This is a genomic window from Uliginosibacterium flavum (genome assembly GCF_040566545.1).
GTDB lineage: Bacteria > Pseudomonadota > Gammaproteobacteria > Burkholderiales > Rhodocyclaceae > Uliginosibacterium > Uliginosibacterium flavum.
Map to the genome: position 1 here is coordinate 115,343 of NZ_JBEWZI010000002.1, position 114,625 is coordinate 229,967.

Consider the following 114,625-nt stretch of genomic DNA (forward strand, 5'->3'; position numbering starts at 1 on the left):
GGCTTCCGCGACTATGCCCGCCTGCCCCCACCACAGCTTGCCCCCATCGATCTGAACGCGCTGCTGCGCGAGGTGCTGGTACTTTACGAAGGCGCAAGCATCCCCATTCTGGCCGAATTCGCCAGCACACTCCCTTTCATACACGCCGATGCCAGCCAGCTGCGTCAGGTTATCCACAACCTGCTGCAGAACGCACAAGACGCCGTCACAGAACAAGTGGCGGGGCACATCACTGTACTGACCCGTCTTGACGGCAAACGCGTCGAATTACTGGTGCGCGACAATGGCTGCGGTTTTCCCGCCGCCATCCTGGCCCGTGCCATGGAACCGTATGTCACGACCAAACCGCGCGGATCCGGGCTCGGCCTGGCAATCGTGCGAAAAATCATTGAGGACCACCGAGGCGAGATCAGTCTGAGCAACCGGGCAGAAGGCGGCGCCGAAGTAAAAGTACGACTGCGCCTCGCACAACAAGAAGCTGTGGTAAATTAGCAACACTCTGTTGCGGTGGGCCGGTATGGCAAAGATTCTGGTAGTGGATGACGAAATCGGGATTCGTGAATTACTGCGGGAAATCCTGTGCGACGAAGGCTATGACGTAGTCTTGGCTGAAAATGCCACCGCAGCGCGCGCGGCACGCCAAACAGCACGCCCGGATCTGGTGCTGCTGGACATCTGGATGCCGGACACCGATGGAGTAACCGTACTCAAGGAATGGGCTGCGTCAGGCTTGCTGACCATGCCGGTCATCATGATGTCTGGCCACGGTACCATCGACACAGCGGTTGAAGCGATCCGCTTCGGCGCATTGGACTTCCTCGAAAAACCGATTTCCCTGCAAAAATTGCTGGCGGCCGTCAAGCGCGGCCTGCAGCGCCAGCCAAACAAGACTCAAGCCCACCTCACGCTGGCCGCCTTTACGCGATCCAATCCTTTGCGTGAGTTGCGCAAGCGTCTGGATCAAATCAATCAAAAGTCCCGCATGCTGCTGCTGCGCGTTGGGCCCGGATCATTGGCGGAACTATGTGCCCGCAGCCTGCAGAACGCAGGCTGCCCATGGCTCGATCTGGGCACGCTGGCTCAGCCCATTGAAGTGCAAGCCCTCGAAGCCGCGCGCGGCGGGCAGGTTTTCATTGAAGATCTGGCGCAAATCAACCGGTCGCAGCAGAAGAATCTTGCTTTTGTCATCGACCGTCTCGACAAGTACGATCTGCACCTGCTCGCCGCCACCACCCAACAGGCCGACCAACTGCTGAAAGACGGTTGGGATCCTCAGCTGGTACGGCGCATGTTCGAGGTCGCATTGGTTCCCCCGTCTCTGCTCGAACTCAAGGAAGAAGTTCCGGAACTGGTTGCCCAGCTCCTGCAACACCTCACGGAAAGTGGCGAAGTCCCGGCGCGTACGCTGACAACCGGGGCACTCAACGCCCTGCGCAATAGCCCTTGGGGCGGCGGCTTTGGTGAATTAAGGTCTGCCGTCAAATCGCTTGCACTCGGCTCATTGGAAGAAGAAATAAGTGCCGAAGAAGTCGTGCGTTTCATATCTCGCGCCTCGACAGCCGCACTGGCTTTGCCGCTGGACTTACCGCTACGCGAGGCACGCGAAACCTTCGAACGACTTTACTTCGAATACCACCTGCAGCTGGAAGACGGCAACATTACCCGGCTTGCAGACAAAACAGGCCTCGAACGCACCCACCTGTACCGGAAGCTCAAGCAACTCGGCATTCAGGTGGGCCGTAGATCGGAAGCCTGAACACTGGGCAAGCCCCTGATCCATCACAGTTTTTACCGGCAGCGAGAGCAGCTTCGATATAATCACGCACTTGCAGCCCAACCCCGACCAAATCGTGAATCTTGCCAGCCCAACACCCGAAGACTTGTCCAACACAGTCCTGCGCCTGAAAAAGCGCTTGATGCGCGGCATTGGCCAAGCCATCGCGGACTACAACATGATCGAAGAAGGTGATGTCGTCATGGTGTGCTGCTCGGGCGGTAAAGACTCCTATGCCCTGCTGAACCTGCTGCGCGACATGCGCGAACGCGCGCCGATCGACTTCCGCATCATTGCGATCAATCTGGATCAGCGCCAACCAGGCTTCCCGGCCGAAGTGCTGCCGGCCTACTTCGAATCCATCGGCGTCGAATACCGCATTGTCACTGAAGACACTTATTCAATCGTCAAGGACAAGATCCCGGAGGGTAAAACTACTTGCGCCCTCTGCTCACGCCTGCGACGCGCCATCATCTATCGCACCGCGAGCGAACTGGGCGCGACCAAGATTGCCTTGGGGCATCATCGCGAAGACCTGATAGAAACCCTGTTCCTGAACATGTTCTTTGGCGGCAAACTCAAGGCAATGCCCCCAAAGCTGCTGTCTGATGATGGGCAGCACATGGTGATCCGACCACTGGCCTACTGCGCAGAAAAGGACATCGCCAAATATGCACGCGCGATGGATTTCCCGATCATCCCGTGCAACCTCTGCGGCTCGCAAGAAACCGCCCAGCGCAAACAAATCAAGGCCTTGCTGGGCGAATGGGAGCACAGCTTTCCGGGCCGAGTGGAGTCCATTGCCACTGCCCTTCAGAACGTAGTGCCCAGCCACCTCGCTGATGGCAAGCTGTTTGATTTCAAAGCCTTGACGCGCAATAGCCTTGTCAGCGAGGGCGATATCGCCTTTGACAGCCCGATCGTCAGCCTGCCACCCACGCCGACACCAGAATCCTTACCGATCCACTGGATAAAGAATGATGATTCTCTCGACGCAAATCCTTGGAGCCGCCTGAATAATGACGAGCACACCCATCACCACTGAAACCTGCGTCCTGATCGCCGAAATCACTGGCGATAATTCGCTGCTGGACAAAATCGGTGGAATAGAAACTCAGCACGCTGTTGAGCGTAGCCGAAAACGCGCCGAGCGCTCGATAGAGGCTTATCAAGGCTTTGCCGTGTCGGCTGATGGCCGCCGCCTGGTCGCGCATTTCCCGCGTGGAGAGAACGCGGTACTCGCAGCCTTCGACATGCGCGCACGCGTCAAACAATTACCGCCCGTTTCCGGGGTTGCCTTATCCGTACACGTGGTGATCCACGCCGGTACGGTCGAAACCGCTAGCAATCGTCCCGACGAAGCCGCTCTCTCCCTCGCCCAAAAGCTTGTCTCGGCCAGCCCTGCCAACCAGATCCTGATCAGCGGAGAGGGTTACACCAGACTGCCGGAGAGCATGCGCAAACAGCTGGTTGCTGAACCGCCCAGCTCAATCGCAGTGCCCGGCTACACCGAACGCGTATACGCATTCCCGCCGGGCGTTACTCCGACCGCGACCAGCAGCACGGCAGCTACGCCAGCTTCAATCGAGGCGTTCTCACCGACATCCACCTCGCTGAGCATCAATCAGAGCGTGCTGGACACCACCAATCACAGCGAATCTCCCGTATTCAGCCCCGCCGCCAACGCGCCGCAGCGTACTTCTTTGATGCTGCGCCACAACAAGAACAACCTTTCAGTATCTGATCACCACCCGGTGGTACTGGCTGGGCGCGAAGAAGGCAATGACTTGGTCATCGCGGACCGTCGTGCCTCACGGCACCATTCGCGCATAGAATGGCGTCACAACCATTTTGTGTTGATCGACACCAGCACGAACGGCACTTTCATGGTGGACGATGCGGGCAATGAGGTTGTGCTGCGTCGTGGAGAAGCAGACCTGCCGAACCGCGGACGGATCGGCTTTGGCTATTCGCCCACAGAAGTCGGAGCAGAGGTCGTATTTTTTGACATCGGCCAACGCTGAGCTCAGTGCACCAAAAAAAGCCCGCCTTCATTCGGCGGGCTTTTTTGTGACCTGTGAAAGTCAGCGGTCATAAGGGTCATCATTATCCAGAATGCTCCGCTGACGTACGACAAACTCCTGAGTTGAATCAATCCCGCGAAGCTGCAGGATCGTGTTGCGCACCGCAGCCTCAAGCAGAACCGCAAGGTTTCGCCCTGCCGCAACCGGCAGCACAACGCGGCGCACGGGGACCCCCAGCACGTCCTGCATATCGTCATCATCAAGCGGCAAACGCAAAGGCTCATCATGCCCACCCGTGCGACGCTGCAAATGTGCGATGAGTTTGAGCTTCATTTTTCGACGACACGCAGTTTCGCCAAAAATCGTACGGATATTCAGGATGCCCAGACCGCGCACCTCCAGAAAATCCTTGAGCATTTCAGGGCAACGCCCCTCCAGAATCCCTGAAGCAACGCGCGAGATTTCTACAACGTCATCCGCCACCAAGCCATGGCCGCGTGTAATCAGCTCCAGCGCCAACTCGGACTTACCCGCGCCCGAGTCGCCAGTCACCAGCACGCCAACCCCCAGAACATCCATGAACACGCCATGCAGCGAAACGCGCTCAGCCATCTTGCGTGACAGATAGACCCGCAGGACTTCAATCACGCGTGCGGATTCCAGCGGTGAGGCCATCACCGGCACTCCCGCTTCATCGCAGGCTCGACGGACAATTTCCGGCACGTCGCAATCATCAGCAACGATGACTCCGGGAGGAGAGCAGGCGAGGATGCCCAACAAATGCTGCTCAAGGTGTTCGCGGGTTTGTTGGCGTGCCCAAGCGAACTCTGCTTCGCCCATGATCTGCAAACGATTCGGGTGAATCAGGTTGAGGTGACCCACCATATCGGCTGGCCACACCCGATGATCAGAAACCGACAACCAAGAATCCAGACGCCCCGCAACATGACGCAATTGCAGCGCAGTGCGATTGGCCTCAAACAGCTGGGCTACGCTCGCTCGACGCATGGATGCTCCAGTCATCAAAAGCTGCCGCAACACTCATGGCATCCGGCGCGGCACAAAGGGTTTCGCGGAACGTCTTGTCGCTGAACATCTGCGCCAACTCTGCCAGTAAACGCAGATGCGTTTCATTGGCCTGTTCAGGCGCCAGCATGATGAAAAACAGATTGACCGGAGCCCCATCAGGCGCATCAAAATCGATGGGGTCACGCAGGCGCAGGAAAGCGCCTTGCGTCTCCTTGAGGCCTTTGACGCGCTGATGCGGAATCGCAATCCCCATGCCCAAGCCCGTCGAGCCAAGCTTTTCGCGCTGAGTCAGCGCATCGACCACTTTCCTGGCCGCCAGACCGCTATGCTGCTCAAACAGGGCCCCCACGCACTCAAACACCGCGGCACGGGAATTCAGCGCGATATCAACAACAATCCGCTGCGGATCAAGAATCTTGGAGATCAGGTTCATGCCAGGTTCGGTCTTACTTACAGAACAGCGGCGAGTCTCCTTTCGGAGCTCGCCGCTTGTCAGGTTGGAAATTGACAGTTCAGGACTTCATCCTGCAGTCGCGGCAGGCCCATTATAGGCCTCGCCCGCCCTGCTGCGTCCAGTCCGGCCGCAGCACAGCTGAACTGTGTTGCGCGCACGCTCAGTCCGCGCTTGCAATGCTCTGGCGCTTCACGGATTCATGACCGTGATCACCGGCTTTCTCCTTGTGCTTGAGTACCTGACGATCCAGTTTGTCAGCCATCGCATCGATCGCCGCATACAAGTCATCGTCTTCACACTCCACGTGGATATCCTTACCACGCACGTGCACTGTCACTTCAGCTTTCTGTTTGAGTTTTTGTACCGAGAGGATTACATGGGTTGCCGTCACATGATCAAAATGACGAATCACCCGATCAAGCTTGGTGCTGACATACTCGCGCAGGGCGGGGGTCACTTCAAGATGGTGCCCGGTGATATTGAGATTCATAAAACACTCCTCTCCTGTTAGATCGACTTGCGCTGACTGACCGGCGGAATATTGAGCAACTCCCGGTATTTCGCGATTGTCCGGCGTGCTACCACAATACCCTGCTGGCCCAACAATTCAGCAATCCGGGCATCAGACAAAGGCTTGCGCCCGTCCTCAGCCGCAACCAGCTGGCGAATCAGCGCGCGAATCGCCGTAGCTGAACATTCACCACCCGTATCGGTGGCAACGTGACTGCCAAAAAAATATTTCAGTTCAAAGACGCCACGGGCACTGGCCATATATTTCTGAGTCGTTACCCGCGACACCGTCGACTCGTGCAATTCCAGCTCTTCAGCGATCTCGCGCAAGGTAAGCGGACGCATCGCCACTTCGCCATGCTCGAAAAACTGTCGCTGCCGATCCACTATCGCCTGTGAAACCCGCAGGATCGTGTCAAACCGCTGCTGTACGTTCTTGATCAACCACTTCGCTTCCTGCAGGTGCGTCGACAGTGTGCTGCTTACGCCCCGGTTATGGTGAAGTATATCGGCATAGACCTTGTGAATCCTTAGCCTCGGCATTGCTTCCGAATTAAGATTTACCGTCCAGGCACCCCGATATTTCCGGACAACCACATCGGGAATCACATAACGCGTCTCGGGCGCGGCAAAACGAGCACCCGGCCGGGGATTGAGGCTGCAGATCAACTCCTGCGCGGAACGCAATGCATCGTCATTACAGGACAGTCGGCGCTTGAGCTTGGCGAAGTCACGTGCGGCCAGCAACTCCAGATTGCCATCAACGATGATCATGGACAAGCGCCGTGACTCGCTCTCCGGCAGGGTCTTCAATTGCAAAAGCAGACTTTCCTGCAGGTTGCGCGCCCCGATTCCTGCCGGATCAAGGCTTTGCACCTGATGCAGGGAAATCGTCAAATCTTCCAGCTCAACATCCCATTCAGGCGGAATCAGCGGAAGAAGCTCTTCAAGCTCCTGCAGCAACAGACCGTCATCATCCAGAGCCTCGATCACCAGCATGACCAAGGCGCGATCCCGATCCGTCATGGCCATCAAGGCAACCTGACCCAACAGATGATCCCGCAAGGACGTCGCTGCGGCCTGGAGATCCTGAAAATCGCCGTCTTCACCATCGCCACTTCCGTGCGAAGCCCCTTCACTGCGCCATTCGGCGGCCTCGCCGATGTCGTCATCCGACACACTGTCGTAGGCTTCGTTGATGCTATCGGGCATGTCGGCCACGCTCGCCGCTTCATACTCGTCCTCGCCCGAAGACACGCGCTCGCTGGAGTACTCCTCACCCGCAGTGGCCATACTGGCCTCTTGCGGCTCGGGCAGAGACGGACTTGCGCCCTCATCTTCCTCGCCCGCCTCGCGTTCCAGCATCGGGTTCTCCAGCAGCATGCGCTCGATTTCCTGATTGAGTTCGAGCGTGGACAGTTGTAGCAACTTGATGGATTGCTGCAACTGTGGCGTCAAGGCCAGTTGCTGGGAGAAGCGAAGCTGAAGCGAGGGTTTCATGCGGACAGTGATACCAGCCGGCCCATGCCGGCCTGATGAAAAACGTTATAAACGGAAATGTTCACCTAGATAAACTTGGCGTACCTGATCATTTTGCACAATCTCTTCCGGCGTACCACCCGCCAGCACTTCACCCGCATTGATGATGTAAGCGTGGTCGCAAATCCCCAGTGTTTCACGCACATTGTGGTCGGTAATCAACACCCCGATTCCACGTGCTTTCAGGTAGCTAATGATCTTCTGAATATCCAGCACTGCAATCGGGTCAACCCCTGCAAAAGGTTCATCGAGCAGAATCAAACGAGGGCGGGTTGCCAGCGCCCGGGCAATTTCCACCCGACGACGCTCGCCGCCGGAAAGAGACATTGCGGTCGCATCGCGCAGATGGGCAATGTTCAACTCATCCAGCAACTCATCGAGACGCTTCGCCTGCTCTGCTTTACCCAGCTTCTGCAGCTCAAGCACCGCCAGAATATTCTCGCTGACCGAGAGTTTGCGAAATACCGAGTTTTCCTGCGGCAGGTAAGACAAACCTTGATGAGCGCGCTTGTGGATCGGCCAGTGAGTCAGATCCGCACCATCCAGATGGATGCTGCCGCCATCGGCACGCACCAAGCCAACAATCATGTAAAAACACGTCGTCTTGCCCGCCCCGTTGGGGCCCAACAAGCCCACTACCTCACCACTGCCGACCTGGAAGGAAACATCGTGCACCACGGTACGCGACTTGTAGCGTTTCTTCAGGCTGGCTACCCTAAGCAGACTCATTAAATGGTTCTTTCAACATTGTCCGGATCACTTCAACCGTAAAACCACGCGATTGCATGAAGCGCGCTTGGCGCGCCCACTCGCTTTGATCCTTCGGCAACTCACCAAATTTTTTCGCCCACACCGCACGTGCGCGCGTCAGCTCATCCTCGACAAGACCTTCGCCCAACGCTGCTGCGGCAATTTCGTTACTCACGCCTCGATCAGCCAGTTCGCGCCGCAAACGTTCGACGCCCACGCGCCCGCCCTGAGTGCGCACCAAGCTTTCAGCAAAACGCACATCCGATTGCAGGCCGGTTTCGGCCATGCGATCCAGCACGGCTTCAACGTCCTGCCCTTCGACAGCCTTGGCTTTAAGCTTGCGCCGCAACTCCACGCGCGAATGTTCGCGCATGGAGAGCAGCCGCAAGGCCGTCGACTTGAGTGATGGAACCGGTTTCTTGCTCACAGACCTGAATTACTCCGCTTTCACCTGAATGGCAATCACGCCGACCGCCTCGCGGATCTTGTTTTCGATCTCGATGGCAATGGCCGGATTATTGCGCAGATATTCGCGCGCATTATCCTTACCCTGACCGATTTTTTCGCCCTTGTAGGCATACCAGGCGCCACTCTTCTCGATGAATTTGTGCTCGACACCCATATCGACCACTTCACCTTCGCGGGAAATACCTTCCCCGTACAGGATATCGAAGTGCGCCTCACGGAACGGCGGCGCCACCTTGTTCTTGACGACCTTGACCTTGGTCTCGGAGCCGATGACTTCATCACCCTTCTTGATCGTACCGGTACGACGGATATCCAGACGCACGGAAGCGTAGAACTTCAGCGCGTTGCCACCCGTCGTGGTTTCCGGGCTACCGAACATCACGCCGATTTTCATGCGGATCTGGTTGATGAAGATGACCAGCGTATTGGTGCGATTGATGTTGCCAGTCAGCTTGCGCAGCGCTTGACTCATCAAACGGGCTTGCAGGCCGGGCAACTGATCGCCCATCTCACCCTCGATTTCGGCACGCGGCGTCAGCGCGGCGACCGAATCAATCACGACCATGTCCACACCACCGGAGCGCACCAGCATGTCGGCAATTTCCAGCGCCTGCTCGCCCGTATCGGGCTGCGAAATCAGCAGATCTCCAACATTCACGCCGAGTTTCTGGGCATAGACGACGTCCAGCGCGTGCTCGGCATCGATGAACGCAGCCGTACCGCCCATTTTTTGCAGCTCGGCAATGACTTGCAGAGTCAGTGTGGTTTTACCCGAGGATTCCGGGCCGTAAATTTCAACCACACGGCCGCGCGGCAGACCGCCAATCCCCAGAGCGATATCCAGCCCCAACGAGCCGGTGGAGATGGCCTGAATGTCGGACACCACCTCGCCATCACCCAGACGCATGATGGAACCTTTGCCGAATTGCTTCTCGATTTGTGCCAGCGCAGCAGCAAGTGCTTTGGCTTTATTGTCGTCCATGTAATACCTCACTCAGTGGTCGGAAAGATTATGGCACAGAGCTTGCGAGGCAGTGCTGACTGCCGGGACTCAGGCCTTTCTTGGTACTGTATAAATATACACCAAAAGCTCTCGGGCGCAACACCGCTGTTTTCGGTAGCGAATTACAGTGTCTGATTTATGCAGCAGCGGGATGCCTGATCCTTCACATTTGTTGGTTAAGCTCGGTAAAGCCGCTTGGCTTGGCAAGACGCTTGAGTAATGATTCGCTTCCGTTGCTGCGACCCCTTGCACCCCTTTACCCATGGCGCCTTTGCGGATAACGCAGAGATGAGTTTGATGAGTCGTTATACCCTTGCCCTGCTGCTGTCCATTTGCGGCCTGCTAGCCGCGTGCCAGAACAAGGACACAGCGTCCGTCGGAGCCAGCGCTTCTGCGCCCACGAACGGCGAATCAAAGCTGGCCGCTGACGCCAAGGGCGCCGCCGCGCGCGGCAATCGGCCTCAGGTAGTGACCACTACGCTGAGCCGCATCGAAAACGTGCCCTTGCTACTGGAGGCCCAAGGCAATGTGCTGGCGCTGGATGAAGTCGATGTGCGCCCGCAGAAGAGCGGCATGATCACCCAGATCCACTTCAAGGAAGGCGACGAAGTCCGCCGTGGTCAGTTGCTGCTCTCGCTCGACGCGCGCGACGATGATGCCAATGTCAGCAAGGCCGCCGCCGGCTTGGCCAGTGCGGATGCCGCATACATGATCGCCCAGCGCGATCTGAAACGCGGCCAGGAACTGGCCGACAAGAACTTCATCGCCCCATCGGCGCTCGACACCACTCGCAGCAAGGCCGATACGGCGCTGGCCAATCAAGCCCAGGCGCGCGCGGCTCTGGAGCAGGCCAAGGTGACGCAGTCCTACACGCGCATCCACGCGCCTTTCGACGGTCGCGCCGGCGTCATCAATGTGCGCCCCGGCAGCCTCGTCACCTCCAATTCGACGTCCGTCGCACTGGTCAAGCTGACGCGCATGAACCCGATTGGCGTGACTTTTGCGCTGGCCGAACGCGATCTGCCGGCCTTGCTCGAATCCATGCGCAAAGGCCCGGTCAAGCTCAGCGCCAGCACCGCCGCACAGGACAAGCTGGCCGGCGAGGTCATCTTCATCGACAGCAATATCGACCGCACCTCCGGCAATGTGCTGGTCAAGGGCAAGCTCGATAACAGCGCGCGCAAAGTCTGGCCAGGCCAGTATGTCTCCATCAAGGTAGAAGCCGGCAGCATTGCGGATGCCGCCGTACTGCCCGCCCAGGCAGTGCTCAACGGGCCGAACGGACGTCTCGTCTACGTGATGCAGGAAGACGGCACGGTGCAGCCCAAGCCAGTTGAGCTACTGCGCATCGCTGGCGAAAAGGCCGTGCTCAAGGGCTTGCCAGCCGGCCTCAAGATCGTGCTGGAAGGTGGTCAGAATCTGCGCCCTGGCAGCAAGGTCAGCGAAGAAAAGAGTGGCGGCAACGGTGAAGGACGTAGCAAACGAGACGGCAAGCCGGCCTCCGAACAGGCTGCCCGCGAAGCCGCATCCAGTGGACCTGTACAGGCAGGCAGCCCGAAGACCAAGGCTGCAAGCGCCTCTACAGGCAAGCCTTCATCCACAAGCGTAGCGCTGCCTGAAGGCTTTACACCGCACGACCCCGAACGCTGGGCTGCCGCCACGGACGAGCAGAAACAGGAAATCATTGCCCGCTGGCGTGAGCGTCAGGCAGCCAAGGCCGCCGCGCAATGAAATTCACCGAGCAGAGTATCCACCGTCCGGTCGCCACCACCTTGCTATGGCTGGCAGTGATGATTGCCGGCGTCGCCGCCTGGTTCAATCTGCCGATTGCGGCCCTGCCCTCATTCAATCAGCCGATCATCGAGGTCAGTGCCAATCTGCCCGGCGCCAATCCGGAAACCATGGCCTCCTCGGTCGCCACCGTCCTGGAGCGGCAGTTCTCGACCATCGCCGGGCTCAAGATGATGACCTCGACGAGCCAGCTCGGCAGCACGCGCATTACGCTGGAGTTCATCCCCTCGCTCAACATCAATTCAGCCGCTGTCGATGTGCAGGCCGCGCTGCTGCGGGCGAACCGCCAACTGCCCAAGGACATGACCAACCCGCCGAGTTACCGCAAGGTCAACCCGGCCGATGATCCGGTGCTGTTCATCACCCTGGATTCGCCCTCACTGTCGCTGGACCAGCTCAACGATTTTGCCGACAACCTGATCTCACCCTCGCTGGCCACCCTCGAAGGCGTAGCGCAAGTCACCATCAACGGCCAGAAACGTTACGCGGTGCGCATCAGTGTTGATCCGGCCAAGCTCGCGGCACGCGATCTGTCGATTGGCGAACTGTCGACCGCGCTGGCAGCCGCCAACTCCAATACCCCGATGGGTTCGCTGGATGGCAAACGCCAGTCGCTGGTGATTACCGCCAACGACCAGTTGCAGAACGCGGCCGACTTCGCGCGCATGATCGTTGCCAACAAGAACGGACAGCCGGTGCGCCTGGCCGATGTGGCGGACGTGATCGACAGCGTGGAGAACGTCAAGAACGCGTCCTGGGTCAATGGCAAGCGCGGCCTCAATCTGCAGGTGCTGCGCCAGCCCAGCGCCAACACCGTGGCGGTCGTCGACGCCGTGCGTGCGGCCCTGCCCAAGCTGAAGGCACAGCTGCCCGCCTCGGTGGATATCAACATCCTCAACGACCGCTCCGTCTCGATCCGCGAATCTATCCACGACGTAAACCTCACCATGCTGCTGACCGTCGGACTGGTCATGCTGGTGATCCTGATGTTCCTGCGCCGCGTGTCGGCCACCCTGATTCCGTCAGTCTCGCTGCCAGCCTCCGTGCTGGGCACTTTCGGGCTGATGCTGTGGTTCGGCTACAGCCTCAACAACATCTCGCTGATGGGCCTGACGATTGCCGTCGGCCTGGTCGTCGATGATGCCATCGTGGTGCTGGAGAACATCGTCCGGCACATCGAAAATGGCGTCAAACCCTTCCCGGCCGCCGTGCGCGGCGTGCGCGAAGTCGGCTTCACGGTGATCTCGATTTCGGTCTCGCTGATTGCCGTCTTCATCCCGATTTTCTTCATGCCCGGCGTCATCGGCCTGATGTTCCACGAATTCGCCGTGGTCGTGACACTGTCCATTGCCGTGTCGGCCGTCGCCGCCCTGACCATCATCCCGATGCTGGCCGCCCGCTTCATCCACCATCATCCGGATGAAGCCGCCAACGCCCCCGCCTGGAGCCGTGCCTTCGAGCGTGGCTTTGACGCTGTGCTGAATGCCTACACCCGCAGTCTGGCGTGGACCCTCAAACGCCGCTGGCTGATGCTGGTGCTGACGCTGATCACCTGCATCGCCACCATCGCGCTGTACCAGATCATGCCCAAGGGCTTTTTCCCGGAAGAGGACATCAGCCAGGTCCGCGCCCCGATCACCGCCGCGCAAGACATTTCCTGGCCCGCAATGCGCGATCTGGTGCTGAAGGTCGATGACAAGATCCGCCAGAATCCGCACGTACTCGACGTGGTGTCCAACTCCGGCGGCAACAACCGCGCCTTCATCTTCATCACCCTCAAACCGCAGAAGGAACGCGGCAAGATGAAAGACGTGCTGGAAAGCCTGCGCCGCGACACCGCCGGCATCCCCGGAGCGCAGATTTCCTTCTCCGCCATCCAGAATCTGCGTATCGGCGGACGCAGCTCGAATGCCCGTTTCCAGTACACTCTGCAGGCCGTCGATTACGATCTGGTCGCCGGCTGGGCCGAGCAGATGCAACGCAAACTGCGCGAATCAGCATTGCTGAAAGACATCAACTCCGACGCCGAGCGGCGCGCCGTGCAGGCCAAGCTGATCATCGACCGCGATCAGGCCTTGTCGCTGGGCGTGGACATGCAGAGTCTGCGCAACGTGCTGAATGCCTCATTCGGCGAGCGCCAGGTCACCACCATCTACGCGCCGCAGGACAACTTTCCCGTCATCCTGCAATGGGCCGAAGCCTTCCGGGCCGACGAAGGCGGGCTGGAATTCCTGCGCGTGCGCTCGAAAACCGGCCAGCTCGTGCCCGTCACCGCCTTCGCCCGCATGGAGCGCGCGGCCGTGAACAACTCGGTCAACCATCAGGGCCAGATCGCTGCCGTGACGCTGTCCTTCAACCTAGCGCCCGACGTTACCCTGTCGCAGGCGATTGATGAGGTGCGCCGCATCAAGAACGACATGGCCATGCCTGCCAACGTCTTCGGCGCCTTCGCCGGCGACGCAGCGGTGTATCAGGAATCGCAGAACAGCCAGCTGTGGCTGATCCTGATCGCCATCGCGGTGATCTACGTGGTGCTCGGCGTGCTGTACGAAAGCTGGATTCACCCGATCACCATTCTGGCCGGCATCCCCTCCGCCGCCGTCGGTGCGCTGCTCTCGCTGCAGCTCGCCGGGCTGGAGCTGACCTTCATCGCCATGGTCGGCATCCTCCTGCTGATCGGCATCGTCAAGAAGAACGCCATCATGATGATCGACTTCGCGCTGGAGGCGCAGCGCAAGGAGCACATGTCGCCGCACGACGCGATTAGCGCCGCCAGCCGCCTGCGCTTCCGCCCGATCATGATGACCACCCTGGCCGCCATCATGGGCGCCCTGCCGATTGCTCTCGGCATCGGTGCCGGCGCCGAGCTGCGCCAGCCCATGGGCGTGGCGATTGTCGGCGGCCTGATCTTCTCGCAAATGATCACGCTCTACGTCACCCCGGCGCTGTATCTGTCGTTTGACTGGCTGCAGCACAAGCTGGGGCTGGTGAAGGGCGCGGCGAAACACTGATTCCGGGGCTTTGCGTAGGGTGGGTTCGGAGCGCAGCGACAACCCTCCTTCACGTATCGGCAAGACTCATGGTGGGTTGCTGCGCGAACCCACCCTACGCAAACCCGCCCCCAGCAAGCCTCTCCAGCCACCCTGCCTGAACAAGTCCGCCCCGCGCGGCGCTTCAGGCAGGCACTTCGTTCTGCCAAAGCGGCCCCGGCGTGGGACAATCCGCCCTCACTCATTCCCCCGCAGCACGCCCATGGCCATCCAGTGGTTCCCCGGACACATGACTTCCGCCCGCAAGAAGGCGACCGAAGCCATGGAAAACATCGACGTCGTGATCGAAGTCCTCGACGCGCGCCTGCCGCAGGCCAGCTGCAACCCGCTGATCACCGACATGCGCGTACATCGCCAGCGCCCCTGTCTGAAGATCCTGAACAAGGCCGATCTGGCCGACCCGGAAATCACCAAAGCCTGGCTGGCCTATTTCAACGCCCAGCCCGGCGTCAAGGCCGTGGCCCTGTCGTGCAAGAAGGCCGGCGACGTGGCGCGCGTGCCCGGCCTGTGCCGCGCACTGGTGCCGCACCGCGACGACAACGTCAAACCCGTGCGCATGATCGTCATGGGCATTCCCAACGTCGGCAAATCCACGTTGATGAACGCCCTGCTCGGCCGCAAGATCTGCGCCGTGGGCGATGAGCCGGCGGTGACCAAATCCCAGCTGCGCGCCGACATCGACCTGCGCCACAGCATCCTCGACACGCCCGGCATGATGTGGCCGAAGATCGCCTACGACAGCGACGGCTTCATGCTCGCCGCCAGCCACGCCATCGGCCGCAACGCCGTGATCGACGAAGAAGTCGCCACCTTCCTCGCCAACGTACTGCTGGCCCGCTACCCCAGTCAGGTTGCCGAACGCTACGGTTTCGACGTGAGCGGAATGGACGGCGTCGCCGTCATCGAAGCCGTCGCCAAGCGCCGCGCCATGCGTCTGAAGGGCGGCGCGCTGGATCTGGAAAAAGCCGCCATGGCCTTCCTGCAGGATTACCGCGACGGCAAGCTCGGCCGCGTCAGTCTGGAAACGCCCGAGTCGCGCGCTGCGATGCTGGCCGAACACGCCCGCCTGGCCGAGCTGCGCAAGCAGGAAGGGCCGAAGGCCGATGCACCGCTGCCGCCGGAGCCGGTGGAAGAGGAATAAGGACAGCATCCGGCGCAATGCGCTGCGCTTATTGACGCCCTGCGAACTGGCCGCAGCATGCGCGTTCCCACGCAGAGCGTGTCTTTCGACGCCCCCATCTTCGGAACAGGAATGACATGAATCCACAGACATTGTCCGAAGCGCCCCTGCACACGCGCAACATCATTTTGCGCGTGTTGCGTGCTCACAAACGCCTGTTTGCGTCGGCCCTGATTGCAAGCCTCACCTTATTCCTGCTGCCGTACGAAGCAGCGGCACATCTGGCCACGCGCTTGTTGGTGAGCTGGAATGCAGGGGTCTGGAGCTATCTCCTGCTAGCCGCAATCATGGTGGCACGCGCCACACCTGCACACATGCGCTGGCGCGCTCGCGTGGAAGACGAGGGGCGGCGAATGATCCTGGCGGGCGTGGTACTGGCAACCCTGGCTTGTCTGGTGGCGGTCTTCGTACAACTCACCCTTGCGCGGGATCTGCATGAGTTTCCCAAGTACGCTCACATCGCGCTGGCTGCACTGACAATGGCCAGCGCCTGGGCCTTCGTACACCTGATTTTTGCGCTGCATTACGCCCACGATTTCTACAGCGACCGCGGCCGGAAGGGAAACGGTGGCCTGCAGTTTCCAGGCACGGAAAAACCGGACTATCTCGACTTCATCTACTTCGCCACCGTGATCGGCACCTCCGGCCAGACCGCTGACATATCCTTCACATCGCCCCATCTGCGCCGCATCGGCCTGTGCCATTGCGTGCTGGCCTATGCCTTCAACACCACGATGCTGGCGCTTACCATCAACATTGCCTCGGGCCTGCTATAAGCACGCCTCATCTCCGCGCCACAGCCACCAGCAGCTCCGATTCGAACATCGCCACCGGCGAGATCACCGGCTCGGCCAGCGGCACTTGCTCGCCATAGCGCTCGCGCATCTTGGCGCGCACTGCGGCATCGTCCAGTTTGAAATCACGCAGCTGCTGCAGTTTGCCGATGCGAATATCCAGCGCACGTTCATACAGTTTCCACACCAGCTCCGAGCAATAGATGCGCGCATCCGACCACTCGAAAGTCAGGTCGTACGGCCGACCCGCAAAGCTCTTTGCCACCCGCGTCAGCTTCGCCTGCGCCGCCGCATCGGGCGCGGCCTTCAGGCGCTTCAACACGAAATGCCCGCCCTCGCCGCGTGCGATCCAGTTTGCCAATGGCGTGCAGCGCACCGTTTGCACCGCCTCCAACACACAAGGCTGACGGTCCTGCAGCAGGATCACGCCCATGTGGCTGTAAGGCGAGCCGGTCGCGCGCTGCACGGCCAGACTCTGCGCCGAGCGCGAAGTGTGGAAGATCAGATCGCCCGTCTGCACCGGCGGCAAACCGGACGCCTGCACGGCGGATGGCATGAAAAGAAGAAGCAGGAACAAGCGCATGAGCGGAATCGAACGAAACACAGGACAGGCGCCTACAATAAACGCAGATCACCTCCAGTGCTTTCACTTTTCCGACAGGATGCCCCATGAATGGCAATGACCGCTTCGTAGCCCTGTTCATCGACGCCGACAACGCCCCGGCCTCGCATGTCGATGTGATCCTCAACGAACTCGCCGGTTTCGGCACCGTCAGCATCCGCCGCGCCTACGGCAACTGGAAGAGCGAGCGCCTGGGCTCCTGGGAAAAACTGCTGCACGAATACGCCATTCAGCCGATCCAGCAGTTCGATCTGACCAAGGGCAAGAACGCTACCGACATCGCGCTGGTGATCGACGCGATGGATGCCTTGTACACGCGCAAGGTGGATGTCTTCGCGCTGGTCTCTTCGGACTCCGACTTCACCCCGCTGGCCACGCGCCTGCAGGCCGACGGCAAAACGGTGGTCGGTTTCGGCGAACGCAAGACACCGCTGCCGCTGGTGAATGCCTGCTCCAAATTCCTCTATCTCGACAACGAAGAGGCGCCGCAAGAGAGCGACAGCAGCACTGGCAGCAACATCGCCACGGTGAAGAAATGGGGCGCCAAGGAACTCAAGAGCGACACCAAACTCGTGACCCTGCTACGCAACGCCGTACAGGCCGCCGAAGCCGATGACGGCTGGTCACATCTGGGCCGCGTCGGCAGCCACATCGCCAACCAGGCCTCCTTCGATTCGCGCAATTACGGCTACAAGAAACTCGTCGACCTGTTCAAAGCCAGCGAGCTGTTCGAGCTGGAGCAGCGTGAGGACAAGGGCGTGTTTCTGCGCGACAAACGCAAGGCCAAGGGCATGTAAACGGGGCCACCTGAAGAGCCGCATGCAGCTTGCCTCTTCAGCACGGCATGCTGCACAGGCAATCCCCGAGCGGCTCTCGGACCGCCCTGAAATCAGCCCTGCGCCAGCGCCAGCACACCTTCCAGCGCCACGCGCGTCGCCGTCTCGCGCACCGCCGCACGATCCCCAGCGATGTGCTGTGTCACGCAACGCGCCGGATAGCCGCGCCGCTGCCAGCCAAAACACACACAGCCCACCGGCTTGTCGGGCGTGCCACCGCCGGGGCCGGCGATACCGGAAACCGCCACCGCGACATGCGCCACCGACTTCGCCAGAGCGCCCGCCAGCATCTCATGCACCGTCTGCTCGGACACAGCGCCGTGCGCGTGCAAAGTCAGCAGCGAAACGCCGAGCAGCTCGATCTTGGCCTCGTTCGAATAGGTGATGAAACCACGATCAAACCAGGCGCTCGACCCGGCGATTTCCGTGACGGCTGCGCTGACCAGTCCGCCGGTACAGGATTCGGCCGTGGCAAGTTGCCATTGCTGGGCCAGCAAAGCAGCGCCGACTTGTTCGGCAAGTTGATAAACATCAGGCGTCATTCTTGGCTCCTGCATAAACGGTTTCAATCTGCGGCCATACGATCTGCCAGATGCGCGGCAACACTTCGGCAATGAAACCGTTACGCGCCATGATCTGTTCGAGGCTCACGCCATTTTCACGCCACACTTTTCCGCCATGGGCAATATTGTGCAGCAGCGGCATCACCCGATCCAGCGCGTTGGCATAGCGTGCCTCGGGCGTCACGCAGGCAGTGAATTCTTCCCACAGCGCCCGCAAGCCATCGCCAGTGTGCACCGGCAATGTTGCGAGCAGATGCTGCAAACCCAGCGCTTCGGCAGCGGCCGCACCGTCACGCGCAGCGGCATAGGCAAAGGTGTCGCCACACTCGATCTCGGGCACGTCGTGCATCAGGAGCAGCAGCGCCGCGCGCTTCGCATCAACCGGGAACGCACATTCGCCCTCCAGCAGCAGCGCGCACAGGGCGCCATGCCAACTGTGCTCGGCACTGTTCTCGCGGCGGTCCAGACCGGCAGGACTGGTGCGGCGCTCAACGGTCTTGAGCCGATCCAGCGTAAGAACAAAATCAAGCAGGGCCTGTGTGCTCATGCCAGCACTTTCAGCGCAATCCACAAACACAGCAGCGTGTAACCCGCCGCCAGCACATCATCAAACATCACGCCCAGACCGTTCTTGAAGCGCCGGTCGGCCAGATAGATCGGCCAGGGCTTGAGGATGTCGAAGAAGCGAAACACGGCCACGCCGGCCAGTTGCCACAGGAAAGTCGCCGGAATCAGGGCCAGCACCAACCATACCGCGACGAATTCGTCCCAGACGATGCCGCCATGATCGACCTCGCCAAGAGCCGCCCCGGTCTTGCCTATGCAGGCAGCCCCGATGAAGAAGGCCGCCAGAAGCGCTGCTACGGGCACCCATACCGGAAACACAGGCGGGACAAGGCTCACCAGCAGGGCATACAAGCCCCAGGCCAAGAAGCTGCCGACCGTACCGGGCGCCTTGGGCGCGAGGCCGGAGCCGAAACCCAGCGAGATGAAATGGGCGGGGTGGGAGATGAGGAGTTTGAAGGTCGGGCGCATATTCGGAGGGATCAAGTAAGGCCTTGGTCAGTAAGGCTGTTCATTCAGGTGCGCAACATCAAACCCCGTCGTTCCCGCGAAGGCGGGAATCCAGCGACGTTCGCAAAGCCACTGGGTTCCCGCCTTCGCGGGAATGACGTGAAAGAGCTCGTAGCTCCTCAAACTAGCTGTATCAGACTTCAGTCCGGCGTTTTCGCCGCAACAAAATGATCAAACCCTCGCGCCGCCAAAGCCTCGCACACACCATCGCCGCGCTGCAACCACAGCCCGGATTTGTCGAGGATGCGGCCGATGCGGTGCAGCGGCAGTTCGAAGTGACGGCTGAGGGCTTCGACCTGTCCGCGCTTTTCGCGTGGCACGCAGAACAGTAATTCGTAGTCGTCGCCACCGCCGAGCAAGGCAGCTGTGGCACGCTCGGTAATTTTACAGGCAGCCAGCAGCGGCTCCAGCGGCAGGGCAGTTTCTTCGATGATGGCGCCGACTTGCGAGCGCTCCAGAATGTGGCTCAGATCGCCGAGCAAGCCATCAGAAACGTCGAGCATGGCGCTGGCGATGCCGCGCAGGCCGATGCCCAGCGCGACGCGCGGCAGTGGGCGGTGCAGGCGATCCAGACAGGATTCGGCCCAGCCGCCGACCAGTTGCAGCTGCCCCTGCAACTGCGCCAGACCCAGCGCGGCCATGCCGGGCCAGCCGGAGATCCAGAGGTCGTCGCCGTGGCGAGCGCCATCGCGGCGCACCGCTGACTCGAAGGGCACCTCGCCGAAAACGGTGGGACACAAATTCAAGGGGCCACGCGTGGTGTCGCCGCCGATCCAGTCGACGCAATAGCCCTCGCAACATTCGCGGAAGCCCCGCGCCAGGGCACTGACCCACTCCTCGTCGGCATGCGGCAAGGCCAGCGCAAGCGTGATCCAGCGCGGCTCGGCAGCCATCGCGGCCATGTCGGAGATATTCACCGCCGCGGCTTTCCAGCCGAGCAGGAAGGGGTCTGTGTCGGGCAGAAAATGCGTGCCGGCCACCAGCATGTCGGTCGACACCACCAGTTGCATGCCGGGACGCGCGCGCAACAGCGCAGCATCATCGCCCACACCCAAGTCAGTGTGACTGGTGGGGTAATGAAAGAAGCGGCGGATCAGGTCGAATTCGCCAGGCATGGCGAACTAAAGGATTGAGTGCTGAGTGCTGGGTGCTGAGTAAACATTTCTGCGGGCGTCGCCCGCACGGGCTTTTACTCAGTCCTCAGCTCTCAGCCCTCAGTCCTTCTTCCCCCGTTGTTTGGCCGCGTGTTCGACTTCGGCCGTGCGCAGCTTGGGCGCGAGCTTGTCGAGCACGCCGTTGATGTAGCGATGGCCGTCAGTGCCGCCGAAGGATTTGGCCAGCTCGATGGCTTCGTTGATGACGACGCGATACGGGGTTTCGATGCGGTGGGTCAACTCGTAGGTGCCGAGCAGCAGGATGGCGCGTTCGATCGGCGAGACTTCGGTCAGCGGACGGTCGATGCAGGCCGTGATGTCAATCTCCAGCGCATCGGCGTTGCCGGCGGCGCCGCGCAGCAACACCAGGGCCAGCGGCTTGTCGGCACGCGCCCATTCTTCGCTGGCTTGCTCCAGGTGTTGCTCGATCATGGGCAGCGAGTTGCCGCTCATGCGCCATTCGTACAGGCCTTGCATGGCAACTTCGCGCGCCAGACGACGCGGGGTTTTCTTGGGTTCTTCAACAGGAATGGCTACTTGGTTTTCTTCGCTCATGCGCGGATTGTCCTCAACAGGTTGGCCATTTCAATGGCGGCTTGGGCGCACTCGCGCCCCTTAATTTCCATACGCACTTCAGCTTGTTCGTCGGTATTGGTGGTCAGCACGCCATTGGCAATCGGGATGCCACTGTCGAGCTGAACGCTGGTGATGCCGGCAGCCATTTCGTTGGACACAATTTCAAAATGATAGGTATCGCCGCGGATCACCGCACCCAACGCCACCAAGCCATCGTAACGGCCGGTAGCTGCCAGTGCCTGCAGGGTCAGCGGCATTTCCAGCGCGCCGGGCACCTTGGTGATCAGAATGTTTTCCGCCGCCACACCACGCGCGAGCAGCTCGGTCACGCAACTGCCAAGCAGGCCTTCGCCGATGTTGGCGTTGAAACGGCCTGCCACAATGGCGACACGCAGGCCCTTACCATCGAGGCTCTGGGCGATTTCAGGAATATTTTCAAAACGGGACATGAGCTTTTCCGATTTATTTGTTCAGGGGTTCTTCGTAGCCGGTGACCTCAAGGCCAAAACCGGTCATGTTCGGGATGTGGCGAGCCTGGGCCATCACGCGCATCTTGCCGACACCCAGATCGCGCAGGATCTGCGCGCCGATGCCGAACAGGCGTGGGTCCCACTTGGCGGCAGGCTTTTGCACGTCAGGTTTGACGCCCAGCGCGGCGAGCATTTCATCGCTGGTCTCGGCGCGGCGTAGCAGGATCAACACGCCGTGGCCATGCGCGGCGATGCGCGCCAGTGCGTCATCGACGGTAAAGCTGTGGCGGCTGTTGCCGGCATCGAGAAAATCGAGCACCGAGATCGGCTCGTGCACGCGCACCAGGGTTTCCACGTCGGGCTTGATCTCGCCCTTGTACATGGCCAGATGCAGATCGCCGGAAGCGCCATCAGTGAACGCGGCCAAGTGAAATTCGCCGTGCGCCGTGGGCACGACTTTGTCGGCCACACGCTCGACCAGTTTTTCAACCGCCGAACGATAGTGGATCAGATCGCGGATCGCGCCGATCTTCAGGCCATGCTCTTTGGCAAACGGGATCAGGTCGGGCAGGCGCGCCATGCTGCCATCATCATTCATGATTTCGCAGATCACAGAGGCCGGCTCCAGACCGGCCAGCGCGGCCAGGTCGCAACCGGCTTCGGTATGACCCGCGCGCACCAGCACGCCGCCGGGCTTGGCCATGATCGGGAAGACATGGCCGGGCTGGACGATGTCGCTCGGCTTGGCATTGCGCGCCACGGCGGCCTGCACGGTGCGGGCGCGATCGGCGGCGGAAATGCCGGTGGTCACGCCTTCGGCAGCTTCAATCGACACGGTAAAGGCCGTGGAAAACTGGCTGCGATTGTCGCGTGCCATCTGGTTGATGCCGAGCTGGCGACAACGCTCCTCGGTCAGGGTCAGACAGACCAGGCCGCGTGCGAACTTCGCCATGAAGTTGATCGACTCTGGCGTGACGTGCTGTGCGGCGATGACGATATCGCCCTCGTTCTCGCGATCTTCATCGTCGATCAGGATCACCATGCGCCCGGCACGGATGTCTTCGATGATGTCGCGAACTGGGGAAAGAACGCTGCTGGGTGTTTGATTCATTTTCATGGTTCCGGCTGAGAGACACTCACGCCTGGGCGGAGTCGGGATTCGAGTTTTTCCATTCGAGCATGCGCTCGACGTAGCGCGCGATCAGATCAATCTCCAGATTGACCTGCGAGCCGGCCTTGAGGCGCTTGAGCGTGGTGACTTGCACCGTATGTGGAATCAGGTTGATTGAAAAATCGCGGTCCCGTACCCAGTTAACGGTCAGGCTGACACCATCGACGGTAATCGAACCCTTGCGTGCAATGTAGCCGGCAATTGCAGCAGGTGCGCGAATCACCAGCTCATGGCTTTCCGCCACCGGCTCGAACTTGAGCACTTCGCCCACACCATCAACGTGACCACTGACCAGATGACCACCCAGACGATCATTGAAACTCAGGGCTTTTTCCAGATTCAGCTCGCCCCCCGGCTGATCAAGGCCTACGGTGCAATTGAGCGATTCACGCGAGACGTCGTAGCGCAACACCGAGCCGAGCTTTTCGACGGCAGTCAGGCACACGCCGTTATGGGCGACCGAATCACCGATGGCAATATCCGCAATATCCCAGGCACCAACATCGACACTGAGACGCACGCCATCCTGCAGGGGATCACAAGCCACGATGCGGCCCACGGCCGCGACAATTCCAGAGAACATGGGAGAGGAATCCATTGATTTGTCTTGTAAAAGCGGATTTTACGCGATTCGCTACACGCCCGCCTGAGAAAGACTGTCGTCAGCCGATTGGAGTACCATCGCCTGCCCGGCCAAGCGCCTGCCCACACACAGAAAGAGACTAGCCATGGTGCCGCACCTGACCACTGCCCTCTCCGGCCCGCTGCTCGCACTTGAGCAGGGCCTGCTCGACAACGCGACCCGCATCGAACAATGGTTCCGCAGCCAGTGGATGGAACACACGCCACCCTTTTATGGCTCGGTCGATCTGCGCAATAGCGGCTTCAAACTGGCGCCGGTGGACATGAACCTGTTCCCGGGCGGTTTCAATAACCTGAATCGCGATTTTCTGCCGCTGTGTGTACAAGCGGCCCACGCCGCCGTCGAGCGCCTGTGCCCGAACGCCAGCAATCTGCTGCTGATCCCGGAAAACCACACGCGCAACCAGTTCTATCTGCAGAACGTGGCGCAGATCGCCAACATCCTCGGCCTGACCGGGTTGAATGTGCGCATCGGCTCGCTGCTGCCGGAAATCACCGCACCGACGCCGGTGGATCTGCCCGATGGCGGCCAGTTGATCCTCGAACCGCTGGTCCGTACGGGCAATCGTCTGGGTTTGGCAGGCTTTGATCCCTGTGCGATTCTGCTCAACAACGACCTCTCGGCCGGTGCCCCGCCCATTCTGCAGGGGCTGGACGAGCAATGGCTGCTGCCGCCGATTCATGCGGGCTGGGCCACACGGCGCAAATCCATTCACTTCGCGGCCTACGACAAGGTGGCCAAGGATTTCGCCCGCCTGCTGAACATCGACCCCTGGCTGATCAATCCGTATTTCGGCAGCTGCGGCGAGATCAATTTCCACGAACGCACCGGTGAGGACTGTCTGGCGATGCAGGTCGACGGCCTGCTGACCATGATTCGCCAGAAGTACGCCGAGTACGGCATCAAGGAAACGCCCTTCGTCGTGGTCAAGGCCGACGCCGGCACCTACGGCATGGGCGTGATGACAGTACGCGACGCCAGCGAGGTGATCGGTCTGAACCGCCGCCAGCGCAACAAGATGAGCGTAATCAAGGAAGGCCAGCAGGTCTCCGAAGTCATCATCCAGGAAGGTGTGCATACGCTGGAAACGGTGAATGGCGGCGTGGCGGAACCTGTCGTCTACATGATGGATCACTACGTGGTCGGCGGTTTCTACCGCGTGCACGGTGATCGTGGGCGCGACGAGAACCTCAACGCGCCAGGCATGCACTTCGAACCGCTGGCTTTCGAGACCTGCTGCAATGTGCCGGATTGCAAGCAGGCTCCGGACGCGCCGCCCAACCGTTTTTACGCCTACGGCGTGGTGGCGCGACTGGCGCTGGTCGCTGCGGCGCTGGAGCTGGAGCAGACGGCGCCAGCGGAATTATTGGCTGTCCCTGCCTGATCAACCCTGCTACCTGCTCCCCCAGCTCCTCTCCCTTAAAGGGTGAGGGGAGCATCGCGGATGGAACTGAAAGCTGTTCCATCGAAAAAGGATTTGCATGAAAATCGCCTTCATCATCGACCCGCTGGACAAGCTGAAAGCCTACAAGGACTCCAGCGTGGCCATGATGCGCTCAGCCCAGGCGCGCGGGCATCAGGTTTTCGCGATTGGCCGAGATGGGCTTCTGGTGCGGGATGGCGAGGTGCATGCCCTGGCAGCCGCGCTGGTCTTGGCTTCCGACGATGCCCACTGGTACAGCGCCGCTGCGCCTGCCTTGCAGCCACTCGCCTATTTTGACGCCGTGCTGATGCGTCAGGATCCGCCCTTCGACGCCGAGTACATCGCCGCCACCTGGATTCTGGAGCGCGCTGTCGCGCAGGGCGCCAAAGTCTTCAACAATCCGCGTGCGATCCGCGATCATTCCGAAAAGCTCTCACTCACCGAATTCCCGCAGTTCGCGCCAACCACGCTGGTCGCGCGGGATTCGACGAGCTTGCAGGCCTTCATCGACGAACTCGGTGATGTGATCCTCAAACCGCTGGATGGCATGGGCGGCAGCGGCATCTTTCGCGTGCGCGCAGACGATCCGAACCGCAACGCGATCCTTGAAGCCCTGACCGATCTGGGGCGCCGCAGCATCATGGCGCAACGCTATCTGCCGCAGATCAGCGAAGGCGACAAACGCGTGCTGCTGATCGCCGGTCAGGTGATGCCCTACAGCCTGGCGCGCATTCCGATGGCGGGCGAGACGCGCGGCAATCTGGCCGCCGGCGGCCGTGGCGTCGCCATGCCGTTGAGCGCACGCGAGCGCGAGATCGCCGAAGCGCTGGGGCCTATTCTGTGGGCACGCGGCCTGCTCATCGTCGGACTGGACATGATTGGCGGCCATCTCACCGAAATCAATGTCACCAGCCCGACCTGCATGGTAGAAATCGCCCAGCAAACCGGTTATGACATTGCCAGTCAGGTCATCCTTGCGCTGGAGTCCGTGTAGGCGCTTTGCCCCGCAGCAGTGTCAGCCAGCAACAGCTGCCCTTTCCTCCCTTACCGACCTACGGGCGCTTCATCAGTCGGCCTCTGTCAGCTCTTCATAATCAGGACATTGACAGCCACTTCTGCCGACTGAACTTCATGCGCACGCTGCACGTCCCGCCGCTGAGCCCACCGCCACTGCTGCCCACATTGCGCAAGACGCCGGCACGCCCGCCCCTCTCTCCTTTGAGCGAAGTTCGCAGCACGATCGAAGCCGACGGCTGGTTGGCGCGCAATCGCATCAGGATCGTCCTGAGCCTGCTTGTGTGCACGGCGGCGCTGAGTGCCGGCATTCACCTGATGACGCCACGTCTGGCCGAAACTCTGGCCAACGGCCTGCCGGGCAGCTGGGTGCGCGCCAGCTCCGAACAAGTCCTGAGTAATCTGGAAAGCAGCGTGCTGATGCCCTCACTGCGCCCGCTGGCGGAGCAAGACGCTCTGCGTGATCAGTTTGCTGCACTGAATGCAGCCCCTCAGGGCGCGCCGCCTTATCGACTGCTGTTCCGGCGCAACCAGAGCGCGGGCAACACCTTGCTGACCTTGCCCGGCGGCGAAATCATCGTCACCGACCAGCTTCTGGAGTCCGTGCCGGATCAATCCGAACGGCTGGCCTTGCTGTGCCACGAACTGGGGCATCTGTATCACCGCCACGCCTTGCACAATGCGATTGAACACAACCTGTACTGGCTGGCCTCCTCCGCCTTGATCGGCAGCAGCGAAAGCAGCGTGCGCGCACTGGCACGCGGTCTGAACCAGGCTGACTACACCCGCGAACACGTGCTTGAGGCGGATCGCTATGCCTTGTCCATGCTCGACAACAATGGCATATCCACTCAGGTACTGATAGAAGCCATCGAACACGGCCAAGGCCCGACCAATACCACTAGCGACCCGCTCGCACACCACAAATACTTCAACGAGCGCATCCTCGCCCTGCAGAATTTGCAGTGAGCCAAGAGTGATGCAGCGTGCGAGCTGCCGTATCATAGAGGCATGTCTCCCTGCAGTACATCAACCCCTGATCGTCACTCGCTGCGCAGGATCCTGCGCAGCCTGCTTCTCATCTGCCTGAGCTGCGCTCTGGTCGCCTGCGGCGACGGGCCGGTACTACAGCAGGAGTCCTTCGTTTTCGGCACCCGTGTGGAAGTCGTCACCCAAGGCGCGCCTGAGGCTCAAGCCCGCGACGCCATCGCCGCAGTACTGCGCGAATTCGACCGCCTGCACCGCACCTACCACGCCTGGCAGCCTTCCGAACTGACGAATCTGAATCAGGCGCTGGCGCGTAGTGAGGCGGCCAGCGTCACGCCCGAAATGCTCGGTCTGATCCAGTCAGCACTGACTTACGCCGAACAGGGCGATCACCTGTTCGATCCGGCCATTGGCAATCTGATTCAGCTCTGGGGCTTTCACACCGACACCTTCGTAGCGCGCGTGCCCGACCCGGAAGCGCTGCGCAAACTGATTGCCGCCCAGCCACGCATGAGCGACCTGCAAATCAAGGGCAATCAGGTCAGCAGCCGCAACCCGGCTGTCGCCCTGGACTTCGGTGGCATCGCCAAAGGCTGGGCACTCGACAAGGCTGCGGCCATCCTGCACGAACACGGCATCCACAATGCCCTGATCAACATCGGCGGCAATGTCATGGCGCTGGGCAGTAAAGGCCAGCAGCCGTGGACGGTCGGCATCCAGCATCCGCGCAACTCCGGCCCGCTGGCCACCTTGGCGCTGTACGACGGCGAAGCCATCGGCACCTCCGGCGATTACCAGCGCTTCTTCGATCTGGACGGTCGCCGCTACAGCCACCTGCTGGATCCACGCAACGGGGAACCGGCACGTCACACCCAGGCCGTCACCGTCCTGATCACCCCGCGCGCCAATGCCGGCATGCTCTCCGACGTGGCCAGCAAACCGGTTTTTCTCGCCGGCAAGGAATGGCGCGAGATGGCTCGTCGCTTCAATGTGTCACACGTACTGCGCGTCGATGAGGCAGGCAAGATCACACTGAGCACGGACATGCGGGCACGTCTGCGCTGGGCACAGGGTGTCGAACCGGGGGAAGTGCTAGAGTAAGGTTCGCCTTGCACAGCCTCGAAACACGCGCATGATTGGCCTTCTCATCATTACCCATGGCGCCTTGGGCGAATCCTTGATCCAGTGCATTTGCCATGTGATCAACAAGCGCCCGCTGCACATCGCGCAGCTTGGCGTGGCTGCGCAAGATGAACCAAATGAAGTCCTCGACGAAGCCCATCGTCTGCTGACCAGCGTGGATGATGGAGAAGGCGTCCTGGTGCTTACCGATATTTATGGCGCCACGCCGTCCAACATTGCCATGAAACTTCTCGTCCCCGGAAAGATCGAAGGCGTGGCTGGCGTCAGCGTCCCAATGCTGCTGCGCGTCTTGACCTACCGGGAAAAGAGCGATATTCAAACCGTAGTACAAAAAGCCATCTCAGGCGCTTGCGATGGCGTGCTGCATATAAAAGGAAGGTCTTGAAATGCCCCGTGCGATGACCGAAATAGCCAACCGACTGGGCCTGCATGCCCGCCCTTCGGCCAAATTGACCCAGCTGGCAACCCAGTTCCGCAGTGATGTATGGCTGGAACGTGACGGACGCCGCGTTAACGCCAAGAGCATCATGGGCGTGATGATGCTGGCTGCCGCTCACGGCACCAAACTCACTGTCGAGACCGAAGGTGAAGATGCGGACGCCGCACTGCAAGCCATCGTGGAGTTGATTGCCAGTCGCTTCGGCGAACGCGAATAGAGTCCGCCCAAACCATGTCTTTCGTCATCCACGGCCTTCCCGTTTCGCAAGGCATCGCCATCGGGCGAGCCCACCTCGTGTCACATGCGCTGCTGGAGGTCGATCACCTGCTGATCGCCCCGCGCCATGTCGAAGACGAAGTGATGCGCCTGGAAGACGCGGCGGCCAAGGTGCGCTTCGAACTGCGCACCCTGCGTGAAGTCTCGGCCACCGCGCAATCTGAAGTCGCGGCTTTCGTAGACCTGCACACCATGCTGCTCGACGACCCGATGCTGGTCACCACGGCCTGCAAGCTGATCCGGGAACGACGCTGCAATGCCGAATGGGCGCTGGTGCAGCAGATGGAAGTCATTGTCGATGCCTTCGACAATATCGAAGACCCCTACCTGCGCGAACGCAAGGCCGACGTCATTCAGGTTGTCGAGCGCGTGCTCAAGGCTCTGCTCGGCCACCCCAGCCGGGTCGGGTCCCGGCGCGGCAAAGACGGTCTGGACACCATCGTGGTGGCCCACGACCTTTCGCCTGCCGATACCATTCATTTCAAGGACAGCCAGATTGCCGGCTTCGTCACCGATGTCGGTGGAGCCACCTCACACACCGCAATCGTTGCGCGCAGCCTGGCCATCCCGGCAGTCGTCGGCCTGCGTCACATCCGCCACATCGCCCGCGACGACGACATCATCATCATCGACGGTGCGCGCGGCGTCGCCATCATCGATCCCGACGAACGCGTCCTCGAAGAATATCGCCTGCGTCGCAGTGCGATCGAACTCGAGCGCACCAAGCTCAAACGCCTCAAGGCCAACCGCGCCGCTACCATCGACGGCGTAGAAGTCTCGCTGCAAGCCAATATCGAACTGGCGCGCGACGTCCCTGGCGTCAAGGAAGTCTATGCGGATGGTGTTGGCCTGTTCCGCACCGAATTCCTCTTCATGAATCGCGACACCCTGCCCACGGAAGAAGAGCAGTACGAAGCCTATCGTGCCGTCGCAACCGGCATGGGCGGCAAGCCGGTGACCATTCGCACCCTCGACATCGGTGCGGACAAGAATCTCTCCAGCGGCGGGCCACGTCTCGAAACCAACCCGGCACTCGGCCTGCGCGCGATCCGCTACTGCTTGGCCGAACCGCAAATGTTCCTCGTCCAGCTGCGTGCGCTGCTGCGCGCATCTCTGCACGGCAAGATCCGCATCCTGATCCCGATGCTGGCCCACGCACACGAGGTTGACGCCTCGCTGGCAGCGCTCGAAGTAGCCAAATCCCAACTGCGCGCAGAGAAGATCAAATTCGACGAAGCCATTCCCATCGGCGGCATGATCGAGATTCCAGCAGCCGCACTGGCGCTTGGGATCTTCATCAAACGTCTGGACTTCCTGTCGATCGGCACCAACGATCTGATCCAGTACACCCTGGCGATCGACCGCACCGACGCGGCAGTTTCGCACCTCTACGACCCCTTGCACCCGGCCATCCTGCGCTTGATCGCCCTGACCATCCAGACCGGCGCCAAGGCTGGAATTCCCGTGTCGGTCTGCGGCGAAATGGCCGGCGACAAACAATTTACGCGTCTGCTGCTGGGTATGGGCCTGCATCAGTTCTCGATGCACCCCTCGCAGATCCTCGAGGTCAAACAGGAAATCCTGCGCTCGAACAGCGCCGAACTGGCGATCAAAGTCGCCAAGATCCTTAAGCTCGACGAACCGGACAAGATTCGCGAAGCGGTCGATAGACTTTAAGCGCCGCCTGCGGCGCAGTACTGATTGCTGAGGCAGCGTATCCCGAGATCCGCTCCCATCAAGCATCTTCAGCACACCTGCCCGAAGAAGCTTACCTGGTGAGGCTTTTCAAGCATGCCCACTCAGCACTCAGTCCTCAGCACTCGGAACTCTGCCACTGGCGGTAGCACTCAATCCTCAGAACTCAGCACTCCGCCGCAAGCGGCGGTTTGACTTTCCTTGCTCCTGCGGGTAATTTCACCCCTGTTGCGCCGATTTGATTCAGCTTGCGGGCGCGTTAAAAATACGGCTAAAGCGGATGGGCCCACAAAACCCGATCACGCTTTAGCTGATCGGGTTTTTGCTTTTCTGGTGATCACATGACTTCACAAGGCAGTGTCGGCGTCGTCGAGCCGCAATGTGCACACTTTTCCGAGCCACTCGCGCTACGCAGCGGCGGTGTACTGCCAGCCTACGATCTGGTCTTCGAAACCTACGGCACGCTCAACGCAGCCAGATCCAACGCGGTTCTGGTGTGCCACGCCCTGTCCGGCTCGCATCACGTCGCCGGCACTTACGCGGGCCAGCCGAAAAGTCTGGGCTGGTGGGACAACCTTGTCGGCCCCGGCAAGCCGCTGGATACCAATAAATTCTTTGTGGTCGGCGTGAATAATCTGGGCGGGTGTTTCGGTTCGACCGGCCCGATCAGCATCAACCCGACAACCGGTGAAGCCTGGGGCGCGAGCTTCCCCTTCGTCACCGTGGAAGACTGGGTCGACGCCCAGGCACGGCTGGCGGATCGCCTCGGCATCGATGCTTGGGCTGCCGTCCTCGGCGGCAGCCTCGGCGGCATGCAGGCACTGGCGTGGACGCTGCGCCACCCAGACCGCGTGCGCCACGGCATGGTCATCGCCGCCGCACCGCAGCTCTCCACCGAGAACATCGCCTTCAACGAAGTCGCGCGCCAAGCTATCCTGACCGATCCCGAATTTCACGGCGGGGATTACGCCAAACACGGCGTGGTGCCCACACGCGGCCTCCGCCTGGCACGCATGATCGGCCACATTACCTATCTGTCGGACGATTCGATGGCCGAGAAATTCGGCCGCAAACTGCGCCATGGTGAGCACAAGTATCACTACGGTGTCGAATTCGAAATCGAGTCTTATCTGAATTATCAGGGCGACAAATTCGCCAAGTTTTTCGATGCAAACACCTATCTGCTGACCACCAAGGCGCTCGATTATTTCGATCCAGCCTTCGACTATGGCGGTGATCTGAAGGCGGCGCTGGCGCGGGCCAAGGCGAAATTTTTCCTCGCCTCCTTCACTACCGACTGGCGCTTCCCGCCGGCGCGTTCGCGCGAGCTCGTGTACACCTTGCTGCACAATGGCCGCGACGTCAGCTACGCCGAAATCGACAGCAACGCCGGTCATGACTCCTTCCTGCTCGACGAGCCGCATTACCACGCCGCGATGCGCGCGTACTTTGCCAATATCGAGGTCTGATCATCATGGTAAAAATCGGCCAACAAAACCGCACCGACTTCGACGTGATCGCCAACTGGGTGCGCGAAGGCGCCCGGGTGCTGGATCTGGGCTGCGGCGACGGTGAATTGCTGCAGCACCTCGCCGCCACCAAACACACGCATGGCTATGGCGTGGAGCGCGACTCCGCCCATGTCACGGCCTGCATTGCCAACCACATCAATGTGCTGCAGTTCGATCTGGAACAAGGACTGGCCGGCATCGAAGACGGGCATTTCGACTACGTGATCATGAGCCTGTCGCTGCAGGCGGTGCACAACACCGAAGGCATCCTCAGCGAAATGCTGCGCGTGGGCCGCGAGGCGGTAGTCAGCTTTCCCAACTTCGGTTACTGGCGCCATCGCATGGCCATCAACGAAGGCCACATGCCGGTGTCCGACAGCCTGCCGCACCAGTGGTACAACACGCCGAACGTGCGTTTTTTCACTATGACCGATTTCGAACAACTGTGCGAGAAACGCGGTATCAAAGTGCTGGAACGCGCGGCCTTCGACGAGGACCGTGCCATCGACCTCGACCCGAACAATTTCGCCAGCGTCGCGCTGTACCGGCTCGGGCGCGCGGGATAAGCTTCTTCGGAGCAATCCCGAAGATCCGCGCACAGCGGACCTTTGCGGCAACCCTGCCCGAAGAGCCCCGCCACGCGCGGTTCTTCGGGCACGTCTCACAAAAACAACACGCCCCTTGTTCCCGGTCTCATCTTGGGATAATTTCACGCCTGAACAAAATTCAGGCTCAGTCTGCCGATTGCGCCTGGTAATAAAACATCCGGGGGTGACACTCATGAAATTCGCACGCAGCTGTGCCTGGGGCAAAGCATGCCTTGGTGCCGCATTACTCGCTTTCCTCACCGCTTGTGGCGGCGGAGGCAGCGGTGGTGGTGGCACGGAATCAAACGCCGGCAGCTCTTCCAGCGGTGCAAGCTCAGGCTCATCCTCCAGCAGTTCCTCGGGCGGCGCTACATTGAGCGCCAGCGCCATCCCCAGCGGTTGGGCCTCGCAAGGCACAGGCACCACAGGCGGTGCAGGCGCGCCGACGAGCAACATCTACGTCGTACACAACCGCGCAGAAATGAACGCGGCACTGGAAAACCGCAACAGCTCCAGCTGGTCTGCCACAGATACCACGGCGCAGATCAATGCCAAGAATGAAGCCAAGATCATCTACGTGGTCGGCTCGATCTACGGCACTGATCTGGGCAACGGCAAATTCGCTGACGAAGCCTATTACAAGACACTGAGCACTACCGCAGCCAACTACGACTGGAACCTGTACATCAAGAGCGTGGACAAGTCCTATACGCCCACAACCGCGGAGACTGCGGCAATCAGCAAACTGTCATCCGCGCGCACCACGCTGCAAAACCTGCAAAAGGCCCAGATCCAGTTCACGGTGCCATCCAACACCACGATCCTGGGTGTGGGCGCTGACGCCAAGATCATTGACGGCTTTTTCACCATCAACGGCGGATCTTCCAAAGATCAGGGCAGTAACATCATTGTCCGCAACCTGGAATTCCAGGCACCGCAGGATCTGGCGCCGGCCTACACAAATACCGTGGGCAAGGAAGAATGGAACGCCAAATACAAGGCAATCAACGTCGTCACCGGCAAGCAGTTATGGATTGACCACTGCACATTCAGTGATGGCTCGCACCCGGATAGCGCTGAAGTACTGACCCTGGGCGGCGTAACCAAAGTCGTGCAACGCCACGACGGCCTGATCGACATCGAGGACAGCTCCGACTACGTCACGATTTCGTACACGATCTTCAAGAATCACGACAAGACCAATATGGTCGGCGGATCGGGCGATGGCAACGGCGCCAAGGAACGCGCCTACAACCACATGAGCTTCAACAACAATATCTGGCAAGACACAACGCAACGCGCCCCGCGCGCCCGCTTCGGCCAGTTCCATCTGTACAACAACAGCTACACCGGCAACACGGACGCCAGCAGCTACCCGAACAGCTACTACATCGGCATGGGTGCGGAATCGCGCATCCTGTCCGAAGCCAACGTCTTCGACATGACGGGCAGCAAGACCGCTGTCGGGCGCGTGTTCTCCAACTACAACGGCTACCAGTTCAAGGATGTCGGTTCCTGGTTCAACGGCGTCGCCGCCTCGTCCGAACTGGAGGCTGCCGCCAAGGCGGCACTGGATGCTCGTTACAGCAGCGCCGTGAGTGCAGGCGCCAGCAGTGGCTTCACCGTCGCCGCTTACACCAACGAGCTGGGCTGGACACCGCCCTACGCCTACACCCTGGGCAGTTCCGCCGCACAGGTGCGCGAACACAATCTGGCCAATGCCGGCGCCGGCAAGCTGCCTGTCACAGTGGCAAGCAGCACCCGCCCGATGCTCGACGACAGCGCCGCCACGAATTACACGGTCGCCAAGGCACTGGCTGGCAGCGACAGCTGGGCACCACAAAATGCCAGCGCCGGTCAGCCCAACGCCGGGCATATCGACACCAGCGCGATCACGCCGGATTACGTTGTCAATCCCGATGGCAGCACCGGCTACAGCACGATCCAGTCAGCGCTGAATGCCGCCTCGACCAGCGCCGCCGCACGCGTTTACATCCAGGTTAAGGCCGGCAGCTACGACGAACTGCTGGTAGTCAGTAGCTCGGCGACAACGGCGATCACGCTCTACAGCGCGGAAAGTGACGCAAGCAAGGTCGTCGTCACCAACGCGCTCTATCAGAACAGCCCCAAAGCCGATTACATCGCCAAGGTCAGCGCCGCCACCTACACAGGTAACACCGAAGCGACCAGCAAGTTCAACACCTGCGCGGCCCGCACGACCATCGGCAAAGAGTGTTCCTCGACCCTGCGCATCCTCAATAGCGGCTTCAACGCCATCAACATGACGGTCCAGAACACCTGGGGCGATAGCGAAGCCAGCAACAACCAGGCGCTTGCGGTCATCGTTGAAAAGGCAGACAAGGTCGTGTTCGACAAGGTCCGTCTGATCAGCAACCAGGACACGCTGTACCTCGCCAATAGCGGCAAGCGCAGCTACTTCACCGGCGGCGAGATCACCGGCGACGTGGACTTCATCTTCGGCCCGGGCACCGCAGTGTTCGATGGCGCAACGATCCGCTATACCGGCACGCGCAAGCCCGCCGGCGGCTACATCGCAGCTCCATCCACACTGGCGACGCAGGCCCATGGCTTCGTCTTCAACAACTGCGTCTTCCTCGCCGATAGCCTGACCACCGACGACAGCGTCTTCCTCGCCCGACAGTGGGATGACGGCACGGGTTCCGTCGGCAAGATGATCGTGCGCAACTCGGTCATCGGCAAACACCTCGCCCTGACCAACGGACCATGGAAAGCCACCACCATCGGCGGTGCTGCCACCACCTACAGCGCTGGCAGCGAAGCCTATCTGGCCGAATACCGCAACTGGGATGAAGTGCAGAAAGCCAGCAGTGGCGGCTCCTCCAGCTCCAGCTCCAGTTCCAGCAGCTCGTCGAGTTCGTCCAGCTCAAGCTCGTCGAGTTCGAGCAGTTCGTCCTCAAGTTCAGGCGGCTCCAGTTCAAGCTCATCCAGTTCGGGCGGAGTGAGCACCAGCACACCGATCAGCGGCTCGACGACCCTCACCACGGCGTATGTTTCGGGCGGACTGTCGGCGGTGCCAAGCACCAGCTACGACAGCGTCAACGGCATCTACACCCTGGTCTCTGCGGGCACCATGGGCGGAGCCTCAGACACGCTGCAATTCGCCTACCAGCAACTATCAGGGGACTTCACCCTGCTCGCCCGCCTGACTTCGCTGGAAGCCGTACCCACCGGCATGAGTACCGGCAACTGGCGTGCTGGCCTGATGATCCGCAACAGCCTGGATGCCGGCTCACGCTACTACGGCCTGATCATGCGCGGCATCCCGCGCCTGCAGTGGGAGCAGCGCAAGAACGACAACGAAACCACCAGCAGCTCAGCCCTGAGCCCCAGCTACACCTTGTCGCCCTCTTCGGCAGCACCGCTGTGGCTCAAGCTGGTGCGTAGCGGCACGGCGATCACCGTATCCTATTCCACCGATGGAGGCGTCACCTGGCTGGCCAACAAAACGCAGGATTTCGCGGCGTCAGGCTACACAGCCTTCGGCGACAGCGTTTACGTTGGCTTGATGGGCGTTTCCGGCAGCACATCGGTCACCTCGACCAGCGTATTCGATTTCGTCAGCGTCACGGCCAGCAACTCCGGCTCATCAAGCTCAAGCTCCAGTTCTTCAAGCTCTGGCGGCCTCTGATCCGTTCCGATTAAGAAAAGCCCGCCCTCACCCGGCGGGCTTTTTACTTTTTGGTAGGAGATTCAGGAAAGCCGCAGGCCACTTCCGACGCCTGGACATCTCGCCAGCCCAAGCATTTCAAAAAAACAAAATCCAACCCCCAGACGTCAGAAGGAGCTTCGCTTTTCTGACCAACGAAACGGCCACGCACTCTGAGTTTTGGCCTGCCCCACCCATGCACGTTTTCCCGCAAATTCTGCATCACGCAAGATGCGAAGAAACATGTAGACGATTCTCCACCCACGGCACTCCATCAATTCACGTACAATCCCAAAGTCATTAATTTTAGCCAAAAAAACTACCGAAAGGCATATATCATGAAGATCGCAATAACCTGCGCAGCACTGTGCTTGCTTTCTGCAAGTGCGTCTGCCGAGCTTGACTCAACCGCCCCGAACCGCATAAAAGTCGGAGACAAGATCAACCTCACGGTGCAGAGATATGAGCAAGAGTCGCCTTCTGAGCCGTCCATTCTTCAAGAAAAAAAATCTTCAGCATCGTATTCCATTGATTCGGACACGGGTGAAGAGCGCAGCGTGAAATACTCGAACGGAGCGATAGAAGTATTCAACAAAAAGCTCGCTTTTATTGCCAGCGTCAGCAAAAACGGTGAGCGCAAAGACCTGAAGCCCTCCGCCATCAAGAACTGGATGCCGACCTCTGATCTCAAGGCAGGGATGAAGTGGACATTCGAAACGCTCTGGGAAGCAGAAGCTTCCAACGCAGCCCGGCATATGTGCCAATTCGATGGGGGCTACAAGGCACGCTCTTCTGACTCGGAACGCGACCTCACCATTGATGGCAAGCTCGTTCACCTGAACGTCACCGTTGTCGACATTGAAGGCAACATCAGTCTCAGAACTTGCGAAGGTGACGCGTGGCGCGTCCAGGAGCGTTACGTTTACTCGAAAGATCTGGACCTCATAATTGAGCACAACATCCTTCAAAAAGACCCCTTCGGAAAAATGCTGGGCGGCGCCAGTAATCGACTGCTGAAAGTCAGCGCCATTACGACAAACCCCGTGCGCTGAACTCTTTGACTCCCGGAGCGCTCACGCCCCAAAAAAAGCCCCGCGCAACAAAAAGCCCGCTACACAGAGCGGGCTTTTTGTTGTCCAGATCAGGCGAGCATCACGACCGGTAATCCGCATTGATCTTCACGTAGTCATACGAGAAGTCGCAGGTCCACACCGTCGCCGCCGCATCGCCCCGTGCCAGATCGGCACGCACGGTGATTTCGGCATTTTTCATGATGCGCGAACCATCTTCCTCACGGTAGGCGGCGGCACGACCGCCATGGTGAGCGACCAGCACTTCTTCCTTGCCATCACCCAGCCACACGCGCAGCGTGCTGACGTCCAGGTCCAGCACGCCGGCATAGCCGATGGCAGCGAGGATGCGGCCGAGGTTGGGGTCGGAGGCGAAGAAGGCGGTCTTGACCAGCGGCGAGTGGGCCACGGCGTAAGCGATCTGGCGGCACTCGTCGCGGCTCTTGCCGCCTTCGATGACGATGCTCATGAATTTGGTGGCGCCTTCGCCGTCGCGCACGATGGCTTGCGCCAGCCACACGGAAAGATCGACCACGGCGTCGCGCAGTGCCTTGTAGTCGGCGGAAGTGATATCGGTAATGGCCGGGGCGCCGGATGCGCCGGTAGCGATCAGAATGAAGCTGTCATTGGTGGAAGTATCGCCATCCACGGTGATGCTGTTGAATGACAGATCGGCAGCCTCTTTCACCAAGGCGTTGAGCTGCGGCTGGGCGACGTCCGCATCGGTAGCGAGGAAACCGAGCATGGTGGCCATATTCGGTTTGATCATGCCCGCACCCTTGCTCATGCCGGTCAGGGTGACGGTCCTGCCACCAATGACAATTTGGCGCGAGGCGCACTTGGGCTGGGTATCGGTGGTCATGATGGCGTGACAGGCTTCGTACCAGCCATCGTCCTTCAGCGCGGCCTTGGCAGCGGGCAGGCCGGCGATGAGCTTGTCGACCGTCAGGTGTTCAAGGATCACGCCAGTCGAGAAGGGCAGCACTTCGGCCGCCGCCACGCCCAGCATTTCAGCCACGGCGTCGCAGCTCAGATGCGCGTTGGCAATGCCCAGTTCGCCAGTGCCGGCATTGGCAATACCGGTGTTGATGACCAGTGCGCGAATCGGTCCGGCTGCCAGATGTTCCTTGCACACAGTAACCGGTGCGGCACAGAAGCGATTTTGCGTGAATACGCCAGCCACGCGGCTGCCCGGCACAAGCTCGATCAAGGCCAGATCGCGCCGGTTGGGCTTGCGGATCGCCGCCTCGGCGGTCCCTAGGCGCACACCAGCGACCGGCAGGAGTTGATGGGCAAGCGGCAGAGGCAGATTCACGGGCATGGCGGTTCCTTGGGAGGCTTGAAGACGGGAAGTGGGGGGATTTTACGGCATCACACGCCTCAGCCGCACTGCGTCTGGCGGCCGGGTACAGAAAGCTTACATAGAGGGGGCCGAAGAAGCGCATGCAGCACCACTGTGCGGACAGACTGCCAGCACAAATCCTTCTCATGCTGTTCTTCAGGTCATGGCGATCCGGCGCGACTTATTTCTTCAGCGCCGCGCGCCCTACCACATGCTCGAAGCTGAGGCTGGCCTGCTGGGCGAAGTGGAGGAAGCCTTGCCAGGTTTCTTCATCCGGCGGGGCTGTCGTGTTGCGGTCAGCGTAGAAGAAGCCGATGACGCGGCCGCCGGCAACGATGGGCGCGAGCATACCGTCGGTATGCCCGGTGATGGCACTGAGACGATCAATGCGCACGCCAGCGGGGGCTGTTCCGTTTAACCAGAAGGGACTGGCTTTGGTGAACAGCACGTTGATGATTTCACCGGGGCGGCCGTCCAGAGCAAACGCGAACTTGGCAACGAGCTTGTCGGCATCACGGCCCAGCGCAGCTTTGCCGGCGACTTTCGTGCGATCCGGCGACTGCAGGGCGAACACGGCGCGGCTCATGCCCAAGCCGCGATAGATGCCTTCGAGCACGAGATGCAGCACGTCATTCAGGCTGGGTTTGGCGCTGAGCAGCATGGAGAGTTCGCGCAGGATTTTCAGTTGCAGCATCGGATCGGGCGCGGGATCGGTCACTTCGACGATCTCGGCGTCAATATCGACCAGACCGCCTTCGGGCGGCACGGGAATCAGGCGCGCAGCGGCGGCGGCACCGAAATGCGTAGCCACGCGGGCCGCTTCGGCAGCGTTGTGGGTGATCTCCGCGGTGATGTCCTTGAGTGGCTGGCCAGCGAATTCGGCAAAGTGCGCCAGCGCCTCGCGCGCGGCCGGACAGTCCCAGCCGCCCTCGACGGCCTTGGCCAGGCGGTAACCCTGGGCGATAGCCTGCTCATCATCACTGGGATGCGGATGGCCTTCGGCCGCAGCGACCACCAGTGGGCCGAGTTGCCATTCCTTGGCCAATGCTGCAGTAAGGTGACGCAAGCGAAAGCCGAGGATGTCGACCTGCAGATCCTCGGGCTTTTCATCAGGCTGATCGCGCAAAGCTTCATCGAGCGCAATTGCCTGCTTGCCGCCGAAGCACCAGAAAGCCATCTCGCCGACCTGCCCGAGCAAGGTGGCGATGAAGACCTCCTCCGGCGCCTTGCTGCCCTTGGCAACAGCAGCGGTGCGCGCCTGCACGGCGGCATGGAAGCAACGCGCCATTTCGCCGATGACGCGATCGCGCATACCACCAGTCAGTAGCGCGTCGACCAGATGAATGGACAGGACGATATGGCCGACCAGATCAAAACCGAGCACCACAATCGCGCGGCTGACGGTGCTGACGTGCTGGCGGCCGGGATTGAAGAGCACGCTGTTGGCGAGCTTGAGAACTTTGGCGGTAAGGGCTGCGTCCTGCAGGATGACGTGCGAGAGTCGGCTGGACGAGGCCGTCTCGTCTTCGGTGACATTGCGCACTTCCTGCACGGTACGGCCAAAAACGGGCATGTCCCGGTCGCGAATGCGCCCGATCCATTCCTGCAAGCTTGCTCGTCCCTGCTCATCGGCCACAGCCACGCTCCCGCATCGGTACTTGTCGTGGAGGTTCTACGGCCGATTCAGAGCCGCCTTGATAGAACAAAGGTCCCTGAATTGCAGCGTTTTGTTACAGATTTCATGCACGCGACAAACATACGCAAACGTATGCACAGCCAAGCGCTCAAGCGCAGCGGATCTTGGCCTGCAGCACACCTGCCCGTAAAAGCCCGGCTGGCGGGAATCTGCGGACATGCAGACTGAAGAAGGCCGCCCTGTGCGGCTCTTCAGAGGGGTTAAGTAGCAGCCGACCCTCACCCCAACCCTCTCCCTGCCAGGGAGAGGGGCCGGTCGGGGCTGCTCGTGCAAGAGGGCTTGCGACTTGCGACTTGCGACTTGCGACTTGCGACTTGCGACTTGCGAGGATCAGATCATCACCCGGCTGCCCAGCTCCACCACCCGCGCCGTCGGCAGCTTGAAGAAGTTGGCCGCACTGGAGGCATTGCGGAACAGGAATTCGAACATGCGCTCACGCCAGATTGCCATGCCGCGCACTTCAAGGGACGGCAGGATGGTTTCGCGGCTGAGGAAGTAGGACACCTGCTGCGGATCGATCTCCAGCCCTTGCTCCGCGCAGCGCAACAGCGCGGTGGGCAGATCTGGCTCTTCCATGAAACCGAAACGTACCAGCACGCGATGGAAGGTCTTGCCCAACTGCTGCACTTCGACGCGATCTTCAACAGGCACGCGCGGCACGGTTTCGATGATCACGCTGACGAAGACCGTGCGCTCGTGCAGCACCAGATTGTGCTTGAGGTTGTGCAGCAACGCGGTCGGCACCTGATCCGCACGCGGATTGAGGAAGAGCGCGGTATGCGGCACGCGGTGAATGTCATCACCATCAAGCATGCGGGCAAACGGAGCCAGCGGCACGTCGTCGTTTTTCTGCGCCTCGGCCAGCAGCACGCGCCCGCGTCGCCAGGTAAACAGGATCAGACTGACGAGTCCGCCAAAAACCAATGGGAACCAGCCCCCATCGGCGATCTTCAGGCCATTCGAGGCCAGAAAAACCAACTCGACAAACAGCAAGGGCACGAAAACCAGGCCGCACACCACAGGCGGCCACTTCCATTCGCGCAGCGCCACCGCGAAAGCCAGCGCGCTGGTCACCAGCATGGTCAGCGTCACGGCAATGCCATAGGCGGCAGCCAGATTGGTCGAGGAGCGGAAGCCGATCACGGTGAGCAGCACGAAGACCAGCAGCGTCCAGTTGATGAAGGGCAGATAGATCTGGCCCATCTGCGCGCCGGAGGTGTGCTTGACCGGCATGCGCGGGCAGAAGCCGAGCTGAATCAGCTGCAAGGTCACCGAATACGCACCGGTGATCAAGGCCTGCGAAGCGATCACGGTCGCCGCTGTAGCCAGGCCCACCATCGGATACAGCGCCCAGCCGGGCACGCCAAGGTAGAACGGATTCACGGCAGTGGCCGGATTGCTGATCATCAGCGCGCCCTGGCCCAGATAGTTCAACAGCAAGCTGGGTAGCACGAAGAAGAGCCAGCCATAGCGGATCGGGCGAATACCGAAGTGGCCCATGTCGGCATACAGCGCCTCGCCCCCGGTGATGGTAAGGAATACGGCGCCCATCGCGAAGAAAGTCAGCTTCGGACTATTGATGGCAAAAGCGATCGCGTGATGCGGCGACAGCGCTGCCAACACTTGCGGATGGGCCACGATGTTGTACAGACCGATAGCCGCCAGACACAGAAACCACAGGATCACGAAATAGCCGAAAAAGCCGCCGATACGCGCCGTGCCGTGCCGTTGCACCGCAAACAAACCGACCAGGATGCCCAGCGTGATCGGCACGACCCAGGGCTTCAATGCCGGCGTGGCGATCTCCAGACCTTCCACCGCAGACAGCACCGAGATGGCCGGCGTAATGATGCCATCCCCATAAAACAGCGACGCTCCGACAATGCCCAGCGCTATTGCGACCGTCTTCTTGCGTGGAGAGTCGGCTGCCCCGGACAGCACCCGTGCCATCAGTGCGACCACGCCCCCCTCGCCGTGATTGTCGGCGCGCAACACGATCATGACGTACTTGAAAGTCACGATGATCAAGAGGCTCCACACGATCAGCGAGAGCACGCCGAACACATTTTCAGGTGTAACCGGCAGAGCATGGTGGCTGGCCGGATTGAAGGCCTCCTTCAGCGCATACAGCGGACTGGTGCCGATGTCGCCATACACCACACCCAGCGCCGCCAGCACCAGTTTCGGCAGGGCTTGCGAGGACTCGCCATGGGGATTACTCATGAAATTCTCCGGAGATTATGCACACGCGACTGAGCCACAAACGGCGCCACGCCTCTTGCTTCATTCAAATGACAAACCGGTATCCGGTACCCGTCTCGGTCACAAAGTGGCGCGGACGCGCCGGATCGATTTCAAGCTTGTGACGCAGATGCCCGACATACACCCGCAAGTAATGTGCGCTTTCGACAAAGGCCGGCCCCCACACATCGCGCAGCAACTGGCGATGTGTCAGCACCTTTCCCTGCCCGGCGATCATTGCGCAGAGCAGGCGATATTCAATCGGCGTCAGATGCAGTTCCACACCCGCGCGGATGACACGACGGCGGGCGAAATCCACCTCCACCTCGCCAAAGCGCATCAAGGGCAGCTCACTGCGCCCGCCCCGGCGCAGCAGCGCACGCACGCGGGCCAGCAACTCGCCCTTGGAAAAGGGCTTGATCAGGTAATCGTCTGCGCCAGCATCCAGTGCCTCGATCTTGTCGCGCTCCTGGCTGCGCGCGGAGAGCACCAGCACCGGCAACTCCGTCCAGGCACGCAACTCGCCGATGAAGCGCTTGCCATCACCATCAGGCAAGCCCAGGTCCAGCACCACCAGTTGTGGGCATTCCTGCGCCAGTCGCTCGCGCGCATCTGCCATCGAACCCGCCTCCACGCAGCGTAAGGGCACGCTTGCCAAGGCATCGCAAAGCAGGCGGCGGATCTGCGGCTCGTCTTCCAGCACCAAAGCCAGGGGAGACTCATTCATGCAGCCCCCCCTCTTCCTCTTCCACGCTCGGCGGTGCGCCGCGTGGCAGGGTGAACGCAAACCAGGCGCCGCCCTCGGCCCGATCGCCGGCGGAAAGCACGCCACCATGCGCTTCAACAATGATCTTGCAGATCGACAGCCCCAGGCCCAGACCGGTTTCGGTAGCCACGCCAGCGCCGCGCACGAAGGGCTCGAAAAGTTGTTCAACGGCGCCGGGCGGCAGACCGCAGCCGGCATCTTCCACGCGGATGCTGACGGCAGCCTCGCCCAATTCAGCGGCCACGCGGATCGGACTGCCGGGCGGGCTGAACTTGGCCGCATTCTCCAGCAGATTGCACAACACACGTTCGATCAGCACGGCATCGAACTCAAGCAAAGGCAGCTCTGCGGGCAGACAGACTTCCAACCGATGCGCGGCGAGCCGATCCCCCAGATGCGCAAGGGCTGCGCCCACAATTTCTTCAAGTGACTGCCAATCGCGGCGCAGCACCACACGACTGGATTGCAGGCGCGCCATGTCCAGCAGATTATTGACCAGCTCGCTCATGCGCATGGCCTGCTCACGGATCGCCAGTGCCAACGTGCCGGTAGATGCGCCTTCGGCATCGAGCAGGGCATCGGCCTGACCGACCATGATGGTCAGCGGCGTCCGGATGTCATGCGACAAGGCCGACAGGATGGTGCTGCGCAGCCGTTCGCGCTCCATATCAAGCGTCGCCTGCTGCGCCACCTTGACGTAGTGCAAACGCTCCAGCGCAATCGCCACCAGCAAGGCCACCGCCGTCAGCGACTGCCGCTGCGCAGTCCCCAGACGTACTTCTGGCGCACTCACCGCCAGCACCCCGCGCCGGCGCATCGGCGCGTCCAGCGGCAAGAGCAGGAGACGATACCCGCTGCGCAACAGATCGTCCTGCTCGTGCGGTCGGCCGTCGTGCAACACGGTTTCGATCAAGGCCGGAATCAGGCACAGGCCCGCACCCGGCAATACCGCGGCTTCACCGTTCGCATTCAAACGGCGTAATTGTTCACGCGAGCTGAGCCACCACAAGTCCGCCAGACCGCCCATTTCTTCGCTGACGAACTGCTCCAGCAAGGCGTGCACCTGACTCATGTCGATGGCGCCCGCCAACTCACGTGCCAGCGCGTACTGGCGCTGCGCGGCGCGCTCGCCGACGGCGGCCACATCGGCCTGCTGGCGCAAACGGGCCATCAACTCGGCCAGCAGCAGGCCAACCAGCAGCATCACGGCAAAGGTCAGCAGGTATTGCACATCACCCACCGCAAAGGACAGGCGCGGCGGGACATGGAAGTAGTCGAAAGCCAGCACACCCAGCAGTGCACACCAGGCGGCCGGGCCACGCGAATAGCGCAGCGCAATGCCGACGACCAGCAACAGGTAGAGCATGACCAGATTGGAGGGATCGACCCAGGCCAGAAGCGGCTGAGTCAGCGTGGTGAGCAGCGCAACACCGAGCGAGGCCGCCGCGTAGCCCACGCGTGGGCTGCGCCAGCGGCCAGGGGCAGATCGGGCAGAGGGATCAAAAGTATCCATGCCCGCAGCTTAGCCGTCGGGATGTAAAAAAGATGAAGAAATTCAGCTGACCAGATGCGACAGCTCGCTGCGGGCATAACGCGCCGCCGATTCGTAACCCACATCGAAAAGACGCGTCAGATTGCTGCGCGACCAGTCGAACACATCCGGCAGATCAGCATCGGGCACGTCTTCAACCAGTGGCACGCGATGCGGCTTGTGCAACTTGGGATATTTGCCCAGATGCTCGGCTTCGAAGATCTTCAGGTCGTCGCGAGCGATTTCGATCAGCGGGGTCAGGATGGACATGACCCAGGCGTCGTAGAGACCGCGCGGAGCACGGAGCAGGCGATCCGCGCCGAGCAGATCAAACACGACGATCTCTTCCAGATTCGGATGCAGGGCAAGCAGATCCTTGAAGTTCAGGCAATCCAGCGCTGCGCCTTCGATATACAAGCCGTCATCCAGTTCCGTCGGCGGATACAGGAAGGGGAAGGACAGCGCGGCCTGCAGATGCTGCGGCGTAAGCTGGGCCTTGTTGAAGTTCTCCATCTTGCGCGTGCGCAGGTTGAAGGCATTCACGTAAAGCTCGGGCTGGATATCCGGGATGGCGGCGAAATCGATGATCTGCTCGGCAAACGGAACGTGCGCGCACAGACCCAGCGATTGGGCGCTCAAGTCACTCGGACAGCCATTGGCGAGCATCAGCTCGGAGCAATCCTTGAGCAGCTGACTCAGCGGATCACGCGCCGGCCAATCCATCAGCTTCTGAATAAAAGGATTGAGGCCCAGCGCACGGCGATACATCTCCGCCATCGCGCCGGGTTTGTTGAATACCTTGAAATTGACCGGCAGGGCGTCGTAGAGCGGATCAGCAATGCCCAGCTCGGAGACCCCGGCGAGCGTCGTTACCGGATCGCCATCCTTGGGTGCGCAGTACATCAGACCCAGCAGCGCACCGGCACCAGCGGTGGAGATGACATCAAACTTGAGGCCAATCTCGTGAAAGGCGACCAGCGCGCCGGCAACGAGCGTGGCATTTGGTGCGCCGCCGCTGATGATCAGCGCGGTGCGGGCATGATCCTGCTTGCGGGCCTTGGTCGCCATGATTCCTCTCCCCTGCGTTAAACTCGAATCGAAAGAATAAAGGAAAACCCTGCCTCATTCCGGCACCTGCCCCATCGTTCGGGTCGCCCCCTTCAAGCTAATCACTGGAATATTTCAAACATGCAGTGGCCTGACGATTTCAGCCCCGGTTTCAGCCCAAGCACCGCCCGGGCGGGCGATGACGTCCATCACTTCGCCTTCATCGGCGATGAAATTCTTCTCTGCCCGGAGAGCCGCATGGCATCTGCCTCGCAGCTCACCCTGCTCGGTGAGCCGCGCGCAGCCTTCGTCTTCGGGCAGCTTGCCGGCAAACCCTGCGTCCTCGCGGCCTGGCAGGCAGATGTCCCCATACCAGCCGGCTTGCAACGCATCAACGTGCGTCAGGCTTTCGAGCTGCTGCCCGCCGGCCACTGGAGTCTGGCCGCGCGCGCCAAGCAGATGCTGAGCTGGGATCTGGCCACGCGCTTCTGCGGCACCTGCGCTAGCCCGACCCAGGCAATGGACGGCGAGCCCGCCAAGCTCTGCCCGAACTGCGGCCAGCGCAGCTACCCGCAAATTGCCCCGGCGATCATGTGTCTGGTGCGCCGTGGCAATGAACTGCTGCTGGCCCGCTCGGCCCATTTTCGCCCCGGCATGTACAGCGCCCTGGCGGGTTTCGTCGAGGCCGGCGAAAGCGTGGAAGCCTGTGTGCACCGCGAAGTCTTCGAAGAAACCGGCATCCGGGTCACCAACCTGCGCTGGTTCGCCAGTCAGCCCTGGCCCTTTCCGCAATCCCTGATGCTGGCCTTCCACGCCGATTATGCCGGCGGCGAAATCGTGCCGCAGCCCGGCGAGATCGAGGATGCGCAATGGTTCCGCCTTGACGCCTTGCCCGATCTGCCCTCTGCCGTCAGCATTGCTTCGCGCCTGATCGAAGCAGGCATCGCCGAGTGCAACAAGACTCTGGCCTGAGCAATTTGGGTCGTAAATAAAACTTTGTTACACGCAGACACACAGAAACACTTGCCGACCATTGGAGCTCAGTGCATTCTGCGCGGTATCGCCCTGAAACCTAAGGGTATTGTTAATTTGCACTTGTGAGGATTGCCATGCCAACCCGAATCCTGTTATCCCTTCTGACAGCCCTGATCCTGTGTAGCGCCAGCCTGTCGGTGCAGGCCGTCGAGCTCAAGGGCTGGCTGCGCGAAGCCCAGGAATACCCCCAGCATCAAGGCCTGCTCTACTTCTTTGAACGCATCAAGACCAACACCCAGGGCCGCTACACAGGCCGGGTGTTGTGCTGCGAAGAGCTCGGCCAGCAGAGAGATGTTGTCCCGAAATTCAAGAGTGGCGAAGTCGATGTCGTGCTGTTTTTCTCATCGGCACTGACCGCGGATGTGCCCGAAATGGCCGTATTCAGCCTGCCCTTCATCTTCCGCAATCCGGATCACATGATGTCGGTGCTCAACGGCGAAGCAGGTCAGGACATGCAGGAGCTGCTGCAGAAAAAAGGCTACACCGTGCTGGCCTGGTATGACGGTGGCTCGCGCTCCTTCTACTCACGCAACAAGACCTTGGCTTACGCCTCCGACTTCAAGGGCCAGAAGATCCGCGTCCCCAACAAGGCGGACATGATCTCGATGGTCAAGGCGCTTGAGGGCTCGCCCTCGACGCTGGCCTTCGACAAGGTGCCAACAGCGCTCAAGAGCGGCGAACTGGATATTGCAGAAAACGACTTCACGTCTTATTACACGTCCGAACACTACAAGGTTGCCCCGTATTACACCTTCAGCCATCACACCGTGCAGCCGATTGCTTTGCTCGTCTCTGCCAAACGCTGGGCCGGCCTGAGCGAAGCGGACAAAGCAGCGTTCCGCCTGTCCGCACAGGAATCCGCCGTGCAAGCAGCCAAGATCCGCAGTCAGCGTGACAACGAGATCCGCGCCAAGCTGGACAAGGCCGGCGTGAAGTTCAGCGAGTTCCGCGGCGCCACCACCGCGATTTCACTGATGAAGACCACCTACGAGCCGGTGATCGTCAGTCCCAAGGCGACCGAACTGATGGTCAAAATCATGACCGGCACGCGCGGCAAGGTCAGCGAGTAAGCGCCTCACTCTTCGAGCGGGCGGCCATGCCCTGAAATGGCCGCCCCCGCATTCCTCACCAGCGTCCTCAGCCAGATCAGCGAACTGAGTGACACCAGCGCAATGACGATGAAGGCCGGCGGAAAGTCCGCCGCCACCACGCTCGCATGTCCCTGCAAAAAGCCGGAACCCTGCAGCGCAAACGCCCCCACCGTCACCCCCATTCCCGCTGCCAGTTGCTGCACCACACTGGCCAGACTGGTCGCCTGACTCATCTGCGGCCGCTCGATATCGGCATAGGCCAGCGCGTTCAGGCTGGTAAATTGCAGCGAGCGGAAGCAGCCGCCGATCAGCAACACCACCGTGATCAGGGCGTGCGGCGTATGTGATGTAAATACACCGATCAGCATCAGCGAAGCCGCTGCGACCACCGTATTCCAGATCAGCACACGCCGGAAACCGAAACGCTGCAGGATGCGCGCTGCCATGGTCTTCATGAACAGCGCACCGACCGCCGAAGCACAGGTCAGCAAGCCGGATTCAAAAGAGCTCAGGCCAAAGCCCAATTGCAGAAACAGCGGTAGCAGGAAAGGAATCGCGCCGATGCCGATGCGAAAAAAGAAGCCCGCCACCACGCCGATGCGAAAAGTCGGGATCTGCAGCAACCCAAGATTCAACAAGGGATGTAACTTGCTGCGCGCCGTCCACACGTAGGCACTCACCAGCAGCACACCAGCGACAATGCCTGCCAATGCCACCGGCAGTGAAACCAGATGTCGCCCGGCCGTGGCCAGGCCCAGCATCAACGCCGACAAGCCCAGCGCCGAGAGCAGGAAACCGCTCCAGTCCAAGGGCTGCACGAACTCATCACGCAGATTCTCGATATGTCGTCCAGCCATCACCAGGCCAATAATGCTGATCGGGATGTTGATGAAAAAGATCCAGCGCCAGTGAAAATAGGTGCTGATAAAGCCACCCAGCGGCGGCCCGATTACCGGCCCGATCAGCGCCGGAATCGTCAGATAACTCAGCGCCCGCACCATCTCCGCCTTGGTCGTGCTGCGCAAGACCACCAGCCGCCCCACCGGCACCATCATCGCCCCGCCCATGCCTTGCACGAAACGCGCCGCCACAAACCCCACCAGCGAACCGGACAGCGCGCACAGGATGGAGCCAGCCATGAATACGCAAATGGCCGAGCGAAACACCGTACGCGAGCCGAAGCGATCCGCCATCCAGCCGCTGATCGGGATGAACACGGCGAGGCTCAACAGATAGGAGGTCAGCGCCAGCTTCAGCGCAATCGGGTCTTCATGCAGATCACGCGCAATCGTCGGCAGCGAGGTGGCGATCACCGTCGAGTCCATGTTCTCCATGAACAGGGCACAGGCGACGATCATCGGAACAAGGATGTGCTTGGGGATGCGGAACACAGCGCGCCACGGAACGAACGAAGGCGCCAGTGTGCCGCAGTTTGCTGCGCCGCGGCGAGCGGAGTCACGCAGGCTTGCCGAAGCATGCGGCCTGAAGAGGCCCTCTGGGTCAGCCTCTGCAGACACCCCGCCCGCCAAGGCAAGCGGAGCGCGGGTCTTCAGCAACCCTACCCGACTGTCACGCCAAAACCTGCGAAAACGCAAGCAAAGCGCAATTCACTGCTGCGCCCGAACGCCTGCCGCGCGATAATGCGGGACTTCGCCTTACTCATTTGCTTCAGGGATAGAACATGCTCAGCAAACTTGCTTCCTTCGCCGGTATTCAAGGCCCGGTGGTCACGATCGTCATGGATGGTTTCGGCATTGCGAAATCAGATGTCGGCAGTGCCATTGTCGCCGCCAACACCCCCACGCTGGACAAGCTCTACGCCACCTGTCCGCACATAACCCTGCGCGCCCACGGCACCGCCGTCGGCATGCCGTCGGATGAAGACATGGGCAATTCCGAAGTCGGCCACAACGCCATCGGCGCCGGCCAGGTATACAGCCAGGGCGCCTCGCTGGTGGCAGACGCGATTGCCTCGGGCCAGATCTGGCAAGGCCGCGCCTGGCAAGAGATCGTCGCCGGCGCCAAAGCCAGCACTCTGCACTTCATCGGCCTGTTCTCGGATGGCAATGTGCACGCCCACGTCGATCACCTGAAAGCCATGATCCTGCGCGCCAAGGAAGAAGGCGTGAAGACTGTCCGCATCCACGCCATGCTCGATGGCCGCGATGTGCCGGAAACCAGCGCGCTGGACTACGTCGAACCCTTCGAAGCCTTCCTCTCCGGCCTGAACGGTGCGGACTTCGACGCCCAATTCGCCTCCGGCGGCGGCCGCATGGCCATCACCATGGACCGCTACGACGCCAACTGGAGCATGGTCGACAAAGGCTGGCACACCCATGTTCTGGGCGAAGGCCCGCAATTCGCCAGCGCCTCGGACGCCATCAAGGGCCTGCGCGCCCAGTTCCCCGGCACCATCGACCAGGATCTGCCCGCTTTTGTGATCGCCAAGGACGGCAAGGCTGTCGGCACCATCGAAGACGGTGACTCGGTCGTGTTCTACAACTTCCGTGGCGACCGTGCGCTGGAAATCACCCTCGCCTTCGAAGGCGACAACTTCGCCAAGTTCGACCGCGTGCGCGTACCCAAAGTGACCTACGCCGGCATGCTGCAATACGACGGCGACCTGAAGCTGCCGAAGCGCTTCCTGGTCAACCCGCCGGTCATTCTCGACACCACCGGCGAATGGTTCGCCAAGAGCGGCATCAAGCAATTCGCCTGCTCCGAGACCCAGAAATTCGGCCACGTCACCTACTTCTGGAACGGCAACCGCTCCAACAAGTTCGAAGGTGAAACCTACCTTGAAGTGCCCAGCGACGTGGTGCCGTTTGAACAGCGCCCATGGATGAAGGCCGCCGAAATCGCCGATGCGATGATCGACGCCCTGCGCAGCGGCGAATACAAAACCCTGCGCTGCAACTTCGCCAACGGCGACATGGTCGGCCACACCGGCAACTTCCGCGCCGCGACGATGGCCGTGGAAGCCGTGGATCTGGAACTCGCCCGCGTGCTGCAAGTGGTCGACGAGATGGGCGGCGTCGCCCTGATTACCGCCGACCACGGCAATGCCGACGAAATGTTCGAGCTGGACAAGAAGACCAAGCAGCCTTCACTCAACGCCGATGGCAGCTACAAGGCCAAGACCGCCCACACCCTCAACCCGGTACCGCTGATCCTCTTCGGCAAGGCCGCCGCCGGCAAGCTGGGTCTGAAACAGATCGAAGGCGCCGGCCTCTCCAACATCGCCGCGACCACCGCCAACCTGCTCGGCTTCGAAAAGCATGCCAAGTGGGATGAGAGCCTGCTGGAAATCAAGTAAGCCAGCGGGCGCAATGCCCGGCTGAAACGACAAAGCCCGCTGTTGCTTGTGCTCCAGCGGGCTTTTTCATTTCAGGACAGACTGAAGAGCCGCACGGAACAAGGATCTTCGGATAGGTATTCGCAAGACTCAGACTGCATGCCCCTGACAGGCGGCGTAGCCCCTACAATCTCCCCCATGCGACGCTCCCACTCCACGACCCTGCCTGATCCGGCCAAGCCCGGTGAACTTCACGCCCTGAATACTCTGCGCAGTCTGCTGCCCTATCTGTGGCAATGGCGTGCGCGCATTGCGCTGGCGCTCAGCTGCCTGATTGCGGCCAAGGTGGCCAACGTGTGGGTGCCACTGATCTTCAAGCACATCGTCGATGCGTTGGCGATCACTCCCGCGCAGGCCTTCATCGTGGTGCCGGCGGCCCTGCTGCTGGCCTATGGCGTGCTGCGTTTTTCGACCTCGATGTTCACCGAGCTGCGCGAAATCCTGTTTGCCCGCGTCACTCAGGAATGCGTGCGGCGCATCGCGCTGGGCGTGTTCGAACACCTGCACGCGCTATCGCTGCGCTTTCATCTGGAACGCCAGACCGGCGGCCTGTCGCGCGACATCGAACGCGGCACGCGCTCGGTCAATTCCCTGATCAATTTCGCCATCTACAGCATCCTGCCGACGCTGGTCGAAATCAGTCTGGTGATGGGCGTGCTGCTGGTGAAATACGAGCCGGTGTATGCGCTGATCACCGCCGCCACGCTGACGGCCTACATCCTGTTCACGATCAAGGTCACCAACTGGCGCACCGCCTTGCGCCGCGAAGCCAACGAGCTGGATTCGGCCGCCAACGCCCGCGCCATCGACGCGCTGATCAATTACGAAACGGTGAAGTACTTCAACAATGAGGCCTGGGAAGCGCAGCGTTATGACGAGAAGCTGCGTGCCTGGAGTAAGGCACAGGTACGCAACCAGATCTCGCTCTCGCTGCTCAACATGGGTCAGGCCGCGATCATCGCCAGCGGCGTCACCGCCATGATGTGGCAGGCCGCTGCCGGCGTGGCTGCAGGCAAAATGAGCCTGGGCGATATCGTGCTGGTGAATGCCTTCCTGATCCAGCTGTATGCACCGCTGAATTTCCTTGGCGTGCTCTACCGCGAAATCCGCCAGTCGCTGACGGACATCGAACGCATGTTCGGCCTGATGCGCACCGAGCGCGAAGTGGCCGACGCGCCCAACGCCAGCGAACTCGCGGCCGGACCGATGAGTCTGAGTTTCGACGCCGTCGGCTTTGCTTACGATCCGCGCCGGCCGGTGCTGACGGACGTTTCGCTGACAGTCCCGCCCGGCCACACCCTGGCCGTGGTCGGCCATTCCGGCGGCGGCAAGTCCACGCTGGCGCGTCTGGTTTTCCGTTTCTACGACGTGAGCAGCGGCGCGATCCGCATCAACGGCACGGACATCCGCCAGATCAGCCAGAACAGTCTGCGCCGCGCCATCGGCATCGTGCCGCAGGACACCGTGCTGTTCAACGACAGCATCTACTACAACATCCTGTATGGCCGCCCGGACGCCAGCCACGAGGAGGTCATCGCCGCCGCGCAGGCCGCGCAACTCCACGACTTCATCAGCCGCCTGCCCGATGGCTACGAAACCAAGGTCGGCGAGCGCGGTTTGAAGCTTTCCGGTGGCGAGAAGCAGCGCGTGGCGATTGCCCGCACCCTGCTCAAGAACCCGAGCATTCTGGTTTTCGACGAAGCCACCTCGGCGCTCGATTCACGCACCGAGCAAGCCATCCAGGGGCAGCTCGAAGCCGCCGCGCGCGGGCGCACAGCACTGATCATCGCCCACCGCCTGTCCACCGTGATGAATGCCGACGAGATCGTGGTGCTGGAACAGGGCCGCGTGATCGAACGCGGCAGCCATGCAGCGCTGCTTTCGGCGGATGGCGCGTATGCCGCGATGTGGCGCCTGCAGTTGCAGGAGCGCGAAGAGGACTGAATCTGGGGACTGGGGACTGGGGACTGGGGACTGGGGACTGGGGCAGCGTGTCCCGAGAGCCGCGCCGGCCAAGCCTCTTCAGCACACCTGCCCGAAGAAGCTTAGCGGATGAGACTCTACAAGCATGTCCGTAGGAGCTAGCGCAGCTGGCGATTCACACGGGCAAATCGCCAGCTGCGCTAGCTCCTACGTCACCACCTCGAGAGCCTCGCCCATCTTGCCTGTGTAACACTCCGACCTGAAGACCCAATACGGGCGCGGCTCTACAAGCATGCCCACTCAGTCCTCAGTCCTCAGTCCTCAGTCCTGCTGTTTCAGATGCTATCCTGCCCCCCACTTTTCCAGCTCTTCTTGACGCCATGACACCCTACACCCGCCCTGAATTCGAATCGCGCATCGTCGCCCCGGAAGATCTCGCCCGCCGCATCGCCGAGTTGCCACGTCCGCTTGTTTTCACCAACGGTTGTTTCGACATCCTCCACCGTGGCCACGTAACCTATCTGGCGCAGGCCCGTGCCCTCGGCGCCTCGATGATCGTGGCCCTGAACACCGACGCCTCGGTGAAACGCCAGGGCAAGGGCGATGACCGCCCGATCAACACGCAGGAAGATCGCGCCGCAGTGATGGCCGCGCTGCGCTGCGCCGACATGGTGACCTGGTTCGACGAGGACACGCCGATCGAACGCATCCTGGAATGCAAGCCGGATATCCTCGTCAAGGGCGGTGACTGGCCGGTGGAGAAAATCGTTGGCTATACGGAAGTCCTCGGCTGGGGCGGCGCGGTGCACTCCATTCCGTTTGAGGTGGATCGTTCGACCACCGCGCTACTGGGCAAGATCCGATCACTCTGACGCCCGCCGCGCAGCGGTGCTCGACGCCACCCTCCCCCGTTCCGGGGAAGAGGGTGGCGCGTTGCGCCCCGCCAACATGAAAAACAATCGAACTTGGCAGGCGCGTGCGAGCGGCGTAGATTCCGTGTTTCCGGTTACAACAGGCAGGCACCCTGCCATCCAAAGGAGGATTTGCGTGAAGACTTATCAGAAGACTTTGAGCCTTGCCGTTGTGTCTGCCGTCATGCTTGGCGGCTGCGCCACTTCGCTGGAAGGCCCGATTGCGACCAGCACCGCCAAACGCCCGCAACTCTCCGTGGATCAGGCCGCCGGCCACACCATGGCGGCGTATTTCGCCAAGAGCGGCAACATTGAAGCGCTGGTGGCTGACCCGTGGGATCCCGTCACGAACGGCATCGGTGACGTCGCCAAGCTCAAGCCCACTTTCACCGTCGCCGCCGATGGCAGCGGCACGCACAAGAGCGTACAGGCCGCGATTGATGCCGTCGCCAAGGGCGGCACGGATCGCGTCTACATCCTCGTCAAACCCGGCGTGTATCGCGAGCAGGTGTGCATGAAGGACACCGCACCGGTCACGATCTACGGCACCGACAGCGATCCGACCAAAGTCGTGATCGTCAACAACATCGGCGCCGGCAGCAAGAAGGACAAGGAAGTCACCGCCAATGCCTGCGAAGGCCGCAAAGGTGCAGACACCTATGGCACCAGCGGCAGCACGACTTTCCTGGCCTATGCCGATGGTTTCCAGGCCAAGAACCTGACCGTTTCCAATGACTACGACGAAAGCGTCAGCCCGAAGAGCGGCACCCAGGCCGTCGCCCTGAACACGCGCGGCGACAAGGTCATTCTTGAAAATGTGCGTCTACTCGGCAATCAGGACACGCTGATGATGAAGTCACTGAACGTCGGCGCCATCGCCCGCGCCTACGTCACCAACAGCTACATCGAAGGTGATGTGGACTTCGTGTTCAGCCGTGCGCTGGCCGTGTTCGACAAGGTGGAATTCAAATCCCTGACGACCCGCGAAGGCTCGGAAGGCGGCTTCGTCTTCGCCCCCAGCCACCCGCAGATCTACAATTACGGCTTTCTGGTGACGAACTCGAAATTCACCTCGGACGCCAACAAGGACGGCAAGAAAATCAGCCTGGGCCGTGCCTGGGATGACAGTGGCGGCGTGTTTGTCGCCAAGGATGGCAGCAAGAGCCTGCCCAACGGCATGCTCGTGATCCGCAGCTCGTACATCGGCGCCCACATTGATGCCGAATCGCCCTGGAACAAGGCCGCCTCAACGAACCGCCCGTTTGATTCGGAAAAAGCGCAGACCGTGAAGTTCGGCAAGGAAGACGCCACTTTCCCGGCCAATCGCCTGTTTGAATTCCGTAATTCCGGCCCGGGCGCCGCGGGGAAGTAAGGAGCAGACGCATTCTCAAGGGGCCTGCGGGCCCCTTTTTTGCGTCTATGCTCATACCCATTCGTTTCTTCCATATTCCGGATCACGCAACATACAATTCAACCATATTCCACAAAAGGAGTCGCCCCATGAAGATCGCCACCAATGTCACCGAACTGATCGGCAATACCCCGCTGGTCCGCCTCAACCGCCTCGCCGCCGGCATCGACGGCACGGTACTGGCCAAGCTTGAATTCTTCAATCCCGGCCACAGCGTGAAGGATCGCATCGCCGCCGCCATGATCGAAGCCGCCGAGAAGGCCGGCAAGATCGGCCCGGACACCATCATTCTGGAACCCACTTCGGGCAACACCGGCATCGGTCTGGCCATGGTCTGTGCGGCCAAGGGCTACAAATGCGCCTTTGTGATGCCGGAAACCATGAGCCGCGAACGCCGCCTGCTGCTCAAGGCCTACGGCGCAGAGCTGATCCTGACCCCGGGCCCGGAAGGCATGCCCGGCGCGATCAAACGTGCTGTTGATCTGGCCACCAGCGACGCGCGTTACTTCATCCCGCAGCAGTTCGAAAACCCCGCGAATCCGGAGATCCACCGCAATACCACCGCCGAAGAAATCTGGCGTGACACCGACGGCACCGTCGACCTGTTCGTCGCCGGCGTCGGCACGGGCGGCACGGTGACCGGCGTGGGCGAAGCGCTCAAGGCCAGGAAGCCCGGGGTGAAAGTCTTCGCCGTCGAGCCGGACGCCAGCGCCGTACTGTCGGGTGCCCCGCGCGGCCCGCACCCGATCCAGGGCATCGGCGCAGGCTTCGTGCCGGCGATCCTGAACACCACGATCTATGACGAAGTGATTCGCGTAAGTAATGCTGACACCTTCGATATCGCCCGCCGCATGGCCACTGAAGAAGGCCTGCTGGTCGGCATCTCCAGCGGGGCAGCAGTATGGGCGGCGCTGGCCGTGGCACGCCGACCGGAGAATGCGGGCAAGACCACTGTGGTGATCATCCCGAGCTTTGGCGAGCGCTATCTGTCCACGCCGCTGTTCGAGCATCTGGCGGTTTGATCCCGAGAGCCTCATGCTTCACAACAAGGGCGCTGCGGCGCCTTTGTCATTTTTGAATCTGCTCGCCAGCGAGCCTACAATTGCGCATCGTTTCAGGAACATCGCACCATGCCTTTCAATTTCGACACGCCTCCCGACCGCAGCCATTCCGACAGCCTGAAGTGGCATCGCTACGCCGGTCGCGACATTCTCCCGCTATGGGTGGCCGACATGGATTTCGCCGCGCCGCCGCCGGTACTCAGCGCCCTGCAGCAGCGCATCGAACACGGCGTTTTCGGCTATGCCTATCACCGCGAATCACTGCTCGACGCAGTGGTCAGCGGCATCGCCCGCGATCACCACTGGCAGATCGAGCCGGAATGGATCGTGTGGCTGCCGGGTGTGGTGCAGGGCTTCAACCTGGCCTGCCGTCTGGCCGGCGAACCGGGCGATGGCGTGCTGACCTTTCCACCGATCTACCCGCCCATGCTGCTGGCGCCGGGCAATCACGAACGCCGGCTGGTGCGCAGTGATCTGATCCTTGCCGGCGGGCGTTGGGAATACGACTGGGACGGGCTGGATGCCCTGCTCGAAACCCAGAGCGCGAACCTGCTCCTGCTGTGCAATCCGCATAATCCGGTCGGGCGCGTGTGGTCCCGCGAGGAACTGACGCGTCTGGCCTGGCACGCCGAAAAAAATGACTGGCTGATCTGCTCGGACGACATCCATTGCGGGCTGGTGATCGACCCGACGCAGCGCTATATCCCCATCGCCTCGCTCGACGAAGCCGTGGCCCAGCGCAGCATCACGCTGATGGCGCCCTCAAAAACCTGGAACATCCCGGCGCTGGGTTGCGCCTTTGCGGTGATCCCGAATGCCAGCCTGCGCAAGCAATACCTCGCCACCGGGCGCGGTCTGCTGCCGGATGTCAATGTGCTGGGCCTGGTCGCCGCCGAAGCCGCCTACCGCGAGGGTGGTGCATGGCGCGCAGCACTGCTGCCCTACCTGCGCAGCAACGCGCAACGTGTGCATGAAGTCATCAACAGCCTGCCGGGGCTGAGCTGCACCGACATTGAAGCCACCTATCTGGCCTGGATCGACTGCCGTGGCCTGAACCAGCCGAACCCGCAGAAGTATCTGGAACTGCACGGCGTCGGCCTCTCGGACGGGCGCGACTTTGGCATGGACGGTTTCGTGCGCCTGAATTTCGGCTGCAGCCGCAAGCTGCTCGACGAAGCCCTGCGGCGGATCAGCCTGGCGGCGCTGGCAGCATGAGCAAGATCGAAGGGCCGCTCATTGTGTTGTCAAAGCCACGTTCTGTAGGGCCGACTTCAGTCGGCCACCCACGCGTGGCGTGCGACTGAAGTCGCACCTACGAGACATATCGCCAATGCCTGCCCGAACAGCCACACTGCCTTTTGGCTCTGCAGCACATCAACCTGAAGACCCGCCACCCGCGGACCTCTTCAGACATACATCCAGCAGAGACAATACCTGCGCGGTTCTACAGCACACCACTTACAAAACCGGTTTACCTTCCTTCAGCGCCAGCCAGCCCTTGATGATGCGATAGATCGCCCACAGGCCAACCAGCCCGAAGAGCAGCCAGTTCACAAGAAAGCCCACCAGCAGGACGTAGAGGACGACGCCGATCAGCATCACGATCAGGCAGACCCAGAAGGTGCTGGCCTGCCAGGCGAAATGGCTCTCCAGAAACGTGCCCTTCAGCTCGTCGCGCTTCACGTAATTGAGAATGATGGCGATGATCGAGGTCCAGCCAAAGACGAAGGCGCCGATCATCGTCGCGGCCTGCGACCAGGCACCAATCACCAGCCCGATGGCATGCAGCAGATACAAAATGTGAGTGAGCCGGATGTGGCCCGGCCGGGCGGGCTCGAAGGCCTCGCCGTCAATCATGTCGATGGTTTTGTAGTCGTCAGTCATCATCAAAGTCCAAGTTCACCCCACAGCGCATCCACGCGCTGCTTCACGGCGGCATCCATTTCAATCGTGCGGCCCCATTCGCGACTGGTTTCGCCCGGCCACTTGTTGGTCGCGTCCAGCCCCATCTTGCTGCCCAGACCCGCCACCGGCGAGGCGAAATCCAGATAATCAATCGGCGTATTATCAACCAGGGTGGTGTCGCGCGTTGCGTCCATGCGCGTGGTGATCGCCCAGATCACTTCCTGCCATGAACGCACATCCACATCATCATCCACGACGATGATGAATTTCGTATACATGAACTGGCGCAGGAAACTCCAGATGCCGAACATCACCCGCTTGGCGTGGCCCGGATAAGCCTTCTTCATGCTCACCACCGCCATGCGATACGAGCAGCCTTCAGGCGGCAGGTAGAAGTCGGTGATCTCCGGGAACTGCTTCTGCAGCAGCGGCACGAAGACTTCGTTCAGCGCCACGCCCAGCATGGCCGGCTCGTCCGGCGGCTTGCCGGTGTAGGTGCTGTGATAGATCGGATCGCGGCGCATGCTGATGCGCTCGATGGTGAACACCGGAAATTCGGCCACTTCGTTGTAGTAGCCGGTGTGATCGCCATACGGGCCTTCGGCTGCCAGATCATCGGGATAGATGAAACCTTCGAGCACGATCTCGGCACTGGCCGGCACCTGCAGATCATTACCGATGCACTGCACCAGCTCGGTCTTGGCGCCGCGCAACAGCCCCGCAAACTGATATTCCGACAGGCTATCCGGCACCGGCGTGACCGCGCCGAGGATGGTTGCCGGATCACAGCCCAGCACCACCGATACCGGAAAAGGCTGACCCGGATTGGCCTGCTGGAATTCGCGCAGATCGAGCGCGCCACCACGATGCGCCAGCCAGCGCATGATCACGCGATTCCGGCCCAGCACCTGCTGACGGTAGATGCCCAGATTCTGCCGCGTCTTCAGCGGCCCGCGCGTCACCACCAGGCCCCAGGTAATCAGCGGCGCCACGTCACCCGGCCAGCAATGCTGGATCGGCAGTTTGCCGAGATCGACCTGATCACCTTCCCACACGATTTCCTGACAGGGCGCACGGCTGACCACCTTGGGCGACATGTTCAGCACCTGCTTGAGCACCGGCCATTTCTCCCAGGCATCGCGCAAGCCCTTGGGCGGCTCCGGCTCCTTCAGAAAGGCCAGCAGCTTGCCGACTTCGCGCAGCGGCTTTTGCCACTCGCCTGAAGACTCAACATCCACACCCATCCCCAAAGCCACCCGCTGCGGCGTGCCGAAAAGATTGGCCAGCACCGGCATACCCTTGGAGATGCCCCGTGTGTGCGGCTTTTCGAAGAGCAGTGCCGGGCCACCCGCGCGCAACACGCGGTCCGCGATCTCGGTCATCTCCAGATGCGTATCCACCGGCACGCTGATGCGTTTGAGCTGGCCGAGGGTTTCGAGTTGGGCGATGAAATCGCGCAGGTCTTTGTATTGCATAGTGTGCTCTTTCAATGACTATCCGGGCTTTTCTCTTGAGGCTCGAGATGCAACGGAAATGGAGTTTCGCCAACACTCCAAGCCGCATCAATCCGCGCAACGTCACATTTAAGCTCTTCGGCAAAACGACATTCCAGCATTGCTCGTGTTACTTGCCCAATACATCCTTGCCCGCGAGGCCATTCATCATAGAAACCAAATGCCCGGTGATTCAGATTAATCCAGTCACGTACTTCATCGGCACAGGACAATCTATCAAACACTTCGCAAAAACCACGGCCAACCATAAGCTCACGCGCAGAAGGCGCCGGCCGTATCGGCAAGGACAATTGCTGATCAAGTCGGCAGTCATCGGGCAAATCGGGGGGCTTGGGGCCTGATGCACTTACCGGTTCGTACGTATGTTTACTCTGTTTCTTTGGGAGCTTAGGTCGTTGTCGAAGAACAATCAGGCACGACTGTGAAACGATGGTTAGTGCCACACTAACCAACGCCAAACTGGGAATGATTACCGCGCCCTCCTGCTTGCTAAAAAACCATATTAGAAGACTCCAAAACGCAAATAGCAACGAGTAATACCGGACGGATTTACACCACAAAACCCACCTGACATACTCAGACTCTTCCATCGGGCACCTCGTGCGGACTAATCCGCCGGTAAGTCGCCGCCTGGCCATAATTAAGACCATCAGCATCAACCAGATTCCACACCGTCACGTTTTCAATCCAGAAGCGCCGACCGGAGCGGGCGATGCGCAGGCCTCGATAGCCACTGGCAAAGCCCTGCGCGGCCACCGCTTCCAACATGGCCTGGCGCTCGGCGCGATTCGGGGCTTCGGCGGTCAGCCGGGAGGGCAGGCCGAGCAGTTCTTCCCAGGGGTATTCAAAACAGCGCTGGGCGGCAATGTTGGCGAAGATGAAGCGCGGATCGTCCGCGATGTCATGGGCCAGCACGCAAAAGTGTGCGTCTTCGTACAGCCAGATCGCCGCATCTTCGGGCGACAAGGCCGGATCCACCAATGGCTTGCCAACCAGACGCAGGTGCGAGGCGCAGATCAGCTCTGCCAGCTCGATGGAGTACGGCTCCTGCATCAGCCGCGCAGCCCGTAGTCAGCGAGTATTCCGGCAAACACCGCCGCACCCAGCCAGTTGTTATGCACAAAGGCGCGAAAGCACTGCGCCGGCACGCGTGTGCGAATCAAGGTGAAGTGATACCCCGCAATGAAGGCGGCCAAGCCCAGCCCGGTGAAGTAAGGCCAGCCACGCGCCAGATGCAGGCCCACGCCGAGCATGATGCCGAGGAATGCGGCATAACACAGCATCACCGCCAGCACGTCGAAACGGCCAAAGCTGATTGCCGAACTGCGGATGTCAATTTTCAGGTCATCTTCACGATCGACCATGGCGTATTCGGTGTCGTAGGCGATGGCCCAGAACACGTTGCCCAGCAGCATGCCCCAGGCCAGCGGCGGCACGCTGCCTTGCTCAGCGGCGAAAGCCATGGGAATGCCGAAGCCAAACGCGACACCCAGCCAGGCTTGCGGAATTGCGAGGAACCGCTTGGCGAAAGGGTAACTGGCGGCCAGCAGCAAGGCCGGAATGGACAGCCACAGCACGAGGCGTTCAAGCGGCAGAATCAGTACGAAGGCACTCAGTGCCAACACGGCGGCCACGATCAGGGCTTCAGTCGGCTTGACTGAGCCATTCACCAAGGGGCGGTCTTTGGTGCGAGCGACTTGGCCATCGAAGTCGCGATCGGCCCAGTCGTTGATCACACACCCAGCGGAGCGCATCAATACCGTACCCAGAGCAAAAATCCCGACAATCCACCAGTTCGGGTGCCCATGGGAAGACAGCCACAACCCCCACAGCGTCGGCCACAACAGCAACAGGATGCCGATGGGCTTGTCCAGGCGCATCAATTTTTCGTATGCGTCGAGTTTCTGAATCCAGCCCATTTCCGCTCCCCGATTGTTGGCTGCCCGAATGATAGCGCCACCTCCCTTGTTTGCCCTAAAGCCCTGCTGCTCCCAGGTCGTTAATAAATATCTGGCTCTACCAAGGAGAGGCATCATGAGCATCCGCAATAAATTCATGGGTCTGATGGGCTTGCTCGTCAGTCTTATCATGATCCAGGCCCTTGTCGGCTACTGGGTCAGCACTCGCGCCGATACGCGCTTGCACAGCATGTACAGCCAGCGCGCGCAAAGCCTGGCCAAGCTCGGCGCGATGCTGGATGACTCCAATGTGGTGCGCGTGCGCCTGTTGCGCGCCACCCTGGCAGCCACCCCCGAAGCGGCGACAAGCGAGCTCTCGCAGGTCGACAAGTTGCTGGGCAATGTGGAAAAACTCTGGTCCGAGGTCAAGGCCCAAGCCACTTCCGACGACGAGCGCAAGTTCGTGGACAAATACGAAGCCTCGCTAGGCAAATTCGTACAGCAGCGAACGGCCTGGATTGATGCGTTAAAAGCAGGCGATTTCGACAAGGCCAAGGCCGTGGCCGGTGACAAGGTGACCACCGAAGCCTTTCGCGACTCGCGTGGCGCGGTGCGTGATCTGTTCGGAGTTGAGGATTCACTAGCGGCTAGCAGCTTTGAAGCAGCTCAGGCGGATTCGCGCAAATCACTGAGCATCAGCCTTGGCATGGTGGCGTTGAGCATTGTCGCGGCAATCCTCGCCTCACTCTTTATCCTGCGTCCCATCGTGAGCCTGCTGCAAGGCGCCGTGCGGATTGCGGGTGAAGTGTCGCAAGGCAATCTGACGGAGAAAATAGTCGTAAAAGGCCATGATGAGGTCAATCAGCTCCTAGCCGCACTGGACCAGATGCAGAACGGGCTGCGCGAATCGGTGTTCACCATGCGCCGTACCGCCAGTGAACTCGGCGATCAAGCCCAGACACTGACCCACGGCTCGCAGGAGACTCACGCCCAGGCCACCACACAGGGCGACGCCATGAATTCTGCCGCTGCGGCCATTGAGGAGCTGACGGTTTCCATCAACGTGTTATCCAATAGCGCCAACGACGCGCATGAAACCACGGTGCGATCAGGCCAGGAAGCACGGGCCGGCGTCGAAGTCATTCTCGGCAGCGCCCAGCAGATGCACAGCGTGGCAGAAACCGTCAACAATGCCTCCGGCACCCTGCAAGGACTGGGAGCCAAATCCCAGCAGATCAACCAGATTGTCGACGTCATCCGCGAAATCGCCGATCAAACCAATCTGCTGGCCTTGAATGCCGCCATTGAAGCCGCCCGCGCAGGCGAACAAGGACGCGGTTTCGCGGTGGTTGCCGATGAAGTACGCAAGCTGGCGGAGCGCACCGCGCAATCTACGCAGCAGATTGCCAAAGTCATCAGTGAAGTGCTGAGTGAAACGGATTCGGCCATTCACGAAATGGAGAATGGCGTCGTCAAGGTGCGGGAAGGAACGCGCCTGGCTGAAGCGGCCGGCGAGTCCATCCGCCAGATCGTATCGGGCACGGAGCGTGTCGGCAGCATGGTAACGGACATTTCCAGCGCTATCCGCGAGCAGACCACCGCCGCGCAGGATATCGCCAAGAGTGTCGAGCATGTGGCCCAGATGAGCGAAGAGGCAATCGTCGTGGCCGACGCCAATGCCGCGGCAGCACACACACTACAGGGCCTGTCGCAAGACCTGAATAACGCCGTGGCGCGCTTCCGGCTGGATTGAGGCATGCGGCATCATCGCTGGCTGATTCTGCTGACCCTGCATGCGGGCGTATGTCTGGCACAGACAGGCAAGGCCTTACCGCTGATCATGCTGGTCGAAGACCGGCCACCGCTGATCGAACTGGCCAGCGGCGGCCTGCAAGGCACGCTGGGCGCGCGTGCCGACGCCATTTTGCACAGCAGCAGGCTGCGTTTTCAATACGCCCATGCCAGCGTTGACGAGCAATTGACTCGCATCCGCGACAACAAGGAGCAAGTGTGTGCCGTAGGCCGGGTGCGCACGACCGAGCGAACCCGCCAAGGGCAGTTAAGTGCGCCATTCTTCGCATCCGCCGCCTATGTCGCGCTGGTACGCAGCGATGCCGAATGGCTTTCAGGCGCGCCCTTCCTGAAAGACTGGGCACAAAACGCCAAGCTGCGCTGGGGCATCAAGCAAGACTACTTTTATGATGAGTACGTCAGCGCACAGATGCATTCAGCCCTTGCCCGAAAAATCGTCTTTTCAGTTGGCAACACGGACGCCGCTGAACTGCTCAAGCGCAAGGAAGTGGATTTCATACTGATGCATCAGGAAGAAGCCCAATTATTCCTGGTCTCCCAACCAGCCGCTGGCGCCCAGATTGAGGTGCTGCGCCTGCATGATCTGCTGGAGGGCGAATTCCGCTACTTTTATTGCAGCCATAGCGTGCCTCCCGCCCTGCTGGATCAACTGAACCAAGGCATTCGTCAGGTGCAGGAAAATAGACCGTATTGAAAAATTCCATCATCTGTACACCTGCATCAGGCGGCCTTTTCCAAGTCAGCGGCATGCAGACCCGCACTGTGCATGGCTCTACAGCACGACCTCCCTGACAGGCTTGCTCAGCGCGGCTCTTCAGGCCTTGAGCAATTCAGCCCGCCCGCCATACCAGCGCGTCAACAACGCCTCCGCCGCATCTGGATGGCGCGCCTGCATTTCCTCTGCAGCCTGTTTCGCGGCCTCGATCAGATCGACATCCAGTTCCAGGTCGGCATAGCGCAGCAGCGGCACGCCGCTCTGTCGTGCGCCGATGAATTCGCCCGGGCCACGCAGATGCAGATCACGACGGGCGATCTCGAAGCCATCGGTGGTTTCGTAAATCGCCTTGAGCCGCTCGCGTCCGGTTGGTGACAATGGCTGGGCATATACGAGAATGCAGCTCGATGCGGCCGCGCCGCGCCCGACCCGGCCGCGCAGCTGATGCAGCTGCGCGAGGCCGAAACGCTCGGCATGCTCAATCACCATCAGGCTGGCATTGGGCACATCCACGCCGACTTCGATCACCGTGGTGGCGACCAGTACCTGTACCTCGTTGCGCAGGAAGGCGTCCATGACCGCCGCCTTTTCGACGGGCTTGAGACGGCCATGCACGAGGCCGACCTTGAGTTCAGCCAGCTCGGCCGAGAGCACTTCATAAGTGTCGACCGCAGTCTGCAACTGCAGGGTTTCGCTTTCCTCGATCAGCGGGCAGACCCAGTAGGCCTGCCGGCCCTCGAGGCAGGCATCGCGCACACGGGCGATCACTTTTTCGCGATGCGAATCGGCGACCAGTTTGGTCACGATGGGCGTGCGGCCCGGCGGCAGCTCATCAAGCACACTGACGTCCAGATCGGCCATGTAGCTCATGGCCAAGGTGCGCGGAATCGGCGTGGCGCTCATCATCAGCATGTGTGGCAGGCGGCCGACCACTTTCTCGCGCAAGGCCAGACGCTGGCGCACGCCAAAACGGTGCTGCTCGTCGACCACGGCGAGGCCCAGCTTTTCCAGCGCGACCGTATCTTCGATCAGCGCATGGGTGCCGACCACCAGCAAGGCTTCGCCACTGGCAATTTTCTCCAGCATCGCGGCGCGTTCTTTTTTCTTCTGTGAACCGGACAGCCAGGCGACAGAAATGCCCAGCGGCTCCAGCCAGCCAGCCAGTTTGCGGTAATGCTGCTCGGCGAGGATTTCAGTAGGTGCCATCATGGCCGCCTGCAAGCCGTTCTCGGCAGCCTGAAGCATGGCCAGCGCCGCCACGATGGTCTTGCCGCTGCCCACATCCCCCTGCAACAATCGCTGCATCGGCCAGGGCTGGGCGATGTCACGCGCGATTTCATCCACCGCACGGCGCTGGGCGCCGGTCAGTGCAAAAGGCAAGACTGCCAGAAACGGCGCACTCAAACTACCCTGCGGCAAGAGTTGGGCGGCGGCGTGAGCGCGGCGCTCGATATAAGCCTTGCGCAGCGAAATCTGCTGCGCGAGCAGTTCGTCGAATTTGATGCGCCGCCAGGCCGGATGACTGCGATCTTCCAGCGCGCCCAGTTTGGCATCGGTGGGTGGCTGATGCAGATAGCGCAGGCTGCGTTCCCAGCCGGCCAACTTGAGACTGCGCCGCAAAGATTCCGGCAGCAGATCGGCCAGACTGGCGCGGGTAAAGGCGCGTAGCACCAGCTTGCGCAAGGCGGATTGCGCCAGCCCGGCTGTCGCCGGATAAGTCGGCGTGAGCGCCTGCGGCAACGCCTGGCCTTCGCTCACCGACACGAGGCGCGGGTGAATCATTTCCTCGCCCCAGAAGCCGCTGCGCACTTCGCCGAAAGCGCGCACGCGCTTGCCAGCCTCGAGCATTTTCTGGATCGAGGGATACCAGTTCAGGAAGCGCAGGATCAACGCGCCACTGTCGTCCACCAGCTTCACGACCAACTGGCGGCGCGGCCGGAAGGTGATTTCCGCGTGTTCAACCACGCCTTCCACCTGTACCGACACGCCGGGCTGGGCGGTACGGATATCGGTCAGACGCGTCTCGTCCTCATAGCGCATGGGCAAATGCAGCAGCATATCGGCATCATTGAAGATGCCGAGTTTGTGCAAACGCCCGGTGAGCGCGGAGGCGGTTTTGCGAACAGCTTCAGTCAAGGCTGAACGTCAGGCGAGGACCAGCACGGCATCCGCTTCGACCAGCGCCCCGCGCGGCAGCGCCGAGACACCGAGCGTTGCCCGTGCGGGAAACGGCGCGGCGCAATAGCGCGCCATGATTGTATTGAGCGTGGCGAAGTAGGCCAGATCGGTCAGATAGAGGTTGATTTTCACCGCATCGGCCAGCGATCCGCCGGCGGCCTCAGCCACGGCCTGCAGATTCTGAAATACCCGCTCGGCCTGCGCTTCAAAGCCATCCAACAGCTGCATACTGACCGGATCAAGGCCGATCTGGCCGGAAAGATAAACCGTATTGCCGGCGCGGATGGCCTGTGAATACGGGCCGATGGCGGCCGGGGCCAGCGCGCTGGCAATGACTGTTCGGGACATGATGCGCTCCGTCAAATTGAATCTGGATGAGTGCTGAAGTCTAGCCCGGAAACTTGCTCCGGATGGCGACTTTGTAAGCCATGAACGCCTCCTGGCGGGCCTTGCACGCAAGACAGGCTGTAGAGCCCCACGGGGCGGACCTCTTCAGGCATGCATGGCGAAAAGCGAGGCTGGGAGCGGCTCTACAGGATGAACCATGCACAGCCTTGCGCACCATTCGGAGGCACAAAAAAGAACAGGACGTGATCGGGCGCCCCGTCCGCGTGCTCAAATGAAAGGCCTTTGTGTCCCCCTCCACAAACCAAATCCACCTGTAGCACCGCACCAGCCCCTAAACTGCGGGTATTCACCCATGCAATTCGTTCCGACGAAAATTTGGCTCAAAGTTATACTGAATTGTCGAAAATCTAAGCTCCCGCCAAATACTGGTACGATTTTCGCGTGCATTCATCCCAATGTCGCTTCCGTCACACCGTCCGTTCCATTCAGGAGGAATCATGCAAAAGCATCATCTGCTGCTCGCCCTTGCCACAGGCTTGGTCGTCCAGACCGCCACCGCCCAACAACTCGATGGCACACTGAAGAAAGTCAAGGATTCAAACAGCATCACGCTGGGCATCCGCGAGTCGTCTTTCCCGCTGTCTTATCTGGACGCCACCCAGAAGCCCATCGGCTACCACATCGATGTCTGCATGGCGATTGTCGATGCAGTGAAATCCCGCCTGCAGCTGGCCAAACTGGAAGTAAAAACCCAGGCTGTCACTTCGCAGAACCGCATCCCGCTGGTCGTGAATGGCACGGTTGATCTGGAGTGCGGCTCCACCACCAACAACGCAGCACGCCAGTTGCAAGTGGCTTTTGCCCCGACGACCTATGTCACCAACGTGCTGATGGCCGTCAAGAAATCTTCGGGTATCAAGAGTCTGGATCAGCTGGCGGGCAAACCCGTGGCAACAACCACTGGTACCACCAGCGTGCAACTGATCCGCGCGCACGAAAAAGGCAAGAGCATCGATTTCAAGGAAGTCTATGGCAAGGATCACGCCGACTCCTTCCTGATGCTGGAAACGGATCGTGCCGTGGCCTTCGTGATGGATGACAACCTGCTGATGGGTCTGGTTGCCAACTCCAAGGCGCCCCAGGATTACGCCATTGTTGGCGAGCCGCTTTCCGTCGAGCCGATTGCGGTCATGCTGCGCAAGGATGACCCGCAGTTCAAAGGTCTGGTACACGCCACCGTTGCCAACATGATGAAGACGGGTGCGCTCACCAAACTCTACGCAAAGTGGTTCAATGCCCCGATCCCGCCCAAAGGCGTGAACCTGACGGTAGCAATGAGCGAACAACTCAAGGCAGCCATCCTCAGCCCGAACGACAATCCGGCAGAAAACTACAAGAAGTAACAAGCAACAAGCCTCACGCGCGCCAGCTCAAAGGCTGGCGCGTGTTAGCAGCAAGGGAGCCGCTGTGGATTACAAATGGAACTGGGGGGTTTTCTTTGAGATCATCCCCTCTGGCGAGGTCACCTATTTCAGCTGGATCCTTCATGGACTCGGCTGGACCATCGCCATATCGCTCTGTGCCTGGCTCATCGCCCTGACACTCGGCAGCGTCATCGGCACGTTGCGCACTGTGCCGCACCGTGGCCTCGCTCTGATCGGTCATGTGTGGGTCGAATTTTTCCGCAATGTGCCGATTCTGTTGCAACTCTTCCTGTGGTTTTTCGTGGTGCCAGAGCTACTGCCGCACGATCTGTCCATGTGGGTGAAGCAGGACATGCCGGCCAAGGAATTCATCACCGCCGTACTGGCGCTCGGCTTATTCACCTCGGCCCGCGTTGCTGAACAAGTTCGCGCCGGCATCCAGAGCCTGTCGCGCGGCCAGCGCAATGCCGGCCTGGCGATTGGCCTGACCCAGATTCAGACCTATCGCTACGTACTGCTGCCGATGGCCTTCCGCATCATCATTCCGCCACTCACCTCGGAATTCATGAACGCCTTCAAGAACTCTGGCGTCGCCTTTGCCGTAGGCGTGTGGGAGCTGATCTTCGTGTCGCGCCAGATGGTGGAAGAAACGGGTGGCCAAGTCATCGAGAGCCTGATCGTCCCGACCGTGCTCTACATCCTCTGCTCCTACGCGGCCAATCAAGGCATGGGCTACATCGAGCGTCGCTCCCACGTGCCCGGCTTCATCGTGGCTAAATAGGAGCGATGAACATGTTCAGCAATTTCGATTTTTCCGTCATTCCGCTCAGCCTGCCCTATATCTGGCAGGGCCTGATCTACAGCCTGGAACTGACCGCCACCGCCATGATCGGCGGCATCATCATCGGCACCCTGCTGGCGCTGGCGCGCCTGTCGGGTGGCAAGTGGATGGGAGGCGCAGCCAAGGTCTATGTCGATCTGATGCGCTCCGTTCCACTGCTGCTGATGATTCTGTGGTTTTTCCTGCTCGCCCCGTTCTTCCTGAAAATCACCCCTGAGACCTCGGCGCTGATCACCTTCACCCTGTTCCAGGCGGCGTTCTACAGCGAGATCATGCGCGCCGGCATTCAGAGCATTCCGAGTGGCCAGATCTACGCCGGCTACGCCATTGGCATGAGCTACTGGCAAACCATGGGGCATGTTGTGCTGCCGCAGGCTTTCCGTAACATGATCCCGGTCCTGCTCACCCAGACCTTCATCCTGTTCCAGGACACCTCGCTGGTGTATGCCATCGGCGCAACAGATCTGCTCAAGGCCGCTGACAACACCGGCAAGCTTTACGGGCGCACCGTCGAGATGTACATCTTCGTATCGCTGATCTATTTCGCGATCTGTCTCTCGCTGTCCATGCTCGTCAAGTATTTCAACAAACGCATCGCCATCATTCGCTAGGTCACAAACATGATCCAGATCCAGAACGTCTCCAAGTGGTACGGAAAATTCCAGGTCCTCACCGACTGCTCGACCCATATCGACAAGGGCGAAGTCATCGTCGTGTGCGGCCCGTCCGGCTCCGGCAAATCGACCCTGATCAAGTGCGTCAACGGCCTCGAACCCATCCAGCAGGGCAAGATCATCGTTAACGGCATTCAGGTGAATGACCCGAAGACCGACCTGCCCAAACTGCGCTCGCATGTCGGCATGGTGTTCCAGCACTTCGAACTCTTCCCGCACATGAGCATCATCCAGAATCTGGCCATTGGCCAGACCAAGGTGCTCGGCCGCTCGGCCGACGAAGCCCACGAGCGTGGCATGAAGCTGCTGGATCGCGTCGGCATCAAGATGCACGCCAACAAGTACCCGGGCGAACTCTCCGGCGGTCAGCAACAACGCGTGGCGATTGCCCGCGCCCTGTCGATGGACCCGATCTGCATGCTCTTCGATGAACCCACCTCGGCACTCGACCCAGAAATGATCAGCGAAGTGCTGGACGTGATGGTCGATCTGGCGCAGGAAGGCATGACCATGATGGTCGTCACCCACGAAATGGGTTTCGCCCGCAAGGTCGCGCACCGCGTCGTGTTCATGGACCACGGCCAGATCGTCGAAGATGCGGCAAAAGACGAGTTTTTCGGCCAGCCACGCTCGGATCGGGCGCAGCAGTTTTTGTCGAAGATCCTGAATCACTAATCAGTGCTGAGCAAGGAGTGCTGAGTGCTGAGTAAAAGCCCAGCCTCAGCACCCAGCACTCAGTACTCAGTACTCAGCACTAACAATGCGCCTCGCCCTCATCGCCACCGGCGGCACCATTGCCGGCACGGGTTCAGACCAGCACTACACCGCCGCCACGCTGGATGCGGAAACGCTGCTGGGCGCGGTGCCGCGTTTGCGCGAGCTGGCCGACTGGCACGTCGAGCAACCCTTTGCGCTGGATAGCCGCGACATCACACCGGCGCACTGGCTGCAGCTCGCCGTGCGCGTTCAAATCCAGATTGACGATCCAGCCATCGACGGCATCGTCATCACTCACGGCACGGATACGCTGGAAGAAACCGCTTTCGGCCTGCACCTGCTGCTGCCGACCGGCAAACCTGTTGTCCTCACCGCAGCCATGCGCCCGGCGAGCAGCGCAGCAGCGGACGGGCCACGCAATTTGCTGCAGGCGGCCTGCGTGGCGCTCAGCCCGGCTGCACGCAATCAGGGCGTGCTGGTGGTGGCGAATGGCGCGATCATCGCCGCGCGCGATGCAACCAAAACACACACGCAAGCCATCGATGCCTTGCAGAGCCGCGCAGGGCATACTTCTGCAGGCAAGGTGTTTGAAGAAGCTGTATCTATAAGCCTTTCCAGTCAAGCTGCCCGCAGCGCCTTGCTGCATGCGGCTGACGAAGCATCTCTGCCACGTATCGACATTCTCTACGCCAGCGCTGGTGCAAATCCTGACCTGATCGAGGCCTGCGTCACCGCAGGAGCGCGTGGCATCGTGCTGGCCCTCAGCGGCCAGGGCAGCATCCCGGCCAGCTGGCGCAGCAGCATTGCCAAAGCCATCGGGCAAGGCGTGCATATCGTGCGCGCCAGCCGCATCGCCGCCGGCGGCGTGTGGCCTGAATGCAACGAGAGTGACAGCGCCACCGGCTGCATCGCAGCCGGCGAATTGAGCCCGCAACAAGCCCGCGTTCTGTTGCTGCTGGCGCTGGCCGCCGGTCAGGCCGGACGTGTACGCGAACTCTTCGCCAGACTCTGACTTTTAACACGGGCTTCTCCTGTCCGGAACAACCCGGATGCCCCTCCGGGAAGCCCGATTGGCATGTTGTCAGGCTGCCTGTAAACCTGTGAAATCCAGCTCAAGCAGGCGCATATCCGCAGTGACACGAGTTTGCAAACTTGGCATGCGAATATCGTCAAGTTCCTCAACGGCATGCCGTTAGGCCTGATACAGAGCGGCGAATCCGGTCACACGGGCTTCGTATAAAAATCAACCCGGCACGCGAAGGGTGAAAAAAATGAACACGATCACGGGCGATTGCCTGACAACAGAAACGGGCGGCTACAGCGACGAAGTATTGAACGCCAACTGGCTGCCACAAATGGTACTGGCCGCACTGGGCTTGCGCGCCGCAAACCGCACAAACCATGAATGCCCGGCAGTGGATTCAGACAGTGACGCGGAAGATTTCATGAAACGACTTTATCGGGCGCAGGAATAGCAGAAAAGCTCCCGTGCTTTCCACGCAAAAGCGGCGCCACGGCGCCGCTTTTGTTTTGCTGACGGGCAATCAACTCACCGCTTGCGCCCGTTCTGCGCAAGCGGTGGCTCGCTGGCACGCCCAGCCATCTGCACATAGACCAAAGAGGCTTCGTTCATCATCTGGCTGATGCGCTCACTAGTGGTGGCCACATCGCGGCGTAAATTCTCGGAGCTTTTCACGCGATCATTCACCGCCATCTCGAAGAACAGCCACTGCTGACGCGCCAGTTCCAGATTGGCCTTGATTGCCGGCGTATTGTCGCTGGCGCCAGCCAGTTCTTTCAGCCCGGCAGCGAATTCCTTGCGTGTCTGCTCCACGTCCACCTCGGCAGCCTTGCCCCCCTGACCGGCACGGATCTGCATGTAAATCCGCGCCAGGCGCTGCGCTAGCATGTCGTTACGCGAGGCGAGATCGACCAGGCGATACATCGGCGATTCCTGCGCCAGATCGAAGCGCAAGGCCAGCGCCTGCGCGGCAATGGCAATCTGTTCGGCATCGGCTGCAATGCCCTGAGCCTTGCTCGTTTCCAGCGGACTGCTCAAGGTCAGGCGCAGGCCTTCCCATTGCGTGGTGATCCGCCCGACGATGCGCGTTGTGGACGAGTCGCCTTGTGCTGCGCGCGTAACCACGGCCAGATTCTCGTCAAAACTGCGCACCGCCTCAGCCAGCCAGCGCTCGCTCGCTTCGCGCTCGACACCCAGACGCAATTGCAGATAAAGCTTGGCCTGACGTTGCGCCAGACTACGCAACTTGCCCGCCGCTTCGAGCGGGGAAACGCTGACACTGGCGGAACTCGGCGCGGCCAGTGCATTGCAGACAATCGGCAATAAAAGCAAAGAACATGTCGCCAGACGCAACAGTGAGCGCTTAAAAGTGTGCATGCCTTATGACCAAAGCAGTAGAAACAAGGTAAGCATTCTGGGCGCCGAATGTTACACAAAGATGAAAAGTAACAATTACCCAAAAATCTTGAGGCACGGCCAAGAGGAGCCCCCTGCCTTGCTCTACAGCACCCTGCTGCGTAGATCCTTACTGATCGCGGCTCACCACGAAGCCTGCTCCAAGACCCTTTACGGGAGCAGCTCTTCAGGCCTTCCTATTTACAAAACATGACTACGTTCGCCTGTCCGCAGCCCGACCAGCAAAGGCAGGTTCAGCTCACGCCCGAGGATCAGCACCTTGAACAGCTCGCCCATCTCGTGCGGGGCGATCAGGCGCAGGGCCGCTCGGGCGGCGCGCAGATACGGCGCTTGGTCACTGGGGCCGACCGCCGTGAGTAATTCGAGCAAGCCACAGTCCGTCAGGAAGCTGGCCTGGGTCGTATAACCCTCGACACTCAGGCCGGCCGCAAACGCCGCATCGGCAATCGCGGTGAAATCGACGAAAGAGGTGATGTCGTTCAGCCCCGGCCACAGCAATACATCCGGATGCGCGCGATGGCGGTAGTAACACTGCAGCGTGCCGGAGCTACGGCTGGGCAGGTAATACTCGGCCTGCGGATAGCCGTAGTCGATGAGGATGATCGCGCCCTGCGTCAAGCGCGGCGCCCAGCCGGCGACCCAGGCCTGGGCGGCAAGACAGATTTCGCTGAGGTATTCGCCCTCGCTCGGCATTTCCACTGCCAGCGCCTCGGCAGCGGCCAGCAAACGCCCTGCGGCCGGCTGATCGCGCCAGGTAAAACCACCTTCATCATCCAGGCACACACCGCGCTCGAAAATCTCACCGTCACGCCACACCAGCAGCTGCACCGGCATCACATCCAGCACTTCGTTGGCGAGAATGCAGCCGGCAAAAGCCTCGGGCAGAGCATCCAGCCAGCTGACTCGCTCGACCAGATGCGGCACGCGTTCGCGCAGGATTTCGGCCTGGCGCACGCGCAGCTCGCCGGAGAGTTCGAGGATGGCGTAGCTGTCCGGCAAAGCGCCCCGCGCCTCCAGTTCCAGCAGCAGATCACAAGCCAGCAGACCAGTGCCGGCGCCGACTTCGATCACCTGCGGCGCGGATGCGGCCAACACCTGTTGCACCTGAGCTGCCAGCGAACGGCCAAACAGCGGCGTGATTTCCGGCGCGGTGACGAAGTCGCCATCCGGCCCGAACTTGTGCGAGCCACCGCTGTAATAGCCCAAGCCCGGTGCGAACAGCGCCAGCTCCATGAAACGGGCGAAGCTCAGCCAGCCGCCGCTGGAGCGGATTTCATCGGCGATGCGGGATGACAGGTGAGCGGAGTGTTCCAGCGCGTCGGCGCCGGGCAGAGGGAGCTGGTTTTGCATGAGGGCGATTTTATCGCCAGGGCAAAGAGGCTGAGCGTTTTTCTGCAGGCGCTAGCGAAGCTGGCGATACGGCCATCAATAAGGGGCTCCCATCGCCAGCTTCGCCAGCTCCTACAGGGAACCTACGCCCGCTGACCGCGTAACGTACAATTCGCCCGTCCTCCCGCCGATGCCCACGAACATGTCCGAACCCGTCCGCCTGCCGCTTTTCCCTCTCAACGCCGTGCTCTTTCCTCTGGGAAGAATGGGCCTGCGGATTTTCGAGGTGCGCTATCTGGACATGATTGCGCGCTGCATGAAGGCCGATGCGCCCTTCGGCATCTGCCTGATCGCCGAGGGCGAGGAAGTCGGCACGCCAGCCATCCCGCACAAGATCGGCACCGAAGCGCGCATCGTGGATTGGGACATGAGCGAGCCCGGCATCCTCGGCCTCACCGTGCGCGGCGGGCGACGTTTCCGCGTACTGGAACAAGTAGAAGAGGAGCCAGGGACGATTACCGGCATCGTGCAGTGGTTTGACGAGCCCCCCGCAGAAGCGGTCAGCGAGGATCACGCAGCCCTGCTGCCACTGCTGAAAGTGGTCATCGCGGATGCTGGCGAAAAAGTGATCGCCCGCCCTTGGGCGCTGGATGATGCGGACTGGGTGGGCTACCGCTACGCCGAAATCCTGCCGATCCCGAAAATTGCGCGGCAACGCCTGCTCGAACTCGAAGATGCCGACCTGCGCCTGGCGATCATTCACGAGTATCTGGTTGAGCACGGCTTGCTCAAGGACTGATTTCTCGCCCGACCGCGAAGTCCGAAAAAGTGCCAAATAGTTGGCATTTCACTGCAAATACTGCAGCAAACCCGGACCTGCGGCGCCTGTTGCGGGTCCTGTGGGGCGTCAAAACAAGCCGCTCGCGCGATAATCGCCTATCCCCCGCGCATTGCATTATTCAATGGACTCCCTTCATTTCAGCCTGAACTGGTTTTCATGGCTCCCCTCTGTGATTACCGCTTTGCTCATCGGCGGCGGCCTGGGCTGGCTGCTGGCGTTATGCCTGCGCCACGCCTTTATTCACCTGCCCGGACTACGTCCGGGCTTGATCTGGCTGCCCTGGCGCAGCCTGCTGATCCTGAGTTTGCTGGCCTGCAACCCCAGCCTCCTGCTCGCCCTCGGTCAGGATCTGTGGGCCGGGCTGGGCGACAACTTCATGTCAGGCGGTCTGCTGAACGGTTTGACCCTCCTCGCCCTGACCTGCCGGGCAGGTTTACTCGCGCTCATGATCATGGCGATAACATCGCTCAACACCGGACAAACGGAACACTGGCTGGATCGCGCGGTGGCATTGCTGCGCAGCCTGTGCCTGCTGGCCGCCGGCATGCTGATCGAACTGGAACAGTTCAGCGGATCAGGCCTTGGGTCTGAATTAATCCGGCGCTACATGGAATTCGATAACGCAGGCGCAGTCGAAGTCTGGCGCGTTATTTTGCAAAGCCTGCTTCTGCTGGACCTGAGCCTTGGCGCCTTGCAGCTTGGCCTGGGGCTATTGAGCCGCTCGCTCGGTCAAGCGACGCCCGCAAGCACACCCGATTGAAACCGTTTCAGGAGAACCGGATGAACACACCCAACACCATGGATTTCAGCAAAACCATGCTGGAACTGAATGACGCACTCGCCCAACTGCGTGAGCGCGATGAGGACGAAGCCTCCTGCTCCTTCTGCGGCAAACGCCAATCCGACGTCAGCATGCTGGTGCCCGGCCCGAATTCAGTCTGCATCTGCGATCTGTGCGTGGAACGCGCGGCAAAACTGATTGGTCAGCGCGCCTGAAGTATCTTGAGGATCGGCGCAGGCAGGCCGACCTTTTCCAGCTCATCCAGAGCAACCCAGCGCAAGACCGGCTCATGCGCCATCACCGGCATGGCCGGCAGCTCCGCCAGCCAGGGCGTCAACGTCAGGGTGAAATGCGTAAAGCTGTGGCGCAGGCTCGGTAACTCGCGACAATCCGGCACCGCTATTCCCAGACGCCGTAATGCCGTCTGCGCGCCCGATTCGCCTTCGACCATTTCCGGCAGGCTGAACAAGCCCCCCCAGATCCCTGTCGCCGGTCTCTGCTCCAACAGCACCGCCCCGCCAGCCTTGACCAGCAGCACCCCGCAAGAGCGTTGCGGGACGGCCTTCTTTGGGCGTCGAGCCGGGAGATCCCCCTCCCGCGCCGTTCTGCGGGCAACGCAGGTTTCACTCACCGGGCATTCACCGCAGCGCGGCCTGCTGCGCGTACACAGCGTGGCCCCCAGATCCATCTGCGCCTGTGGGTAGATTTCGATGCCAGTCGCCGGCAGCAAAGATTCCGCCAACGCCCACAAACGCAGCTCGACCGCGCGCTCTCCCGGAAATCCCTCGATGCCGAACTGACGACACAGCACGCGCTTGACGTTGCCATCCAGAATCGCCACCCGCTCGCCAAAACAGAAGGACGCAATCGCCGCCGCAGTGGAACGGCCGATACCCGGCAGCTCGACCAGCTGCGCCGCCGAGCGCGGGAATATCCCGTCATGCGCACGGACTACAGCCTGCGCCGCCCGGTGCAGATTGCGCGCCCGGGCGTAATATCCCAGCCCCGTCCACAGCGCCAGCACCGCCTCCAGCGGCGCGGCGGCAAGACTCGTCACAGTCGGAAAATGCTCAAGGAAGCGCTGGTAATACGGGATCACCGTATCAACCTGTGTCTGCTGCAACATGATCTCCGAAAGCCAGACACGGTAAGGGTCTTGCGTATTCTGCCAGGGCAGGTCGTGGCGGCCATTCTCGGCATGCCAGGCAATCAGGCGGGAAGCGAATTCACTCATCCGACGAGACTAACATGCAGCTGCCTGCGGCAGAGTTCTGAGCAATGAGGATTGAGTGCTGAGTGGCACGCTTGCAAAGCCGCGCCCGTTTTTCACAGGGCGGACGAGCGCAGCGAATTCCACCAACGATCCAGCAGATCGCCTTGCCCCGCTAGATAAATACCCATCCGGCGGAATTCGCTACGCTCGCCCGCCCTAGGTTATAGATCTGAGCATGCTCGCAAAGCCGCGCCCGCATTGCCTCTACAGCAGACCCACCCGAACATCGAATACCGGCGCGGATCTACAAGCATGCCCACTCAGCACTCAATCCTCAGCACTCGGCACTCCGCCGCAGGCGGCCTTTTTGGCGGATAATCCGCGCCTCCCTCGCCCATACTTTGCCGCAAGCCCCATGAGCACGCCTGCCCTGTCTTTCGATTCCACCACTTTTCGCCGCACCCTGGGCATGTTCGCCACCGGCATCACGGTGATCACGGCTCGCGCCAAAGATGGCAGCCTGATCGGTCTGACGGTCAGCTCCTTCAATTCGGTGTCGCTCAATCCGCCGCTGATCGTATGGAGCCTGGCCAATACCAGCACGGTGCGCGCCGTACTCGAAGACTGCGCGTACTACGCGGTCAATGTACTGGCGGACGATCAGGAAGCGCTCTCCAACCTGTTTGCGAGCAAGGCGGCCGACCGCTTTGCGGGCGTGGACTGGGAACCTGGCCTGGGCGGGGCGCCTGTGCTGGCGGGTTGCTGCGCAGTGTTCGAGGTGCGCAATACGCTGCGCTATCCGGGCGGAGATCATCTGATTTTCGTCGGCGAAGTCGAACGCTGCGACCGTGCGGATCGCGCCCCACTGCTATTTTTCAACGGCCAATACCGCCGCTTGCCCTGATCGCATCAGGCTTTATTCCAACTCCAGATAGAGACGAGATGCGAAGACGAGCCGCAGACAGCCCCTGAAGCACGGCAAGGCGAAGTCAACAAAGTATCGTTTCTATCTGGAGTTGGAATTACTGCCCGTTCGCCCGCTTGTGATGCATCTGGCAGGCGGCCAGACTGAGTGTCCCGCAGTCTTTCGGACATCCGCTCAGTCAACATGAGCCCGCACCGCCCCACCTCCAGTGCCAGCCCCCAAGGCTTCTTCCGCCTGCTGCCACGCACTGTGCGGGGTGCGGCGATTCTGGCCCTGGTGCTCGGCCTGGCGATTCCCAGTCTGCTGGCCTATTTCATCGAGCAACGCCTGAGCGTACAAGCCGCCCGCCATGAAATCCGGCTTGACCTGCGCAACGCCGTCGAAACCCTGGCCCTGAGCATGCGCCCGCTGCTATGGGAGCTGTCCCGCGAAAATGCCGAAGCGGTCGCCCAGGCTACCCTCAACGATGAGCGTTACGTCTCGATCACGATCACCAGCGGGCTGGACGCACAGCCCTTCGTCAAACTGGAACGACCAGCCAATGCCGAGAATGCGGCCGCAGAACTGGCCAGCGACGAGCGTGATGTCCTGCACGAAGGCAAGGTGATCGGAAAACTCGTGGTCACCATGAGCACGGCCCCCTACCTGGCCGCGAGCCAGCGGGCCCTGCGCTGGAACACGCTACGCGTCGCAGTCATGCTGATCTGCTCCATAGGCCTGATCCTGCTGGTATTGCAGCGCCGCCTGTTTGCCCCGCTACAACAACTCACCCAGGCCACCAACCGCATCGCCAACAAGCAATTCGCCACCCCCATTCAATTACCGCTGGATGATGAGTTTGGCGATGCTGGCGCCGCCATGGAACAGATGCGGCTGGCCTTGCTTGAAACCTTTGATGCGCTAGGCGAGAAAAACCGCGAACTGGCCGACCACGCCGGACATCTGGAGCAGCGCGTCACCGAGCGCACTCTCGCCCTGTCACACGCCAATGTCGAACTGCAGGGCGCATTGCAGCAGCTGCAGACGGCACAGGACAGCCTGGTCGAATCAGAAAAACTTGCCTCGCTGGGCCGTCTGGTCGCTGGCGTGGCGCATGAATTGAACACGCCGATCGGCAACGCCATGACTGTTGCATCCACGCTGGAGGAGCACTACCGTTCGCTGTTAACTGCTATGGAAGCCGGCACCCTGAAACGCTCGACCATGCAGGAGCTCCTCAACAGTACGCGTGACGGGCAGCAGTTGGTCTACCGCAATCTGGCGCGCGCGGCAGAGATCATTCAGCACTTCAAACAACTGGCCATCGACCAGACCAGCGAGATGCGCCGGAAGTTCGATCTGGCCGAAATGCTGGAAGAAGTGCTGATCACCCTGCGCCCGCACTTCAGGCATTCGCATCTGCAACTGGAGATTGATGTAGCGCCCGGCATCCTGATGGACGGCTTCCCCGGCCCGCTCGGTCAGGTCGTCACCAATCTGGCCCTGAACGCCGCTTTCCACGCCTTCCCGCACCCGGAAGCAAACCATCGGGTGCACCTCAAAGTGAGTCTCACCGGGCCACAACAGGTGCTTCTCTGTGTCATGGACAACGGCATCGGCATGACCGAGGACGTCCGCAAGCACGCCTTCGACCCCTTCTTCACAACCAAGTTAGGGCAAGGCGGTTCGGGACTGGGATTGCACATTGTGCGCAACATCGTCACCGGCCTGCTTGGTGGTCAGATCGAATTGCTCACCGAAGACGGTAAGGGCTGTGAATTCCGCATCACCCTGCCGCTATGTGCGCCCGGTCAAGAAGTCGTCGCTCCGTAAACGGGAGCGGCCACAGAAGCGATCCGGTGGCCGCAAACAATTCCAATTCCAGATAGAGACGAGCCGCAGACACTGCTGTAGCACGGCAAAGCGCAGTCAACAAAGTATCGTTTCTATCTGGAGTTTGAATAAGGTGAGCGGCGTTTTGATGCACGTACGTCCCTGGCATCGCCGCCTGGCCGGTAGCGTGCCGCCGCTCTCCAGTGCTTACGGCGCAGAGGCTGCGGACTTGAGCGCAGCTTCCCCGGAAGCTTTCAGCGCCAGCAGCAGGCGCTCCGGCGTCAGGATGGCGATGCGCCCACGCAAGGGCTGCTTGCGTGCCAGCGCGAGCAAGAGCTTGTCACGCGTCACCAGCACCTCCACCGCAGCATCCCAGGCCGCCGTAACGAACTTCTGATCGTCGCGATCCTTGCAGCGCGGCAGCGTCGCAGCAAATTCGATTTGTGCCGCATCAGGCTCGGGCAGGCACTGCGCTAATCCCGCGTAAGTGGCGTGGATCGCAAGCTGACGCTCGGGCGCAATCGCAAACTGATGGTAGGCCAGCACCCGCTGCAGCTCGTCCAGACAATCCGCACGCGTGAACAGGAGAGCACGCTCTTCCGCAATGAAAGCAGCAAGTTCAGACAGTTTAGGGTCCACGAAATGCCACAGCGCCATCACCACATTGGTATCAAGCAGCAGACGCAAGGGGCGAGAGGAGTCGTAACAAGGCAATAAATCAGGCATGGCCGGATTTTATTCGGTTTTCAGCCGGAGCTTCTTTCAACAGCTCGAAACAGGCTTCGCGACACACGCCGCCTCGCCCTGCCCGCAAGTGCATGGCCGCTACGTCGGGATGATTTTCCGCCGTAGACACAGAACGAGCGCCCGAGTCGCGCCTACGCTTCATGGAGACCTCATGCCCACACCGGCACAACCCCAGCATCAAGCCACGCTACGGCAACCGGTGTCCTTCGGCACCTGGCTGCTGCTGATGGGCGTGTGGGTGCTGCTGATCGCCGGATCGATGATTTTCAGCGTGAGCCAGATCCACGCCCGCACGACAGAACTGATGCGCGAAGGGGCACGCAACGTATTCCATACCATCGTGGCCGCACGTCAGTGGAATGCCGATTCTCAGGGCGTGTATGTCATCACGGACAAGGCAACGAGTGCCAACCTGCATCTGAAAACACCGGATCGCGACATTGTCACGACTGATGGCAGGCAGCTCACCCGCATCAATCCCGCCTACATGACGCGCCTGATCGCGCAAGCGATTGCCCGCAACTCGAATCTGCAGGTGCGTATCCCCAGCCTGAAGCCCATCAATCCGCTCAATGCCCCCGATGACTGGGAGGCACACGCTTTGCTGAGCTTCGAGCAAGGCGGCAGCGAAATATCTGCGTTGACGACGCGTGCCGATGGCAATCAGGAGTTTCGCTACATTGCTCCGCTGAAGGTCGTTGCAAGCTGCCAGAACTGTCATTCCGAACAGAGCTACAAGATCGGCGATGTGCGCGGCGGCATCAGCATCAGCCAGGCCTACGCCCCCGCGGCAGCGGCTGCTCGCCAGGAAATAATCCAGACTGCCCTGCGCCATTTGCTGGTCTTCGCGCTGCTGGCGGGCCTGAGCTATGCACTGCTGAAGCAGTTACGCAGACGCTGGGCCGAAACCGAGCAAAGTTTGAATGCAAAGGTACAAACCGAAAAAATGGCCTCGCTCGGGCGCCTGGTTACCGGTCTGGCTCACGAGCTCGACATCCCGATCAGTGTCGCCGTCAACGCCGTCTCACAAGGAAAACTCTGCTCAGAGACTCTCTGTCGACAACTGGAGCAGGACGAGATCCCGTCCGACGCGCTACGCCAAGGACTCAGCAGCCTGCAGCACAACGCCAACCAGGCACTGCGCTGCCTGCATCGGGCGGAAAGCCTGTTACAAGGCTTCAAACATTCATCCCTTGGCATCAATCAGGAAGAAAGCCGGCGCTTCGATCTGGCCGAGCTGATTACCGACACACTCCAGCCCCTGCACGACATCTACCAGCACTGTGCCGAGATCGAGGTGATTTGCCCGCCAGGCACTGAAATGAGCGGCGAGCCCGGCCTGCTCGAACAGATTTTCACCAATCTGCTGCGCAACAGCGTGCAGCACGGCTTCAAGGATGGCGCGCGTCAGGGCAGCATCCGCATCGAAGTCGCTGCACTGGAGGACAACACCCTGCGCATCAGCTACGCCGACGACGGTGCAGGCATGTCGGCAGAAACGCTGACCCATGTCTTCGAGCCCTTCTTCAGCACATGCCCCGACAGCAATGGCCGGGGACTCGGCCTATACATCTGCTATAGCCTCGTCACCACGCGGCTGGGCGGCAGCGTCCGCTGCGACAGTCTGCCCGGTGGCGGCACCCACTTCCTGATCACACTGCCGGTCTCTCTCAACAACCCCAAAAATCAGTGAGTACGCCATGAGCATCGAGAATGACGACATGTTCCTGCAGGAAGACACAGCGCAGCCCCAAGCCCCCCGCTACACTTGGAAGCTGCTGGTCGTGGATGATGAACCCGACGTGCGCGCGGTAACCCGCATGAGCCTGCGCAACTTCACGTTTGCCGAACGTTCCCTCGAATTCATCGAAGCCTCTTCGGCCGCCGAAGCCCTCGAAAAGCTCGAAGAACATCCAGATATTGCCGTAGCCCTGATCGACGTGGTAATGGAAACCGACGACGCCGGCCTGAAACTGGTCGAAGCCATCCGGGAGCGCTATCACAATAGTCTGATCCGCCTGATCATCCGCACCGGCCAGCCGGGCGCCGCGCCCGAGCGATTCGTGATCGACCACTATGACATTGACGATTACAAAGACAAAACCGAACTCACCACCACACGCCTCTACACCACCGTACGCAGCGCACTCAAGGCTTACCGCGACCTGTGCGCCATCGACATCAACCGCATGGGCCTGGAACGCCTGCTGGAAATTGCGCCAGAGATCTACCGCCTGTCCAACATGTCGCTGCAGCAATTCTTCTCCGGCGTACTCACCCAGGTGGTCGGCCTGTGTCACCTCTCACCCACCTCCTTCATCTCCACCATCGAAGGCGTGATTTCCACCGTCGAATGCGGCGAAAAGGCCGTGCACGCGGCCACCGGACACTTCATCGAATCCGAGCGTTTTCACGAAATCCACCTTCAGTTCTGCGAGGCGATCCAGACAGGAACCGAACCCACACTCCTGCGCGAGCACGCCTTCATCGTTCCTATCAAGCCCCAGAACAAGCCCGAAGGCTATATCTATATCGAACCGACCATCCCGCTTAACGCCGACGACAAACGCCTGATCCGCCTGACCGCCCAGCAATGCGGCCACGCGCTGGACAACCTGCGCCTGCACATCGATCTGGCCAACGCCTTTCGCTACGCCATCGACATGCTCGCCGAAGTCGCCGAATTCAAGGATCGCACCACCGGCCGACACATCGAACGGATTGCCAGCTATACCGAAAAACTGGCACTAGCGATGGGCTGCTCCTGCGCGGAAGCCGAGCACATGGGCGTTTCCAGCCGCCTGCACGATGTCGGCAAGATCGGCATTCCCGACGATATTCTCGGCAAGCCGGGCAAGCTGACGCCCGAAGAACTCCAGACCATGCAGACGCACCCGCGCATCGGTGGCAGCATTCTCGGCCACGACCGGGCCATGAACCTCGCCCGCGCCATTGCAATGAGCCATCACGAACGCTGGGACGGCAACGGCTACCCGCAGGGCATAGCCTCACAACAATTTCCACTGGCCGTACGCATCGTCAGCATCGTGGATGTATTCGACGCACTGGTCAGTCACCGCCCGTACAAGGAACCCTGGGACGTGCCAAGGGCGCGCGCTACCATCGTGGAGGGCAGCGGCAGCCAGTTCGATCCGGCCGTAGTCGAGGCTTTCCTGGGTCTGCTCGATGCCGGTGAATTCGATGCCATGATCGCCGAGGCGGGCAGCAAGCTGGAAACCTCGGCCTGAGGCCTGCACAGAGCTCTCCGCAAACGCCGGCAAACAGACTAAGCTGGCGCCATGCCCTGCTCCCGGAACCGCGCCCAGCCTGCCTCCCCAAGCCCCCTGCCGGAAGAAGCATGGCAGGCCTGGTGCGACGGCACGGCCCGCCCCAACCCCGGCCAGATCGGCCTCGGCGCGATCCTGCGCAGCCCGGCCGGCGAGGTACATTCCCTCTCGCAACGCAGCGTCAATCAAGGCTGCAACAACGAAGCCGAAGCCCTGGCGCTGCTCGCCACACTTGAACTGGCCCTGAGTCTGGATGTGCGCCAACTGCGCGTACATTGCGACAGCGACGTAGTCGTGCGCCTTGCTCAGGATGCGACCAGCACCGAAGCCGCTCGCCTCGCCCCGCTATTTGCGCAGGTACGCGAACGCATCGCCAGATTTGAACACGTGGAAATGAAATGGCTGCCGCAGCATCGCAATAACGAAGCCGACCAGCTCGCCCGCCAAGCCTTGGGCCTGCCGCCCCGCGCGCCTGCAAAACCGAAGCATAAAAACCGCTGAAACACCTGCCCGAAGACCCGCACCTACATTGGGCTTGCAGGCAGGCACAGCGAAGAGGCAAGCCAGGTGCGGCTCTGCAGACACGTGCAAACCGCCCTCTCCCGCAAGCGGGCGAAGGAAACAGCCAAGGTCCGCACCGCCCTTACTCAGTCCTCAGCACTCATTGCTCAGCACTCTGCCGTAGGCAGCAAGCTCAGCACTCTGCCGCTGGCAGAAAGCTCAGTCCTGCGTCGGATCCACATCCGGCAAACTGCCATCCTGCCCAGCGACCCGATAGCTTTCGGCAGCCCAGGCACCGATATCGATGAGGCGGCAGCGATCCGAACAGAAAGGACGATACCGGCTCTCCGGCGTCCAGGGAACGGATTTGGCACAGGTCGGGCAGGCCACGATGCGGGGCGCCGGGGTTTTGGCTTGGGTCACAGGAATTTCTTTCGGGATGATGTGGGAATCAGCTGCGGCCAGCCATGGCCCAGCAGTTCTTGCCCTCATTCTTGGCCTGATACATGGCCTGATCGGCGGCATGAATCAGGGCTTCGGAATCGTGGCCATTCACCGGCGTCATGGCGATACCCAGGCTGATGGTGACGTGTGTGCTGCGCCCGTCGAATTCGAAGGCCAGTGAAGCGACCTTATTCACCACACGACGAGCCAGATGCGTCAGGCAGTCGGTGCTGGGCTGTGCAATCAGGATGGCAAACTCATCGCCGCCCAGACGAAACAATAATTCATTGCGGCGAATGACCTGATCGACCTCGCTGGCAATGCGCTGCAGGACCTGATCGCCGGCGTAATGGCCGAAGGCATCATTGACCTCCTTGAAACCATCCAGGTCAAACAGGATCAGGCCTAGATGCTCGCCCCTGCGCACCGACTCGGCCAGTTGGCGACCAATATCTTCGAGAAAGCGCCGGCGATTATAGAGATTGGTCAGCGGATCGCGTTCGGCCAGTTCCGTCAGTTTTTCCTTGGCATGCAAGGATTCGGTAATGTCTTCATAAATCCACACCCGGCCAATCGGGCGGCCGCCATCCGAGGCCGGCACAAGCGATGAAACCTCGCGCACGACCCGTCCGTCGACACAGTGAATGTCGTACTGCGCACCCTCACTGCGCTGGGCGACAACCTGTTCAACATGCTGATGATAGGCATCGGCATCAATCCGCAAAGCCGCCGTTGCCTGGAGTACCGCATCGTCACGCATGCCGATCACCGCAGCACGTTCACCCAGTTGCCACATGTCGCAACACGTCTGGTTGATGTACACCACGCGCCGGTCACGATCCACAAAGAGAATGCCTACGGACAGGATCTCCAGCAAAGCCGAAAGACGCATCCGCTCGTCATTGCTGCGGCCCAGATAATGCTCTTTCAGTGCCTGTGCACGGCGCAGCGCCGCGACAGTTTCCAGCAGCTTCAAATCCGCATCCTTGCGCGGCTGGATATCCTGTGCCGAGAAACGCAATCCGCTTATCTCACCCGCCTTGTCATGCAGTGGATAGCAACGGCAGCTGCACCAGAACACCGACTCGTCCTTGCGTTGCACGCGCAGCTCGACGCTGTCCAGCGCCTCACCCTGCAAGGCACGCGCCATCATGTCGCGCAGGGTTGGCCGATCCCGGTTATAGATCCACAGTTCCACCGGATCGACGGCGGCCAGACACGCCTCCTGCGAATACCCGGTCAAAGTCTGCATGCCCGGATTCACCCAGCGCAAGCGCCCATCCAGCCCGAAAACCAACTCCAGCCCGAGCATGTCTTCGGCCAGCTGGCGGTAATACTCCACCTCCTGCTGCAAGCTGACGATGCGCGCATCGCGGGGGTCCAGCAACTGGCGCAGGCCGGCATGCATCTGATCAAACAAGGGCCAGTCATAACTGTCCAAGGGTGCCAGCACGCCGGTGCGCACGCAGCTTTCAATACTGTGCGCCATACGCCGCGCGTGCGACATCGCCAGCTCCCGCGCGATGAGAAAGGCAAACAGCACCAGCGCCCACACCAACACGCCAATCACAACGGCTTCCAGCGCATCGAGGCCCGCCACACGTTCTGAACGCAAATCCAGAGCGAAATCGAGCAGCCCTGCCAGAACCCCCGTCGCCACGGCATACAGCTGGCAGGTCAGAATCCAGCGCCGCAGCGTCAGGCCTTGCGGGACAAAAATGGCAGGATCCGGGAGCAGTCTCACAGGCTTCAGAGCTTCTTGATGAATACTTTGGAGCGACGCTGGAAGTTGTACAGATCGCGCTTGCGCTCCGGCAACTCCTCCGGTCCCACTTCGCGGAAACCGCGCTCGCGGAACCAGTGCTGAGTGCGCGTCGTCAGCACGAACAGTTCCTTGTAGCCGCCCGCACTCGCCCGCTCTGTGATGTTCTGCATCAGGCGCTCGCCCAGACCGGCACGCCGGTATTCCGGTGTCACCACCAGGCAGGCCATTTCGGCCATGCCATCTTCCGCAAACGGATACAGTGCCGCGCAACCGACGATCACGCCGTCATGTTCGGCCAGGGTGAAGCGGTCGATTTCCATCTCGATCAGCTCGCGCCCGCGCCGCACCAGCGTGCCATCGGCTTCCAGCGGCCCGAGCAGTTGCAGCAGAGTTGCCACGTCGTCAATATTCGCCTCGCGCAGGCGATACAAGGGCTCGCGGCTGACCATGGTGCCCACGCCCTGACGCGTGAAGAATTCCAGCAACAGGCCACCGTCCTTGTCGCGGTCAATCAGGTGGGCCCGCGCCACGCCGTTGCGCACCGCCTTGATGGCGCGCGGCAGGAACAGGTGCAGGTCTTCAGTCAGGCCGACGCCGGCCAGCAATTTCCGCTCGGCTTCTTCGGCGGTGATCGCCTCGATCAGACGGCCTTCTTCGTCGAGCAGGCCGGGCGCATCGCACAGATAGATCAGCTTCTCGGCATCCAGCGCAATCGCCACCGCTTCGGCGACTTCTTCCATCACCAGATTGAAAATTTCACCGGAGGGCGAGACGCCCAGATTGGAAATCAGCACCACGTTCTGCTGATCCAGATCGGCCTTGATTTCCTCGGCGATCACCTTGCGCACCGTACCGGTGTACTGGAAATCGACGCCATCGACCACGCCAATCGGGCGCGCCGTGACGAAATTGCCGCCGGTCACGCGCATGTAAGCGCCGGCCATGGGCGTATTCGGCAGGCCCTGCGACAACGCGGCCTCAATATTGATCCGGGTTACGCCCACGGCCGCCTTGACGCATTCCAGCGCGGCCTCGTCGGTGATGCGCAAGCCATTGTGATAACGCGACTCCTGCCCGCGCCGCGCCAACTCGGATTCGATCTGCGGCCGCGCGCCATGCACCAGCACCAGCCGCACGCCCAGCGCGGCCAGCAGGTTGCAGTCGTGACACAGATCATCCATCAGCTCGCCATGCGCGACTTCGCCGCCGAAGGCCAGCACAAAAGTCTTGCCCCGGAAAGCATGGAAATACGGCGCCGCGCCGCGCACCCAGTCGACGAAGCGGATCGCCTCGTCATCGCCCATGCGCACGGCGGCTGAAAGGTTGGCGCTGAGTACCCGATTGTCCTGATTCATTCTCATCTTTCACACGTAAGTCGCAAAGCGACTTCTTGAAGCTCCCCTCGCCCCTCAGGGGGAGAGGGGCTGGGGGAGAGGGCAAACAACTTATGCCTCAGTAATCACCCCACAGGGCCATCATAGCGGCAATCGCCGCCAATCCTGCCGTTTCGGTGCGCAAAACCCGCGGACCCAGACGCACGGGCAGGCAATCTGCGGCTTGCGCTGCGGCCAGCTCCTTGTCGCTCCAGCCGCCTTCCGGGCCGACCAGCAAACTCACCGGCCCGTCCGGGCGCGGCATCGCCGACAAGGCCGTACCCTGCTCCGGCGCCAGAATCCAGCGCTGCCCCACCGCTGGCTGCGCCAGCCAGTGATGCAGCCGCTGCAACTCGCCGATTTCGCACAACTGACTGCGCCCGCATTGCTCCGCGGCCGAGACTGCTACCTGGCGCCAATGTTCGATGCGTTTGCCGGCCCGATCGCCGGCCAGCTTGAGCACGCAGCGCTCCGCTTCCACCGGCTGCACCGCCACAGCCCCCAGCTCCACCGCTTTCTGCACGATCCAGTCCATCTTGTCAGCAACGGCCAGACCCTGCACCAGGGTGATTTGCAGCGGCGCCTCGCGCTGCACAGTCAGCCGTTCACGCAAACGCACGCCGGGCTTGCCAGCCAGATCCAGCAGTTCGCCAAGGAACTCCGCGCCCGCGCCGTCAAAGACCACTACGTCTTCGCCATACCGCAGACGCAGCACGCGTACGGCATGATGCGCCGCCTCGGCAGGCAGAGTCAGATCCTGATTCAGGCTCAGGGGCAGTGGACAATAGAAACGTGAAGGCATGATGCTATGATCAAAAATCGCGCGATGGCCGGCATTATAGGCCGCGCGGCTCACTTAAGATCCAGCGCAGGAATTGCATGCTGAAGAGCCGCACCCACCCTGCATCTGCCGGCACGCATCACGAAGAACAAGGCTGCGTGCGGCTCTACAGCACACCCCATCCACCACCGAGAATCTGCCATGCCCTTGCTTGCCCGTGCCCGCGCTCTGGAATCCGTTGTTCGCGATGTTGCCCGCGATGCCATCATGCCGCACTTCCTGCGCGCGGTTCGTGAGTACAAGGCCGACGGCAGCTCGCTGACCCAGGCCGACGAAGCTTCGCAACAAGCCTTGCTGGAGCGCCTGCCCGAAGTGCTGGCGGCGCCGGTGATCGGCGAGGAAATGACGCCGGAGGAGCAGCTGGAATGCTGGAACGCCGGCCAGGAAGGCGTCTGGTGCATCGACCCCATTGACGGTACCACCAACTTCTCCAACGGCATCCCGCTGTTTGCGGTATCGGTCGCCTATCTGGTGAACGGCGAAACCCAGTTCGGCGTGGTGTACAACCCGACCACCGACGAATCCTTTTACGCCGCGCGCGGCGCCGGCGCCTGGCTCAACGGCAAACGTCTGCCCCTGCGCCCGCCGGCGCAACGCCTGGCCTTCTCCGTGGCCGGCATCGACTTCAAACGCATTCCGAACACCTTGGCGGCCAATCTGGTCGTCAAGCCGCCGTACTACTCGCAGCGCAATTTCGGCTCCTCGGCGCTGGAATGGTGTTTCGTCGCCGCCGGCCGGCTCGATGTTTACATCCACGGCGGCCAGGCCCTGTGGGATTACGCCGCCGGTCGCCTGATCCTCGAAGAAGCCGGCGGGGTATACGGCGTACTGGATGGTGGCCCGCTCGAAGCCGCCCCGCTGCCCAAACGCGCCGTCGTCATGGCCAGCAATCCGGCGCTGTACAGCGAATGGCTGAACTGGCTACAGGCGCACCGCTGATGTCAGCCAGACACCCCATCATCGCAGTGACCGGCTCTTCCGGCGCCGGCACCAGCACGATCTCGCGCACCTTCGGCCATATCTTCCGGCGCGAAGGCATTCGTGCTGCGCGCGTCGAGGGCGACGCCTTCCATCGTTACAGCCGCGCCGAGATGCGCCAATTGATTGCCGAAGCCGAGCAGATCGGTCAGCGCGGCCCCAGCCACTTCGGCCCGGACGCCAATCTGTTCGCCGAACTCGAAGCCCTGTTCAGCGAATACGGCGCGCAAGGCAGTGGGCGCAGCCGCCACTATCTGCACGAAGACGACGAGGCCGCCCGCCACGGCCGCGAGCCCGGTACATTTTCTGACTGGCTCGCCCTGCCCGCCGACAGCGAACTGCTGTTCTACGAAGGCCTGCACGGCGGCGTGGTCACCGATCAGGTCGATCTGGCGCAGCACGTCGACCTGCTGATCGGCGTGGTGCCGACCATCAATCTGGAATGGATCCAGAAGGTCATGCGTGACACGCAGGAGCGCGGCTACTCGGTGGAATCGGTGCAGGACACGATCCTGCGGCGCATGGACGACTACGTGCACACCATCGTGCCGCAGTTCTCGCGTACCCACATCAACTTCCAGCGCGTGCCCATCGTCGACACCTCCAATCCCTTTGTCGCCAAGGATGTGCCGCTGCCCAACGAAACCCTCGTGGTAATCAGCTTCCGCAATCCAGCCGGCGTGAATTTCCCGGAGTTGCTGGCGATGCTGCAGGGCTCCTGGATGACCCGGCCGAACACCCTCGTGGTGCCGGGCAGCGAACTGGAATTGTCACTGCAGATCATCCTGATTCCGCGCATCAAGGCCTTGCTGGAACGACGCAAAATGGCTCTTTGAGACACCAGCCCGCAGAGCGCCCATGGCCGGCCATCTGCGGACAGGCATGCTGCAGAGCAAGACTGGGGGCGGCTCTGCAAAGCCTCCTGATTTCTCCTCCGCGGCTGCTCAAGCCGCTCGAAACATTGCGTTTTTTAACGGGACGCTCAGAAAATTGCTTACTGCCAGCAGCGCCGACCGCAGACACTCAGACGCCACACGCGCCCCGAAATACTGGTAAACCCTTAATTTGCGCTTCATCAAGGCCCGAACAGCGAACCTTCGCTATTGTGCCGCGCTGCGCCTGTTTACCCGGATCAGGCCGGCAGGCTGTGACAAGCAGGCCTGCCTTGACGGATAATTGCGAGTTCCCGACTCCACACTGCGGCTCGCCCACTCAAAACAATGACTCTCAGCGCCCCTCAAATCGAATTCACCCCCATTACCGGCGCCATTCGCGCCCTGGCGATGGACGCCGTCCAGCAAGCCAACTCCGGCCACCCCGGCATGCCCATGGGCATGGCCGAGATCGCTGCCGTAGTGTGGCGCCAGCATCTGCGCCACAACCCGACGAACCCGGGCTGGGCCAACCGCGACCGCTTTGTGCTGTCCAACGGCCACGGCTCGATGCTGCATTACGCACTGCTGCACCTCACCGGCTACGATCTGCCGATGGATGAGCTGAAGAAATTCCGCCAGCTCGGCTCGAAGACCCCCGGTCATCCGGAAGTGCATTACACACCGGGCATCGAAACAACCACCGGCCCGCTCGGTCAGGGCATTGCCAACGCCGTCGGTTTCGCGCTCGCCGAGCAGATGCTCGCCGCCAGCTTCAACCGCCCCGGCCACGCCATCATCGATCACCGCTCCTGGGTCTTCCTCGGCGACGGCTGTCTGATGGAAGGCATCAGCCACGAAGTCTGCTCGCTAGCCGGCACCTGGAAGCTGGGCAAACTGACCGCTTACTACGACGACAACGGCATCTCGATTGACGGTGAAGTGCAAGGCTGGTTCACCGACGACACCAAAAAACGCTTCGAGTCCTACAACTGGCAGGTCATCGGCCCGATCAACGGCCACGACACGGCCGCGCTGGAAGCCGCCACGCTGGAAGCCGAAGCCGACAGCGAACGCCCGGCCCTGATCATCTGCCGCACCACCATTGGCGCCGGCTCACCGAACAAGGCCGGCACTGCTGACTCGCACGGCGCCCCGCTGGGCGCCGCCGAAATCGAAGGCGTGCGCAAGGCCATCGGCTGGAATCACGCCCCGTTTGAAATCCCGGCCGATGTTTACGCTGCCTGGGATGCCAAGGTGGCAGGCGCTCAACGTGAGGCCGAGTGGAATACGCGCTTTGCCGCCTATGCCGCCGCTTTCCCGGAACTGGCCGCTGAGCTGAAGCGTCGCCTGGTCGGCGAATTACCTGCCGGTTTTGCCGCCACGGCTGAAGAATTTGTCGCCAAGGTGCAAGCCAAGGCCGAAAGCATCGCCACGCGCAAGGCTTCGCAGAACGCCATCGAAGCGCTGGCCCCTAGCCTGCCCGAACTGCTCGGCAGCTCCGCCGATCTGGCCGGCTCGAATCTGACTCACTGGTCCGGCAGCAAGGATTACCTGCCGGGTGTGGTCGATGCAAACTACATCAACTACGGCGTGCGCGAATTCGCCGAAGTGGCGATTGCCAACGGCGTTGCCCTGCATGGCGGCTATATTCCTTACACCGCGACTTTCCTGGTGTTCTCGGATTACTGCCGCAGCGCGATCCGCATGGCCGCGCTGATGCACATCCGTCAGGTGATGGTGTTCACGCACGATTCGATCGGCGTGGGCGAAGACGGCCCGACCCATCAGCCGGTGGAGCACACCGCATCCTTGCGTCTGATTCCCAACCTGAATGTATGGCGGCCTTGCGACACAACCGAAGCCGCCGTCGCCTGGATTGATGGCATCGAACGCGCCGACGGCCCGACCGTGCTGGCCCTGACACGTCAGAATCTGCCTTTCTCCGCCCGCAGTGCCCAACAAATTGCGGACATCCGCAAGGGTGGCTACATTTTGAGCGACGCGGCGGACGCCAAGGCGGTACTGATCGCAACCGGTTCGGAAATCGGCGTGGCGCTGGCGGCACAGAAGTTGCTCGCAGAATCCGGTTTGCCGGTGCGCGTGGTGTCGATTCCCTGTACCCGCCTGTTTGATCTGCAGGATGCGGCTTACAAGGCTGGCGTGCTCGGCTCGGGTCTGCCGCGTGTGGCCATCGAAGCAGGCGTCACCGATGGCTGGTACAAATACGTGGGTCTGGAAGGCGCAGTCATCGGCATGGATCGCTTCGGCGAATCCGGCCCCGGCGGCACGCTGTTCAAGCATTTCGGCTTTACACCCGAGCGGGTGGTCGAAGTCGTCACGAAGCTGGTTTAGACTGTTTGGTTTTCGCGACCCCGGCTCTCCCCCGGCCGGGTCAAGTTTGCACGCGATGGTAGTGGATTGTTCAACAACCCTTTTTTAGTAATCAGGAGTAATAAAAATGGCAATCAAAGTCGGCATCAATGGTTTCGGTCGTATCGGTCGCATGGTTTTCCGTGCCGCCATCCAGAATTTCAAGGACATCGAGATCGTCGGTATCAACGACCTGCTCGAGCCGGACTACCTCGCTTATATGCTCAAGCACGACTCCGTGCACGGCCAGTTCAAGGGTGAAGTGTCGGTTGAAGGCAGCACCCTGATCGTCAACGGCAAGAAGATCCGCCTGACGGCCCTGCGCAATCCGGCAGAACTGAAGTGGGACGAAGTCGGCGCTGAAGTCGTTGTCGAATCCACCGGCCTGTTCCTCGACAAAGAAACCGCCTCGGCTCACCTTACCGCTGGCGCCAAGAAAGTTGTGCTGTCGGCTCCGTCGAAAGACGACACCCCGATGTTCGTGTATGGCGTGAATCACAAGTCCTACGCTGGCGAAGCCATCATCTCCAACGCATCCTGCACCACCAACTGCCTGGCCCCGATTGCCAAGGTGCTGAACGACAACTTCGGCATCAAGCGCGGCCTGATGACCACGGTGCACGCCGCAACCGCCACCCAGAAGACCGTTGACGGCCCGTCCAACAAGGACTGGCGCGGTGGTCGCGGCATCCTGGAAAACATCATCCCGTCCAGCACTGGTGCTGCCAAGGCTGTCGGCAAGGTGATCCCGGAACTGAACAAGAAGTTGACCGGCATGTCTTTCCGCGTGCCGACGTCTGACGTTTCCGTGGTCGATTTGACCGTGGAACTGAACAAGGAAGCCACCTACGAGCAGATCTGCGCCGCCATGAAGGCCGCCTCTGAAGGCGAAATGAAGGGCGTGCTGGGCTACACCACCGAGAAGGTCGTATCGACTGACTTCCGTGGCGAATCCCGCACCTCCGTGTTCGACGCCGACGCTGGCATCGCGCTGGACTCGACCTTCGTCAAGATCGTGTCCTGGTACGACAACGAGTGGGGCTACTCCAACAAGGTGCTGGAGATGGTTCAGGTCGTCGCCAAGTAAGTCAAAGATTCGAGCCGCCGCTCACCGCAGCGGCTCGTTTTTCATGCTCCGCCGTCGCCACTACTGGGCTTTTCAATGCAATTCCGGAAACTCGCCGATCTCGATCTGTCAGGCAAACGCGTCTTTATCCGCGCCGACCTGAACGTACCGCAAGACGATGTCGGCACGATTACGGACGACACGCGTATCCGTGCATCGCTGCCTTGCATTCGCCTGGCGCTGGAACGCGGCGCAGCCGTGATGGTGACTTCACATCTGGGCCGCCCGATTGAGGGTGAATTCCGGGCGCTGGATTCGCTGGCGCCGATTGCTGCGCGCATGGCAGAGCTGCTCGGCAAGCCGGTTCGCCTGGCGCATAACTGGGTAGAAGGCAAATTCAACATCGCCCCGGGCGATGTCGTGATTCTTGAAAACTGTCGCCTCAACAAGGGCGAAAAAGACAACAGCAGCGAACTCGCCGCGCGGATGGCCAAACTCTGCGACATCTACGTCAACGACGCCTTCGCCACCGCGCACCGCGCCGAAGCCACCACCCACGCACTGGCTCTGGCCGCACCGACTGCCTGCGCGGGCCCCTTGCTGGCCGCCGAACTGGACGCGCTGAGCGCCGCCCTGCTGGCACCGGCCAAGCCACTGATCGCCATTGTAGGTGGCTCCAAGGTGTCCACCAAGCTCAGCATCCTCGATAGCCTTGCCGACAAGGTCGACCAGCTCATCGTCGGTGGCGGCATCGCCAATACCTTTTTGCTGGCGGCCGGTTTCAATGTCGGCAAGTCGCTGGTGGAAGCCGATCTGGTTCCGGCCGCCCAGGCCATCATTGCCAAGATGGCCGCGCGTGGCGCCTCGGTGCCGATTCCGACTGATGTGGTCGTGGCCCGCGAGTTCTCCGCAACGGCCGAGGCCATCGTCAAACACCCATCCGAAGTGGACGACGACGAGATGATCCTCGATGTCGGCCCGCAAACCGCCGCGCACTTTGCCGAACTCTTGAAAGCCGCACGCACCATCGTGTGGAACGGCCCCCTCGGTGTGTTCGAATTCGACGCTTTCGCCAAGGGCACCCAGGTGGTGGCCGAAGCGATTGCCGCCTCTTCCGCCATGTCGCTGGCCGGTGGTGGCGACACCATCGCCGCGATTGCGAAATTCGGCATCGGCCCACAACTCAGTTACATCTCCACCGCAGGGGGCGCCTTTCTGGAGTTCCTCGAAGGCAAATCCCTGCCCGCCATTGAAGCACTGGCTCAACGCTCCGAACACTAAACCAAAACCCCGAAAATCATGACCAAACCTGTAATTCCGGCCGCCAAGGCCAGCAAGAAAGCCGCACCGGCTGCTCGCAGCAGCAAGGCTGTTGAACTCCCCTCCTCCATGCCCAATACATCCTATAAAGGAATCAGCATGCAACGTCACACCAAGATCGTCGCCACCCTCGGCCCGTCGTCCAATGATGCAGAAGTTCTGGAGAACATGATCCGCGCCGGCGTCGATGTCGTGCGTCTGAACTTCTCGCACGGCAAGGCCGAAGACCACGCCAACCGTGCTGCCATGGTCCGCGAAGCGGCCAAGCGCGTCGGCAAGCCGGTCGCGATCCTCGCCGATCTTCAAGGCCCGAAGATCCGCGTCGGCAAGTTTGCCAATGGCAAGACCTTCCTCGAAAAAGGCCAGAGCTTCATCCTCGACGCAGCCTGCGAAATGGGCAACGACGAGCGCGTCGGTCTGGATTACAAAGAGCTGCCGAACGACGTGAAGCCGGGCACCATCCTGCTGCTGAACGACGGCGCCATCGTGCTCGACGTGGAAAAAATCATCGGCACCGAGATCCACACCCGCGTACGTCAAGGTGGTGAGCTCTCGAACAACAAGGGCATCAACCAGAAGGGTGGCGGCCTGACCGCGCCAGCCCTGACGACCAAGGACATGGAAGACATCAAGACGGCTGCCGCCATCGGCATCGAATACGTCGCCGTGTCTTTTCCGAAGAACGCTGCCGACATGTACATGGCACGCACCCTGCTGAAGGCCGCAGGCTCCAACGCCCTGACCATCGCCAAGATCGAGCGTACCGAAGCCGTGGAGCCGAAGGTTCTGCGCGAAATCCTCGAAGCCTCCGATGGCCTGATGGTTGCCCGTGGTGACTTGGCGGTTGAAGTCGGCGAGGCCGCTGTGCCTGCTCTGCAGAAGAAGATGATCAAGCTGGCCCGCGAGATGAACAAGCTGGCCATCACCGCGACCCAGATGATGGAGTCGATGATCACCAGCCCGGTGCCGACCCGCGCCGAAGTATCCGACGTGGCCAACGCCGTGCTGGATGGCACCGACGCCGTGATGCTGTCGGCCGAAACCGCTGCCGGCAAGTTCCCGGTGGAAGTGGTCGAGACCATGGCCCGCGTCTGCGAAGAAGCCGAAAAATCGTACGCCGTGACCCTGGATCAGGAATTCCTGAGCCGCGACTGCACCCGCATCGACCAGTCCATCGCCATGGCCGCGCTGTTCTCCGCCTACAACCTGGGCGCCAAGGCCATCGTTGCACTGACCGAATCCGGTTCTACCGCGCTGTGGATGAGCCGCATGCACTCGGGCATTCCAATCTATGCCCTGACCTCGCAGCCTGACACCGTGGGCAAGACCGCGCTGTATCGCGCCGTGTACCCGATCGCCATGCCGCGCATCACCGACAGCACCGAACACCTGCTGCAGGAAGCCGAACTCACCCTGATCAAGCACAAGCTGGTGCAGCCGGGCGACATCGTGGTGGTCACCGTGGGCGAGCCTCTGGGCCAGTCCGGCGGCACCAACAGCCTGAAGATCCTGCGCATCGGCGCTTGAATGTAAATCTGCTGCGCAACTCTCCAGAATAGCCCTCGCCCTCAAGGGGTGAGGGCGCATGGAGAGTCGCCAAGCGACTGTTGTAAAACGGCCCGTCGTTGCAAGCGACGGGCCGTTTTGTTTGCCATCTGCGAAAGATCGCACACGCGACAAGTGGCGGCACAGGGTAAAATCCAGTCTGGATTGGCGCGGCCACATCGCGGTCGTACCAAAAATCACCCCAATTTCCGAAGGAATCCATCATGGCTCTCGTTTCCATGCGCCAGCTACTCGACCACGCGGCCGAGTTCAGCTATGGCCTGCCCGCGTTCAACGTCAATAACCTCGAACAAGTCCAGGCCATCATGGAAGCAGCCAATGAGCTGGACAGCCCGGTGATCATGCAGGCCTCGGCCGGCGCCCGCAAATATGCTGGCGAAGCCTTCCTGCGCCACCTGATCGACGCCGCCGTCGAAGCCTACCCGCACATCCCCGTCGTGATGCACCAGGATCACGGCCAGAGCCCGGCTGTGTGCATGGCGGCGATCCGCTCCGGCTTCAGCTCGGTAATGATGGACGGTTCCCTGCTCGAAGACGGCAAGACGCCGTCCAGCTACGACTACAACGTCGCCGTGTCTCAGGAAGTGGTGAAGCTGGCGCACTCCATCGGCGTCACCGTGGAAGCCGAACTGGGCTGCCTCGGTTCGCTGGAATCCGGCATGGCTGGCGAAGAAGACGGCCACGGCGCCGAAGGCAAACTGGATCACAGCGCCCTGCTGACCGACCCGGAACAGGCCGCTGACTTTGTGCAGCGTACCCAGTGCGACGCGCTGGCGATTGCCATCGGCACCAGCCACGGCGCCTACAAATTCACGCGCAAGCCCACCGGCGACATCCTCGCGATTTCGCGCATCAAAGAAATCCACACCCGCCTGCCCAACACCCACCTGGTGATGCACGGCTCCTCTTCCGTACCGCAAGAGCTGTTGGCGATCATTCGCCAATTCGGCGGCGACATGAAGGAAACCTACGGCGTGCCGGTCGAAGAAATCGTCGAAGGCATCAAATACGGCGTGCGCAAGATCAACATCGACACCGACATCCGCCTGGCCATGACCGCTGCCGTACGCCAGTACATGTTCGAGAATCCGAGCAAGTTTGACCCGCGTGATTTCCTCAAACCCGCCCGTGAAGCCGCCAAGCAGATCGTGCGTGCGCGCATGCAGGCTTTCGGCTGTGCCGGCCAGGCCAGCAAGATCAAGCCGATTTCGCTCGACAAAATCGCCGCTCAGTACAAATCTGGCGCCTTGGCCCAGCAGGTGAAATAAGGCGAGAAGGCTGAAGAGCCGCTCCCGGCAAGCCTCTCAAGGCCTCCCTCTCGGGAGGCCTTGTCGCATCTTGCTCTGCAGCATGCCTGCCTGAAGAAATCCGACCAGAGCGGCTCTTCAGACAGGTAATCAAATATTTCACGCATCACCTTCAACCGGCCTGTTGCTCCTTGGGGAAGCCCCGCGCATGGGCGTCACAGCCCGGTGCTATCCTCGCCGCTTGAATCAACCCAAGGAGATATCGTCATGCTGCACGGCAGGAATGCACTCGTCACCGGCGCCACCAGCGGCATCGGTCTGGCCGTCGCGGAAACCCTCGCGCGTAGCGGCGCGAATGTCGTGATCAATGGTCTGGGCGAGCCTGCCGCGAATCAGACGCTGTGCGCCGGTCTGGCCCGTCGCTACGGTGTGCGCGTCAGCCTGAATGCAGCCGATCTGCGCGATCCGGCGCAGATCGAAGCCATGATCGCCGAGGCCACAGCGGAGTTCGGCGGCATCGACATCCTGATCAACAACGCCGGCATCCAGCATGTATCGCCGGTCGAGAGTTTTCCGGTCGACAAGTGGAATGACATCCTCGCGCTGAACCTCACCGCCGCGTTCCATACCACGCGGCTGGTGGTGCCGCAAATGAAAGACAAAGGCTGGGGCCGCATCATCAACATGGGCTCAGCCCATTCGTTGATCGCCTCTCCCTTCAAGAGCGCCTACGTCGCCGCCAAGCATGGCATCAACGGCTTCACCAAGTCCGTCGCCCTCGAACTGGCCCAGCACGGCATCACCGCCAACACCGTCTGCCCCGGCTATGTGCTGACCCCGCTGGTCGAAAAGCAGATCCCGGACACCATGGCCGCGCGCGGCCTCACCGAAGAACAGGTGATCCGCGACGTGCTGCTCGCCGCCCAGCCCACCAAGCAATTCGTCAGCGTGCAGGAAATCGCCGACAGCGTGCTCTTCCTGTGCTCGGACGCCGCGCGCTCCATCACCGGGACGAGCTTGTCAATTGATGGCGGGTGGACCACCCAATAACTCACAGAACAAAGACCACAGATCCATGACCCGAAAAATCCTTCTCCTGAGTGTTTCCGCCGGCGCCGGCCATGTGCGCGCTGCCGAGGCGATCCGCGCGAGCGCAGCCCTGAGCGGCGAGGCGCTGGAAGTGCGCCATCTGGACGTGATGGATTACGTACCGGCGGGCTTCCGCAAACTGTATGCCGACACTTATCTGAAGTTGGTGGCGAAGCTGCCGGCGCTGTGGGGTTATCTGTATCAATCCAGCCACGAGGCCAAGCCGGACAGCACGACCGAAAAGATCCGCCGCAGCGTGGAGCGCCTGTCGACACGGCCACTGCGCAAGGAGATCGCGGCCTTCGCGCCGGACGCCATCGTGTGCACGCACTTCCTGCCCGCCGAGATGCTGGATCGCATGCTGCGTCAGGGTGATCTGGCCTGCCCGGTGTGGGTGCAGGTCACCGATTTCGACTTGCACCGCATGTGGGTGCATGAACACATGCGTGGCTATTTCGCGGCCAACGAGGAAGTGGCCTTCCGCATGCGCGCGGCGGGGATTCCGGCGACCAACATCCATGTCACGGGCATTCCGATCATGCCGGTATTCGGCGAGATGCTGGAGCGCCAGATCTGCGCCGCCGAATACGGGCTGGATCCGGCGCGCACCACGGTACTGCTGATGGGCGGTGGCGCGGGCATGGGCAGTCTGGATACAGTGGCGCAGAGCCTGCTGCAAATCGGCGGCGATTTCCAGCTGATCGTGCTGGCCGGGCGCAACGTCGCCGCGCTGGAAGCCTTGCAGACGCTGGCCGCGCAGCATCCCGGCCGGCTCGTCGCGCTGGGCTTCACCGACAAGGTGGAGCGCCTGATGAGCTGCGCCGATCTGGTGATCACCAAGCCGGGCGGTCTGTCGACCTCGGAATGCCTCGCCAAGGGGCTGCCGATGATCCTGAATGCGCCGATTCCGGGACAGGAAGAACGCAACGCCGACTACCTGCTGGAGCAAGGCGTGGCGTTGAAAGCCTGCGACGCGGTGACGCTGGAATACCGCGTGCGCCTGCTGCTCGAAAACCCGGCCAAGCTCGCCGACATGCGCAACAAGGCGCGGGCGCTGGGCCGGCCGGATGCCGGCAAGCAGGTGCTGAAAACGGTGCTCGGCCAATGAGTGCCGAGGTACCACGCAATGGCCGCGCGCTGCTCCTGACGCTGGTCTGGGTCGCGCTGCTGGCGCTGTTCTTCGCCGAAGTCGAAATCCAGATCGAAGGCGCCGCCGGCTGGGCCGCCAATCTGCCGACCTGGCGCATCGAGCAGCACTGGCTGCTGGACATCTTCTGGGGCGGGCGGCCGATGACGGGTTATCACGCCTGGGTGTTCTCCTTCATGGCGCTGATCTTTCACTTTCCGCTGTTCTTCTTCGCGCACTGGTCTTGGCGCGCCGAAGCGCGGGTGATTGCCTGCATCCAGATTTTCTGGATCATCGAAGACTTCCTGTGGTTCGTGCTCAATCCGGCTTACGGCTGGGCGAATTTCAACCCGGCCCATGTGCCCTGGCACAAGCACTGGCTGGCCGGCGCACCCACCGATTACTGGACTTTTCTGGGCACTGGCGCGGTGCTACTGGCGCTCTCCTGCTGGCCTGTGCGTGCGACGAAAGCCGGCCGAGGCTAGGCGGCGTGCAAGCGCCGGGTTCACACCGACCTGCCTGAAGAGCCGCTCCCACATTGCCTGTACAGATACCCTTGGCGCAGAACAAGGCGCAGCGCGGCTCTTCGGGGCACATCCGTAAAAGTCACGAACGTGACTTTTTGCGCAGTTTTCGCCCGAAAACCCGTGAAAGGCTTAGCAATCAGACGGCTGGCGCTGCCGATTGGCTATAATCCCGCAGCTCAGACCAACCCGTATTTCATTCAAGCATGACTCAAGAACACGCCACACCCGATGCCGCGCTGGAGCGCGAAGTTGCCACGATGATCGTTTCCGCCCTCAATCTGGACAGCAATCCAGACGAGATCAAGGCCGAAGACGCACTTTACGGCGAAGAAGGCCTCGGGCTGGACTCCATCGACATCCTGGAAGTGGCGCTGGTCATGTCCAAGCGCTTCGGCTTCCAGCTGAAGGCCGACAGCGAAGACAACTTCCGCATCTTCGGCTCACTGCGCAGCCTCGCCGAGCACGTTGCCGCCCACCGGACCAAGTGATGGCCGCCAAGCAGGTGCTGCGCTGGGGTTTCGGCGCGCTGTTCGGTGCGGCCTACCTGTGGCTGGGGCATCAAGCCGCCATCGCCAATGATCCGCCGCTGATCAGTCTGCTCATCGGGCTGGCCCCGCTGAGCACCAGCGCCGTCGTGCTGGCCTGGCATTCACGCTCGGTCTGGCTACAGAGCCTGTGTGCGGCCTGCCTGCTGGGCATGTTGCTGAATCTCGATTTCCTGCGCAGCAATACCGCTTGGGTTTACTACATTCAGCACGCGGGCATGCACACCATGTTGGGCATCATGTTCGGGCGCACCCTCGGCAAGGACGATGCGACGGCACTATGCGCGCGCCTGTCGAGCATGGTGTATGCGCCGCCACTGGACGCCCACCACCTCCGTTACGCCAGGAATGTCACCGTGGTGTGGACCCTGTATTTTGCGGGCGCCATGGTGATCTCTAGCCTGCTGTTCTTTTTCGGCCCGCTCACGCTCTGGTCAGTGTTCGCCAACCTGCTGACGCCCGTGCTCATCGGCGCGATCTTTGTCGTTGAATACCTCACGCGCCGGGCGGCCCTGCCCGGCCTCAAGCACGTCAGCATCGCCCATAGCATTCGCCTTTACCGCGAGTATTCAGAGCGCAGCAACAAAGACTGATCCGTCATGCAGACTCTGCCACTCCTGCCCGAGCTGCCCGATCACACCACCGTTGCCAGTCGGCACGGCCAAGCGATCTCGCGCGCGCGTTTCTTGCGCGACGTGCTGGCACTGGCGGATCGCCTGCCCGCCGGGCGACCGCTGCTGAATCTGTGCAAGGACCGCTACCTGTTTGCCATCGGCCTGTTCGCTGCGATTGCGCGCGGCAATCTGAGCCTGCTGCCGAACGCCACCACGGCCGAAAATATCGCTGCACTACGCGCCCGTGAACCGGATCTGTTGTGCCTGAGCGATCAAGCCGAGGCGCCCTTCGGCCTGCCCCACCTGCCACTGGCTTTCAATCCAGACACGGCCCCGGCGACCACCGCCACAATGCCGCAGATCGACGCAGAACAAACGGTCGCCTGTGTGTTCACCTCTGGCTCCACGGGTGAACCACAAGCGCACTTCAAACATTTTGGCCGCCTCGTAGCTATCTCGCTGGCCGAGGCCGAACGCCTCTGGACCGTCACCGGCGGGCCCTGCGCAGTCCTCGGCACAGTGCCTTTCCAGCACATGTACGGACTGGAATCCACGGTCTTGCTACCCCTGATCGGCGGTGGCATCCTGAGTGCCGAACAACCCTATTTCCCGGCAGATGTGAGCACGGCGCTAACCGCGCTACCGGCCCCTCGCCTGCTGGTGACCACGCCCTTTCATCTGCACAATCTGCTGGATGCCGAGATCGGCATTCCGCCGCTCGCAGCCCTGCTCTCGGCCACAGCGCCGCTCGCGCGCGAACTTGCCCAGCAGGCCGAAGCCCGCGTCGGCGTGCCAATGCTGGAAATCTACGGATCGACCGAAACCGGTCAGCTGGCCACCCGCCAGCCCACACAGAACGAAGCCTGGACGCTGTTTCCCGGCATCCACCTGCAGCAGCAAGATGCCGCAACCACAGCCAGCGGAGCGCTGGAACAGGACATTGTGCTCGGTGACGTGCTGGAACTGCTCGACGCCACGCACTTTCACCTGCTCGGACGCGGCTCCGACATGATCAACATCGCCGGCAAGCGTAGCTCGCTGGCTTTTCTGAACAATGTCATCCTGCGCCTGCCAGGCGTGCGAGATGCAGCCTTCTGCCTGCCGCATGAAGGCGAAGCCAGCCGCCTCGCAGCCTTCGTGGTCGCCCCCGGCATCAGCACGAAAGACATCCTGCACGGCCTGCGCGCCTGGGTCGATGCGGTCTTCCTGCCGCGTCCGATCATTTTCCTCGACACCCTGCCGCGCAACGCCACCGGCAAGATTCCGGCAAGCGCAATGGCCGCATTGATCGCCGAACATCTGGAGCCCGACGCCTGATGCCAACGCTGGAACTACTGATTCCCGCCGATCACCCTGCCTTCGCCGGCCACTTCCCGGGCCGGCCCATCGTGCCCGGTGTCGTGCTGCTGGATCAGGCGCAATTGCTTGTGGAAGCAGCCAGCGGATTGCGTGTCAACGGTATCGCCGTGGCCAAGTTCCTCAGCCCGGTCGGCCCCGGCGAGGCCTTGTGGCTGGACTACGAGAACTCGGGCCGTTTCGAAATCCGTGCCGCTGAACGCAAGATCGCCAGCGGGCGTTTTACCCTGCAAGATCCAGAACAAACATGAGTACCGAGAGCAGTGCTCACAAACCCGAATGGATGCAGCGCGAGGAGCGCGGCAGCGCGTTCTGGCTGCGCGTGATGAGCGTCCTGTCGCTGCGCCTCGGGCGCCGCGTCACTCGCCCCATCGTGTATGGCATCGCCCTGTATTTCCTGTTTGCGGCGCCCGCCGCCCGCCGGGCCTCGCGCGACTATCTGGGCAGAGTGCTCGGCCGGCCGAGCACCTGGCTGGATGGCTATCGCCACATCCTGAGTTTTGCCAGCACCATCCATGACCGCTTCTACCTGCTGAATGACCGAGAGGACGACTTCAAGATCCGCTGGTTCGGCGCCGACACCCTTCACGCCCGCCACGATCGCGGCGATGGCCTGTTCCTGTTCGGTGCGCATCTGGGCAGTTTCGAGCTGATGCGCACCCTGGCCCGCGCCCATCCCCAGCGCACGGTGTGCATGGCGATGTACGCCGACAACGCGCGCCAGATCAACAGCACGCTGGCAGCAATCAATCCGCGTGCAATGCAGGACATCATCCCGCTCGGCCAGCTCGACTCGATGCTGCTGGTTCATAACAAGCTGGAGGCCGGCGCGATGGTCGGTATTCTGGCGGATCGCGCGACGGGAACTGACAGCTATCAGAGCGTGTCTTTCCTTGGCAAGCAAGCCCACTTCCCGACAGGCCCCTTCCGCATGGCGGCGATGCTGCGTCATCCGGTGTTCTTCATGGCCGGTCTGTACGCTGGCAGCAATCGTTACGACGTACACTTCGAGCTGATTGCAGATTTTTCAGAGCTTCACCGCGATCAACGTGACGCTGCGATCCGCAACGCGATTGGAAACTACGCGGCGGTGCTGGAACGGCACTGTCAGAAGCATCCGTATAACTGGTTCAATTTTTACGATTTCTGGAAATCCGCCCGTGATGATGCCTGATCTTTTCCGTTGGTCTGTCGCCCTGCTGATAAGCCTGTTCATGGCCAGCAGCCAGGGGGCCGAGTGGCAAGTCAGCGAGCTGATGCAACTGCTCGCCCAGAACAAGAGCGGCCACGCCAAATTCGTCGAGAAGAAATACATCGGCATCGTCGAGGGCGCCGTCGAATCCTCGGGTGAGCTGTTTTTCACCGCGCCGGATAAACTCGAAAAACGCACCCTCAAACCGCGCACCGAAAGCATCACGCTGGAGGGTTCGCAGCTGATCATTGAGCGCCCCGGCAAGCAGCGCCTGAGCCTGAACCTGCAGAATTATCCGGAAGCCGCCGCCTTCGTCGAAAGCATTCGCGGCACCCTGGCCGGTGACAAAACCGCGCTGGAGAAAGTGTACAAACTTTCACTCAGCGGCAACGCAGACAAGTGGCAGCTGATCCTGCTGCCGCAGTTCTCGCGCATGTCCGATCTGATCACACGCATCCGCATCATCGGCAGCCGTGCCGATGTGAGCCGCATCGAATTTGACCTGGCCGACGGCGACCGCTCCGAAATCATCGTCACCCAGATGGTGCAACCATGATGCGGCGCACCCGTCTGGCCACGCTCGGGATGTGGATTGCCAGCCTCGTCGCCTGCGTGCTGGTGATTACGCACACGCGCTTCGTCTCGGATCTATCGGCCTTCCTGCCGCAGGCGCCAAATGCGCGCCAGCAGATGCTGGTGGAGCAGCTGCGCGACGGCATCATTGCGCGTCTGGTGATGGTCGGCATCGAAGGGGCGGACGCCACCGAACGCGCACGCCTGTCGCGTGATCTGGCGGCCAGCCTGCGCGCGAACCCAGCCTTCATCGGCGTGCAGAATGGCGAAGCCGCCGTGCTGGCACGCGATCAGGCCTACTTCTTCGACAACCGCTACCTGCTCAATGCCGATGTCACGCCGCAGCGCTTCACCACCGAAGGCCTGCGCGAGGCCATTGGCGCCTCGCTCGACGCACTCTCGGGCGATGCCGGACTGATGCTCAAGCGCCTGCTGGCGCGCGACCCGACCGGCGAAACCGTCGGCCTGCTCGAACAGTTTGCCGGCGACAGCCAGCCGCGCTCACTCGAAGGCGTGTGGGCCGCGCGTGACGGATCGCGCGCCCTGCTGCTGATCCAGACCGCCGCTGCCGGATCGGATACCGATGCGCAGGCCGCCGCAATTGCCAATATCCGCAGCGCCTTCGACCAGCTCCCGGATCGGCAGGCCGACGCCCGCCTGGTGATGAGTGGTGCCGGCGTGTTTTCAGTGTCCTCGCGCAACACTATCGAGAGCGAAATCAGCCGTCTCGCCCTGGCCGGCACACTGCTGGTAGTGTGCCTGCTGCTGGCAGTGTATCGCTCGCCACGCCTGCTCATACTGGGTTTGCTGCCGGTCGCCTCGGGCGCACTGGTCGGCATTGCGGCAGTCAGCCTAGGCTTCGGGCATGTGCACGGCCTGACCCTGGCCTTCGGCACCACCCTGATCGGCGAGTCCGTTGACTACTCCATTTACCTGTTCATCCAGCGCGCCGGCGGGCGTGATCCGCGCAACTTCTGGCGCATCATAGGCTTGGGCGTACTCACCTCCATCGCCGGTTTCGCCGCGCTGCTGTTTTCGGGCTTTCCGGGTCTGGCGCAGCTGGGCCTGTATTCGATCAGCGGTCTGGTCGCCGCCGCACTGGTCACGCGCTTTGTCCTGCCGCTATTGATGCCGCAACAAATCGCGCTGCGCGATCTGTCCGGCATCAGCGGTTTCCTACAGAACCTGTTCAAGCATGCCCACCGCCTGCGCCTGCCTCTGGCCATTGTGCTGATCGCCGCCGCCGGCCTGCTGTGGAGCCGTGGCGATTCGATATGGAGCCGCGAGCTCTCGTCGCTGAGCCCGGTATCAAAAGCCGATCAGGATCTGGACCACGCCCTGCGCGCCGACATGGGCGCACCGGACATGCGCTACATGGTGGCCTTCACCGCCAAAGAACAGGAAACCGCCCTGCAAGGCGCCGAGAAACTGGGCGCCGCCCTGCAAACCCTGATCGCACAAAACGTGATCGGCGGTTTCAGCTCGCCGGCCTTCGTCCTCCCCAGCCAGGAGGCCCAAGAGGCGCGCCGGATGGCGCTCCCCGAAGAGGCTATCCTGAAAAACAATCTGGGCGCAGCTCTGCAAGGCATGCCTCTGAAGGCCGAGCGTCTGAGCGGCTTTCTGACCGATGTCGAACGCACGCGTGCCCGCGCGCCGCTGGCCCGCGCCGATCTGAATGGCACCTCATCGTCCTTGCTGGTCGATTCGCTGCTGGTCAAACGCGCCAACGACTACCTCGTGCTGCTGCCGCTGCGCGCCACGGGCAGCGGTCCGCAGAGCGAGCTGATCGACACCGCCCGCGTCGATCAACTGCTGGCTGGCAGCGGCGTTGCCGGCGCCACGGTAATCGACCTGCTGGAGGAATCCACCAGCCTGTACGCCGGCTATCTGCACGAAGCGCAACAACTCGCCATCTGGGGCGGCCTGATTATCATCGTGCTGATGCTGTTCGCTTTGCGTTCGCTGCCACGCGCCCTGCGCATCACCGCTCCGCTGGTCTGCGCCGTGCTGTGCGTGGCCGCCTTGCTCGCGCTGGGCGGGCGCCAGATGACCATTCTGCATCTGGTCGGTTTGCTGCTGGTGATGGCCGTCGGCTCGAACTACGCCCTGTTTTTCGACAGCGGCGCACAAGAAGGCGGTACAGACGCCGAGCGACGCCAGACCCTGGTCTCGCTGGTCGTCGCCAACCTGACCACGGTATCCAGCTTCGGCCTGCTCGGCTTCTCGCAGGTCTCGGTGCTGTCGGCCTTTGGCACCACCGTCGGCCCCGGCGCCTTCCTCGCGCTGATTTTCTCGGCGATCCTCGCGCGCAAGCAAAACCATGCGCACACTGACTGACGCGCTCGCCACGCGCCCCGACACGCTGCTGGTGCTGCTGCCCGGCGCGGAAACGGTGCTGGAGGATTTCCAGCGCTACGGTTTCATCGATGCCGTACGCAGCCGGGGCATCGCGGTCGACATCCTCGCGGCGGACCTGAATTACACCCACGTCATGGCGCGCACGGTGGTCAGCACCTTGCACGTTGAAGTCATCGTGCCTGCACGTGCCGCCGGCTATCGCCACATCTGGCTCGCCGGCATCTCGCTGGGCGGTCTGAATGCGCTGCTGTATACCAGCACGCATGCGGAGGAACTGGCCGGCATTCACCTCATGGCGCCCTACCCCGGCACCGGCGACATCCTCGCCGAGATCCGCGCCGCCGGCGGGCCGCAGGCCTGGTTCGGAACAACGGAATCACTACAAGGCGATGAACGCGTGTTCTGGCGCTGGCTGGTCGAGCAGGCCGCCGCCGGATCGCCGCTACCCGTGTCCTTCAGTTGCGGCAGCGAAGATCGTTTCGTCCGCAACCAGCGTCTGCTCGCCAGTCTGCTGCCCGCGGAGCGCGTCGAATATCTGCCCGGTGGGCACGACTGGCCGACCTGGCAAGCGCTGTGGGCATCCTGGCTCGACGGGCTACCGTTTTCCTTGGGGTGCGCAATGCGCACCGATCACGCCAACGGTGCGCATTGCGCACCCTACGAAGATCCTCGCCCAGCGGGCTTCTCCGGAGATGCATCGTGAACAAGCCCGCCTGGCGCTCCTCTCCGTTCATCTTGATCTCCGTGCTGCTGCACGCGGGGGCGATTGCACTGTGGATTTTCCTCCCGGCAAGCTGGCCCTGGGCGCTGGCGGCACTGATCGCCAGCCACGCCAGCGTCGTCATCGCCGGCCTGCTGCCGCGCTGCAGCCTGCTCGGGCCGAACCTCGTGCGCCTGCCCGCCGACGCCATCACCCGCAAGGAAGTCGCCATCACCATCGATGACGGACCCGATCCGGAGGTCACACCGCAGGTGCTGGCAATCCTCGCCGCGCACGGCGCGAAGGCCAGTTTCTTCTGCATCGGCGAGCGTGCGGCCGCACATCCCGAACTGATCCAGGCCATCATCACAGGCGGCCATCGCATCGAAAATCACGGTCAGCGCCACCGCAACCACAGCGCCTTCTTCGGCCCCGCTGGCTGGCTGCGTGAGGTCGGAGAAGCGCAAGCCACACTGGAAGCCATCAGTGGCCAGAGTCCGGGCTATTTCCGTGCGCTGGCGGGTCTGCGCAATCCCTTTCTCGAACCAGTGCTGCAGCAGCTCGGCCTGCGTCTAGTCAGCTGGACGCGGCGCGGCTACGACACCCGCACGAGCGACGCAGACTGCGTGCTGGCACGCTTGACGCAGGATCTGGCGTCAGGCGATATTCTGCTCCTGCACGATGGCAATTCCGCACGCACGCGCAATGGCGAGTCGATCATCCTTGCGGTGCTGCCGCTTCTTCTGGCAACGGTGACGGAGCGCGGCCTCAAGCCTGTTCACCTGCCGACTCCACCTTGAAGCTTTGAGCATGCAACACGTACTGAAAAAACAACTGGTCCGTCTGGCCAGCCAGCCCTTCAAGTCCATAGGACTGATCGATTACTGCTGGGCACGCGGCAAGCTAGGCGGCGATCCGATTTTCGCAGCGCTGCTGAACCAGTCCGTCTTCCCTTCAAATGCCCGAGTCATTGATCTGGGCTGCGGCCGCGGCCTGCTCGCCGCCAGCTTCCTCGCCGCCGAAAAAATGCTGGTGGACGGCCAATGGCCCGCCAACGCCCCGCCACCACCGACAGGTCTGCATTTTCGCGGACTGGAACTGATGGGCCGCGAACCTGAAATGGGCAATCGCGTACTGCAGCCGCTCTACCCCGAGCGCGTGCAGCTGGCTCAGGGCGACATGCGTCAGGCCGACTTCAGCAATATCGATGTCGTTGCCATCCTCGACGCGCTGCACTACATCGACTACCCGGAGCAGGATCGCCTTCTCGACCAGATCCGCGCGGCGCTAGGCCCCGGCGGCCTGTTCCTGACGCGTATCGGCAATACCGAGGGCGGCCTGCGCTTTCGCATCAGCCAGTTGGTCGACCGCTTCATCACCACCGTGCAAGGCCACCGCCTCCCACGCATGTGGTGTCGGCCACTGGCCCAATGGGTGCACATCCTCGAAGCGCGTGGTTTCGACGTACAGACCAAGCCCATGAACGGCGCGAATCCCTTTGCCAATGTGATGCTGGTGGCCCGGGTGCGGGCGTAATCCGGCCCGGCAAGGACTGGCTGCAATTTCCCACGTCCGAACGAAACCCTGAACTCGGCGTCGCTCCCACAATGGCTCGGCGCAGCGGTCCTGGTGCTTGGTTTTTTGCAGGCTCATGCCTGTAGACCCGCTACCCGCCTGCCTTTGCAGCGCCCCTGCCTGAAGATGTCCGCTCGAAGCGAATCTCCGAGCATGTGCCGTAAAAAGATGAATTCGGGCAGATATCCGGGTCACCCCGCCGCATCGGTTAAAATCGCATCAAATTTTAGAACCGGAGTATGCGTGCACGCCTTGCGACTTTCTGCCTTCACTCTGAGCACGGCCCTTGGCACCGGCCTCGCGCCGAATCTGGCTGCGCTGCGCGCCCAGCGCAGCGGACTAGCCAAGCAACACTGGGAAACCGTCGACGTCGACACCTGCATCGGCGAAGTGCCGGGTCTGGACGATTTCAGCGTGCGTGCCGACCTGATGCAATTCGATTGCCGCAACAACCGCCTAGCCCAGCTCGCACTGGAAACCGATGGCTTCAGTGACGCCGTGCGCGCTGCGATTGCACAATACGGCGCGCGCCGTGTCGGCGTGTTTCTGGGCACCAGCACCTCGGGCATCCTCAGCAGCGAGATCGCCTTCCGCCAGCGCGACCCGGTCACTGGCGCGCTGCCCGCTGGCCACGACTATCACCACACGCAGAACAGTTACTCGATCGCCGATTTCGTGCGCCACTATTTCGCCCTGAACGGCCCGGCCTTCGCCGTGTCTACCGCTTGCTCGTCCAGCGCCAAGGTCTTCGGCAGCGCCCAGCGCATGATCGCCGCCGGCCTGATCGATGCGGCGATTGTCGGCGGTGTCGACTCGCTGTGCCTGACCACGCTCTACGGCTTCGACTCGCTGCAACTGGTCTCAAGAGACGCCTGCAAACCTTTCGACGCGCATCGGGATGGCATCTCCATCGGCGAAGCGGCCGCCTTCATCCTGCTCGAAAAAACCGAAGTACGGCCAGGCGACATCGTGCTGAGCGGCGTCGGTGAATCCAGCGACGCGCACCACATGTCCTCGCCGCACCCGCAAGGCCTCGGCGCCAGTCTGGCGATGCAGGCCGCGCTGGACATGGCCGGCCTCGCCGCCAGCGATATCGACTACATCAACCTGCATGGCACCTCGACGCCCAGCAATGACGCGGCCGAGGACAAGGGCGTCGGCGCAGTGTTCGGCACGCAAACGCCGTGCAGCTCGACCAAGGGCCACACCGGCCACACTCTGGGCGCAGCCGGTGGCGTCGAGGCGATCTTCTGCGCGCTGGCCCTGCAGCACGATTTCGCGCCAGGCGGCGTCGGCACCACCGAACTCGATCTGCAGCTGCACAGCCATTATCTGCTCGCCAACCTCGACGCGCCCATGCATCACACCCTCTCCAATTCCTTCGGTTTCGGCGGCAGCAACTGCAGCCTCGTCCTCAGCAAGGTGGCTGCATGAGCGCGCTGCAACTGTATCTGGATGGCATTGGCCTGTGCGGCCCCGGCATGGCCGGCTGGGAGGCCAGTCGTGGCGCCTTGGCCGGCAGCGCAGAACTCGTGCTGGCGCCCACCGTGCTGCCGGCTGCCGAGGCCCTGCCGCCGGCGGAGCGCCGTCGCGTGGGCGTGCCGATCAAGCTGGCCATGGCCATCGGCTTCGAAGCCGTGCGTCAGGCCGGCGCCGATGCGGCAAACCTGCCCGCAGTGTTTTCCTCCACCGACGGCGACTGCGACAACTGCCACGCCATTCTTGAAGTGTTGGCCTCCGATGACCGCCAGATCTCGCCGACGCGCTTTCACAACTCGGTGCACAACGCGCCCTCCGGCTACTGGGGCATCGCCACCGGCTGCCGCGCGCCCTCCACCAGCCTGTGTGCGTTGGACGCGACTTTCGGCGCCGGCCTGCTCGAAGCCGCCACGCAAGCACTGGCAAACCGCCAGCCTTGCTTGCTGCTGGCCTATGACACCCCTTTCCCCGAACCGCTGGCCAGCCTGCGCCCGATCCCCTATCCATTCGGCATCGCCCTGCTGTTGCGCAGCGAACGCAGCGCCGCGACCTTTGCCAGCCTGAGCATCGAACTTGGCGACGAGGTCACGAATACCTGCGCCGATGCCACGCTGGAAAACCTGCGCCAGAACATCCCCGCTGCGCGTGCCCTGCCCCTGCTGCAAATGCTGGCGCGCGGCGAAACGGGTCGAGTGGTGATCGACTATCTGCAAGGCCTGAACCTCGCCATCGAGGTCGGCGCGTGAGCGCCATGCTGGATCGTACCGCAATTGCCGCGCGCATTCCGCACCATGACGACATGTGCCTGCTCGATAGCGTGACGAGTTGGTCGGACACCCGCATCCACTGCGTTGCGACCAGCCAGACCTTGGCCGACAATCCACTGCGCGCAGCCGGCCGACTCGGCATTGCCAACGGCATCGAATACGCTGCCCAGGCCATGGCCGTGCATGGAGCGCTGACCGCCGGCAAGGATGCAGCGCCGCGCGCCGGCTACCTGACCAGCGTGCGCGAAGTGGAGTTTCACAGCAACCGCCTCGACGGCCACGCGAGCCTCGACATCCACGCCGAGCGCCTGTCTGGCGACGCCAACGCCATGATCTACAGCTTCAGCCTGAGCGCTGCCGGCAGCCTGCTGCTGAGTGGACGCGCCAGCGTGATGCTGGATGCTCAAACCTCATAGGAATCCAAACATGAAACGCGCCCTCGTCACCGGCGGCAGCGGCGCCATCGGCGCTGCGATCTGCCGCAAGCTGGCCGAATCCGGCCTGCACGTCATCATCCACGCCAACAAGAATCTCGCCGCCGCGCAGAGCCTTAGCAGTAGTCTGTGTGCAGCCGGTCACTCCGCAGAGGCACGCCAGTTCGACGTTTGCGACGGCCCTGCCACGCAGGCCGCGCTGGAAGCCATTCTTGAGGCAGGCCCGATTCAGGTGCTGGTCAACAACGCCGGCATTCACGATGACGCAGTCTTCCCCGGCATGAGCCGCGCGCAATGGGACAGCGTCATCGACGTGTCGCTCAACGGTTTCTTCAATGTGACCCAGCCGCTCACCATGCCGATGATCCGCTCGCGCTGGGGCCGCATCATCACCATCTCGTCAATTGCCGGCATCACCGGCAACCGTGGTCAGGTGAACTACGCCGCAGCCAAGGGCGCGCTGCACGCAGCGACGAAATCCCTGGCGCTGGAACTCGCCAGCCGCGCCATCACGGTGAATGCCGTGGCGCCGGGCATCATCACCTCTGATATGACAGAAGACGTGTTCGACGAGGCTACGATCAAACAGCTGGTGCCGATGAAACGCGCCGGCCAGCCTGAAGAGGTCGCCGAACTGGTCGCCTTCCTCGCCTCCGACGCGGCCGCCTACATTACGGGCCAAGTCATTTCGATCAACGGCGGCATGGTCTGAGCCCCACAACACGATAGACTGCGCTCCGCTCGAACGTATTTCGTCGTCACCACAAGGAATCTCTGCATGACCAACCGCCCCGCCCCTTCCGCCACCTGGCTGCGCAACCTGAACCCCCGTCAGCGCAAGAAACTTCGCGTCGGCGAATGGCAGGAGATGGGTTTCGAACTGAAGCTGGTCTTCGCCACGCCGATCAGCGCCGAAGCTTATCTGCCGCTGTGGGATGGTTTTCTGAGCCTCGTCGAATCACGCGATCTGATGGCCGTCGGCCTTGGCGGCAGCTTTCCGCTGACTGAAACCGACGCCTTCGTATGCACCGACGGCCCCGGCTCGGTCAGCGCAGAAGATCGCCAGGTGCTGCTGGACTGGATCCGTGCCCAAGCCGAGATCAAGGAAGCCTCAGCCGGCGAATTGGTGGATGCCTGGTACAGCCTTTAAACAGCACACCCCGAAGAGCCGCACCCAGCCTGCTTCTACAAGCAGGCATGCCGCACAGGAAAGCGGGTGGCGGCTCTTCAGACACCCATGCCATTAATGTAAAAACCGCCCGCCCGTGCAAACTGGCGGGCGGTTTTACTTGCGACTTGCGACTTGCGACTTGCGACTTGCGACGTACAGGCCGCATGAAGCCTTTATACGCTCGTTAAACTACCCTTACGGGCAAGCAAGCAATCCTCTGTCTTGACGCAACAACCACGCCTAAGCCAGCCACTACAATGCGAGCCGCATCGGCATCACGCCCTGCACAAAACAATTGGGGAGTCTGGTTTTGAAACACTTGAAATTTGCGCTGGCAACTGCCAGCCTGATGTTGCTGAGTTCGGTCGCCTCGGCTGAGGTCTATCTGGGGATCGGTGGCGGGATGACGCGTTCGAATGCAGCCGAGCGGCTTGAGCAATCGTTCATTCACGACTCCACGAGCAAGAGGGAGAAGAACGATATCGGCTTCCAGCTCTATGGTGGATATGCATTCAACAAGTTTGTCGCGCTTGAAGCTGATTATGTCGATCTGGGAACCTATGAATTCCGGGGCGCCAACTATGGCTATGACCTCCAACTCTCCCTGAAGGCAAAGGCCTACTCATTGGGTGTGGTTGGAACCGTACCACTCACCGA

Annotated in this window: 107 protein-coding genes and 1 riboswitch (2 of these 108 cut by a window edge); of the genes, 70 read left to right on the forward strand and 37 right to left on the reverse strand. The window is 61.4% G+C overall.

The genetic code is table 11. The features are described from left to right. The 4 genes from ABXR19_RS02200 to ABXR19_RS02215 form a co-directional block, all read left to right on the forward strand. On the forward strand, positions 1–492 hold the 3' portion of the coding sequence (locus tag ABXR19_RS02200; protein ID WP_354599445.1) for a sensor histidine kinase. 1,626 nt of this gene lie to the left of the window's left edge; the window shows 492 of its 2,118 coding nt (coding positions 1,627–2,118); its start codon lies off the left edge, out of view; it ends in the stop codon at positions 490–492. Between the two features lie 25 nt (positions 493–517). Next, a complete protein-coding gene (locus tag ABXR19_RS02205; protein ID WP_354599446.1) occupies positions 518–1,756 on the forward strand; it encodes a sigma-54-dependent transcriptional regulator in 1,239 nt (412 codons plus the stop codon). A gap of 160 nt (positions 1,757–1,916) precedes the next feature. After that, the gene (gene ttcA / locus ABXR19_RS02210; protein WP_435594294.1) at positions 1,917–2,819 is read left to right on the forward strand and encodes a tRNA 2-thiocytidine(32) synthetase TtcA; all 903 of its coding nucleotides are present in this window, start codon (positions 1,917–1,919) and stop codon (positions 2,817–2,819) included. Continuing rightward, entirely contained in the window at positions 2,794–3,798 is a 1,005-nt protein-coding gene (locus tag ABXR19_RS02215; protein ID WP_354599448.1) for an FHA domain-containing protein, read from the forward strand. The genes ttcA and ABXR19_RS02215 overlap by 26 nt, the downstream gene beginning before the upstream one ends. Before the next feature lie 60 nt (positions 3,799–3,858). On the opposite strand, the gene hprK is transcribed toward ABXR19_RS02215, so the two are convergent. The 7 genes from hprK to recA all read right to left on the reverse strand — a co-directional run bounded on the left by hprK (position 3,859) and on the right by recA (position 9,530). Next, positions 3,859–4,806 carry an HPr(Ser) kinase/phosphatase gene (gene hprK / locus ABXR19_RS02220; RefSeq protein ID WP_354599449.1) on the reverse strand — a complete coding sequence of 316 codons (948 nt, stop codon included), beginning with the start codon at positions 4,804–4,806 and terminating at the stop codon, positions 3,859–3,861. Continuing rightward, a complete protein-coding gene (locus ABXR19_RS02225; protein ID WP_354599450.1) occupies positions 4,775–5,260 on the reverse strand; it encodes a PTS sugar transporter subunit IIA in 486 nt (161 codons plus the stop codon). The genes hprK and ABXR19_RS02225 overlap by 32 nt, the downstream gene beginning before the upstream one ends. 181 nt (positions 5,261–5,441) lie before the next feature. Continuing rightward, a complete protein-coding gene (hpf, locus tag ABXR19_RS02230; RefSeq protein ID WP_354599451.1) occupies positions 5,442–5,771 on the reverse strand; it encodes a ribosome hibernation-promoting factor, HPF/YfiA family in 330 nt (109 codons plus the stop codon). A gap of 17 nt (positions 5,772–5,788) precedes the next feature. Beyond that, positions 5,789–7,291 carry an RNA polymerase factor sigma-54 gene (locus ABXR19_RS02235; RefSeq protein WP_354599452.1) on the reverse strand — a complete coding sequence of 501 codons (1,503 nt, stop codon included), beginning with the start codon at positions 7,289–7,291 and terminating at the stop codon, positions 5,789–5,791. Positions 7,292–7,336: 45 nt separating this feature from the next. Next, positions 7,337–8,059: an LPS export ABC transporter ATP-binding protein gene (gene lptB / locus ABXR19_RS02240; RefSeq protein WP_354599453.1), complete on the reverse strand. Its 723-nt coding sequence runs from the start codon at positions 8,057–8,059 to the stop codon at positions 7,337–7,339. Then, the gene (gene recX / locus ABXR19_RS02245) at positions 8,046–8,507 is read right to left on the reverse strand and encodes a recombination regulator RecX (RefSeq protein ID WP_354599454.1); all 462 of its coding nucleotides are present in this window, start codon (positions 8,505–8,507) and stop codon (positions 8,046–8,048) included. The genes lptB and recX overlap by 14 nt, the downstream gene beginning before the upstream one ends. A 9-nt stretch (positions 8,508–8,516) precedes the next feature. Then, positions 8,517–9,530 carry a recombinase RecA gene (gene recA / locus ABXR19_RS02250; RefSeq protein WP_354599455.1) on the reverse strand — a complete coding sequence of 338 codons (1,014 nt, stop codon included), beginning with the start codon at positions 9,528–9,530 and terminating at the stop codon, positions 8,517–8,519. 318 nt (positions 9,531–9,848) lie between these two features. Here recA and ABXR19_RS02255 point away from each other — a divergent pair, with 318 nt between their 5' ends. The 4 genes from ABXR19_RS02255 (at position 9,849) to ABXR19_RS02270 (ending at position 16,348) form a co-directional block, all read left to right on the forward strand. Next, entirely contained in the window at positions 9,849–11,282 is a 1,434-nt protein-coding gene (locus ABXR19_RS02255; RefSeq protein ID WP_354599456.1) for an efflux RND transporter periplasmic adaptor subunit, read from the forward strand. Beyond that, positions 11,279–14,353 carry an efflux RND transporter permease subunit gene (locus tag ABXR19_RS02260; RefSeq protein WP_354599457.1) on the forward strand — a complete coding sequence of 1,025 codons (3,075 nt, stop codon included), beginning with the start codon at positions 11,279–11,281 and terminating at the stop codon, positions 14,351–14,353. Before ABXR19_RS02255 ends, ABXR19_RS02260 begins: the two co-directional genes overlap by 4 nt. Before the next feature lie 241 nt (positions 14,354–14,594). Beyond that, the gene (ylqF, locus tag ABXR19_RS02265) at positions 14,595–15,533 is read left to right on the forward strand and encodes a ribosome biogenesis GTPase YlqF (RefSeq protein ID WP_354599458.1); all 939 of its coding nucleotides are present in this window, start codon (positions 14,595–14,597) and stop codon (positions 15,531–15,533) included. A 116-nt stretch (positions 15,534–15,649) separates the two neighbouring features. Continuing rightward, entirely contained in the window at positions 15,650–16,348 is a 699-nt protein-coding gene (locus ABXR19_RS02270) for a DUF1345 domain-containing protein (RefSeq protein ID WP_354599459.1), read from the forward strand. Between the two features lie 7 nt (positions 16,349–16,355). Here ABXR19_RS02270 and ABXR19_RS02275 read toward each other — a convergent pair whose 3' ends face one another. Further along, positions 16,356–16,949, reverse strand: coding sequence for a YiiX family permuted papain-like enzyme (locus ABXR19_RS02275; protein WP_354599460.1), 594 nt, complete (start codon positions 16,947–16,949; stop codon positions 16,356–16,358). 86 nt (positions 16,950–17,035) lie between these two features. Here ABXR19_RS02275 and ABXR19_RS02280 point away from each other — a divergent pair, with 86 nt between their 5' ends. Beyond that, complete coding sequence (locus tag ABXR19_RS02280) at positions 17,036–17,785, forward strand: NYN domain-containing protein (protein ID WP_354599461.1); 750 nt, start codon at positions 17,036–17,038, stop codon at positions 17,783–17,785. Between the two features lie 92 nt (positions 17,786–17,877). Here ABXR19_RS02280 and ABXR19_RS02285 read toward each other — a convergent pair whose 3' ends face one another. The 8 genes from ABXR19_RS02285 to ABXR19_RS02320 form a co-directional block, all read right to left on the reverse strand. Beyond that, the gene (locus ABXR19_RS02285) at positions 17,878–18,366 is read right to left on the reverse strand and encodes a CinA family protein (protein ID WP_354599462.1); all 489 of its coding nucleotides are present in this window, start codon (positions 18,364–18,366) and stop codon (positions 17,878–17,880) included. Next, a complete protein-coding gene (locus ABXR19_RS02290) occupies positions 18,356–18,934 on the reverse strand; it encodes an HD domain-containing protein (protein ID WP_354599463.1) in 579 nt (192 codons plus the stop codon). The genes ABXR19_RS02285 and ABXR19_RS02290 overlap by 11 nt, the downstream gene beginning before the upstream one ends. Continuing rightward, complete coding sequence (locus ABXR19_RS02295; protein ID WP_354599464.1) at positions 18,931–19,422, reverse strand: phosphatidylglycerophosphatase A family protein; 492 nt, start codon at positions 19,420–19,422, stop codon at positions 18,931–18,933. Before ABXR19_RS02295 ends, ABXR19_RS02290 begins: the two co-directional genes overlap by 4 nt. Positions 19,423–19,601: 179 nt before the next feature. After that, a complete protein-coding gene (gene thiL / locus ABXR19_RS02300) occupies positions 19,602–20,576 on the reverse strand; it encodes a thiamine-phosphate kinase (protein WP_354599465.1) in 975 nt (324 codons plus the stop codon). 99 nt (positions 20,577–20,675) lie between these two features. Then, a complete protein-coding gene (nusB, locus tag ABXR19_RS02305) occupies positions 20,676–21,170 on the reverse strand; it encodes a transcription antitermination factor NusB (RefSeq protein WP_354599466.1) in 495 nt (164 codons plus the stop codon). After that, on the reverse strand, positions 21,167–21,640 hold the full coding sequence (gene ribH / locus ABXR19_RS02310; RefSeq protein WP_354599467.1) for a 6,7-dimethyl-8-ribityllumazine synthase: 474 nt from the start codon (positions 21,638–21,640) through the stop codon (positions 21,167–21,169). The genes nusB and ribH overlap by 4 nt, the downstream gene beginning before the upstream one ends. A 13-nt stretch (positions 21,641–21,653) precedes the next feature. Beyond that, complete coding sequence (gene ribBA / locus ABXR19_RS02315; protein WP_354599468.1) at positions 21,654–22,772, reverse strand: bifunctional 3,4-dihydroxy-2-butanone-4-phosphate synthase/GTP cyclohydrolase II; 1,119 nt, start codon at positions 22,770–22,772, stop codon at positions 21,654–21,656. 25 nt (positions 22,773–22,797) lie between these two features. Then, positions 22,798–23,415 carry a riboflavin synthase gene (locus tag ABXR19_RS02320; protein ID WP_354599469.1) on the reverse strand — a complete coding sequence of 206 codons (618 nt, stop codon included), beginning with the start codon at positions 23,413–23,415 and terminating at the stop codon, positions 22,798–22,800. Between the two features lie 145 nt (positions 23,416–23,560). On the opposite strand from ABXR19_RS02320, the gene gshA reads away from it, so the two are divergent. From gshA to ABXR19_RS02375, 11 genes are all read left to right on the forward strand, one after another. Continuing rightward, positions 23,561–24,859 carry a glutamate--cysteine ligase gene (gene gshA / locus ABXR19_RS02325; protein ID WP_354599470.1) on the forward strand — a complete coding sequence of 433 codons (1,299 nt, stop codon included), beginning with the start codon at positions 23,561–23,563 and terminating at the stop codon, positions 24,857–24,859. Between the two features lie 97 nt (positions 24,860–24,956). Then, positions 24,957–25,892, forward strand: coding sequence for a glutathione synthase (gene gshB, locus ABXR19_RS02330; RefSeq protein ID WP_354599471.1), 936 nt, complete (start codon positions 24,957–24,959; stop codon positions 25,890–25,892). Between the two features lie 137 nt (positions 25,893–26,029). Next, positions 26,030–26,881: a M48 family metallopeptidase gene (locus ABXR19_RS02335; protein WP_354599472.1), complete on the forward strand. Its 852-nt coding sequence runs from the start codon at positions 26,030–26,032 to the stop codon at positions 26,879–26,881. A gap of 42 nt (positions 26,882–26,923) precedes the next feature. Then, complete coding sequence (locus ABXR19_RS02340) at positions 26,924–28,000, forward strand: FAD:protein FMN transferase (RefSeq protein ID WP_354599473.1); 1,077 nt, start codon at positions 26,924–26,926, stop codon at positions 27,998–28,000. A 31-nt stretch (positions 28,001–28,031) separates the two neighbouring features. After that, entirely contained in the window at positions 28,032–28,427 is a 396-nt protein-coding gene (locus ABXR19_RS02345; protein WP_354599474.1) for a PTS sugar transporter subunit IIA, read from the forward strand. A gap of 1 nt (position 28,428) precedes the next feature. Further along, positions 28,429–28,698: an HPr family phosphocarrier protein gene (locus ABXR19_RS02350; protein ID WP_354599475.1), complete on the forward strand. Its 270-nt coding sequence runs from the start codon at positions 28,429–28,431 to the stop codon at positions 28,696–28,698. 14 nt (positions 28,699–28,712) lie between these two features. Then, the gene (gene ptsP / locus ABXR19_RS02355; protein WP_354599476.1) at positions 28,713–30,434 is read left to right on the forward strand and encodes a phosphoenolpyruvate--protein phosphotransferase; all 1,722 of its coding nucleotides are present in this window, start codon (positions 28,713–28,715) and stop codon (positions 30,432–30,434) included. Between the two features lie 238 nt (positions 30,435–30,672). Continuing rightward, positions 30,673–30,748: riboswitch (SAM riboswitch) on the forward strand. Between the two features lie 45 nt (positions 30,749–30,793). Further along, positions 30,794–31,921 (forward strand): homoserine O-succinyltransferase MetX, encoded by a 1,128-nt coding sequence (metX, locus tag ABXR19_RS02360; protein ID WP_354599477.1) that lies wholly within the window; start codon positions 30,794–30,796, stop codon positions 31,919–31,921. A 5-nt stretch (positions 31,922–31,926) separates the two neighbouring features. Then, positions 31,927–32,529, forward strand: a complete 603-nt coding sequence (gene metW, locus ABXR19_RS02365) for a methionine biosynthesis protein MetW (protein ID WP_354599478.1) — start codon at positions 31,927–31,929, stop codon at positions 32,527–32,529. Positions 32,530–32,743: 214 nt separating this feature from the next. Beyond that, complete coding sequence (locus ABXR19_RS02370; RefSeq protein WP_354599479.1) at positions 32,744–36,220, forward strand: pectinesterase family protein; 3,477 nt, start codon at positions 32,744–32,746, stop codon at positions 36,218–36,220. A 356-nt stretch (positions 36,221–36,576) separates the two neighbouring features. Next, entirely contained in the window at positions 36,577–37,290 is a 714-nt protein-coding gene (locus ABXR19_RS02375) for a hypothetical protein (RefSeq protein WP_354599480.1), read from the forward strand. A 100-nt stretch (positions 37,291–37,390) separates the two neighbouring features. On the opposite strand, the gene argJ is transcribed toward ABXR19_RS02375, so the two are convergent. The 6 genes from argJ to ABXR19_RS02405 all read right to left on the reverse strand — a co-directional run bounded on the left by argJ (position 37,391) and on the right by ABXR19_RS02405 (position 45,952). Then, positions 37,391–38,629: a bifunctional glutamate N-acetyltransferase/amino-acid acetyltransferase ArgJ gene (gene argJ, locus ABXR19_RS02380; RefSeq protein WP_354599481.1), complete on the reverse strand. Its 1,239-nt coding sequence runs from the start codon at positions 38,627–38,629 to the stop codon at positions 37,391–37,393. 202 nt (positions 38,630–38,831) lie between these two features. Next, the gene (locus ABXR19_RS02385) at positions 38,832–40,286 is read right to left on the reverse strand and encodes an HDOD domain-containing protein (RefSeq protein ID WP_354599482.1); all 1,455 of its coding nucleotides are present in this window, start codon (positions 40,284–40,286) and stop codon (positions 38,832–38,834) included. A 390-nt stretch (positions 40,287–40,676) separates the two neighbouring features. Then, positions 40,677–42,569 carry a potassium transporter Kup gene (locus ABXR19_RS02390; RefSeq protein ID WP_354599483.1) on the reverse strand — a complete coding sequence of 631 codons (1,893 nt, stop codon included), beginning with the start codon at positions 42,567–42,569 and terminating at the stop codon, positions 40,677–40,679. A gap of 64 nt (positions 42,570–42,633) precedes the next feature. Next, complete coding sequence (locus ABXR19_RS02395) at positions 42,634–43,314, reverse strand: response regulator (RefSeq protein WP_354599484.1); 681 nt, start codon at positions 43,312–43,314, stop codon at positions 42,634–42,636. After that, positions 43,307–44,866 carry a DUF4118 domain-containing protein gene (locus tag ABXR19_RS02400; RefSeq protein ID WP_354599485.1) on the reverse strand — a complete coding sequence of 520 codons (1,560 nt, stop codon included), beginning with the start codon at positions 44,864–44,866 and terminating at the stop codon, positions 43,307–43,309. The genes ABXR19_RS02395 and ABXR19_RS02400 overlap by 8 nt, the downstream gene beginning before the upstream one ends. 42 nt (positions 44,867–44,908) lie before the next feature. After that, positions 44,909–45,952: a patatin-like phospholipase family protein gene (locus ABXR19_RS02405; protein ID WP_354599486.1), complete on the reverse strand. Its 1,044-nt coding sequence runs from the start codon at positions 45,950–45,952 to the stop codon at positions 44,909–44,911. A gap of 120 nt (positions 45,953–46,072) precedes the next feature. Here ABXR19_RS02405 and nudC point away from each other — a divergent pair, with 120 nt between their 5' ends. Together nudC and dctP are read left to right on the forward strand one after the other, a co-directional pair. Continuing rightward, positions 46,073–46,903 (forward strand): NAD(+) diphosphatase, encoded by an 831-nt coding sequence (gene nudC / locus ABXR19_RS02410; protein WP_354599487.1) that lies wholly within the window; start codon positions 46,073–46,075, stop codon positions 46,901–46,903. A gap of 137 nt (positions 46,904–47,040) precedes the next feature. Beyond that, entirely contained in the window at positions 47,041–48,036 is a 996-nt protein-coding gene (gene dctP, locus ABXR19_RS02415) for a TRAP transporter substrate-binding protein DctP (RefSeq protein ID WP_354599488.1), read from the forward strand. Between the two features lie 5 nt (positions 48,037–48,041). Here dctP and ABXR19_RS02420 read toward each other — a convergent pair whose 3' ends face one another. Then, a complete protein-coding gene (locus tag ABXR19_RS02420) occupies positions 48,042–49,448 on the reverse strand; it encodes an MFS transporter (RefSeq protein ID WP_354599489.1) in 1,407 nt (468 codons plus the stop codon). Between the two features lie 290 nt (positions 49,449–49,738). Here ABXR19_RS02420 and gpmI point away from each other — a divergent pair, with 290 nt between their 5' ends. The 6 genes from gpmI to ABXR19_RS02450 all read left to right on the forward strand — a co-directional run bounded on the left by gpmI (position 49,739) and on the right by ABXR19_RS02450 (position 57,933). Beyond that, positions 49,739–51,373 carry a 2,3-bisphosphoglycerate-independent phosphoglycerate mutase gene (gene gpmI, locus ABXR19_RS02425; protein ID WP_354599490.1) on the forward strand — a complete coding sequence of 545 codons (1,635 nt, stop codon included), beginning with the start codon at positions 49,739–49,741 and terminating at the stop codon, positions 51,371–51,373. Positions 51,374–51,550: 177 nt separating this feature from the next. Beyond that, a complete protein-coding gene (locus ABXR19_RS02430; protein ID WP_354599491.1) occupies positions 51,551–53,356 on the forward strand; it encodes an ABCB family ABC transporter ATP-binding protein/permease in 1,806 nt (601 codons plus the stop codon). Positions 53,357–53,715: 359 nt separating this feature from the next. Beyond that, positions 53,716–54,207, forward strand: a complete 492-nt coding sequence (rfaE2, locus tag ABXR19_RS02435) for a D-glycero-beta-D-manno-heptose 1-phosphate adenylyltransferase (RefSeq protein WP_354599492.1) — start codon at positions 53,716–53,718, stop codon at positions 54,205–54,207. Positions 54,208–54,382: 175 nt separating this feature from the next. Beyond that, positions 54,383–55,618 (forward strand): pectinesterase family protein, encoded by a 1,236-nt coding sequence (locus ABXR19_RS02440; RefSeq protein ID WP_354599493.1) that lies wholly within the window; start codon positions 54,383–54,385, stop codon positions 55,616–55,618. 128 nt (positions 55,619–55,746) lie between these two features. Then, the gene (cysK, locus tag ABXR19_RS02445) at positions 55,747–56,679 is read left to right on the forward strand and encodes a cysteine synthase A (RefSeq protein WP_354599494.1); all 933 of its coding nucleotides are present in this window, start codon (positions 55,747–55,749) and stop codon (positions 56,677–56,679) included. A gap of 108 nt (positions 56,680–56,787) precedes the next feature. Continuing rightward, positions 56,788–57,933, forward strand: a complete 1,146-nt coding sequence (locus ABXR19_RS02450; protein ID WP_354599495.1) for a MalY/PatB family protein — start codon at positions 56,788–56,790, stop codon at positions 57,931–57,933. A 243-nt stretch (positions 57,934–58,176) separates the two neighbouring features. On the opposite strand, the gene ABXR19_RS02455 is transcribed toward ABXR19_RS02450, so the two are convergent. The 4 genes from ABXR19_RS02455 to ubiA all read right to left on the reverse strand — a co-directional run bounded on the left by ABXR19_RS02455 (position 58,177) and on the right by ubiA (position 62,056). Next, the gene (locus ABXR19_RS02455) at positions 58,177–58,605 is read right to left on the reverse strand and encodes a DUF4870 family protein (RefSeq protein ID WP_354599496.1); all 429 of its coding nucleotides are present in this window, start codon (positions 58,603–58,605) and stop codon (positions 58,177–58,179) included. Further along, on the reverse strand, positions 58,605–60,098 hold the full coding sequence (gene ubiD / locus ABXR19_RS02460) for a 4-hydroxy-3-polyprenylbenzoate decarboxylase (protein WP_354599497.1): 1,494 nt from the start codon (positions 60,096–60,098) through the stop codon (positions 58,605–58,607). Before ubiD ends, ABXR19_RS02455 begins: the two co-directional genes overlap by 1 nt. A 615-nt stretch (positions 60,099–60,713) precedes the next feature. After that, positions 60,714–61,190, reverse strand: a complete 477-nt coding sequence (locus ABXR19_RS02465; RefSeq protein WP_354599498.1) for an MEKHLA domain-containing protein — start codon at positions 61,188–61,190, stop codon at positions 60,714–60,716. Then, a complete protein-coding gene (gene ubiA, locus ABXR19_RS02470; protein ID WP_354599499.1) occupies positions 61,190–62,056 on the reverse strand; it encodes a 4-hydroxybenzoate octaprenyltransferase in 867 nt (288 codons plus the stop codon). The genes ABXR19_RS02465 and ubiA overlap by 1 nt, the downstream gene beginning before the upstream one ends. Before the next feature lie 115 nt (positions 62,057–62,171). On the opposite strand from ubiA, the gene ABXR19_RS02475 reads away from it, so the two are divergent. Both ABXR19_RS02475 and ABXR19_RS02480 read left to right on the forward strand, forming a co-directional pair. Further along, the gene (locus ABXR19_RS02475) at positions 62,172–63,788 is read left to right on the forward strand and encodes a methyl-accepting chemotaxis protein (protein WP_354599500.1); all 1,617 of its coding nucleotides are present in this window, start codon (positions 62,172–62,174) and stop codon (positions 63,786–63,788) included. Positions 63,789–63,791: 3 nt separating this feature from the next. Next, positions 63,792–64,541: a transporter substrate-binding domain-containing protein gene (locus tag ABXR19_RS02480; RefSeq protein ID WP_354599501.1), complete on the forward strand. Its 750-nt coding sequence runs from the start codon at positions 63,792–63,794 to the stop codon at positions 64,539–64,541. Between the two features lie 120 nt (positions 64,542–64,661). On the opposite strand, the gene recG is transcribed toward ABXR19_RS02480, so the two are convergent. Both recG and ABXR19_RS02490 read right to left on the reverse strand, forming a co-directional pair. Next, positions 64,662–66,698 (reverse strand): ATP-dependent DNA helicase RecG, encoded by a 2,037-nt coding sequence (gene recG, locus ABXR19_RS02485; protein ID WP_354599502.1) that lies wholly within the window; start codon positions 66,696–66,698, stop codon positions 64,662–64,664. A gap of 9 nt (positions 66,699–66,707) precedes the next feature. Next, the gene (locus ABXR19_RS02490) at positions 66,708–67,088 is read right to left on the reverse strand and encodes a Rid family detoxifying hydrolase (protein ID WP_354599503.1); all 381 of its coding nucleotides are present in this window, start codon (positions 67,086–67,088) and stop codon (positions 66,708–66,710) included. A gap of 497 nt (positions 67,089–67,585) precedes the next feature. Here ABXR19_RS02490 and ABXR19_RS02495 point away from each other — a divergent pair, with 497 nt between their 5' ends. The 6 genes from ABXR19_RS02495 (at position 67,586) to ABXR19_RS02520 (ending at position 72,219) form a co-directional block, all read left to right on the forward strand. Continuing rightward, positions 67,586–68,491 carry a transporter substrate-binding domain-containing protein gene (locus ABXR19_RS02495; RefSeq protein ID WP_354599504.1) on the forward strand — a complete coding sequence of 302 codons (906 nt, stop codon included), beginning with the start codon at positions 67,586–67,588 and terminating at the stop codon, positions 68,489–68,491. Between the two features lie 64 nt (positions 68,492–68,555). Then, complete coding sequence (locus ABXR19_RS02500) at positions 68,556–69,293, forward strand: amino acid ABC transporter permease (RefSeq protein ID WP_354599505.1); 738 nt, start codon at positions 68,556–68,558, stop codon at positions 69,291–69,293. Positions 69,294–69,304: 11 nt separating this feature from the next. Continuing rightward, on the forward strand, positions 69,305–69,964 hold the full coding sequence (locus ABXR19_RS02505) for an amino acid ABC transporter permease (RefSeq protein ID WP_354599506.1): 660 nt from the start codon (positions 69,305–69,307) through the stop codon (positions 69,962–69,964). 9 nt (positions 69,965–69,973) lie between these two features. After that, the gene (locus ABXR19_RS02510) at positions 69,974–70,702 is read left to right on the forward strand and encodes an amino acid ABC transporter ATP-binding protein (protein WP_354599507.1); all 729 of its coding nucleotides are present in this window, start codon (positions 69,974–69,976) and stop codon (positions 70,700–70,702) included. Positions 70,703–70,787: 85 nt separating this feature from the next. Next, positions 70,788–71,756: an asparaginase gene (locus ABXR19_RS02515; RefSeq protein WP_354599508.1), complete on the forward strand. Its 969-nt coding sequence runs from the start codon at positions 70,788–70,790 to the stop codon at positions 71,754–71,756. Between the two features lie 259 nt (positions 71,757–72,015). After that, entirely contained in the window at positions 72,016–72,219 is a 204-nt protein-coding gene (locus ABXR19_RS02520) for a hypothetical protein (protein WP_354599509.1), read from the forward strand. A 74-nt stretch (positions 72,220–72,293) separates the two neighbouring features. Here the strand turns inward: ABXR19_RS02520 and ABXR19_RS02525 are convergent, their stop codons facing one another. After that, complete coding sequence (locus ABXR19_RS02525) at positions 72,294–73,142, reverse strand: hypothetical protein (protein WP_354599510.1); 849 nt, start codon at positions 73,140–73,142, stop codon at positions 72,294–72,296. A 219-nt stretch (positions 73,143–73,361) separates the two neighbouring features. Then, positions 73,362–74,531 (reverse strand): class I SAM-dependent methyltransferase, encoded by a 1,170-nt coding sequence (locus tag ABXR19_RS02530; RefSeq protein WP_354599511.1) that lies wholly within the window; start codon positions 74,529–74,531, stop codon positions 73,362–73,364. Between the two features lie 181 nt (positions 74,532–74,712). Here ABXR19_RS02530 and ABXR19_RS02535 point away from each other — a divergent pair, with 181 nt between their 5' ends. From ABXR19_RS02535 to ABXR19_RS02545, 3 genes are all read left to right on the forward strand, one after another. Further along, positions 74,713–75,309, forward strand: coding sequence for an LON peptidase substrate-binding domain-containing protein (locus ABXR19_RS02535; protein WP_354599512.1), 597 nt, complete (start codon positions 74,713–74,715; stop codon positions 75,307–75,309). Between the two features lie 211 nt (positions 75,310–75,520). Continuing rightward, positions 75,521–76,111, forward strand: a complete 591-nt coding sequence (locus tag ABXR19_RS02540) for a hypothetical protein (RefSeq protein WP_354599513.1) — start codon at positions 75,521–75,523, stop codon at positions 76,109–76,111. 20 nt (positions 76,112–76,131) lie between these two features. Next, the gene (locus ABXR19_RS02545) at positions 76,132–76,347 is read left to right on the forward strand and encodes a ClpX C4-type zinc finger protein (protein ID WP_354599514.1); all 216 of its coding nucleotides are present in this window, start codon (positions 76,132–76,134) and stop codon (positions 76,345–76,347) included. Here ABXR19_RS02545 and mutY read toward each other — a convergent pair. After that, entirely contained in the window at positions 76,335–77,366 is a 1,032-nt protein-coding gene (mutY, locus tag ABXR19_RS02550) for an A/G-specific adenine glycosylase (RefSeq protein ID WP_354599515.1), read from the reverse strand. The two genes, ABXR19_RS02545 and mutY, sit on opposite strands and share 13 nt — an antisense overlap. A 394-nt stretch (positions 77,367–77,760) precedes the next feature. Here mutY and ABXR19_RS02555 point away from each other — a divergent pair, with 394 nt between their 5' ends. Together ABXR19_RS02555 and ABXR19_RS02560 are read left to right on the forward strand one after the other, a co-directional pair. Continuing rightward, positions 77,761–78,249, forward strand: a complete 489-nt coding sequence (locus ABXR19_RS02555) for a flavin reductase family protein (RefSeq protein ID WP_354599516.1) — start codon at positions 77,761–77,763, stop codon at positions 78,247–78,249. Between the two features lie 168 nt (positions 78,250–78,417). Beyond that, a complete protein-coding gene (locus tag ABXR19_RS02560) occupies positions 78,418–80,082 on the forward strand; it encodes a sensor histidine kinase (RefSeq protein ID WP_354599517.1) in 1,665 nt (554 codons plus the stop codon). A gap of 207 nt (positions 80,083–80,289) precedes the next feature. Here the strand turns inward: ABXR19_RS02560 and ABXR19_RS02565 are convergent, their stop codons facing one another. Beyond that, positions 80,290–80,808, reverse strand: a complete 519-nt coding sequence (locus ABXR19_RS02565; RefSeq protein ID WP_354599518.1) for a putative toxin-antitoxin system toxin component, PIN family — start codon at positions 80,806–80,808, stop codon at positions 80,290–80,292. Positions 80,809–80,980: 172 nt separating this feature from the next. On the opposite strand from ABXR19_RS02565, the gene ABXR19_RS02570 reads away from it, so the two are divergent. From ABXR19_RS02570 to ABXR19_RS02580, 3 genes are read left to right on the forward strand one after another with little or no spacing between them, the layout of a single operon-like run. Next, entirely contained in the window at positions 80,981–82,522 is a 1,542-nt protein-coding gene (locus ABXR19_RS02570) for an ATP-binding protein (protein ID WP_354599519.1), read from the forward strand. 7 nt (positions 82,523–82,529) lie between these two features. Next, positions 82,530–84,077, forward strand: a complete 1,548-nt coding sequence (locus tag ABXR19_RS02575; RefSeq protein ID WP_354599520.1) for an HD domain-containing phosphohydrolase — start codon at positions 82,530–82,532, stop codon at positions 84,075–84,077. A 51-nt stretch (positions 84,078–84,128) separates the two neighbouring features. After that, the gene (locus ABXR19_RS02580) at positions 84,129–84,617 is read left to right on the forward strand and encodes a reverse transcriptase-like protein (protein WP_354599521.1); all 489 of its coding nucleotides are present in this window, start codon (positions 84,129–84,131) and stop codon (positions 84,615–84,617) included. 219 nt (positions 84,618–84,836) lie between these two features. On the opposite strand, the gene ABXR19_RS02585 is transcribed toward ABXR19_RS02580, so the two are convergent. The 4 genes from ABXR19_RS02585 to ABXR19_RS02600 form a co-directional block, all read right to left on the reverse strand. After that, positions 84,837–85,040: a DNA gyrase inhibitor YacG gene (locus ABXR19_RS02585; protein WP_354599522.1), complete on the reverse strand. Its 204-nt coding sequence runs from the start codon at positions 85,038–85,040 to the stop codon at positions 84,837–84,839. 28 nt (positions 85,041–85,068) lie between these two features. Then, positions 85,069–86,805 (reverse strand): sensor domain-containing diguanylate cyclase, encoded by a 1,737-nt coding sequence (locus tag ABXR19_RS02590; RefSeq protein WP_354599523.1) that lies wholly within the window; start codon positions 86,803–86,805, stop codon positions 85,069–85,071. 5 nt (positions 86,806–86,810) lie between these two features. Further along, entirely contained in the window at positions 86,811–88,130 is a 1,320-nt protein-coding gene (gene argA / locus ABXR19_RS02595) for an amino-acid N-acetyltransferase (RefSeq protein ID WP_354599662.1), read from the reverse strand. A gap of 148 nt (positions 88,131–88,278) precedes the next feature. Further along, positions 88,279–89,001, reverse strand: a complete 723-nt coding sequence (locus ABXR19_RS02600) for a 16S rRNA (uracil(1498)-N(3))-methyltransferase (RefSeq protein ID WP_354599524.1) — start codon at positions 88,999–89,001, stop codon at positions 88,279–88,281. Positions 89,002–89,181: 180 nt separating this feature from the next. Here ABXR19_RS02600 and ABXR19_RS02605 point away from each other — a divergent pair, with 180 nt between their 5' ends. The 26 genes from ABXR19_RS02605 to ABXR19_RS02730 all read left to right on the forward strand — a co-directional run. After that, positions 89,182–89,979 carry an inositol monophosphatase family protein gene (locus ABXR19_RS02605; RefSeq protein ID WP_354599525.1) on the forward strand — a complete coding sequence of 266 codons (798 nt, stop codon included), beginning with the start codon at positions 89,182–89,184 and terminating at the stop codon, positions 89,977–89,979. Next, the gene (locus tag ABXR19_RS02610) at positions 89,979–90,854 is read left to right on the forward strand and encodes a phosphoribulokinase (protein WP_354599526.1); all 876 of its coding nucleotides are present in this window, start codon (positions 89,979–89,981) and stop codon (positions 90,852–90,854) included. Before ABXR19_RS02605 ends, ABXR19_RS02610 begins: the two co-directional genes overlap by 1 nt. Positions 90,855–91,238: 384 nt before the next feature. After that, a complete protein-coding gene (tkt, locus tag ABXR19_RS02615; RefSeq protein ID WP_354599527.1) occupies positions 91,239–93,245 on the forward strand; it encodes a transketolase in 2,007 nt (668 codons plus the stop codon). Between the two features lie 106 nt (positions 93,246–93,351). Then, on the forward strand, positions 93,352–94,350 hold the full coding sequence (gene gap, locus ABXR19_RS02620) for a type I glyceraldehyde-3-phosphate dehydrogenase (RefSeq protein WP_354599528.1): 999 nt from the start codon (positions 93,352–93,354) through the stop codon (positions 94,348–94,350). Between the two features lie 75 nt (positions 94,351–94,425). Further along, positions 94,426–95,610 carry a phosphoglycerate kinase gene (locus ABXR19_RS02625; protein WP_354599529.1) on the forward strand — a complete coding sequence of 395 codons (1,185 nt, stop codon included), beginning with the start codon at positions 94,426–94,428 and terminating at the stop codon, positions 95,608–95,610. Between the two features lie 138 nt (positions 95,611–95,748). After that, positions 95,749–97,176: a pyruvate kinase gene (gene pyk, locus ABXR19_RS02630; RefSeq protein ID WP_354599663.1), complete on the forward strand. Its 1,428-nt coding sequence runs from the start codon at positions 95,749–95,751 to the stop codon at positions 97,174–97,176. A 242-nt stretch (positions 97,177–97,418) separates the two neighbouring features. After that, positions 97,419–98,483 carry a class II fructose-bisphosphate aldolase gene (gene fba / locus ABXR19_RS02635; protein WP_354599530.1) on the forward strand — a complete coding sequence of 355 codons (1,065 nt, stop codon included), beginning with the start codon at positions 97,419–97,421 and terminating at the stop codon, positions 98,481–98,483. A gap of 246 nt (positions 98,484–98,729) precedes the next feature. Further along, positions 98,730–99,512: a 3-hydroxybutyrate dehydrogenase gene (locus ABXR19_RS02640; protein WP_354599531.1), complete on the forward strand. Its 783-nt coding sequence runs from the start codon at positions 98,730–98,732 to the stop codon at positions 99,510–99,512. 25 nt (positions 99,513–99,537) lie between these two features. After that, the gene (locus tag ABXR19_RS02645; protein ID WP_354599532.1) at positions 99,538–100,659 is read left to right on the forward strand and encodes an MGDG synthase family glycosyltransferase; all 1,122 of its coding nucleotides are present in this window, start codon (positions 99,538–99,540) and stop codon (positions 100,657–100,659) included. Then, positions 100,656–101,162 (forward strand): hypothetical protein, encoded by a 507-nt coding sequence (locus ABXR19_RS02650; protein ID WP_354599533.1) that lies wholly within the window; start codon positions 100,656–100,658, stop codon positions 101,160–101,162. The genes ABXR19_RS02645 and ABXR19_RS02650 overlap by 4 nt, the downstream gene beginning before the upstream one ends. Positions 101,163–101,407: 245 nt before the next feature. Continuing rightward, entirely contained in the window at positions 101,408–101,692 is a 285-nt protein-coding gene (locus ABXR19_RS02655; protein ID WP_354599534.1) for a phosphopantetheine-binding protein, read from the forward strand. After that, positions 101,692–102,342: a COG4648 family protein gene (locus tag ABXR19_RS02660; protein WP_354599535.1), complete on the forward strand. Its 651-nt coding sequence runs from the start codon at positions 101,692–101,694 to the stop codon at positions 102,340–102,342. Before ABXR19_RS02655 ends, ABXR19_RS02660 begins: the two co-directional genes overlap by 1 nt. Before the next feature lie 6 nt (positions 102,343–102,348). Further along, entirely contained in the window at positions 102,349–103,680 is a 1,332-nt protein-coding gene (locus tag ABXR19_RS02665) for an AMP-binding protein (protein ID WP_354599536.1), read from the forward strand. Beyond that, positions 103,680–103,970, forward strand: coding sequence for an ApeI family dehydratase (locus ABXR19_RS02670; RefSeq protein WP_354599537.1), 291 nt, complete (start codon positions 103,680–103,682; stop codon positions 103,968–103,970). Before ABXR19_RS02665 ends, ABXR19_RS02670 begins: the two co-directional genes overlap by 1 nt. Then, on the forward strand, positions 103,967–104,893 hold the full coding sequence (locus ABXR19_RS02675; RefSeq protein WP_354599538.1) for a lysophospholipid acyltransferase family protein: 927 nt from the start codon (positions 103,967–103,969) through the stop codon (positions 104,891–104,893). Before ABXR19_RS02670 ends, ABXR19_RS02675 begins: the two co-directional genes overlap by 4 nt. Beyond that, complete coding sequence (locus tag ABXR19_RS02680; RefSeq protein WP_354599664.1) at positions 104,883–105,467, forward strand: LolA-related protein; 585 nt, start codon at positions 104,883–104,885, stop codon at positions 105,465–105,467. The genes ABXR19_RS02675 and ABXR19_RS02680 overlap by 11 nt, the downstream gene beginning before the upstream one ends. Then, on the forward strand, positions 105,464–107,821 hold the full coding sequence (locus tag ABXR19_RS02685; protein ID WP_354599539.1) for an MMPL family transporter: 2,358 nt from the start codon (positions 105,464–105,466) through the stop codon (positions 107,819–107,821). Before ABXR19_RS02680 ends, ABXR19_RS02685 begins: the two co-directional genes overlap by 4 nt. Further along, on the forward strand, positions 107,805–108,545 hold the full coding sequence (locus ABXR19_RS02690) for an alpha/beta hydrolase-fold protein (RefSeq protein ID WP_354599540.1): 741 nt from the start codon (positions 107,805–107,807) through the stop codon (positions 108,543–108,545). Before ABXR19_RS02685 ends, ABXR19_RS02690 begins: the two co-directional genes overlap by 17 nt. Continuing rightward, positions 108,542–109,342 (forward strand): polysaccharide deacetylase family protein, encoded by an 801-nt coding sequence (locus tag ABXR19_RS02695; RefSeq protein WP_354599541.1) that lies wholly within the window; start codon positions 108,542–108,544, stop codon positions 109,340–109,342. The genes ABXR19_RS02690 and ABXR19_RS02695 overlap by 4 nt, the downstream gene beginning before the upstream one ends. A gap of 10 nt (positions 109,343–109,352) precedes the next feature. Further along, entirely contained in the window at positions 109,353–110,078 is a 726-nt protein-coding gene (locus ABXR19_RS02700; RefSeq protein ID WP_354599542.1) for a class I SAM-dependent methyltransferase, read from the forward strand. Positions 110,079–110,360: 282 nt separating this feature from the next. Beyond that, on the forward strand, positions 110,361–111,551 hold the full coding sequence (locus tag ABXR19_RS02705; RefSeq protein WP_354599543.1) for a beta-ketoacyl-[acyl-carrier-protein] synthase family protein: 1,191 nt from the start codon (positions 110,361–110,363) through the stop codon (positions 111,549–111,551). Next, positions 111,548–112,342: a beta-ketoacyl synthase chain length factor gene (locus ABXR19_RS02710; protein WP_354599544.1), complete on the forward strand. Its 795-nt coding sequence runs from the start codon at positions 111,548–111,550 to the stop codon at positions 112,340–112,342. The genes ABXR19_RS02705 and ABXR19_RS02710 overlap by 4 nt, the downstream gene beginning before the upstream one ends. A gap of 5 nt (positions 112,343–112,347) precedes the next feature. Further along, on the forward strand, positions 112,348–112,779 hold the full coding sequence (locus tag ABXR19_RS02715; protein WP_354599665.1) for a hotdog family protein: 432 nt from the start codon (positions 112,348–112,350) through the stop codon (positions 112,777–112,779). A gap of 10 nt (positions 112,780–112,789) precedes the next feature. After that, positions 112,790–113,509, forward strand: coding sequence for a 3-oxoacyl-ACP reductase FabG (gene fabG, locus ABXR19_RS02720; RefSeq protein ID WP_354599545.1), 720 nt, complete (start codon positions 112,790–112,792; stop codon positions 113,507–113,509). 66 nt (positions 113,510–113,575) lie between these two features. Next, positions 113,576–113,947, forward strand: a complete 372-nt coding sequence (locus ABXR19_RS02725; protein WP_354599546.1) for a YggL family protein — start codon at positions 113,576–113,578, stop codon at positions 113,945–113,947. Between the two features lie 331 nt (positions 113,948–114,278). Continuing rightward, positions 114,279–114,625, forward strand: the 5' portion of a protein-coding gene (locus ABXR19_RS02730) for an outer membrane beta-barrel protein (protein ID WP_354599547.1). It continues 277 nt past the right edge of the window; 347 of the gene's 624 nt are visible here — the first part of the coding sequence; its start codon is at positions 114,279–114,281; its stop codon lies off the right edge, out of view.

What these genes read in the sequence shown, in the direction of transcription:
- ABXR19_RS02520 (WP_354599509.1), top strand. Translation starts at nt 72,016, where the DNA reads ATGAACACGATCACGGGCGATTGCCTGACAACAGAAACGGGCGGCTAC.
- ABXR19_RS02375 (WP_354599480.1), top strand. Translation starts at nt 36,577, where the DNA reads ATGAAGATCGCAATAACCTGCGCAGCACTGTGCTTGCTTTCTGCAAGT.
- ABXR19_RS02480 (WP_354599501.1), top strand. Translation starts at nt 63,792, where the DNA reads ATGCGGCATCATCGCTGGCTGATTCTGCTGACCCTGCATGCGGGCGTA.
- ABXR19_RS02580 (WP_354599521.1), top strand. Translation starts at nt 84,129, where the DNA reads ATGCCCTGCTCCCGGAACCGCGCCCAGCCTGCCTCCCCAAGCCCCCTG.
- ribH (WP_354599467.1), bottom strand. Translation starts at nt 21,640, where the DNA reads ATGTCCCGTTTTGAAAATATTCCTGAAATCGCCCAGAGCCTCGATGGT.
- ABXR19_RS02275 (WP_354599460.1), bottom strand. Translation starts at nt 16,949, where the DNA reads ATGCGCTTGTTCCTGCTTCTTCTTTTCATGCCATCCGCCGTGCAGGCG.
- ABXR19_RS02490 (WP_354599503.1), bottom strand. Translation starts at nt 67,088, where the DNA reads ATGTCCCGAACAGTCATTGCCAGCGCGCTGGCCCCGGCCGCCATCGGC.
- ABXR19_RS02515 (WP_354599508.1), top strand. Translation starts at nt 70,788, where the DNA reads ATGCGCCTCGCCCTCATCGCCACCGGCGGCACCATTGCCGGCACGGGT.
- ABXR19_RS02295 (WP_354599464.1), bottom strand. Translation starts at nt 19,422, where the DNA reads ATGCGCCCGACCTTCAAACTCCTCATCTCCCACCCCGCCCATTTCATC.
- ABXR19_RS02225 (WP_354599450.1), bottom strand. Translation starts at nt 5,260, where the DNA reads ATGAACCTGATCTCCAAGATTCTTGATCCGCAGCGGATTGTTGTTGAT.
- nusB (WP_354599466.1), bottom strand. Translation starts at nt 21,170, where the DNA reads ATGAGCGAAGAAAACCAAGTAGCCATTCCTGTTGAAGAACCCAAGAAA.
- fba (WP_354599530.1), top strand. Translation starts at nt 97,419, where the DNA reads ATGGCTCTCGTTTCCATGCGCCAGCTACTCGACCACGCGGCCGAGTTC.
- nudC (WP_354599487.1), top strand. Translation starts at nt 46,073, where the DNA reads ATGCAGTGGCCTGACGATTTCAGCCCCGGTTTCAGCCCAAGCACCGCC.
- ABXR19_RS02320 (WP_354599469.1), bottom strand. Translation starts at nt 23,415, where the DNA reads ATGTTCTCTGGAATTGTCGCGGCCGTGGGCCGCATCGTGGCTTGTGAT.
- ABXR19_RS02530 (WP_354599511.1), bottom strand. Translation starts at nt 74,531, where the DNA reads ATGCAAAACCAGCTCCCTCTGCCCGGCGCCGACGCGCTGGAACACTCC.
- ABXR19_RS02290 (WP_354599463.1), bottom strand. Translation starts at nt 18,934, where the DNA reads ATGAGCACACAGGCCCTGCTTGATTTTGTTCTTACGCTGGATCGGCTC.
- ABXR19_RS02285 (WP_354599462.1), bottom strand. Translation starts at nt 18,366, where the DNA reads ATGACGCCTGATGTTTATCAACTTGCCGAACAAGTCGGCGCTGCTTTG.
- ABXR19_RS02280 (WP_354599461.1), top strand. Translation starts at nt 17,036, where the DNA reads ATGAATGGCAATGACCGCTTCGTAGCCCTGTTCATCGACGCCGACAAC.
- ubiA (WP_354599499.1), bottom strand. Translation starts at nt 62,056, where the DNA reads ATGGGCTGGATTCAGAAACTCGACGCATACGAAAAATTGATGCGCCTG.
- hpf (WP_354599451.1), bottom strand. Translation starts at nt 5,771, where the DNA reads ATGAATCTCAATATCACCGGGCACCATCTTGAAGTGACCCCCGCCCTG.
- ABXR19_RS02395 (WP_354599484.1), bottom strand. Translation starts at nt 43,314, where the DNA reads ATGAATGAGTCTCCCCTGGCTTTGGTGCTGGAAGACGAGCCGCAGATC.
- ABXR19_RS02345 (WP_354599474.1), top strand. Translation starts at nt 28,032, where the DNA reads ATGATTGGCCTTCTCATCATTACCCATGGCGCCTTGGGCGAATCCTTG.
- ABXR19_RS02710 (WP_354599544.1), top strand. Translation starts at nt 111,548, where the DNA reads ATGAGCGCGCTGCAACTGTATCTGGATGGCATTGGCCTGTGCGGCCCC.
- ABXR19_RS02725 (WP_354599546.1), top strand. Translation starts at nt 113,576, where the DNA reads ATGACCAACCGCCCCGCCCCTTCCGCCACCTGGCTGCGCAACCTGAAC.
- ptsP (WP_354599476.1), top strand. Translation starts at nt 28,713, where the DNA reads ATGTCTTTCGTCATCCACGGCCTTCCCGTTTCGCAAGGCATCGCCATC.
- ABXR19_RS02495 (WP_354599504.1), top strand. Translation starts at nt 67,586, where the DNA reads ATGCAAAAGCATCATCTGCTGCTCGCCCTTGCCACAGGCTTGGTCGTC.
- ABXR19_RS02605 (WP_354599525.1), top strand. Translation starts at nt 89,182, where the DNA reads ATGCCCTTGCTTGCCCGTGCCCGCGCTCTGGAATCCGTTGTTCGCGAT.
- ABXR19_RS02525 (WP_354599510.1), bottom strand. Translation starts at nt 73,142, where the DNA reads ATGCACACTTTTAAGCGCTCACTGTTGCGTCTGGCGACATGTTCTTTG.
- ABXR19_RS02655 (WP_354599534.1), top strand. Translation starts at nt 101,408, where the DNA reads ATGACTCAAGAACACGCCACACCCGATGCCGCGCTGGAGCGCGAAGTT.
- ABXR19_RS02465 (WP_354599498.1), bottom strand. Translation starts at nt 61,190, where the DNA reads ATGCAGGAGCCGTACTCCATCGAGCTGGCAGAGCTGATCTGCGCCTCG.
- ABXR19_RS02400 (WP_354599485.1), bottom strand. Translation starts at nt 44,866, where the DNA reads ATGGATACTTTTGATCCCTCTGCCCGATCTGCCCCTGGCCGCTGGCGC.
- ABXR19_RS02675 (WP_354599538.1), top strand. Translation starts at nt 103,967, where the DNA reads ATGAGTACCGAGAGCAGTGCTCACAAACCCGAATGGATGCAGCGCGAG.
- ABXR19_RS02545 (WP_354599514.1), top strand. Translation starts at nt 76,132, where the DNA reads ATGAACACACCCAACACCATGGATTTCAGCAAAACCATGCTGGAACTG.
- recA (WP_354599455.1), bottom strand. Translation starts at nt 9,530, where the DNA reads ATGGACGACAATAAAGCCAAAGCACTTGCTGCTGCGCTGGCACAAATC.
- ABXR19_RS02535 (WP_354599512.1), top strand. Translation starts at nt 74,713, where the DNA reads ATGTCCGAACCCGTCCGCCTGCCGCTTTTCCCTCTCAACGCCGTGCTC.
- ylqF (WP_354599458.1), top strand. Translation starts at nt 14,595, where the DNA reads ATGGCCATCCAGTGGTTCCCCGGACACATGACTTCCGCCCGCAAGAAG.
- mutY (WP_354599515.1), bottom strand. Translation starts at nt 77,366, where the DNA reads ATGAGTGAATTCGCTTCCCGCCTGATTGCCTGGCATGCCGAGAATGGC.
- tkt (WP_354599527.1), top strand. Translation starts at nt 91,239, where the DNA reads ATGACTCTCAGCGCCCCTCAAATCGAATTCACCCCCATTACCGGCGCC.
- ABXR19_RS02505 (WP_354599506.1), top strand. Translation starts at nt 69,305, where the DNA reads ATGTTCAGCAATTTCGATTTTTCCGTCATTCCGCTCAGCCTGCCCTAT.
- pyk (WP_354599663.1), top strand. Translation starts at nt 95,749, where the DNA reads ATGCAACGTCACACCAAGATCGTCGCCACCCTCGGCCCGTCGTCCAAT.
- ABXR19_RS02205 (WP_354599446.1), top strand. Translation starts at nt 518, where the DNA reads ATGGCAAAGATTCTGGTAGTGGATGACGAAATCGGGATTCGTGAATTA.
- gpmI (WP_354599490.1), top strand. Translation starts at nt 49,739, where the DNA reads ATGCTCAGCAAACTTGCTTCCTTCGCCGGTATTCAAGGCCCGGTGGTC.
- ribBA (WP_354599468.1), bottom strand. Translation starts at nt 22,772, where the DNA reads ATGAATCAAACACCCAGCAGCGTTCTTTCCCCAGTTCGCGACATCATC.
- ABXR19_RS02645 (WP_354599532.1), top strand. Translation starts at nt 99,538, where the DNA reads ATGACCCGAAAAATCCTTCTCCTGAGTGTTTCCGCCGGCGCCGGCCAT.
- ABXR19_RS02625 (WP_354599529.1), top strand. Translation starts at nt 94,426, where the DNA reads ATGCAATTCCGGAAACTCGCCGATCTCGATCTGTCAGGCAAACGCGTC.
- fabG (WP_354599545.1), top strand. Translation starts at nt 112,790, where the DNA reads ATGAAACGCGCCCTCGTCACCGGCGGCAGCGGCGCCATCGGCGCTGCG.
- ABXR19_RS02340 (WP_354599473.1), top strand. Translation starts at nt 26,924, where the DNA reads ATGTCTCCCTGCAGTACATCAACCCCTGATCGTCACTCGCTGCGCAGG.
- ABXR19_RS02455 (WP_354599496.1), bottom strand. Translation starts at nt 58,605, where the DNA reads ATGATGACTGACGACTACAAAACCATCGACATGATTGACGGCGAGGCC.
- ABXR19_RS02270 (WP_354599459.1), top strand. Translation starts at nt 15,650, where the DNA reads ATGAATCCACAGACATTGTCCGAAGCGCCCCTGCACACGCGCAACATC.
- rfaE2 (WP_354599492.1), top strand. Translation starts at nt 53,716, where the DNA reads ATGACACCCTACACCCGCCCTGAATTCGAATCGCGCATCGTCGCCCCG.
- lptB (WP_354599453.1), bottom strand. Translation starts at nt 8,059, where the DNA reads ATGAGTCTGCTTAGGGTAGCCAGCCTGAAGAAACGCTACAAGTCGCGT.
- ABXR19_RS02350 (WP_354599475.1), top strand. Translation starts at nt 28,429, where the DNA reads ATGCCCCGTGCGATGACCGAAATAGCCAACCGACTGGGCCTGCATGCC.
- ABXR19_RS02715 (WP_354599665.1), top strand. Translation starts at nt 112,348, where the DNA reads ATGCTGGATCGTACCGCAATTGCCGCGCGCATTCCGCACCATGACGAC.
- metW (WP_354599478.1), top strand. Translation starts at nt 31,927, where the DNA reads ATGGTAAAAATCGGCCAACAAAACCGCACCGACTTCGACGTGATCGCC.
- ABXR19_RS02255 (WP_354599456.1), top strand. Translation starts at nt 9,849, where the DNA reads ATGAGTCGTTATACCCTTGCCCTGCTGCTGTCCATTTGCGGCCTGCTA.
- gshB (WP_354599471.1), top strand. Translation starts at nt 24,957, where the DNA reads ATGAAAATCGCCTTCATCATCGACCCGCTGGACAAGCTGAAAGCCTAC.
- ABXR19_RS02665 (WP_354599536.1), top strand. Translation starts at nt 102,349, where the DNA reads ATGCAGACTCTGCCACTCCTGCCCGAGCTGCCCGATCACACCACCGTT.
- ABXR19_RS02610 (WP_354599526.1), top strand. Translation starts at nt 89,979, where the DNA reads ATGTCAGCCAGACACCCCATCATCGCAGTGACCGGCTCTTCCGGCGCC.
- ABXR19_RS02640 (WP_354599531.1), top strand. Translation starts at nt 98,730, where the DNA reads ATGCTGCACGGCAGGAATGCACTCGTCACCGGCGCCACCAGCGGCATC.
- ABXR19_RS02600 (WP_354599524.1), bottom strand. Translation starts at nt 89,001, where the DNA reads ATGCCTTCACGTTTCTATTGTCCACTGCCCCTGAGCCTGAATCAGGAT.
- gap (WP_354599528.1), top strand. Translation starts at nt 93,352, where the DNA reads ATGGCAATCAAAGTCGGCATCAATGGTTTCGGTCGTATCGGTCGCATG.
- ABXR19_RS02335 (WP_354599472.1), top strand. Translation starts at nt 26,030, where the DNA reads ATGCGCACGCTGCACGTCCCGCCGCTGAGCCCACCGCCACTGCTGCCC.
- thiL (WP_354599465.1), bottom strand. Translation starts at nt 20,576, where the DNA reads ATGCCTGGCGAATTCGACCTGATCCGCCGCTTCTTTCATTACCCCACC.
- hprK (WP_354599449.1), bottom strand. Translation starts at nt 4,806, where the DNA reads ATGCGTCGAGCGAGCGTAGCCCAGCTGTTTGAGGCCAATCGCACTGCG.
- ABXR19_RS02660 (WP_354599535.1), top strand. Translation starts at nt 101,692, where the DNA reads ATGGCCGCCAAGCAGGTGCTGCGCTGGGGTTTCGGCGCGCTGTTCGGT.
- ABXR19_RS02570 (WP_354599519.1), top strand. Translation starts at nt 80,981, where the DNA reads ATGCCCACACCGGCACAACCCCAGCATCAAGCCACGCTACGGCAACCG.
- ABXR19_RS02555 (WP_354599516.1), top strand. Translation starts at nt 77,761, where the DNA reads ATGAGCACGCCTGCCCTGTCTTTCGATTCCACCACTTTTCGCCGCACC.
- ABXR19_RS02390 (WP_354599483.1), bottom strand. Translation starts at nt 42,569, where the DNA reads ATGAGTAATCCCCATGGCGAGTCCTCGCAAGCCCTGCCGAAACTGGTG.
- ABXR19_RS02700 (WP_354599542.1), top strand. Translation starts at nt 109,353, where the DNA reads ATGCAACACGTACTGAAAAAACAACTGGTCCGTCTGGCCAGCCAGCCC.
- ABXR19_RS02575 (WP_354599520.1), top strand. Translation starts at nt 82,530, where the DNA reads ATGAGCATCGAGAATGACGACATGTTCCTGCAGGAAGACACAGCGCAG.
- ABXR19_RS02215 (WP_354599448.1), top strand. Translation starts at nt 2,794, where the DNA reads ATGACGAGCACACCCATCACCACTGAAACCTGCGTCCTGATCGCCGAA.
- ABXR19_RS02235 (WP_354599452.1), bottom strand. Translation starts at nt 7,291, where the DNA reads ATGAAACCCTCGCTTCAGCTTCGCTTCTCCCAGCAACTGGCCTTGACG.
- ABXR19_RS02430 (WP_354599491.1), top strand. Translation starts at nt 51,551, where the DNA reads ATGCGACGCTCCCACTCCACGACCCTGCCTGATCCGGCCAAGCCCGGT.
- ABXR19_RS02680 (WP_354599664.1), top strand. Translation starts at nt 104,883, where the DNA reads ATGATGCCTGATCTTTTCCGTTGGTCTGTCGCCCTGCTGATAAGCCTG.
- ABXR19_RS02650 (WP_354599533.1), top strand. Translation starts at nt 100,656, where the DNA reads ATGAGTGCCGAGGTACCACGCAATGGCCGCGCGCTGCTCCTGACGCTG.
- ABXR19_RS02260 (WP_354599457.1), top strand. Translation starts at nt 11,279, where the DNA reads ATGAAATTCACCGAGCAGAGTATCCACCGTCCGGTCGCCACCACCTTG.
- argA (WP_354599662.1), bottom strand. Translation starts at nt 88,130, where the DNA reads ATGGGCGATGACGAGGCGATCCGCTTCGTCGACTGGGTGCGCGGCGCG.
- metX (WP_354599477.1), top strand. Translation starts at nt 30,794, where the DNA reads ATGACTTCACAAGGCAGTGTCGGCGTCGTCGAGCCGCAATGTGCACAC.
- ABXR19_RS02670 (WP_354599537.1), top strand. Translation starts at nt 103,680, where the DNA reads ATGCCAACGCTGGAACTACTGATTCCCGCCGATCACCCTGCCTTCGCC.
- ABXR19_RS02685 (WP_354599539.1), top strand. Translation starts at nt 105,464, where the DNA reads ATGATGCGGCGCACCCGTCTGGCCACGCTCGGGATGTGGATTGCCAGC.
- ABXR19_RS02475 (WP_354599500.1), top strand. Translation starts at nt 62,172, where the DNA reads ATGAGCATCCGCAATAAATTCATGGGTCTGATGGGCTTGCTCGTCAGT.
- ABXR19_RS02405 (WP_354599486.1), bottom strand. Translation starts at nt 45,952, where the DNA reads ATGGCGACCAAGGCCCGCAAGCAGGATCATGCCCGCACCGCGCTGATC.
- dctP (WP_354599488.1), top strand. Translation starts at nt 47,041, where the DNA reads ATGCCAACCCGAATCCTGTTATCCCTTCTGACAGCCCTGATCCTGTGT.
- ttcA (WP_435594294.1), top strand. Translation starts at nt 1,917, where the DNA reads ATGCGCGGCATTGGCCAAGCCATCGCGGACTACAACATGATCGAAGAA.
- argJ (WP_354599481.1), bottom strand. Translation starts at nt 38,629, where the DNA reads ATGCCCGTGAATCTGCCTCTGCCGCTTGCCCATCAACTCCTGCCGGTC.
- gshA (WP_354599470.1), top strand. Translation starts at nt 23,561, where the DNA reads ATGGTGCCGCACCTGACCACTGCCCTCTCCGGCCCGCTGCTCGCACTT.
- ABXR19_RS02510 (WP_354599507.1), top strand. Translation starts at nt 69,974, where the DNA reads ATGATCCAGATCCAGAACGTCTCCAAGTGGTACGGAAAATTCCAGGTC.
- ABXR19_RS02450 (WP_354599495.1), top strand. Translation starts at nt 56,788, where the DNA reads ATGCCTTTCAATTTCGACACGCCTCCCGACCGCAGCCATTCCGACAGC.
- ABXR19_RS02690 (WP_354599540.1), top strand. Translation starts at nt 107,805, where the DNA reads ATGCGCACACTGACTGACGCGCTCGCCACGCGCCCCGACACGCTGCTG.
- ubiD (WP_354599497.1), bottom strand. Translation starts at nt 60,098, where the DNA reads ATGCAATACAAAGACCTGCGCGATTTCATCGCCCAACTCGAAACCCTC.
- ABXR19_RS02565 (WP_354599518.1), bottom strand. Translation starts at nt 80,808, where the DNA reads ATGCCTGATTTATTGCCTTGTTACGACTCCTCTCGCCCCTTGCGTCTG.
- cysK (WP_354599494.1), top strand. Translation starts at nt 55,747, where the DNA reads ATGAAGATCGCCACCAATGTCACCGAACTGATCGGCAATACCCCGCTG.
- ABXR19_RS02370 (WP_354599479.1), top strand. Translation starts at nt 32,744, where the DNA reads ATGAAATTCGCACGCAGCTGTGCCTGGGGCAAAGCATGCCTTGGTGCC.